The sequence below is a fragment of the Arthrobacter sp. zg-Y1143 genome, assembly GCF_030125565.1.
Lineage (GTDB): Bacteria > Actinomycetota > Actinomycetes > Actinomycetales > Micrococcaceae > Arthrobacter_B.
The window spans coordinates 221,745-335,088 of record NZ_JASKLW010000001.1 but is presented as its reverse complement, the minus strand read 5'-3'; the positions used below and the strand labels follow the sequence as shown (position 1 = coordinate 335,088).

Below are 113,344 nucleotides of genomic sequence, written 5' to 3'. Positions count from 1 at the left end.
CCGCTCCCAGCCGATCTCGTTGCCGACCAGCTTGATGTAGTCCTTATTGGTCATCCAGGACACAAAATCCCAGGCGGCGTCCTTCTGCTCACTGGTCGAAGGAATGGCAAGCGACCAGCTGTACAGCCAGCCGGCGGAGTCCGTTTCCTGGACAGGTGCTGGCGCGTAGCCGGTTTTGCCCACCACCAGTGACGACGAAGGGTCCTCGATAGCGGAAACCATGGCGGTGGCGTCGTACCACATGGCGGTGTTGCCCTGGCTGTACAGGGTCAGGCAGTCCCCGTAGCCGCTGGTGGCCGGTCCGGCCTGCCCGTAGTTCTGCACCAGGTCCACATAATCCGTCACCGCCGCCTCGACCTCAGGGGAGTCCAGGGTGGCGTTCCAGTCCTCGTCGAACCAGCGCCCGCCGTAGGTGTTGATCATGGTGTCCAGCGGGGCCATCACCTCGCCCCAGCCGGCCAGGCCGCGCAGGCACACGCCGCTCATGTCGGCGTCCGGGTCATCCAAAGTTTCGGCGAATCCGCGGATGTCGTCCCAGGTGGGCTGCTCCGGCATGGTCAGTCCGGCTTCTTCAAACAGGTCCTGGCGGTAGGCCACAAAGGAGGACTCACCGTAGAACGGAACCGAATAAAGGTCCCCCTCGTAGCTGAGCGCCTCGCGAATGTTCGGCACAAAGTCCTCGGGGTCATACCCCTCGGTGGAATCCGCGTAATCCTGCAGGTTGGTGATCCACCCGTTTTCCGCCCACATGGGCGTTTCGTAATTGGAGATCATCACGACGTCGAATTCCCCGCCCTGAGTCGCCACGGAGGCGGTGATCTTTGCCCGGGCCTCGTTTTCCGGAAGGGATACAAAACTGACATCGATATCCGGATACTGGGCCTTGAATTCATTCTGGAGCGAGATGGCGTCCTGCATCTGCGGGTTCGACACGATAGCCACGACAATTTCCTTGTTGCCCCCGGCGTCCGCGTCGCCGCCGCAGCCGGTGAGCACCAGGCCCGTCACGGCGGCGCAGGCCATAAGCTGCCGGAGCCGGAACTGTTCCCTGCGGCCGGTCCGCCTGCTGGGTGGGAATCCCATATGGTCACCTTTGCTCATTTGAGATATCGGTACCGCTGCGTAGGCCGTGACACTACGTCCAGAGCTCCCGTCCGGGCAAGGCTCCGGACCCGGAAAAAGGAAAAGAATAATCAGCTACGCGGAAACGTAAGTATTCATCACCACTTCGACGGCGCAGTCGAGCGTTTCGGAAGTCAGCCGGACGGTAATACCCGATATGTCCGCCAGGGAAGACAGATGGGTCCCGCCGCAGGGCATGCTGACCGTTCCGTCGGGAAGTTCGCATACCCAGCGCCGCATTCCGGTGAGCAGCTCCGATTCCCGGTCAATGCGCACCTTCGCTCCGGACGCTGTCCACGCCGCAAGGGCCGCATTCACGCCGGCCTCAACGGCAGCCATGTCCGCCAGCAGAGCCTCAGACTGGAAACCTTTGCGGCGCAGCGACTTCCCCAGCCGGTACACGTCCCGCGAGCCGAATTCCCTGATGGCAGTGGTTTCAACAGCCAGCGCGTCGAAGTTCGGGTTGCCGGCGGCGTCGGGCTGGACGTCCTTCTTCCACCCGTGGGCCAGCTGCCGGTTCAGGGCCAGGGACGCCAGGTGGCAGGCGGTATGTCCGGCGGAGATCCCCGCCCGGTAGCCTTCATCGACCCGGAACCGAACCTCGGCGCCTTCGGCGAGGACGGTCCCGGCGGGCAGGATGTGCACCACCGTAAAAGCCCACCCCTCCGTGCCTTTCCGGACCGGAATATCCCGCCCCAGGAACAGTGTGCTGCCGTCGGTGGCGCCCACAATGCAGTCGGCCACCGGTACCTCGGTACCCTCCGGCGTCGTCAGCGTTGCCCGGTCCGGTCCCTGGTCCGGCCATCCCGCATCCACCGGATGCACGGGTGTGGCATCCACCAGGACCGCCAGCCGCCCGTCCGGGAGGGTCTCGGTGTGCAGAACCGTTCCGGCGCCGGTGAGGGCGCCTGCAGGGTAGGTGACGGCGGTATCAGCGGTAGGCATAGTCATCGGCCCACCCTACCGAAGCGGACCGGCCGCAAATGTGAACAGGAGCACAGGATTACGCGGCAGGGAGAATGTGCGGTAAAGTCATAACCACGCCGCGGGGTGGAGCAGTTCGGTAGCTCGCTGGGCTCATAACCCAGAGGTCGCAAGTTCAAATCTTGCCCCCGCAACCAATAAAAAGATCCCGATCCGGATTCCCGGATCGGGATCTTTTGTGTTTGGCCAGCCGCGGGGGGCGGACTGCCCCCCCTGGGATAGCGGATCCCCGGCACTGGGGTCTCGGTCCACCCACCGTTGGCAGCGCCTTTTGGTTGTTCCATTCCCTCCCCTTCCGGTAAGTTGCAGAAACGATCCGTCAACGGGAGAGGCGGCACACTCTTATGGAAGCCCGGATAACCCTGTTGGTGGACGGCACACCACGCACCTTGACGGTGGATACACGCACCACGGTCCTGGACGCGTTGCGGAACCTGCTGGGCGTCACCAGCCCCAAGAAAGGCTGTGACCACGGCCAGTGCGGGGCCTGCACTGTGCTGCTGGACGGACGCCGCGCCAACTCCTGCCTCACCTTGGCGGTGGCCCACGAGGGCGCTGACATCGTCACTGCGGAGGGCCTGGCCGGCGGTACGCCCGACGGCGGTCTGCACCCCGTCCAGCGGGCCTTCCTGGAGCAGGACGCGTTCCAGTGCGGCTACTGCACCCCCGGCCAGATCTGCTCAGCTGCAGGCATCATCGAAGAGGCCGCGGCCGGGCACCCCTCCACCGCCACTGAAGACCTGCAGGCCGAGGGCGGGATTGAGCTCAGTGACGCGGAGATCCGCGAGCGCATGAGCGGGAACCTCTGCCGCTGCGGCGCCTACGTAAACATCGTGGCCGCAGTAAAGCAGGCCGCGGAGGCAGCCGCCGCCCGGCGAGGCGGCGTACCCGATCCGGCGGAACCCGCCGTGGAGGATTCTCCCACTGCGGAATCCATGCCCTCCCACAGGGAGGAGCGGTCATGATTCCCTTCGACTACCGCCGCGCGGAGGACGCCGCCGCCGCCGTCGCCCTGGTCAGCGCCAACCCGGACGCCGCCTTCCTCGCCGGCGGCACCAACCTGGTGGACCGGATGAAGCTGGGCATTGCCGATCCGACACTGCTGGTGGACATCAGCCGGCTGCCGCTGGACACCGTGGACGTGCAGGAGGACGGACGGGTGCGGATCGGCACGAATGTCCGCAACGCGGACCTCGCGGCCAACACATTTGTCCGCAGCCGCTATCCGGCCCTGGCCCAGGCACTGCTTGCCGGCGCATCCGGGCAGCTGCGCAACCTTGCCACCACCGGCGGAAACCTGCTCCAGCGCACCCGCTGCGTGTACTTCCAAAACCCCACCACAGCGTGCAACAAGCGCGAACCCGGCACCGGATGCTCCGCCGTCGACGGCTACACCCGCTACCACGCCATCCTCGGCGCGTCTGAGGAGTGCATAGCCACCCATCCTTCCGACATGGCTGTGGCCCTTGCTGCCCTTGACGCTTCGGTGGTGGTCCTGGGTCCGGCCGGTGAAAGGATTCTTCCGCTCAGCGAGTTCCACCGGCTGCCCGGCAACGAGCCGCAACGGGATACCGTGCTCGAGCACGGAGAGCTGATCACCGCCGTCGAGCTGCCCCCGGCACCCGCCCGCTCCGCCTACCGCAAGGTGCGGGACCGCGCGTCGTACGCCTTTGCCCTGGTCTCCGTGGCCGCGGCACTGGAACTGGAGGACGACGGAGCGGATCCACCGGTTATCCGCGACGTCCGCATTGCCCTGGGCGGGGTGGCGCACAAACCCTGGCGTGCACTGCAGGCCGAGGCGGTGCTGCGCGGGGCGCCGGCCACGATCGCCGCCTTCCGTGCCGCGGCGGACGCCGAACTGGCCCAGGCGCGGCCGCTGAGGGGGAACGGCTTCAAGGTACCGATGGTCCGCAACACCATGGCCGCCGTCCTGCGGGACCTGGCCGGGCTGCCCGCACCGGACGCGGGCGCTGCGGGAACCGACCATCCGGAAGGTCCGGACGGCCCGGAAGATGCCGGCTGGGAGGAGCAAACCCCATGACCATGCCCGCCTCCGCCATTGGTACGCCGTTTGAACGGCTCGACGGCGAACTCAAGGTCACCGGTACCGCCCCGTACGCGTATGAGCAGCCGGTAGAGAACCCCGTCCACCTGTACCCCGTCCTCTCCACCATTGCACGCGGCCGGGTGGAGCGTGTGGACACCGCCGAAGCAGAGGCGCTGGACGGGGTCCTGACCGTGCTCACCGCTGAAACAGCGCCTCGTCTGGCGGACACCTCTGACCGCGAACTGGCCGTCCTGCAGGACACCCGCGTGGGCTACCGCGGGCAGATCGTGGCCGCTGTCCTGGCGGAAACCCCGGAAACCGCGCGGCAGGCGGCCGACTCCGTGAAGGTGACGTACGCAGCGGAGCCGTTTTCCGCCCAGCTGCGCGCTGATGACCCGGCGCTCTACGCGCCTGAGGAACTCAACGCCGGCACGCCCACGGACAGCAGCCAAGGCAACGCGGAGTCCGCCTTCGACACGGCAGCCCTGAAGATCGACCAAACCTATTCCACCCCGCCCGAACACAACAATCCGCTGGAACCGCACGTCACCGTGGCGCAGTGGGACGGCGCTACCCTGACCCTCTGGGACTCCACCCAAGGGGTGCATACGGTGAAGGGCACCCTGGCGCAGGTCCTGGGCCTTGACGAAGGCCAGGTGCGGGTGATCGCCCCGCACGTGGGCGGCGGCTTCGGGTCCAAGGGGATGCCGCACGTACACGTGGTGATGGCCGCCCTGGCCGCGCAGTGCACGGACGGGCGGCCGGTGAAATTCCCGGTCAGCCGCCAGCAGATGTATTCACTGACCAGCCACCGCACCCCCAGCATCCAGCACATCCGGCTTGGCGCCGCCGACGACGGCCGGCTCACCTCCATGTCCCTGGACATCGTGGAACACACCTCCCGGATCAAGGAATTCGCCGAGCAGACCCCTGCCCCGTTCCGGATGATGTACGCCGCCCCCAACCGGCGCACCACCACCCGCCTGGCGCCGCTGGATATCCCGGTGCCGTCCTGGATGCGGGCTCCCGGCGAGTGCCCCGGAATGTTCGGTCCCGAAGTGGCCATGGACGAACTCGCGGCCGCAGCGGGACTGGACCCGATTGAACTGCGCCGGCGCAATGAACCGGACACCGACCCGGAAACCGGCAAACCCTGGTCCAGCCGGCATCTGCTGGAGTGCTTCGAGCTGGGCGCGGAACGGTTCGGCTGGGACCGGCGGGTCACCCGGCCCCGCTCCGTGCAGGAGGACGGCTGGCTGGTGGGCATGGGCACCGCCAGCGCCGTTTATCCCTTTATGCGCCAGCCGTCCAACACCGCCCGGATCGGCTATGAGCAGGACGGGATCTACTCCGTGCAGATAGGCGCTGCGGACATCGGCACCGGATCCTGGACGGCGCTGACGCAAATAGCCGCCGACGCGCTGCGGGTGCCGGTGAACCGGATCCGCCTTGGAATCGGCGACACCCGTTTCCCGGTCGCCAGCGTGGCCGGCGGGTCCTCCGGCACGGCCAGCTGGGGCGGCACAATCATCGCCGCCGCCCGCGCATTCCGGGCGGACCACGGCGAGCACCCCTCCTCCGGCGCCGCCACCGAGGCGCAGCCGCCCGAAGACGCCGAAGCACAGGAGTTCGCCCTCTACTCCTTCGGCGCGCATTTCGCCGAGGTGCGCATCAATGCCGATACGGGGGAAATCCGGGTGCCCCGGATGCTCGGGGTTTTCTCCGCCGGACGGATCATCAACCCCCGCACGGCCCGGTCCCAGTTCCTCGGCGCCATGACCATGGGCCTGGGCATGGCGCTGCACGAGGCGGGCGTCATGGACCCGCGGTTCGGCATCTTCGTCAACCACGACCTGGCCGAATACCACATCCCCACCAACGCGGACGTGCTGGACATGGAGGCCCTGTGGATTGAGGACGACGACGAGCACGCCGGCCCGCTGGGCGCCCGGGGCATCGGGGAAATCGGGATTGTGGGCAGCGCGGCGGCCATCGCCAACGCCGCCTACAACGCCTCCGGCGTCCGGGTGCGGGACCTGCCCCTGACACCTGACAAGTTCCTGGCGTAGCGAAGCGGTGCGTGGCGCCGCAGCCGGCCTGCGGTGTGCCAAACTGACGCCCATGACTGCCGTGCGTCCCCTTCCCGCCGTCCTCGCGGGCCGGTTTGTCCGGCTTGAACCGTTGACCGCTGACCTGCTGCCCCAGCTGTACCGGGCCATTGCGGTGCCCGAGGTGTTTGCCGGCGGCTACGGCGGCGGCCCGGCGGGGCTCCGCGAGGATTTAGACGGGTTCACTGAGTGGGCGCGGAGGTATTACCGGTGGAATGAACTGCCCTTTGCGGTCCGCCTTCTGGCCGGGACGGACGCCGGCACGGTGGTGGGCACCAGCAGCCTGGCCGACCTGGAGCTGCACACGGAATCGGCCCAACTGGGATGGACTGCCTATTCGCCTTCCGTCTGGGGCACCGCCGTGAACCCAGAGACCAAGCTCCTGCTGCTGGGACATGCCTTCGCGGCCGGATTAGGCCGCATCACCATTCAGGCGGACGCCCGCAACGAGCGGTCCCGGGCCGCCATCAGCGGGATCGGCGCGGCGTTCGAAGGCATCCGCCGCCGGGACCGGCGCCGCGCCGACGGCAGCTGGCGGGATACGGCCGTGTATTCGCTCCTTGCGGAGGAATGGCCGCAGGTCCGGGCGGGGCTCGAACAAAGGCTGGACCGGTTCGCCGGCCCAGCGGGTCGCGCCGCTGCCAAGAGCGCCCGGGAGTAGCATTTCCGCCACAGGAGCATTCCGGCGACGGCGCCGCGAATGAGATGAAACGGGGACAACAATCGTGAGCGCTAACTTCGGCGACTATCAGCTGGGCATTTACATGAACGGAGCACGGGGAACACTTCCCGGGCTGCCGATGGGCTTTGCCGCCACGGAGGAACTGGCGCAGACCGTCATGGATCCGCGGGTCCTGGGCTACGTGGCCGGCGGCGCCGGCGATGAACACACCCAGCGGGCCAATGTTGCAGCCTTCGAGCGGTTGGGCATCATGCCCCGGATGCTCGTGGGCGCGGCACAGCGGGACCTGGGCATCGACCTGTTCGGGCATCATCTGCCCTCACCCTTGTTCTTCGCGCCCGTGGGCGTGCTGGGCGCAGTGGCCGACGACGGCGACCTGGCCACCGCGGCGTCGTCGTCCGAGCTGGGCATACCGATGGTGGCTTCCACCCTCGCCTCCGCACCGCTGGAACAGGTCCGCGCAGCGGCCGGTGAAACACCCGGATTCTTCCAGCTCTACCCGCCCGCAGACCGGGAACTGGCCGAGAGCCTGGTGCACCGCGCCGAAGCAGCCGGTTACACGGGCATCGTGATCACCCTGGACACCTGGGTCAACGGCTGGCGTCCGCGCGACCTCAGCGCCGCCTACCTGCCGATGCTCTCCGGCCAGTGCCTGGCCAACTACCTCACGGACGACCGCTTCCGGAAGCTGCTGGCCGAGCAGGGCTCCGCCGATCCCGCCGCCGCCGTGATGCTGTGGGCATCCCTGTTCGGAAATCCCACCATGACCTGGGAGGACCTGGCGTGGTTCCGCTCCCTGACCAAGCTGCCGATCCTGCTCAAGGGCATCTGCTCCCCGGAGGACACCCGGCGCGCCCTGGACGGCGGGATGGACGGCATCTACTGCTCCAACCACGGCGGCCGCCAGGCCAACGGCGGCATCCCCGCCATCGACTGCCTGCCCGGCGTGGTGGAAGCGGCCGACGGCGCCCCGGTGCTGTTTGATTCAGGGGTGCGTTCCGGGGTGGATGCCCTGCGTGCACTGTCCCTGGGGGCCACCGCCGTGGGGATCGGCCGGCCGTACGTGTACGGGCTGGCCGTGGGCGGACAGGCCGGGGTAACGCATGTGATGCGCAGCCTGCTGGCTGAGGCGGACCTCACCATGGCCGTCAACGGCTACCCGGACCTCGCCTCGCTGAGGGGAGCCCTGCACCGGGCCTAGGGGGCCGGTGCAGCTGCTGGCCGCCGGGACGGTGCCGATGGCAGTTACCGCGGGCGGGGCTAACCCGCCTGCGGGAAACCGTCCCGCGGCCACCAGGAAGGCAGCAGGTTCCGCAGGGAGGCCAGCCAGGCTTCGGCGTCGTCGTCGTCGCTGATGACCCACTGCTCAAACCAGGAGGCGTAGGCGCCGCCCAAAAATCCCGCCGTGGCCTCCAGATTGATGTCCGGCAACACCTCGTGCGCCTGCCAGACGTGCAGTGCCAGGAGAATCCGCAACCGCAGGTCCTCGACGAGGACGCCCAGGAACGTCTCCGTATGGAACAGGGCCCGGTAGACGCGCTGCTCATCCTTGGTGTGCCGCAGGATCTGCCGGATGGACTCTACGTAAAGGTCCCCGATCTCCGCGACAGTCCGCCCAGTCCCGCGCTGGTCCAGGTCCACGGTGCCCAGCCGGTCCACCACGCCGGCGTATACGGAGGCGGCAAAGTCGAAAATGTTCCGGTAATGGCCGTAGAACGTGGTGCGGTGCACCCCTGCCTGGCGGCAGAGCGCCGACACGCTGATGTCTGCCAGTTCATGCTCCCGGAGCAGCTCCCAGAGGCCTGCTTCAAGCGCTTCGCGGGTGCGGGCAGTCCGGGGTTCTTCCGGGGAGTGCCGCCGTAGCGGCTTGGGGTCTTCCGGTGCTGGCATGAAATTAATCTTCGCAGATACACCGAAGGGCCCTGCCAAAGCAGGACCCTTCGATGCCGCGGCGCTGGGGGACGCCGCAAGCTTTTGTTGTGGAGCAGGCCTAGTAGTTGGCCAGTCCTGCGGTCTCGCCGCCGTCAACCACGAATTCCGCCCCGGAGGAGAAGCTGGAATCGTCGCTGGCCAGGAACAGGACCATCTGGGAGACCTCCTGCGCCTCGCCCATGCGGTGCAGGGCGACGTGGTTCATGGGGTTCTCCATGCCTTCCGTCATGGGCGTCTTGATGACGCCCGGGTGCACCGAGTTCACGCGGATGCCGTACTTGCCAAGGTCCAGAGCAGCAGACTTGCTCAGGCCGCGCACCGCGTACTTGGTGGCGGTGTAACCCGGCAGCTCCACGAAGCCCTGCAGGCCCGCTGTGGAGGAGATGTTGATGATGGATCCGCCCGCGGATTCCTTCAGTGCCGGGATGGCGGACTTGATGCCAAGGAACACGCCGTTGAGGTTGATGTTCACAATGGTGTTCCACTGCTCGAAGCTGTAATCCTCGATGTGCCCGAAGTTGGCGATCCCGGCGTTGTTGACCAGCACGTCCAGTCCGCCGAATTCGGTGACGGCGGTGTTTACCGCGGCGTCCCAGTCGGCAGCGTTGGTGACATCCAGGTGCACGTAGCGGGCGGCGTCACCAAGCTCTTCGGCCGTCTTCCGGCCATCCTCGTCGAGGATGTCGCCGATAACGACCTTGGCACCCTCAGCCACCAGCAGGCGTGCGTGCGAGGCGCCCATGCCGCGGGCCCCTCCGCTGATGAGGGCTACTTTGCCGCTTACGCGTCCCATGTCTTTCTCCTTCTAAGTGTTTCAATCCTGCCTTATTCAACACCTGTAGAAGAAATTTGCATTCCCGAATGAGACGAATGTGACTGACAGTACAGCCGGGGTTGGATGCCTCAAACGGCCGGGCGGGGGCCGCGGGGCGGCAGCGGAACCAGCGCCGAGGTCCGCTGCTGGTATCCGGCGTAGGCAGGGTAGCGGGCGCGGGAGATGCTCTCGGTGAAGGCGGTGGAACCGGCGAACAGCGCGCTCAACAGAAGCGGACCGGCCAGGGTCCAGTGCAGCCAGGAACCCGCGGCGGCAACGGCAAAACCGTAGAAGAGCCACCACTGGGCCTGTTCAAAGAAAAAATTGGGATGCCGGGAGAAGCGGAACAGGCCGGTCTGCAGAAAGCCGGGGCCCGATTCCTGTCCGGCGGCGCGCCGGGCTTTTTTCCATTGCTGGAAATTCCACTGCTGCTGGTCCGCGATGGTCTCCCCCGCGAGGGCGGCCAGGAACAGCACCGCCAGCACCCCGTCCCACCCGGTGAGCGGCCCGGGGTGCCGGTAGACGGTAAGGATCGGAAGGGTCATCAGCCAGATGATGAGGTTCTGGTAGATGCTGATGAACCCCAGGTTGAACAGCTGGAACTGCCAGGGCCGCAGCCGGCGGCGAAGGATGCCCCAGCGGTAGTCCTCTCCGCCCGGGGCATACCCGCCCTTGCGGGCGTAGTTGAAGGTCAGCCGGGCGCCCCACAGGGTCACCAGCGCCGCCATCAGCACCACACGGGCGGCTGCACCGGATGCCGCGGCAAACACCCACACATAGGCCACCGGGGTCAGCGACCAAATACGGTCTGTCCACGAGTATTCCCGCGTGGCCAGGGACAGCAGCCACGTGCCGGCGGTGCTGGCGGCGAAAATCCAGAGACAGACGCGTACCGGGTCCATAGGAGGAGGATACGCAGGGCGCTGCCCTTGGCGGGAGCCCTTCAGCCCATGAGCCGGTGCTCGTAGGCGAACGCCACCAGCTGGATCCGGGTGGCCAGGCCCAGCCGGTCCAGAATGCGGCGAATGTGCGTTTTGACCGTGGCCTCGGAGAGGAACACACTGGCGGCTATGTCCGCGTTGCTGAGGCCTTTGGCCACCAGCACAAACACGTCCTTCTCCCGCGCCGACAGCTCGGCGATGGCTGCCAGGTCCGGTTCCGGCGGGTCAGCGCTGCGGGTCAGGTGCGCAAACAGGTCATGTGCGGAACCCGGCGCCACTACTGAATAGCCTGCGTACACCGTGCGGATGGCCGAGAGCAGGAACTCCGGTTCGGCGCTTTTGAGCAGGTAACCGCTGGCGCCGGCGCGGATCACTTCCACCACTGCCTGGTCCCGGTTGAAGGTGGTCAGTGCAATCACCTTGGGCCGGTCCCGGCCGGCTGCGTCGGCGTCAGCCATGATCCGCCGGGTGGCAGTAATCCCGTCCACCACCGGCATCCGCAGATCCATCAGCATCACGTCCGGACGGGCTGTTTCAGCCAGTTCCACTGCTTCCATCCCGTCACCGGCGCCGCCGCAGTAGGCGAGGTCGGGCTGCGAGCGCACCAGCATCTGGATTCCCGCACGGAACAGCGGCTGGTCATCCACCAGGGCCACGCGGATCGGTTCCTCCGCAGCACCTCCGCCCGGTTCACTCATCTGCGCCTACCAGTTCCGCGGCATAAATCTCAGCGCCCGGTGCGCTCAGCGCCAATCCGTAGGGCAGGAACGCGCTCACCCGGAAGCTTTCCCCGTCCGGGCCGGCCGTGAGCCAGCCGCCGGCCAGGTGGGCACGTTCGCGCATGCCGGCAATACCGCGACCGGTGCCGGCCGTCGTCGCGCTTGAGTCGCTCCCGGCCGACGACGCCGCGCGGCCGGGATAGGAGGCGATCTGCAGGGAAAGCCCTGGACCACTCCAGTCCAGGTGCACCGTAACGCGCGTTCCGGATCCGCCGTGGCGCAGGGCGTTGGTGAGGGATTCCTGCACAATCCGGAACACCGCCAGCTGCTGCCCCTCGGGCAGGTCCACCGGCGACCCGGACTCGGTGCGTTCCACCTGCAGGCTGTTGCCCTGCTGCTCGAGAAGTTCGTCAATATCCGCCAGCCGGGGCTGGGGCAACGCGGAACCGCCGTCGCCCACCCCTTCAATCACCCGCTGGGCATCGGTCAGGGCGCGGCGCGCAGAGGAGGCAATGTTCTCCAAAGCGTCCAGCACCGGCTGGGGCTGGTTCTTCCCCAGGTAGCGCGAACCGTCGGCCTGCGCGGCGATGACAGCCAGGGAGTGCGCCAGCACGTCGTGCAGGTCGCGGGAAATACGGGTCCGCTCCTGTTCCACGATCAGGTCCACTTCGGTGGCCTTCAGGCTGTCCACTGCTGCAGTCCGTTCGGCGGACAGGGTCCGGCGCTCTTCCCAGCTGCGCAGGGCATGGCCGGCAAGCCAGGCCACAGCGAAAATCACCAGCAGGAACGAGGAATAAAGTATCCAGAAATCCCGCATCGTGTACCAAGAGGCCCCGTAAACCGGCAGCCAGCCGACACCGCCCGAGTAACTTCTGTTCAGCATCAGATATGACATGGCACCGGCAAGGAAAGGCGCTGCCGCAATTCCTGCCACCCGCGGCCATTTGCCACCCGACAGCGCCACGAAAAAGAGCACAATCCCCGAACCGAGGTAAATGGGCCAGCTATTGGGCTCCAATGGCGGCACAGCCCTGAGGAACTGCGCGGCGAGGACCAGAACGGGGATGAGGAGCGCGGCGTACGCCACCCGTGACGCAAGCCCGATGGCCAAGGTAAAGGCCAGCAGCGGGAATGCCCCGCCCCAGGTGGCGAAATCGCCACCCATCCGGCCTGCCTCCCCGATGATCCAGAGCACCAAAAATACTGCGGCAGCCGCTGGGGCACCCCAGATACGCGTGTAATTCAGCAATTGAGTCATGGCACCGAAGCTATCCCGCCCCCAAACGACTTTCGGTTGAAAACGCAGTCTTTCATCCCGGCGGCTGGGAATCCTGTCCATTTGGATGGTTTCGCTTTATCGAATTACACCGTCATAGAATCCCCCAATGGCAACCCTGATTACTCCCGATGCCCGTTTCCGGAACAGCTGGCTGGCCGCCGCCGAAGAATTCGGCGGCGAGAACATGGACGGTTCCGGTGTGTACGGCGAGAACCGGCTCGAGCGCGTCCGCACGGAAATTTCCGGGGATTTTGCGGCCTTCGTCGACGGGCTGGTGGCAGACCGGCTGCCGGAAACACCCCGTCCGCCGGAATTCGTCGCCTGCACCTACCTCTGGCTGGTGGAAGGAGAGGAGTTCCTCGGTTCCCTCGCCATCCGGCACATCTTGAATGACTTCCTCTTCGAGCGCGGCGGACACATCGGCTACAGCATCCGTCCCTCGGCCCAGCGGCAGGGCCACGCAACCCGCGCCCTGCATGATTCCCTGCCGGTGGCCCGCGGGCTGGGCATCTCACCCGTGCTGGTCACCTGTGCCGAGGACAACGCCGGTTCCCGGGCCGTTATCGAGAAGAACGGCGGCGTTTACGAGGACAGCCGGGAAGGCACTCGCCGGTACTGGATCGACCCGGCGTAGCGCTGCTCCGCTCCGGGTACCTCCCCTGCCTCAGAAGCCCGGAGCGAAACCAGGAGAATACTCGCCGCCGGTTGCTGTGCCGGCGTCCTCCGCTCCGTCCAGAGTGCCCTCAGTCCCGCCGGTGTAGGCCGTGTAGGCAGCACCGGCGCTGATATCCGCCGCGGAGTAAATAACGCTGGCCGTGTCCTTCAGCGCAGTGAAAGATGCCACCACCGTGCCGTCGGCAGCCGCAATCCTGATCAGGGTTTCCGCGGCCACGGTGGAACCAAAGGTGAACTGCACCCCGGACTGTGACGACGTATCGGAAGGCGCCTGGGCCATGCCGGCACTTCCCCCGGCCAGGAGCGTCCCGCCGTCCACGGTGAGGCTGCCGTTCACATCCAGGGCCCCGTTACCGTTGCTGGTGGGTCCGTGCACCACCACGGTTCCGCCGCTGATGGTGGCCGTTCCGTTCGAATCCAGGCCGTCGCCGTCGGCGTTTGCGGTAACCGTGCCGCCGGTGATGACGATGGAGTAGTCCCCCACTTCCATCTCGCCGCCGCCGGGGCCCAGAGGGCCTTCCGCCGGAAATTCTCCGGACGGCGGCACCGGGCCGGGCGCCATGCCGCCTTCAGGCGTTGCCGGCGGTTCCGGCATGGACCCTTCGCCGCCGGCCGGCCCGGCAACACCGCCGCCTACGTCTCCGCCTCCGGTTTCTGCGCTTGCGCTGCTGCCGCCCGCGGCGTTGATGCCGTCGTCGCTGGCCGTAACGTCAACGCTGCCGCCGTTGATGGCGATGTGCGCCGCTTCCATGCCCTCTGCGGACTCCGACACCGTGACGGCCCCGCCGTTGACGGTGAGCAGGGTTTCGGCCTTGACCCCGTCGTCTCCCGAGGAGACCGCCAGCTCGCCGCCGTAAATGCTGAACCAGCCCCGGTCCGCGTCTTCGTCGTTGGTGGACTTCACGCCGTCGCCGGCGGCCGTGACGGCGTAGCGGCCGCCTGCCAGCACCACGTAGTCCTTGCCCTTGATGCCGTTGCCCGCGGCGTTGACCGTGACGCCGCCGCCGGCAAGGACCAGGCCGTCCTTGGACACGATGCCGTCCGCGGCATTGCCCTCCACAGCCAGAGTGCCCCTACCGGCAATGGTCAGGTCCTCCATGGAATACAGCGCGGCATCGGGTGCATCATCGGCGGTGTCCGCATAGGTAGCAGCGTCACGCAGAGTGTTGCTGGTGCCGTCTTCCAGGTACACCATCACCTCGTTGGCGGAGGTGATGACAAATGGCGAGCCGGAGCTGCTGGTTAGGTCAACGCCGTCGAGGATGACGCGGACCAGGTCTTCCTTCCCGGCGGCAACCACCACCTGCCCGTCCGCGAGCGAGCCGGACAACCGGTAGGTACCTGCCGCGGCGAGGGTGACCGTGCCTCCGTCCACCTCCACGCCGCTTCGCGCCTCGGCGCCACCGAGCGCCACCGGAACCTCATCCGCGGCATCCCAGATGAGGTCGTCGTCGTCATAGTGGGTCTCTTCGGCAATATCCCCAGCGCTTACTGTGGGGCCGAAGGCTGACGGTGCCGCTTCCGCGGCTGCGGTGGCATCAGAGCCTGCCGGCACGGAACCGGAGCAGCCGGCTAGGAAAGTGACCAGGGCAAAGGCTGCCACTGAAGTGGTGACGGAACGGCGGTGCATGTGTGTCCTTTTACATTCGGGAAGCGGGTTGGGCGGGATCCGGCAGCGGCTGCAGGGTCATGGCGCGGGTGAGGGTGCGGTGCCATCGGTTGGCCGGCAGTGATGGATCCAGGGCAGCCATCCCGGTGGCAAACTTTGAGATGCGGCAGGCACGGATGCCGCGGGCCCACAGATCGCGGTCCAATGGGCCGGCGGTGCGCCCGGATTTCGTTTCCAGGATGACGGCGCCGTCCAGAACCCGGGCCGTGCCGTCGGGACGCCGCCAAGTGACACCCAGATCCACGGTGGCCCGGCTGCAGGAATCGGGAAAGAACAAGGTGATGCGGTCATAACCGGTTTCAATGACCGGCAGCAGCGGCCCGGCGGGCACGGCGCCAATGGCCGCCTGCAGCGTTTCGGAAATGTAGGCACGGCCGGCGGGTGTGATCCTGTGGCTGTCTCCGGGAGAATAAGGGACCCGGTCCTTGACGGTGGCCGAGCGGGCCCCTTCGGTCTTCACTTCAAGGAAGCTGAGCCCGCTGTCGACATAGGTGCGGGTGCGGATTTTGTACCGCCTGCGCCGGCCGTGCGCCGCCAGCAGGTAACTGTCCAGTCCCGGGGTGTCGAAGTAGACGGATTCATAGGTGAACGCCCGCCGGCCCAGCATCTGGAGCACATGGAACCTGGCCGGCAGGGCCCGCAGGACCTCGGCCGCCTGCTGGCCGCCGAGAACATACTTGCGGTCAACACGGGTCTGCAGCGCAGCTGAGGCGTTCATCTCCTCGAGGGAGACCGGGGACCGGCTGCGCAGGCTCTCCGTCAGGATTGCTGCAGTATTCACGAGACCGCCGGGACAGCTCCGGAGGAAACCGCAGCACCGGAGGGCACAGACGCCGGCGATGTTGCCGGCACTGCCGCGGCGGCGGTGACGGTGCCCGCTGGCGGTTCGCCCGGCAGCCCGGCCTCCTGCAGCGCCGCGGTGTGCCGGGGGGCGACTTCCCCGGTGCCGGCGGACCGACGGCCGGCCTCGTACCGGACCTCCACGATAGTCCGGTCATTAACGAGGTCCAGCTCCAGGACCGTGGCGGAGTGAATCCGGCCACCCAGCACTTCGGCCAGCCGCCGGTAAAGCAGTGCTTCATCGGCGATGCCCTGGTCCAGGACAACGTTCTGGTGCCGGTAGGCGGACAGGACCCGGGAATGGTCCACGGCCGCCATGACCCCCAGGATGAGGGCGAGCAGTGCCAGGGGCAGCCAGAGCGGCTCCGAGCCCAGCCCGGCGATGAGGCCGATGGCCAGCGCCGAGAAGTAATAGGCCACCTCATGCTGGGCCAGTTCCGTGGACCGCAGCCGGATGATGGACAACACACCGAACAGTCCCAGTCCCAGTCCTATGCCTGCAGTGGAGCCGGCAAGCATGGTCGCGACTGCAAAGACTCCCACGTTCATTCCAACGTAGGAGACCACAAGGTCGCGGCGGCGGTGCCTGCGCAGGTAGAGGCCAAAGGTCAGTACGGCAATGGCTGCGAGGTCAGCGGCGATAAGGATCAGAAGGTTCACGTATTGCTCTCCAAACGGTGGCGCGGGTTCACCTTCCACTGTGCCCCGCCAGGCTTTGCCGAAGCTGTGCCGGGCCTGCGCTGCACATTTGAGCCTGGAACGGGCCGCCCGGCGGGGGCTCAGGCGCTGCTGCCGCCGCTTCCAGGCAAGGGGAAGACCACCGTGAACTGGGTGTGTCCGGGCCTGCTTTCGACGTTGATGGTCCCCCCGTTGGCGGCCACGAGCGCCTGCACAATGGCCAGGCCCAGGCCGCTGCTCCCGGAGCCGCCGGTTCCGGTGCGGGCGGAATCAGCCTTGCTGAACCGGGAGAAAAGCGAATCCATGAATTCGGGATCAATGCCCTGGCCGTTGTCGGTCACGGTGACCGTCGCCTTCCCCGCGTCCGCCTGCAACACGATCTCCACCCGGGTTCCGGGCGGTGTGTGCTTGTGCGCATTCGAGAGCAGGTTGATCAGCACCTGCCGCAGCTCGGACTCGACGGCGTCAACGATGACCGGCTCGTCCGGCAGCTGAAGGGTCCACTGGTCCTCCGGTGCCGACACTTGCGCGTCACTGGTGGCTTCGACCACCAGCTCCGTGAGGTCGACGTCGGAACGCTCGCCGCGCTGGCCTTCATCCAGCCGGGCCAGCAGCAACAGATTTTCCACCAGCACCGACATGCGTTTGGACTCGCTGTCCACCCGTTCCAGGGCCGACCTGCCGGACGCGCTGACCTCTTCACCGAGCAGGACCAGTTCCGTGTAGCCCCGGATGGAGGTCAGCGGCGTGCGGAGCTCATGGCTGGCATCGGCAACAAACTGGCGCACCTTCATTTCGCTGGCCTGCCTGGCCCGCAGCGCCTGCGTGACGTGGTCAATCATGCCGTTCAGCGCAAGTCCCACCGTGCCCACTTCGGATCCGGGCCCGGCGGCCGACGGCGGCACCCGAACCGGTATTTCCACCTCGCCTGAGGCCAACGGCAGTTTTGACACTGAAGTGGCGACGGCGGCGAGCTGGTCCAGGGGGCGCAGTGAGCGCCGGATAATCACGGTTCCGGCCACACCGGTCACGAGCAGGCCCGCGAGGGACAGCACGACCATGGTGATGTTCAGGGAAGCCAGGGTGCTGTCCCGCTGGGCCGTGGAAAAGCCCGTCACCAGTACGGCGTTGCCCATAGGTGACCCGGATGGCGCGGAAAAAGCATCCACCCGGTAGTCGCCGGCCGACAGGGCGAGGTCCTCGGGTCCCTCGTCCGGGTTGACCGCGGCTAGTTTATCCAGGTCCTCCTCTTTCAGCAGCTCGGCAACTCCGTCCTCGAGCACCAGCGTCGGCCGGCGCGGCTCCCCGTCCACAAACAGGGCATTCAAGGCACCGGGGCGCATCGGACCGGCGCCGTCCGGGAAGGGCTCCTCAGTGGCGGTGCCGGCACCGTCCGGAGCGGGCGCCTCAGTGCCCGGGTCCTCCGGCAGCTGGGCGTCACCGAGGGGAAGCCCGGGACGGAATCCCGCCCGGCCTGCGGACCGCTCCAACCCGTCGTCGAGCACCGATGTGAGGTACTGGCTCATGACCAAATGGCTGAACACGCCGATGGCCGCGCAGATGGCAGTCAGGAGCGCCAGGGTGGCGAGGATGAGCTTGGTGCGCAGGGGATGGCTGCGCAGGACCGGCGCCTTCCCGGACCGGGCACCGGATGTGCTCACGCGGCCGGCTTAAGGACATACCCCGCGCCGCGCACGGTATGGATCATGGGCGGGCGGCCAACATCGATCTTTTTGCGCAGGTAGGAAATGTACAGTTCCACAATGTTGGCCTGGCCCCCGAAATCGTAATTCCAGACGTTGGCCAGGATCTGGGCTTTGCTCAGGACCCGCTTCGGGTTCTCCATGAGGTACCGCAGCAGTTCCCATTGGGTATTGGTCAGGGAGATGTCCTCCCCGCCGCGCGAGACTTCCCGCGTCTCCAGATTCAGCACCAGGTCACCGACCACCAGTTCGGCGGAGTCCGACGCCGCCACCCCCGAGCGCTGCACCAACCGGTGCAGGCGGAGCATCAGTTCCTCCATGCTGAACGGCTTGGTGACATAGTCATCCCCACCGGCGGCCAGACCGGAGATGCGGTCTTCAACGGCATCCTTGGCGGTGAGGAACAGGGCCGGAACGTCGGGGGAAAACGAGCGGATCTTCTGCAGGGCCGCAAGCCCGTCCAGTCCCGGCATCATCACGTCCAGCACCAGCACATCCGGGCGGAACTCGCGGGCGGCCGCAACGGCCCGGTGCCCGTCCGGCGCCGTCAGCACGGTCCAGCCCAGCATGCGCAGGCCCATGCCCACCAGCTCCGCCAGGCTCGTCTCGTCGTCCACCACCAGCGCCCGGATGGGACTGCCGTCCGGATGCGCCAGACGCGGTAGATTGCCCGCGGGGGACTGTGTGGAAGGCTCTGCCATGGATTGAGTCCTTTGATTCAGGTGCCTTGAAGGGCCCGGATTTCGGCCTGACCACCATTGTGCAGGGACGGCATGAACCAAACCTGTGCCGAAACTGTGCGCCACCTGTGCTGAATACGCAACACTTCATCAGTAGGCTTATGGTCTAAGGACAGGCCGGCACCGGAGAGGACAAATATGAGCGAGGAACGTCGCAGGGAAATCGGCTCCTCCGAGGCGCCCGTGGAGGACGAACTCCAGGAGTCATTCGAGAACACTGTGACGGAAGGTGCCGAGCGCCTGCACCGCACCTTCCGCACCATCCTGATCACCGGGGTGTTCGGCGGCCTCGAAGTAGGCCTCGGAGTGATGGCATACCTGGCCGTGATGCATGAAACGGGTGACCACCTGTTGGCCGGCATTGCCTTCAGCGTGGGCCTTATTGCTCTTTTCCTGGCGCACAGCGAGCTCTTCACCGAAAACTTCCTGATGCCGGTGGCTGCTGTTGCGGCCAAGGAAGGCAGCGTCAAGCAGCTCGCCAAGCTCTGGGCCGGCACGCTGGTGGCGAACCTGGCCGGGGGCTGGGTCTTTATGTGGATTGTGATGCAGGCCTTTCCCCAGTGGGCGCCCACCGTAGCCGAATCGGCAAAGCACTTCACCGAAGCACCGTTTTCACTCCAAACCGTGGCCCTGGCGATCCTGGGCGGCAGCACCATCACCTTGATGAGCCGGATGCAGCAAGGCACGTCTTCGGATCCTGCGAAGATTGTCGCCACGGTTATCGGTGGATTCCTGCTGGCCGGCCTGCAGCTGTTCCATTCCATCCTGGATTCACTGTTGATTTTCGGTGCCCTCCAGTCCGGGGCGGAAATCACCTACCTGCAGTGGCTGGGCTGGTTCGGTTACACACTGCTCTTCAACATGGTGGGCGGCCTGGTGCTGGTGACCGCCCTGCGCCTGGTGCGCACCAAGGAGCTGCTGGCACAGCGCCGCCGCGACGCGCCGGAGGACCCCGACGCCGCCCACCGGGACGCCTAGCTGCGCTTGCGTACCAGTGCGGCTGTGCCGCCGGCGGCACAAAACGCGGTAGCTGCTGCCGCCAGGGCAACGGGGCTCCAGTCTGCGGCGCCAATGGCGGCGGACCCCAGCGCCTGCCCGGTGGCCAGCGCGATAAACAGCACCGAGGTGCCGGCCCCGGCGTCCTGCGGCCACGCGGACCGGGCCCACAGGATCAGCACGGCCGACATTGCCATGTAGCCTGCCCCGAAAACCGCCATGCCGGCGTAGGCCGCCGCGGTGTTGGCCGTGGCAACGGAGAGACCCACGGCGGCGGTGGCCAGAGCCAGCAACCCGGCACAGGCACACCACCCGCTGTGCAGCCCGATGCGTTTCACCAGATGGCCGGTGAAGGTTCCCAGGAGCCCGCCGGCGCCCAGGGCAATCCATAACCAACCAACCTGACCGCCGGAGACGGCGCCGGCCCCAGTGACCAGCAGCGGGCCGAAAGTCCAGGTCAGGGAGGACCCCGCGCCCACCACCAGGGCGGCGGCCGCCGGGAGCAGCAACGCCCGCCAGGCCAGCGGCCCGGAGGTCTCCTCCTGCCGTGCGGTTTGGCTACCTGGCCGGACTGCCAAAGCGTTGCGCGAGCGCACCGGGTACAGTGCGGCCGCGGCGGATCCTGCGCAGATCAGGGCCATCAGCACCCAGGCGGCACCTACGGATGGAACGGCGAACACAACCACACCCGCCCCGATCACGCCCACTGCTGTGCCGGCGTTGGCAACGGACTGGGCCGTGGCCGCCGCCTCGGGCTTCACCAACGCGTCAATCACCGGAACGAGGGCCGGGGAGGCGAAACCGCCTCCCAGCCCTCCCACGAGAACCGCAAGGATGAACATCATCGGGTCCGTGGCCACTGCCACCCCCAGGCAGCCCGCAGTTGCGGTGGCGCCGGCCAACACCAAGCCCGTCCGCGGATAGCGGTCCACCAGCCGGGCGGCAGCCAAGGCCGCCAGCGAATAGGAAGTGAACTGGGCAGCGGCGGCCCAACCCAGCACATCAACGAGCTGCGGCCGGGACGCTGACAACGCCGGGGCGAACAGCCCCACGCCGAAACGGGCCATGCCGTAGGTGGCTGCAATCAACAGCATTCCGGCCGCCGCCACGCCTGCTCCCGCGCCGCCCTGCACACGAATCCCCGCCTGCTGCACATTGCCTCCGTCGCCAGTTAAACGTTCGTTTCACTGAAACGAACGTTACACTAGCGGTATGCCTCTCCCCCAGCCCACCCGGGACCGTATCCTCGACGCCGCCGAAGGACTGTTCTTTTCCGACGGCATTGCCACCACGGGGGTTGACTCCGTGGCGGCGGCGGCAGGGGTATCCGTAGTGACCCTCTACAAGCACTTCGGAGCCAAGGACAACCTGCTCCACGCCGTCCTTTCCCGCCGGCTTGAGTCCTGGACCTCCCACTGGGATGCAGCCGTAGCCGCGGCCCAATCCCCGAGGGAGCGCCTGGTGGCAATCTTCGACGCCGTGGACACGTTCCGTGCCGCGGCCGGCCCCACACAGTGGTGCTGCTTCCTCGCCACGGCTTCCGAGCGGTCTGTGCCCGCGGAGGGGGCAAGTGATCCCGTCTTCGACCTTGTAGCTGAAGACACCCGCCTGGTTACCCGCCGGCTTACGGACCTGGCACGCGAAGCCCGCTGCCAGGACCCGGAGCGGGTCGCAGAACTGCTCCTGCTGCTATACAACGGAGTCCTCAGCAGCCTGCTGCGCGGGACGCCCGCAGCTCCGGCAGCCCGGGCGCGCACAGCTGCTTGGACTCTCCTGGACCGGGAATTGCCGGGGCAGTAGTCCCCCGGCCCCTCCCCGCGGAGGCGGTGGATGAGCCGGGGAAACGCGCTACTTCGCCAGGATGTTGCGCACAAACAGCTCAGTGCGTCCGCGCAGTCCCTGGATCCGCTCTGCGGTCACCGCATCCGGATCCGGATGGATGGGCGTGGGCGCAACGTCTGCCCGCACGTTGACCGAACATGTGAAGTCAGCATGGATGAGGGTGCCCACGGTATTGCCGTCCCGGCCCCGCTGGCCGGCCCGGCGTGCCACGTAGAGGAAGACTTCCTCCTCCGAGAACACATCTTGGCAGAGGGCGCACAGCACCCGCCGGTTCTTCGGGGCGCTCAGTTCCGGTGCGCGCAGCAGCACTCCCACCGGCTTTCCGTCCAAGGGCAGCACCAGATAGGCGCGCTGGGGCATTTTGTGGTCCCGCCAACCCAGCTGGTCGAGGATCTCCCAATTGATGTTCTCGAACCCGATGGGCAGGTTCATGGCAGCCACCTCGGAGCGGGTGGCGTTGATGAAGGATTTGCGGATGGTCGTTTCAGACAGGGGTTCCATGATGTTCGGCAGCACTTTCGGCGGTTGGGAAAGGCGCGCCGCGGGGGCGCGTCAGGGGCAGCGGGCAGCGGAGGACGCAGTGCAGGGCCCGGGGCCCACCTGCCCTTCCGCGGCGGCAGAGCGCGCGCACATCATGTTGGTCACGCCGCCATCCTAGCAACCGGCGGCGGCGGGCCGATGCCGGGGACTTGCGCAGGGGGGATAAGCTAGCGGCACAGCGTGAGGGCACAAAACGGGAGCGGTACGGCTGAAAGTCAACCCTTCCCCGCAGTTATGCACCTCCTCGCCTGGAATACGACTCCTTCTCTATTGCCCGTCCGTCAGGCCGCCACCAGTGGTGGCTCGGCTGGTTTCTCGGTCTTTGGGAGCCCGCGCATCTCGGAACCACCTGAACTCGGAACCACCTGAACAGAGGGACGTCATTTTGAATTTCACCGTTGGGCAGACGCTGGTGTACCCGCACCACGGAGCCGTCACCGTTACCGACATCTCCCCCATGACCGTCAAGGGGATTGAACGCGAAACGCTGACCTTCCGCGTGCACGCCACCGAACTCACCATCAAGCTACCTTCGGACAATGCCGAAGACGTTGGCGTGCGCAGCGTCATTGACGACGCCGGCGTGCAGGCCGTGTTCACCGTGCTGCGCGGACCGGCCGGGATGGAACCGGACAACTGGTCCCGCCGTTTCAAGGCCAATGAGGGCAAAATGGCCACCGGCGAACTGCACCTGATCGCTGAAGTGGTGCGCGACCTCTGGTGCCGGGAGCGGACGCACCCGCTGTCCACCGGCGAAAAGCGGATGCTCCTCAAAGCCAGGCAGCTGCTGGTTTCGGAGCTGGCCCTGGCCCGTTCGGCGTCCGCTGAAGAAGCCGGAGAGATGCTGGACTCGGTGCTGATGGAAGCTGCCGGCGAGGCAGAGCTGGCCAACAGCTAGGCGGCGCGGCCCGGCGCCGGTTTCCAGCGCCGGGCCCGTTTTGGCACGGGCCGCACCTTGGTTGTATCAAGGAAAGTAGGACGGATTCCGTCCCCACGGGACACGTCCGGAGTCACCAGAAGATCTTCGAGGGTCCTGCGCCTTCAGGGACCCGGAAAGGCGGCCGTGAACTTTCCCTGCACCTGCTTCTGCCAGCCCATGCCCGGCACCGGCCGGCTGGGGATTGAGATCTATGATCCGTTCTGCCTGGTGCGCCAGCACCGCGTGGCCGGTTCCACCAACCGCGAGCCCAGCTACGGGCAGGGCCGGCGGTAGTCCACTTCCCGCCCCCGCCCCCGCCTCCCGCCCCCGGCTCCGGCTCCGGCTCCGGCGCCGGCTCCGGCGCCGGCTCCGGCTCCGGCTCCGGCGCCGGCTCCGGCTCCGGCTCCGGCTCCGGCTCCGGCTGGGAAAATCCTTGGAACCGCGCCCAGACGCATCCTGTAATATTCCTTGGACTATGGATGACCCTCCCTCACATAAACCCTTGCCCCTCCCCGTCCTGACCGCAATGCAGACCGTGTCCGCTCCGGCTGCACCGGCTATCGCGAGAGAGGGGCAGCCCCATGTATGAATGGCTAATGGTTGGCGTAGGTTTGCTCCTCACCGTCGGCACCGGACTGTTTGTCGCGTCCGAGTTTTCACTCGTCAACCTGGACCGCGCGGAGCTTGAAGCCCGCCGGGACAAGGGTGAAAAACGGCTTAACCCCACCATCAACGCGCTGAAGATTACCTCGACGCATCTTTCCGGCGCCCAGCTCGGCATCACGCTGACCACCCTCCTGACCGGTTACACCTTCGAGCCGGCCATCAGCTCCATGCTGGCCACCCCGCTTGCGGCGCTGGGTATTCCCGACACCCTGGTGCCCGGAATCGGCGCCGTGGCCGGCATCTTCCTGGCAACCATCTTCTCCATGATCATCGGTGAACTGGTGCCCAAGAACTTCGCCCTTGCGCTGCCGCTGGCCACGGCGAAGCTGGTGGTTCCCTTCCAGGCAGTGTTCACCACCGTGTTCAAGCCGGTGATCCTGCTTTTCAATAACACCGCCAACGCGATCATCCGGTCCTTCGGCATTGAGCCCAAAGAGGAACTTTCCGGTGCGCGCAGCGCAGAGGAGCTCAGTTCCCTGGTCCGCCGCTCAGCCCTTGAAGGCGTGCTGGACCTGGACCATGCCGTGCTGCTGAACCGCACGTTGCGCTTCGCGGACCACAGCGCCGCCGATGTGATGACGCCGCGCGTCCGCATGCATACGGTTCACGGCACGGATACGGCGGAACAGGTGGTGGCCGCTGCCACCGCCACCGGCTACTCCCGCTTCCCCGTGATCGGCCGCGATTCGGACGACATCCTCGGCGTGCTGCACGTGAAGCAGGCGTTCGGAGTTCCGCTGGCCGGCCGAGGTTCCGTGACCGCCGCCGAGCTGATGGTGGAACCGATGCACGTGCCCGAGTCCATGGATGCGGACACCCTGCTGGGGCTGCTGCGCGCCCAGGGCCTGCAGGTGGCCATCGTCTCCGACGAACATGGCGGCACTGCGGGGATTGTGACCCTTGAGGACCTGGTCGAGGAAATTGTCGGCGAGCTCGAGGACGAACACGACCGCGCCCGGGTGGGCGTGGTCCGCACCGGCCGGGCCATCACTTTTGACGCCGCACTCCGGCCCGACGAACTGCTGGACCGCACGGGCATCGAGGTACCGGACGGCGAGGAGTACGACACCATCGCCGGATTCGTCACCGATGAACTGGACCGCATTCCCGAGCTGGGCGACGAAGTGGAGATCGGCAGCGGAACGCTCCGCGTCGAACGGGTGGTCCGCAACCACATTGAGCGGCTGCGGTTCACGCCGTCGGGTTCCCTGGAGGCGCCCGTAAGTGCCCATGACCGCATTGTCGACTCACTGACCAAGGACCTGACCCATGAGTGAATACCTGCCCGGAATCATCTGGCTCGTAGTGCTGCTGGTGGTCAACGCCTTCTTCGTGGGTGCCGAGTTCGCCGTCATCTCAGCCCGCCGCTCCCAGATCGAGCCCAAGGCCGAGGCCGGCAGCAAGGCCGCCAAAACCACCCTCTGGGCCATGGAACACGCCACCCTGATGCTGGCGACCAGCCAACTGGGCATCACCGTCTGCTCCCTGGTGATCCTGAACGTCTCGGAACCGGCCATCCACCACCTGCTGGAGATCCCGCTGGGCCTGACCTCGCTGTCCGCGGACGCCATCGGGATGATTGCCTTCGTAGTGGCGCTGCTGCTGGTGACCTTCCTGCACGTGGTGGTGGGTGAAATGGTGCCCAAGAACATTTCCTTCTCGGTTCCCACCGGCGCCGCACTGCTGCTGGCCCCGCCGCTGGTGATGGTGTCCCGGATTGTCCGCCCTGTCATCCGGGCCCTGAACGGTATAGCGAACGGTGTGCTGCGCCTCTTCAAGGTAGAGCCCAAGGACGAGGCCACCAGTGCCTACACGCTGGACGAAGTTGCCAACATTGTGGAGCAGTCCACGCGCGACGGCGTGCTCACCGACCGCAGCGGCACCCTGACGGCGGCCTTCGAGTTCACTGAAAAGACCGTGGCCGACGTCGAGGTTCCCATTGCTCAGATGGTGCTGCTGCCCGAAACGGCCTCGCCGGCGGACCTGCAGCAGGCCGTGGATATCCACGGCTATTCGCGGTACATCCTGACCAATGAGGACGGCGACCCGGACGGCTACCTGCACCTCAAGGACGTCATGGACCTGACCGGTCCGGATGAATTCGCCGCGCCGGTGCCGGCCAAGCGCATCCGCCGGCTTGCCTCGGCGTACCGGGGAGGCGAACTGGAGGACGCACTGGCCACCATGCGCCGCACCGGCGCCCACGTGGCGCGGGTCTTCGACGCCAAGGGCAACACCACCGGCGTGCTCTTCCTGGAAGACATCATCGAAGAGCTTGTGGGCGAAGTCCACGACGCCACCACGGTCTAGGCCGGGTCCGCGCTAACGGCGCCGCTTCCACCTGTTCCACCGCCGCCGCTCCGCTTCCGGGGCGGCGGCCTCTTTTTGCGCCTCTTCCGCCGCCGCGGCTGCGGCCTTCCGCTCCCGCCAGCGCAGTATTTCCTGCTCGACGTCGCGGGTCCTGGTCACCACGGGCGGCCCGCCTTCGAGCTGGCGGCGGGCATTGATGACCCGGGTGTTGAAGTCTTCCAGGATCTCGCGGACCTGCCGCTCGCTCCATCGGGTATCCAGACGGGCATCCAGTTCCGCGTCCTCGGTGCGCAGCAGGATGGCCGCAGGCCCCAGGCCGGTAACGTTTTCACGCTGCAGCACCCCCTTGATCCACCAGTCCGGATCATGGCCATCGCCCAGGCCGGGGATGGGCTTGCCCGCATATTTCAGGTTGTCGAAGTCGCCGCGCGCCATCGCGTCACGGACTAGGTAGTCCGCACGTGCGGCGTCGTCCACCTGCCGCCGCTTGTGCTGCAGTTCCTCTTCAGCCGCGGCCTGCTCCACATCCTCCGGGTCCAGGCCGCCCCCGGCACCGGCCGCCCTCAGCTGTGCCGCGCGTTCCATCCGGCGCCGGTACTGTTCAACACCCCTGCCGTCCATGACCTCTCACCGCCTCACCCGTCCGGCTTCCGTTTTGCGTCCCCACCAGTATTCCGCCGGGGGTGGAGGCAGGCAACGCAACCCCAATGCCTAGCTGCGCAGCCGGCGTACCGCTGCCGCGATGCCCGCGGCCAGCCCGGCGCCGGCCAGCAGCCACGGTCCGCCGATGATGATGGGGTCGATCCACTGGTGGTTAACATCCGCTCGCTTCCGTCCGACGCGGGAGGAATACCCGCGCCGGGAGAACTCGCTCAGCACCCCCGTCTCGGTTATCGGATTGTCCGGATGCAGGGTCAGGAAGGAGGCCAGATGGCTTTCCACCGCGTCAACCCGGTCCGCTGCCAGCAGGATCAGCCAATGTGCCGCCCGTGCTTCGCTGAACCGGCGGTAGGCGTACCGGCGCATCACACCGGACAGTCCCTTGGGCGGGCAGGACGTGCCGAACACGGGAGTGAGGAACTTATGCTCAATGGAACGTTCGCGCGGATATTTCTCCTCCTGGCGCTCCGGGAACTCCCAATGCGCGCCGTTGAGCGTGGGATCGAACTGCAGCTTGGGCACCGCGGGGCGGTCCTTCGGATCAAGGTCCGCGCCCCAGCCCGGGATCCGTGCGCGCAGTTCATCACTGGTGGGAGTCAGGGCCGGTTTCTGCGGGGTATAGGCCATGGTTAGGTGCTTCCTTTCAGGAGCCGGGGACGATCACGGGCTTGATGCAGTTATCCAGCTTGGCCGAGAACATGTGGTATCCCTCGGCAATGTGCTCAAGCGGAATCCGGTGCGTAATGATCTCGTTGGGCTTGAGGTAGCCGGCCCGGATGTGCTCGAACAGCCGCGGCCACTGCCGCTTCATGGGGGCCTGGTTCATATTCAGGGTCAGGCCCTTGTTCATGGCGTCACCGAATTTCACGGCGCTGAACATGGGACCGTAGGCACCCATCACCGATATGGTCCCCGCCTTGCGCACCGAGTCGATGGCCCAGTTCAGGGCTACGGGAGAACCGCCCTGGAGCTTGAGCTTGGTGCCGGTGACATGCTGGAGGAAGTTGCCGTCCGCTTCGGCGCCCACTGCGTCAATGGCGACGTCGGCGCCCAGATGGTCGGTGATTTTCTTCATGTGCACCACAATGTCGTCGTACTCGGTGAAGTTGTACGTCTCGGCATGCGCGAAGGTCCGGGCCTTTTCCAGCCGGTAGTCCAGATGGTCAATCACGATGACCCGGCCAGCTCCCATCAGCCACGCCGACTTGGCGGCGTAGAGGCCCACCGGGCCGGCACCGAAGACCACCACGGTGTCGCCCTCCACGATGTCTCCCAGCTGGGCGCCGAAATAGCCCGTTGCCAGCGCATCGGTGCACATCAGGGCATCCTCCTCGTCCATCCAGTCGGGAATCAAGGAAGGCCCGATGTCCGCGAAGGGAACGCGCACGTACTCCGCCTGGCCGCCGTCGTATCCGCCGGTGGTGTGGGAGTAGCCGTACAAGCTTCCAACGGCGGTGGCATTCGGGTTCACGTTGTGGCAGTTCGAATACATTCCGCGGGCGCAGAAATAGCAGGTGCCGCAGTAAATGTTGGCCGGCACCATCACACGGTCCCCCACTGACAGGTTCCGCACCGAGGGTCCGACCTCTTCGACCACACCGATGAATTCGTGGCCGAAGGTATGGCCAACCCGGGTATCGGGCATCAGTCCGTGGTAAAGGTGCAGGTCGGAGCCGCAAATGGCGGCCAGGGTGACCCGGACAATGGCATCGTTGGGATGCTCTATGGAAGGCCTGGCCTTCTCTTCCACCCGAACCTTGTAGGGTCCTCGGTACACCATTGCTCGCACGGGCCTGCCTCCTCAGTTCTGCCGGATCATCAGCTGCGCGGGACTGCCGTCCCTCCGGGGCGCCGCCCGGGCACGTTAACCATAAGCAGACTTACTAGCTTTGCAAGTCCGTATCCGGGCCGGCCACCGGCAAACTCACGGTAAAGAGCGTTCCGGCTCCCGGCTCGCTGCGGACCCGGATGTTGCCGCCGTGCTCTTCCACGATGCGGCGGCTGATCACCAGACCGAGGCCGGCACCGGGAATGGCGGCCGTAAGCGCCCGTCCCGAGCGGAAGAACGGGGTGAAGGCTGCCTCCTGCTCCTCCTGGGACATCCCCATGCCGCTGTCAGCAACGTCAATCACTGCCATGCCCGCTTCAACCCGCGCGCTCACCCGCACCACGCCGCCGTCGGGCGAGTACTTGACCGCGTTGGAGACCAGGTTTTCCAGCACCTGCCCAATCCGCCTGGGATCGGCCACGGCAGAAAGGTCGCCCGGCAGGTCAACCTTGAATTCCACCCCGTTCACCCGGGCGCGCGGCCCAAAGGAATCGACAGCAGCACGCACGACGGCGGCGAGGTCGACTTCCCTGGCCTCCACGGTTTCGTTCCCGGCGGCCACCGAGAGCAGGTCCGTTACCAGCTGCAGCAGCCGCTCGGCGTTCCGCACCGCCGTCTGCAGGGCGGAACGGACGTCTTCGGCCAGGTTTTCGCCGCTATCCAACGCCATGTCGAGATAGCCCAGGATCGACGTCAGGGGAGTGCGCAGCTCGTGGGACACATTGGCTACAAACTCACGCTGGGCCGTCAACGCCCGGACCAGTTGCGTCACGTCGCTGAACGCAAGGACAGATCCCTTGAAGCCGCCGCCGCCCCGGACGGAGCGGGCCGAGACGCTGACGGCCAGCTGTCCCTGGCCGGTACCGACCCATACGATTTCCTCGGCGAAGGACTCACCGGAAACGGCCCGCCGGATGGGGCGCTGGCTGTCCGGAAGCGGGGTGACCCGGTCCGGGCCGTAGACGGGCCACTCGGAACCGCCGGGGCCGGCAATATCTCCGGTGGCTGCCCCGGCGCGGCTGCTTTCCATCAGCGCATTGGCAAGGATTTCCCGGCCGTCCCGGTCCACCACCAGCACGCCCACATCCACGGTGTCCAGCACCGCGTGCAGCAGTGATTCCCGCTCGCGGGCGCGCAGTTCCGCCGCTCCGCGGGCTTCTTCGGCGGCTTCGGCCTGCTGCAGGGCTTCCACCAAGTCCCGTTCATACCGGCGCCGCCCGGTTTCGGGAAGAACACTGATCAGGTCCAGGCCCCGCCCGGGGCTGCGTGCCCCGGCGATCAGGGCCGGGAGCCGCTCACCGTCCGGGCCGTGGAAGTCCACCGCCAGGTTCTGGACCGGCCCGGTTCCGGATCTGAGGGCCGCCGTCCAGCGCTGGTATTCGAGCAGGTCTTCCGGAGCGAGCAGGTCCGTAAAAACGGTACCTTCCAGCGCACTGCGGTTCCGGCCGGTCCAGGCAGCAAACGTGTGGTTGGCCTCTTCGATCACCCCGCGTGCGGAAAGGACCACATATCCGGAGGGAGACTGGTGGAAAAGCGTGGAAAGATCCGGGACGGACCGCCGCCGCCGCCCGCCAATGCGCGGGAAGCCGCGGGAAAAAATATGCATGCCGGACCTTTGGGGAAAGAACAGATATCTACAGCGCGCTGCGGAAACAGGCGCACCCGGCGGTTTCGTAATTCGCCGGTAAGTGAACTTATCAGGCTGCTTCCCGGCACCATGAATGTGACACGGCAAACCCGCGGCTTGCCCCGGCGGGAACCGCGTCCGGTGGCCGCTTCCCACCAGCATCCGGACAGGTGATATTACTCCAATTCGGGCCATCTGGGAGGGGGTACAGCAGTCTTCGCGGAGAGGTTCCGCGGGCTGTGGACACGGTCCCCGGATTGGGAAAGACTTCCTTCCCGGGACATGCTGCGAGAAGGTGTTCCGGCAGGGGTGGCCCAGCATGAACAGCACCGAAAGGATGGCCATGAGCCAGCCAGCCGCGCTCCGCACCTCCTCCCGCACCCCCTCCCGCACCTCGCCCCGGCCCGCCGCCGATCTCCTATGGTGGAATCTGTCCATTGACGCCGGCGGTTTCGATTTGGCTGACCGCATTATCAGTGAACTGGTAACTCCCCTAGTTGCCCAGGCGAGGCTCTGGGGCACCCGGCGATGGTTTTTTACCCGCCGCATGCAACCGCCCAACGCGCAGGTTCGGCTGCGTGTCCTGGCCCCGACGGAGGCCTTGGACCGGCTCAAGTCCCTCCTCGGGGCCCTGCAGGAGCAAGCCGGGGACCCCGTCCGCAGCATGGCGGTGGCACAGGAATTCAGCGAGCCGGTGCTGGACCGGACGGTTGGAACCGAGCCTTTGCTTCCCTGGGTCGAAGCGGACCTGGCCCGCTACGGCGGCGTGGAGGGGCTCGCCCAGGCCGAGGAAGTCTTTGAGTTGTCCTCGGATCTCTGCCTTTGGGCCACGGCGCGCTTTGCGAAGGCGCAGAACCGCTCCGCCCTGGCCTCGCTGCTGCTGTTCGATTCCGCCTACGCAATGATGAAAGGGCCGCGGGCGTCCACCTGGCCGGACCGCCGCCGGGTTTCCTGGGAATACTACTGGGACAGCCACCTGCACAGCTGCACGGCCTCGGACCCCCGGGCGGCAGGCGTGCAGAAGGCCACCGGAGCCCAGGCACAGGCACAGCTCATGCCGGTCCACCGGCTGATGGTCGCAACGGCGTCCGAATCCGCCGTCGCGAACTGGCGCCGCCGCTGGCTGCGGGCCATTGACACCTACCTGTACCGGGCGGACAAGGCCGGCGCCAGCCGCAGCGCCCAGCACCTGACCGTCTATCAAGCGCATACCCTGCTGAACCGGCTCGGATTCACCCTCCGCCAGGAAGCCCTGATCGGTGTCTACGCGCGAACCTGGAGCCGGGAAAAGGAAGTCGAAATGAGCGACACGCTCTAGCGGACGCCTAGCCCCGCCGGGCCCTGTCCGTAACGGTAACGGGGCCCGGTGGCGATAGACTCAGCCCATGAACCTAGTCCCGGAGCAGCACTCCGTCGCGGCCGAACTTCAGCAGATCCTTCTGCGGACAGAGTCGGTGGAGTTCTTCCTCGAGGCCTTCGTTGTCCACGCCGCCGAAAAGTTCAGCAAGGACACGGAAGTGCTGGCAGGAGTGACCCTGCTGCGGAACAAGGAAGGGACTACGGTGGCCAGCAGCAGCGAGGCGGCCAAGGCACTGGATGAGGTTCAGTACGGTTTTGGCGACGGCCCCTGCCTGCGGGCCTCCCGCACCGGACGGACGGTCCTGGTGGCGGACGTGCGCACCGAAGAGCGGTGGCCGGACTATACGGATGCCATCCAGGACCGGGGCTTCTATTCGATCCTTGGCGTCCCGCTCCTCCTGGGCAACGACGGCGGTGCAGGACTGAATCTCTACACCCGCGAGCCCGGGTACTTCACGCCGGAAACGGTGCAGGCCGCGGAAGCTTTTGCAGCAGAAGCGGCGATTGCCCTGCAGTTGGCAGTCCAGTTGTCCCGGCACAAGAGTGCTGCCGAACACCTGCGCGCCGCCATGCAGGCACGCACGGTCATTGACCTGGCGGTGGGAATTGTGATGGCCCAGAACAAGTGCAGCCAAGAGGCGGCCTTTGAAATACTCCGCCAGGCCTCCAGCAACCGGAACGTCAAGCTGCGGGACCTGGCCGGCCGCATAGTCAGCTCGGTAACATCCGAGGGCGTTGAAACCCACTTCGTGGACTAACGTCCCAGCGGTACAACGGAAGCCTGTGCTCAGGCTCCGTCCACCAAGCCGGCGACGGCAGCCTTCGCGCCGTGGCTGTGCAGGGCGTCCAGGGCGGCGAGATATGCCCCGGTGAACCGCGGATCCGCAGCGAGCTCACCGAAGAACTGCGGCTGCGACACAAAGGCCAGCGGATCCTCCCGGTTCCGGGCCGCCGCCTTCATCACGTCTTCCCGGTGGCGATCGAGCACATTAATGGGTTTCCCTGCTTCGTCCACACCCTCGGCGTAGCGCGCCCAGGCGGCAATGATGGCCGCGGAACGGGACACCTCGCCGTCCCGGGCCAGGTTTTCCCGCACTACCGGTACCAGCCATTTGGGAATCCGGTCCGAGCTCTCGGCACACAGACGCGCCAGGGTGTCTCGCACGTATTCGTTGCCGAAGCGTTCCAGCAGCCGCCGTTTGTAGGCGTCCAGGTCCACCCCGGGCACGGGCAGCAGCGTGGGCGTGGCTTCCTTGTCCATGTAGTCGAGCAGGAACCTGGCCAGCTTCGGGTCCGCCACCGCCTCGTGCGCGTACCGGTACCCGGCCAGATAGCCCAGGTAGGCAATTCCCTGGTGTCCGCAGTTCAGCAGGCGCAGCTTCATCCGCTCAAACGGTTCCACGTCTGCCGTCACGCTCACGCCTGCGTCCTCCCAGGGCGGCCTCCCCTGCACAAACGTGTCCTCCAGCGCCCACTGCGCAAAGTCCTCGGACACTACGGGCCAGGCGTCCTCCACCCCGAACTCCTGTGCCAGCAGGGTGCGGTCCTCGTCCGTTGTCACCGGTGTGATCCGGTCCACCATCGAGGAGGGAAAAGCGACGTTGGCCAGTACCCACTCCCCCAGTTCCGGATCCAGCAGCCGCGCAAACTCTCCGAAGGCCTTCCTCGCGACCTCCCCGTTGCCGGGGATGTTGTCGCAGGACATCACGGTGAACGCCCCCAGACCCCTGTCCCGGCGGCGGCGCAGGGCCTCGGTCACCAGGCCGAAAACCCCGGAAGGTACGGCCCCGGGTGCCAGGTCCGCGGCAACCTGCGGCGTTCCGGCGTCGAACTCCCCGGTGGTGTCACTGATGCTGTAACCGCCCTCGGTGATGGTCAGGGAGACGATCCGGGTGCCCGGCAACGCCATCTTTTCAATAACGGCTTCCGGGTCCTCCGGGGCGTAAAGGTATTCAACGATGGAGCCGATCACCCGGGCTTCGCGGGTACCGTCCGGATACTTCAGCATCAGCGTGTACAGGCAGTCCTGGCTGTCCAGGACAGTTTTCATGGCCGCATCCTGGGGCAGCACGCCTACGCCGCAGATCGCCCAGTCCAAGGCCAGTCCCTGATTCATCAAGGTGTCCAGGTACATCGCCTGATGCGCGCGGTGGAAGCCGCCCACACCAAAATGCACAATGCCGGTGCTCAACTGCGACCGGTCATAACCGGGCCGCGCGACACCGGGCGGCAGGTGGGAAAGGGACTCTTCACTGAGTTTGGTCATAACGCCGCCTTAGGCCGGAGGTCCGGACAATCTAGCAGGTCCGTACCGTTCTTGGCACGCGTCCGGCCGTCCCGGCGGGTTCATCCCAGGAGAGGTCTCCGCCTGGCCGCCCTACTCCACTGCCTGGGCATCGAGTTCAATGAATACCCAGTCCGGCTCAGCAAGAATGGGGTCCATTACCGGGCCTCCGGCCTCGGCAATCCGGTCCTGCACCTTCGAGGGCAGACCGTCCTGCCGGAGGTTATGCCTCAGCCAGTCCTTGGCCGAACCGTCCAGGTACGGCCACCAGCGTTCTATTCGGATAGGTTCCACAGCAGCCCCCTTCAGCGTTGCGTAAACCCACGGTGACACCGGCCGTCAGGGGGCGCAAGAGGGCACCGTAAGAGGAGTTGCGGCAGGCGGCGGGATACCGGAAGGTAGGCCCCAAAGCCGTGGAAACTACTTCCGGACGGTGATCGATTCCATAGCTGCGCGGGCCTCCTCGGCGAGGGATTTGGGGATGGGCGCGCTCTTCGCCGCGTCCGCGGATGCCTGCTGGCCTTCCTCGCTTACAACGTATTTACCGAAGGCCTGCACGCGCTCCACCAGCCCGGCGTCGTCATAGGAGCTGCAGTAGATCTGGTAGGACACCAGTACCAGCGGATAGGCGCCCGCCGCTGTGGTTCGCCGGTCCAGCTGCAGCGCAATGTCGTGTTCGCTGCGCCCCGGGACCCGGGTGGACTGTTCGACGGCGGTGCTCGCGGCGTCGGCGCTGATCGGCACGAAGTCCTCCCCCACCAGGAGGTTGGCGGTGCCCATCGACTCGTCAATCACCGAGTCATCGGCATAGGTGAGCGCCCCTTCCGTCCGGGTCACGGTGCTGACGACGCCGGAGCTGCCCTGCGCGTTCTCGCCCTGCAGCCCGCCGGGCCAGGTCCCGGACGGCGCGTCCGGCCAGGCATCCGGGGCCACCTCATGCAGGTACTCAGTGAAGTTTTCCGTGGTCCCGGAGTCATCCGCCCGGCTCACGGGAGTGATCCGGGTGGAGGGCAGGTCCACGTCCGGGTTGAGCGCAGCAATAACCGGATCGTTCCACTGGGTGATTTCGCCGCGGAATATCTTGGCGATGGCGGCCGCGTCCAGGTTCAGCGACTGGATGCCGGGAAGGTTGAAGGCCACGGCTATGGGGGAAATGTAGGCCGGGATGTCCAGCGCCCCTTCGGGACCGCAGACCGCCCGGGCGTCCACCAGTTCCTCCTCCTGCAGGTAGGCGTCGGAACCGGCAAAGTCCACCGCGCCGGCCAGCAGCGCGCTGCGTCCGGCACCGGAGCCGTCCGGGGAGTACTGCAGCTGAACGTTCGGATGCAGGGTGCCGAACCCGGCGATCCAAGCGTCCATCGCCGGGCCCTGCGCGCTCGAACCGGCGCCCGACAAGACACCGCTGAGCATGGAGGTGCTGTTCTCGGCTGCGTCCCGCTGGGCGTCCCCGAGCGGATAGTCGGACCCGCAGGCGGCCAGTGCCAGCGTGGCTGCCAGTGCGGCGGCGAGCGTGCGGAGGGGACGGATTGGGCGCAAGGGATGTCCTTCCTGGGGAAGCGGCGGTGGCGTCCAAGGCCGGCGGGGGGAGCTGCGGGGGTGCAGCGGTCAACCGGCCGCTCTTTCAAGGCTAGCTGGCTTTGGACCGCAGCCGCCATCCGATAGTCCAGCTTCCCCTTGAGGGGCCCGGCCCCGGCTGTCAGGATGGACGGCACCGCGGAGATTACCCGCCGCCATGTGCCGGGGCCGGCGGGCTCCGCCCGCGCTCAACCCTCTGCCGGCGCCTTGCCTAGGGAGCACCCGTGCTGATTGCCGCAGCTATCCTCGCCGTCGTCGCAGCGGCCGTTGCCTTCTATTTCTTTATGCTCGAATCCCTGCGCTGGACCGAGCCGGACACGGTGGCCATCTTTCAGCTGCGGGGCGCGGGCACTCCAGCCGCCACGGCGCAGCTTGCCTACAACCTGGGCTTCTACAACCTTTTCCTGGCTGTGGGGGCCGGGCTGGGGGTAGTGCTGCTGGTGGCCGGCAATCCGGTGGCCGGGCTGACCCTGATGACGTTCACCACTGCCTGCATGCTGCTGGCTTCCGTAGTGCTTGCCCTCAGTGACCGGCGGCTGGGACGGCTGTCCCTGATCCAGGGCGGGCCCGCAGCCTTTTCCCTGGTTTTTTCGCTGCTCGGGACCTGAGCGGTTAGGCCTCGGCTGACGTCTATGCCCCGGAGGGTGCCGGGGCGTAAGCCGCCTGAGTCCACAGGTGGAACAAGGCGTAGGAGCGCCACGGGCGCCACGGCTGGGACAGCCGGGCCGCTTCGCGTCCGGTTCCGACTCCGAGCGCGCGCTTGAGCACCAGATCGTCGGCAGGATACGCGTCCCGGTCCCCCAGCACACGCACCGCCAAGTAGTCGGCCGTCCACGGGCCGATGCCCGGCAGGGCCAGCAATCCTGCCCGGACCTGCCCCGGATCGGCGCCCGGCTGCAGCGGCAGCCCGGCGGCGACGGCAGCGGCCAGGGCCCTAACGGTCCTGGCCCTGGCGTGCGTGATCTTTACGGCCGCCTGGATCTCCTCCGCCGGGACGGCGGCGAGCCGGTGCGCGGAGGGGAAGGCAGTGAGTCCTGCCGGGCCGGGCTCGCCGAAGGCTGCCACCAGGCGGGCACCGAAGGTTCGGGCCGCGGCGAGGGATACCTGCTGGCCGAGGACCGTTTGGATCCCGGTCTCGAAGCCGTCCGTGGAGCCGGGCACCCGCAGGCCGGGATGCCGCCGGACCAGCGGCGCCAGCACATCAAATCCGGCGAGGAAGGAATCCACCACGCCCGGATTTGCGTCCAGGTCCAGCCAGGCCCGGACCGTCGTGATGAGGGCGGCTTCCTCCGGCTGCGGCAGCGCCGGTGCTTCCAGGTCCACCCCGTCCGGGTGCAGGTGCACCTTCACCGGAACCACTGTGGATCCAACCGTCAGCAGCCGTTCCACGCCCACCCCGCCGCCGGGCTTCGGCATTACCCGTTCCAGCCCCGGGACGGCGTGGGCCTGCAGTGCGCTGGCCAGCGGCGCCCAGGCCAGTGGTCCCCGGCAGGGCAGGCTGCGGGTACGCGCGCCGCCGGCCGCGCCGCCGTCGAACTTTTCTTCCCTTGTTTCTTTCCCCGTTTCTTCCCCCGTCAGCGTCATCCGCTGAGGCCGGTCATGCGCAGGGTGATGTTGATCCGGCCGGTGGCCAGTCCCGACTCCGGGTCCGCGGTTCCGGCCACCGTGCGCGGGACACCGTGGTAGGCGAACCGGGACGGTCCGCCGAAGACAAACAGGTCACCGGACTCCAGCTCCAGGTCCGTGTAGGGGCGGTTGCGGGTTTCGGTGTTGCCGAACCGGAAGACACAGGTATCGCCGATGCTGATGGAAACCACCGGGGCGCTGGACTTTTCATCCTTGTCCTGGTGCATCCCCATATGTGCGCCCTCGGCATAGTAATTAATCAGCGCAGTGTCCGGCGTGTAATTCTCCGGGCGGAAGTCCTCCCTCGCGTAGCTGCCGTCCGCCTGCCGGTAGGCCTCTTTGAGCGCGTCGCGGCCCAGCTGCACCAGCCAGTCGGGCAGCTCCGCGACGCGCCCGCCGCCGGCGTCGTCGGCCGTGCGCGTGTACTTGTACGGCTGCCAGTGCCAGCCCAGGCACACCGTCTGGACCGACATGGGATGCCCGCCGGGCAGCACTGCCGACCGCATCGGCACCGGTCCGATGGCCCACTGACGGCACGCTTCAACAATGGATCGCTGCTGTCCCGGCGGCAACCAGCCGGGCACATGCACCGCCCCGACGGCGGGTTCGGAGCGTTCGCGGGGGAAAAGGGAGGAGCTCATGCGGCGGCTTCCAGGTCGAGGAGGGTTTTCTTGACAGCCGGGCCGCCGCGGTAGCCGCCGGTGGTTCCGTCGGAGCGCAGCACGCGGTGACAGGGAATCACCAGCGGCAGGGGGTTGCGGCCGCAGGCGGTGCCCACGGCGCGGACGGCCCCGGGATTGCCGGTCAGGGCTGCTATGCCGGCATAGGTCGCCGTGCGCCCGTAGGCGATCCCCTGCAGCGCCTCGACGACCGTCCGCCGGTAGCCGGTGGTCAGCCGCAGGTCCAAGGCGAGGTCGAAGCTGCGCCTGCTGCCCTCGAAATACCCGCGCAGCTGGGCAGCGGGTTCGGCCAGCCGCTCCGGCGCTTCCAGCAACCGCGGACTGATCCGGGTGCTGAGGTCCTGCAGCACGGTATCCACTCCTTCACATTCGAAGGCCACCCGCACCAGGCCAGCCTCGGTGGCGGCAAGGATGAGTCCGCCCACCGGACTGTCCACCACGGTGTAGGCCACATCCAGCACCCCGGCGGCCTGCGCGTCCTCTGCCAAGCGGGAATGCAGGGCGGCGAGGGCGGCGGTTTCCCGCGGATCAGCGGCGGCTTCGCCTGCAGCGGCAAGAACGGGTTCGGGCACGGACGCTGCGGGGAGATTGAATGCGGGCACATTGAACAGGTCAAAGGACGCCATTGCTGTCCTCCTTATACAGGGCACGGAGTTTCTTGATGCCGTCGGCGGCGGATCGGCGGCAGGCCGCTTCGCTGCTTCCGAGCACCCGGGCCACCTCGGCGTACGGGAGCCCGGCCAGATGGTGGTAGGCGAGCGCCTCCCGCTGCCGGACAGGCAGGGTCTTCAACGCAAACCACAGCCCGTCGGTGTCGGCCGGTACGGGAGCGGGTGTATCCGGAACCGCCTCCACCGGCAGCGGGCTGCGGGCGGTGCTCCGGTGCTGGTCCACTGCCTTGCGCTTGGCAATGGTGACCAGCCAGGCCTGCACGTTGGCCCCTTCGGGCAGGTCCGGATAGGCGCGCAGTGCCGCCAAGAAGGTTTCGGACCACGCGTCCTCGGCCTGGTCCGGCCCCAACACGGCGCGGCAGACCCGCAGCACGGCCGCGCCGTGCTCCCGGACAATCTGCTCAAAGGGTTTCACTTCCACATACGGTAGACGGTTTCAGCGGACGGTTTGTGAGCCCGGTGCCGGAAAAAAGATTTACGGGCAGCCGGCTGTGGCTAGACTGCCTCCTACATCGCAGGGATCAGCCGCCCGAAGATGCCGCAGAGATCAAAGGAGATCCTTATGCAGAACCTCGCCGGAATCCTTACGGAAACCGCAGCCCGCTTTCCGGAGCGGACCGCCCTGAAACTCGACGACACGGTGGTGTCCTACGCCGCCCTGGACGCGATGAGCGCCAAGGTAGCCGGACTCCTGGCCGCCCGCGGGGTGGTGCCGGGTGAGCGCGTCGGCCTGGTGATGCCCAACATTCCGCAGATGGCCTTCGTGTATTACGGTGTCTTGCGCTACGGCGCCGTGGTTGTCCCCATGAATCCGCTGCTGAAGGCGCGCGAGGTCGCCTACCACCTGCAGGACTCCGGTGCCCGGCTGGTTTTCGCCTGGGAGGGCGTGGCCGGTGAAGTCTCTGCCGGAGCAGAAGAGGCCGACGGCGGCGTGGAAGTGGTGACGGTGGACTCCTCCTCTTTCATGGGGCTGCTGGCGGGTGCGGATTCCCGGCCGGACCTGGCGGAGGTGGACGGTGAGGACATCGCGGTGATCCTGTACACCTCGGGCACTACCGGACGGCCGAAGGGTGCTGCCCTGACGCACCGCAACCTGCGCAGCAACGCCATCGTGTCCAGGTCCCTGCTGGATACCCGGGAAACCGATGTGATCTTCGGCGGGCTGCCGTTCTTCCACGTGTTCGGCCAGACCGCCGCGTTGAACTCGGCCCTGCTCGCGGGCGCGTCCATCAGCCTGCTGCCCCGGTTTGATGCCGGCAAGGCCCTGGAAATCATCGAACGCGACGGCGTGACGATCTTTGAGGGTGTCCCCACCATGTACGTGGGCATGCTCCGCCATCCCGCCGTGAAGGACACCAAGCTCTCCTCGCTGCGCGGCGCTATCACCGGCGGTTCAGCAATGCCGCTGGAGGTGCTGCACGAGTTCGAGGACGTGTTCGGCATCCAGCTGCTGGAGGGTTACGGACTGTCTGAAACCTCGCCCATCGTCTCCTTTAATCTTCCCGGCGAGGGACGGCGTGCCGGCTCCATCGGCAAGGCCGTGGACGGCATGGAGGTGCGGATGCTGGATCCCGACGGCGCGGACGTCCCCGTGGGAGAGATTGGCGAACTCTCCGTCCGCGGCGAGGGTGTCATGAAGGGCTACTGGCGGAACGACGACGCCACTGCCGCAGCCATTCCCGACGGCTGGTTCCGCACCGGGGACCTGGCCCGGTTCGACGAGGAGGGCAACATCTACATTGTGGACCGCAAGAAGGACATGATCCTGCGCGGCGGCTACAACGTGTATCCGCGCGAGGTCGAGGAAGTGCTGTACGAGCATCCTGCCGTTTCCGAGGCGGCCGTGATCGGTGTTCCGGATCCGCTGCACGGCGAGGAAATCGTGGCTGTGGTGGGCCTTCGGGAAGAAGCCGTTCCGGCCGACGACGCCGCACGCGAAGCCCTGCTGGCGGACATCGCCCAGTTCGCCAAGGACCGGCTGGCCGCCTACAAGTACCCGCGCCGCATCGAACTCACCGACGCTCTCCCCAAGGGGCCCACGGGCAAGATCCTCAAGCGCGAAATCAAGGTCTCCGCCCCTCCCCGCCCGCTTCTGGACGAAACCCCCACGGCGTAGTTCTCAGGAGTACGGCTCGACGTCGGCGGCAGCTTCGCCCGGAAGCCCGGCAGGTTCGTCGGAGCGGACCAGCACTACGCCGGCAACAATCATGGCCCCGCCGGCCAGCTGTACCGGGCGTGGCAGCTCCGCAAGGAGCAGCCACGCCCACAGCACGGCAAAAAGCACTTCGGTCAATGAAACGAAGGAGGCCACGCGTGAGCCCAGGGCCCGCGCGGCGATGATGCCGGTGACGTAGGCCAGTACGGTGGAGAACAAAACCAGTCCGGCCACGGGCACCCACCAGGTGGTGTGCCAGCCGCCCAGTTCCACTCCTGCTGTGCTGAAGCCCAGGGGAAGAACCCCTATCAGGCCGAGCAGTGCCATGGTGGCGCCGCCCACGAGCATGCCCCCGGTGGCGAGGACCAGCGGTGGCAGCGAGTCATTCTGCTTGGCGGTGATGAAGAAGTAGATGGCCAGGCAGACCGCGGCGGCCAGGCCCCAGAGTACGCCCACCGGATCTATGCGGATGCTGCCGCCCAGGTCCAGCACCAGGACCAGCCCTGCGATGGCGGCCAGGGCGCCGAGGATGGTGCGGATACCGGGCCGGCGCCGGGTGGCGGCCCAAATCCACAGCACCATCAGCACCGGTGCCAGGAATTCCAGCAACAGGGCCACCCCCACGGAGAGGCGTTCCACCGCGTTGAAGTAGAAAAACTGGCAGCCGGCCACCCCGATGAATCCGAACAGCACAATGGTGCGCCAGTTGCCGCGCACCTGTTCCCAGCGGCCGTGCAGCGCAATAAAGGCGGGGACAGTCAGGACCGCCGCGGCTCCAAGCATCCGCACGGCAACGGCACCGGCGGTGGTCCACCCGGTTTCCAGCAGGGACTTGGCGAAGGAGCCGGAGAGCCCAAAAACGGCGGATGAGGACAGGGCAATTACCAGCCCGGAAACGCTTGCGGGCAGCGCCTTGGGGGCGGCTGTCTGCTCTGGCTCCATGGGTCTCCTCAGGACGGGTTCCCGGTACCGTGCCGGGAGGGAACAACGACGGCGACGCTACCCCGGGGCGGGACGGGTTTCAATACATCTGCACCCCCGACCACTCGGTGCGGTTGCCGTATCCATCGCGGACGGATATGGCAACCATCCGTTCCTGCACAGTGCGCCCGGCCGGATGGCAACCCCTCGGCCGCCAAATCGGAGCCATGCACGGCAGAACCCCCGCACGTGACGGTGAGGTGCCTAGGGTTGATGGGTCAAGAAGACGGCGCCTCCAATCTTCCCCGGGATTTTCCTGCCATGAAGCAGAAACTGATTACCCTTGTCAGTCAGCGCACCGCCTGGCTCCTCCTGGCCGTATGCATAGCCTTCTGGGTGGTTTCCGCCGCCGGGTTCCTTGAGGCGCCGCTCGGCACCCCGGCTGCCCTGATGTTCCTCTGGATGTACTGCAACCTCATGGTTGCGTTGGGCACCGCCCTGGCCGCGGCAGCCGCCGTCGCCGCCCTGGTCCTGCACCGCAGCGCGAAGACGACGGCGCGTGAACGGGGACGCGGCCCTGCAGCGGGACAGGAGCCGGTGCAGGAGCCGGTGCAGGAGGACGGCGAGGCGGGGACTGCCGCTCCGGACCATTCCGTCACCTCACTTCGCAACCTGCTGGCACGGAGGCGCTAACCGCCTTCCCCCGCCGCCGGACCTTATACCTTCTGCTCTCTGCGCATTTCAAGGAGCAGCAGCAAAACAAGTGGTCCGGACTCTTGATAACAGGTGGCCGCTCTGGTGTCCTGTTCAGGCGGTCCAGCAGAGGGCCGGACCTGCGGCTGAAATACCTGCCCGCCCATGCGCTCCTCCAGCAGCTCTCCCCTGTCCCTGCACCACTTCGAAGAAGCCCGCCAGGCCCGCGGGGACCTGCAGCAGGCGCTGCACAACGAACTGGTCCTTAAGTACCGCGATATAGCCGAAACCGCTGCCGCCGCCTACGCGGGCCGCGGCCGTGAACTGGCCGACCTGCGCCAGGTGGCCTACATGGGATTGATCAAGGCCGTCCGGCGCTTCGACCCGGCGGTCGGTCCGCATTTCCCGGCCTTTGCCGTGCCCACCATCCACGGCGAGCTTAAGCGGTACCTGCGCGACCATTCCTGGGTGGTACGCCCGCCGCGCCACCTGCAGGACCTCCGCACCGCCATCGCCCGGCTGCAGCCGGAGCTGTTCCAGTCACTGGGGCATGCGCCCTCGCTCTGCGAACTGTCCGAGGCGCTGGGCGTGGACGCCAAAACGGTAGCCGAGGCGCTGAACTGCCAAAGCAGCCTGCGGCCGGAATCCCTGGACGCCATCGCCGGCACCACCGGCGCGGAACAGTGGGCTTCGGCCGACGGGCGGCTGGAACACGCGGAAAACCTCGCCATGCTCCGCCGGGCCGTGCGGAACCTGACGGATGCTGACAAGGAGCTGCTGTTCCGGCGGTATTTCCACGAGGAATCACAGCAGGCCATCGGTACCCGGCTGGGCCTGACCCAAATGCAGGTTTCCCGGCGGCTCGCCCGGATCCTGGTGCAGTTGCAGCACGAGCTGCTCGGCCCTTCAGAAGCTGCCGCAAACGCGGCCCGCCCGGCAACTGCCTGACCCGCCGGAGCCCTCTGAACCGAACCGCCCGCGCGCCCGTGGGCCAGTGCCTACAGGGCGTCGAGCTTATCGACGGCGGCCAGGACATCTTCCACCGTGACGGCCATAAGCGCCGGGTCGGGATCCACGGCGAAGGTGTCTCCGCGGCGGCGGCTTTCATCTGTCAGGGCAATATGCGGACCCGGCGGCGGACCCCATTCTGCTACCGGCGCCGGGCCAAACAGCACCACCGACGGCCGGGCGTAGGCCGAGGCCAGATGGGCAGCACCAGTGTCTGCTGAGACCACCAGACGGGCCCGGGCGATCAGCGCGGCGAATTCCGCCAGCCCCAGCTCGCCGGCCACCACTGAGTCCGCTTCCAGCCCGGCAGCCTCCGCCACGGCAAGTGCCCGCGGCCGTTCGGAGCTGCTGCCCGTCAGCAGGACCTGTGCGCCGGCCGCATCGAGTTCCCGGGCGACGTCCGCGAACCGGCCCGCGGGCCACAGCCTGCTGCCGTAGGCGGCACCCACATGGAGCACTACGGCCCCGGGGACGAATACCGCCGCGGCCGGCGGGTCCAACCGGTAATCCAGCGGATCGGCTGGAATTCCGTGCCACGACAACAGACCGGCCCAGCGCTCCCGTTCATGCACGCCGTCCTTCCAGGGCGGACCGTCCCATCCCGGCCCGGCGTGGCCGATCAGCCGGGCCGGCTTCAGTGCTTCCAACCGGCCGCAGCTTTCCGGGCCCCGGCCATGCAGGTTCACTGCCACGTCCACCTGTCCGGGCGGCAGGTCAATGGGCACGTCCAGGCCGTGCAGCGGCAGCAGGCCATCCACGGCGCCGGTCAGCGGCAGCAGCGGGCGCAGCCATTCCTGCGCTGCGTATCGGATGCGGTGTCCGGGGAAGGCCCTGCGCAGGGCCTTAAGGGCCGGGACTGCCACCAGCAGGTCCCCGAGTTTCAGGGCCCGCAGGACCAGGAGTTCGGGGCGGTCCGATGCCTGCTCGGGCATGGTTCAGGGTCCTTCCGATTGAGGATTGGAGGCACATCCTGCCAGATCAGCGGCCCGCCCGGTACAGGTGTGTTCCCCCGTGGCTGGAGGCACCCCCGGAAAAAGATGTGGCTGCGGGTGTTTAGCAGCAGTGCCGAAGGGGGACAGAGGCGGTATGGAAGTTATGCCGTCACCGCCGCGTGCCGTCCTGTTTGACCGGGACGGCACGCTGATTGTTGACGTGCCCTACAACGGGGACCCGGAACTGGTGCAGGCGGTGCCCGGGGCTGCCGATGTGCTGGCACGGCTGCGGCGGGACGGCATCCCGGTGGGTGTGGTGACCAACCAGTCCGGCATCGGCCGCGGGCTGCTCTCCGCCGGGCAGGTGGAAGCCGTCAACGCCGCCGTTGACGCCCTGCTGGGTCCGTTCGATGTGTGGGAGATCTGCCCGCACACCCCGGAACGCGGCTGCATCTGCCGCAAGCCCATGCCTGGAATGGTGCTGCGTGCCGCCCGGCGCCTGGGCCTGGACACGGCTGAGGTGGCGGTGATCGGCGACATCGGCGCCGATGTCCAGGCGGCCGCGGCGGCCGGCGCCCGCGGCGTCCTGGTCCCCACAGCCGTCACGCGGCCCGCCGAAACCGCTGCAGCTGATCTGGTGGCCGCCGATTTGCGGAAAGCAGTGGACCTGTTGTGGGGCGGCGCGTGAGCCGCCGGGTCCTGGTGGCGAGGCTCGACGGCGCGGGCGACGTCCTGCTGGCCGGCCCCGCCGTCCGTGCGGTGGCGTCCGCGCCGGGGGTGGAGGCCGTGCTGCTGGTCGGCCCGGCGGGGACCCCGGCCGCCCGGCTGCTGCCCGGCGCCGCGCAGGTGCTGGAGTGGTCCTGCCCGTGGATCGTGAACCCCGCCCCGGAACCGTCGCCGGCGCACCTGGCAGCGCTGGTGGACATGGTCCGCGCTGCCGGAACCCGTGAGGCGGTGATCCTCACGTCCTTCCACCAGTCCCCGCTGCCCCTGGCGCTGGTGCTCCGAACCGCCGGGGTGCACACCATCACCGGTGCTTCCACCGACTACGCCGGTGCGCTCCTGGACCAGCGGCTGCGGCCCGGCGAGGATTTCCCCGAAGACCAGCCGGAACCGGAACGGAACCTTCGAATTGCCGCAGCCGCCGGTTTCCGGCTTCCGGCCGGTGACGACGGCAGGCTCCGGCTGGGTCCGCTGCCCGATGCAGGGCATCTGGCGGGCGATGACCCCTATGTGGTGGTGCATCCCGGCACCGCCGTCCCGGCGCGCGCCTGGCCTGCCCTGCACTACGCCGCCGCCGTCGAGCTCCTGACCGCTGCCGGCTACCGGGTGGTGGTGACCGGCGGCCCCGGCGAGAAGGCACTGACGGCCACGGTGGCGGGGGTGGCCGGGCTGGACCTCGGCGGCCGCACGGACCTGGCCTCGCTGGCCGGTGTGCTGGCCGGTGCCGACGCCGTGGTGGTGGGAAACACAGGCCCCGCACATTTGGCGGCGGCTGTTGGCACGCCGGTGGTCAGCCTCTTCGCCCCGGTGGTGCCCGCTGTCCGCTGGGCACCGTACCGGGTGCCGCTGGAACTGCTGGGCGACCAGCAGGGACCATGCCGGCTTTCCCGGGCCCGGACCTGCCCGGTGCCTGGGCACCCCTGCCTGTCCGGCGTCGCACCGGAACAGGTGGTGGAAGCCGTGCAGCGCCTGGTCCGCGGTGTTCCGTCCCTGGGCACGCGGCGGGAAACCCGGCACGGCGGCCTTCCGGCACACGTATCCGGGCACCGGAGAGCGGGGAAACCATGAAGATCCTGCTCTGGCATGTGCACGGAGGGTGGATGGAATCCTTTGTCCGCGGCTCCCATGAGTATCTGCTGCCGACCACACCCGCCCGGGACGGCTGGGGGCTGGGCCGCGGCGGCCGGGCCTGGCCGGCGTCCGCCGTCGAAGTGGCGCCCGAGCAGCTGCGCGGTCAACAGGTCGATGCGGTGGTGCTGCAGCGTCCGGAGGAACTTGTTGCCTGCGCCCGCCTGCTGGGCCGCCGGCCCGGCCGGGACCTGCCCGCGGTTTACCTGGAACACAACACCCCGCGCGGCGCGGTGCCGGAAACCCGGCATCCGCTGGCCGGCCAAAACGCTATCCCCGTGGTGCACGTTACGCAGTTCAACCGGCTCTTCTGGGACACCGGCGACGCCCCGGTCCGGGTAATTGAGCACGGCATCCCCGACCCGGGGTACCTGTACACCGGAGACCGGCCGCACCTGGGTGTGGCGGTCAACGACCCCGTCCGCCGCGGAAGGATCACCGGCACGGACCTGCTGCCGGCCTTTGCCCGGGCCGCTCCCCTGGAAATCTTCGGCTTCGGCACCGGTCTACTGCCCGCCGCCTTGCAGCTGGACGGGGAGGGCAACCGGGACCGGCTGCTCCTCCGCGGAGATCTCCCCGCCGCCCGGATGCACGCCGAACTGGCCGGCTGCCGGGCCTACCTGCATCCGATGCGCTGGACCTCCCTGGGCCTGTCACTGCTCGAAGCCATGCACCTGGGCCTGCCCGTCCTGGTGCTGGCCACCACGGAGGCCACCCGGGCGGTTCCGCCGGAGGCAGGGCTGGTCAGCAACAACCCCGAAGAACTCCTCGCCGCAGCACAGATGCTTCTGGCGGATCCGGAACACGCGCGCACCTGCGGGCTGGCAGCGCGTGAGGCGGCGCTGGCCCGTTACGGCCTGGCCCGGTTCCTGTCCGAGTGGGACAGGCTCCTTACCGACGTGGTCTCATACAAGCTTTCCGCCGCGCCGCAGCAGGCGCCGGCAGGACCGATAACGGCATCAACAGGAGGGGGACAACAGTGAGAATCTCAATGGTGTCCGAGCACGCTAGTCCGTTGGCTGCGCTGGGCGGCGTGGATGCCGGCGGGCAGAACGTCCATGTAGCCGCCCTTTCCGTGGCGCTGGCAGCCCGCGGGCACACCGTGCAGGTGTACACCCGGCGTGATGACCCCGGGCTGCCGGACCGGGTGCAGGTGCAGGACGGGCTGGAAGTAGTGCACGTGGCGGCCGGACCGGCACTGCCGCTGCCCAAGGATGACCTGCTGCCGTACATGGGACAGCTGGCCGAAGGCATGGTGGCGGACTGGGGAAACCAGCCGCCGGACGTGGTGCATTCACACTTCTGGATGTCCGGCCTGGCCGCGCTGGAGGCGGTCCAAAGCGCGGCCGACGACGGCGCCAGGGTACCGGTGCTGCACACCTTCCATGCGCTCGGGACGGTGAAGAAACGGCATCAGGGCGCGGAGGACACCAGCCCGCCGGAGCGGACCTGGCTGGAACCCTCGGTGGGCCGGCGGGCAGACCGGGTCCTGGCCACCTGCTCGGACGAGGTTTTTGAACTCAAGGCCATGGGCGTGCCGGGCAGCCGCATCTCCATTGCGCCGTGCGGTGTGGACCTGTCCCTGTTCAAGTCCCGCGGACCAGCCGAGCCCCGCGGCCGGCGGCACCGCATTGCCGCCGTCGGACGTCTGGTGCCTCGAAAGGGCGTGGACCTGGCCATCCAGGCGCTGGGACTGCTGCAGGAGGCCGGCATGGCGGACGTGGAACTGCTCATTGTGGGCGGCTCAAGCGACTGTGCCGGGCTGGAATCGGATCCGGAGGCTCGCCGGCTGATGTCCCTGGCCCGCTCCCTGGGCGTGGCGGACCGGGTGCTGCTGCGCGGACAGGTTCCGCGCGAAGACATGCCGGCGGTGCTGCGCAGCGCGGACGCAGTGGTGTGCGCACCCTGGTATGAGCCGTTCGGCATCGTTCCGCTGGAGGCCATGGCCTGCGCAGTGCCGGTGGTGGCCACCGCGGTGGGCGGACTGATCGATACGGTGGTCCACGGCAAAACCGGGCTGCTCGTACCGCCGCGGGACCCGGCCGCCCTGGCCGCCGCGCTGGGCGAACTGCTGCAAAACCCCGGCTACGCCCGGCGGCTCGGCACCGCCGGCAGGCAACGTGCCTCCGCCCGGTACTCCTGGGACCGGGTGGCACAGGAAACCGAAAAGGCCTATCAGTTGGCTCTGAGGGGAGTCCCCCGCGGCCAGGCCCGGCCGGCCCGGCTGCAGCCGACGGGAGGGCAGGCACTGTGAGTATCGAACCGGCCACCGCGCCTCCGCCCGTGACCGATGCGGCGCACGGGGCGGTCCTGGCCCATCTGGCCGGCACCGGCCCCGCCCTGCTCTCCGTACAGCAGCAGGCCGGGCGGCTGGCCCAGTGGGGCGTGGAGCTTGCCGGGCGCCTGCTGGATGGACACCGGCTGCTGACCGCAGGCAACGGCGGTTCCGCCGCCGAGGCCCAGCACCTCAGCGCGGAACTGGTGGGCCGGTTCGACGGCGAGCGCCGGCCCTTTTCCGCCATCGCCCTGCACGCGGACACCTCCGCGGTCACGGCCATCGCCAACGACTACGGATTTGAACAGCTCTACGCCCGGCAGGTGACGGGCCACGGCCGCCCCGGCGACGTGCTGCTCCTGTTCTCCACCAGCGGGGCCAGCCCCAACCTGCTCGCCGCCGTGCAGGCCGCACGCCGTGCCGGGCTGCGTACATGGGCGCTGACCGGCCGGGGACCCAATCCCCTCGCCGCAGCGAGTGAGGAGGCGGTCACCGTGGATGCGCCGGCGGCCAACGCGCAGGAGGCCCATCTGGTGGCCCTGCATGCGCTGTGCCGGTCCTTTGACGCCGAGGTGCAACGGTGCACCCAACCCCAACAGCGCACCTCTGCAGGAGGAATGCCGTGAAAACGATTGTCGTAGTAGGCGACACCTTGCTGGACACGGACATAACCGGTTCCGCCCAGCGCCTCTCCCCCGATGCCCCGGTGCCGGTGGTGGACGTCGCCGACGTCGGTCGCCGCGCCGGCGGAGCGGGCCTGGCGGCGCGGATGCTGGAGCGGGACGGGGTGCAGGTGCACCTGGTGACGGTGCTCTCCGATGACGGGGCCTCCGGGCTGCTGCGCACCGCGCTGGCCGGCATCCCCCTGACCAGCGGGCCGTCGGATGCTCCCACGCCGGTCAAGACCCGGATCCGGGCCGGCGCCCAGGCCGTGGTCCGCTTCGACGAAGGCTGCGCCCCGCCCCCGGTGCCGGCAGTGACCGCGCAGATGCTGGCGGCCGTGGCGGCTGCGGACGCCGTGCTGGTCTCGGACTACGGCCGCGGCCTGACTGCCAATCCCGCACTGCGGGAACTGCTCGGTGCCCTGGCTGGCCGGATCCCGGTGGTGTGGGATCCGCATCCGGCCGGAGCCGACCCGGTACCGGGGGTCGCCGCCGTCACCCCGAATATGACGGAGGCACTGCAGGCTGCGGGAGAAACGCCGGGCGGTGTTCCGGCCGGGCTGCGCGCTGCGGAGCGGCTACTGGCGCGCTGGAGCAGCCGTTCCGTGGTGGTGACCATGGGCGCCCAGGGAGCCCTGGCGTTGCCGGCCGCCGGTCTGGCGCAGGTCCTGCCGGCGCCCCGGATCCGCGAGAATGACAGCTGCGGGGCCGGGGACCGGTTCGCGGCGTCGCTGGTTGTCCGGCTGCTCGACGGCGACGGGCTGGAAGCGGCGGTTGAAAGCGCCGTCGGCACCGCGGCGTCGTTCCTGGCTGCCGGCGGCGTGGCCGCCCTGGACCGGGAGGAGACGCTGCCGGTGCTGGGCAGCGACGTCCCCGACGCCCTGGCCACTGCCGCACTGATCCGGGAACGCGGCGGAACCGTGGTGGCCACCGGCGGCTGCTTCGACCTGCTCCATGCCGGGCACGCGCGCACGCTGCTGGCTGCGCGGGGGCTGGGCGACTGCCTCATTGTGTGCCTGAACTCCGATGACTCGGTGCGGCGGCTCAAGGGCGAGGCACGCCCGATCATCGGTGCAGAAGACCGGGCGGAGCTGCTGCAGTCCCTGGAATGCGTGGACGGTGTGCTGGTTTTCGAGGAGGACACCCCGTCCGCCGTACTGGAACGGCTGCGCCCCGACATCTGGGTCAAGGGCGGGGACTACCGCGAGGATCAACTGCCCGAGGCCGAGCTGATCCGTTCCTGGGGCGGTGAGACCGTCACCGTCCCGTACCACCCGGCCCGCTCCACCACGGCGCTGGCCTCCGCCCTGGCCAAAGTCGGCTGACCGCGCTTTCCGCCGTCCCCTTCCCGATTGAAAGGAACCGTCCATGTCTGTCTCCCCTTCCGCTGTCCCCGCCGTCCCCGCACCCGGCTCCGCGCTCGACGCCGCCGCCCCGCAGCCGGACCCTGCCCTGCGCGGCACCCCGGTACGCGCTGCAACCACCCTCCGCGTGCTGGTTACCGGCGGGGCCTCCGGCCTGGGCGCCGCCGTCACCGAAGCGGTGACCGCCGCCGGCGGCAGCGTGGTGGTGCTGGACCTCGACACCAGTTCCGTCACGGGTGCCAAGGCCCTGCAGGTGGACGTGGCGGACCGTGCCAGCGTGGAAGTGGCCGTCCGGGAAGCGGCGTTGATGCTCGGCGGGCTGGACGCGGTGGTCACCGCGGCCGGAATCGACCGCTGCGGCCGGCTCGAAGACGTTGCGGCCCGGGAGTGGGAGAAAGTCATCGGCGTGAACCTGCTCGGCACGGTGTCCGTGGTGCGTGCCGCCCTGCCGTACCTGATGGCGTCCCGCGGCCGGGTTGTCACCGTGGCTTCCACTCTGGGGCTCAAAGCCGTCTCGGATGCGACCGCGTACTGCGCCTCCAAGTTCGGGGTGGTTGGGTTTAGCCGGGCCCTGGCCGCCGAAACGGCCGGACGCGTGGGCGTCACCACCATGATTCCCGGCGGCATGAAGACCCGTTTCTTCGATGACCGCACCGAGCAGTACCGGCCGCAGGACGATTCCCGGCTCAATGACCCCGCCCGGGTGGCCGAAGCCATCCTGTTCGCCCTCTCCCAGCCGACCGGCTGCGAAATCCGCGAAATGCTGATCTGCCACGAGGAGGAGGATTCCTGGCCCTGAGTCCCCGTCCGTTCAGGCCGGCATCGGCTTCGGCTTCGCGGCAGGCTGCACCTTTCGGCTGCGGGTCCGCACGGCGACGCCGGCGCACAGGATCACCGCGAGCCCGCCGAGTACGGTGGCCCAGGTCAGTTCCTCGTGCAGCAGCAGCGCCGCCCAACAGATGGTCAGGACCGGCTGGACCAGCTGTACCTGGCTGACCTGCGCCATGGGGCCGATACCGAGCCCGCGGTACCAGGCGAAGAAGCCCAGGAACATGCTCACCACGCCCAGATAGGCGAAGGCTGCCCACTCGCCCGGGCCGGCGGCAGGCGGCCGGCTGAGTGCGGCGGCCACGGCCAGCCCGCCCATCACCGGTGCGGCCAGTACCAGTGCCCAGGAAATGGTCTGCCAGGCACCGAGCTCCCGGGTCAGGATGCCACCCTCCGCGTATCCCACTGCCCCGGCAACCACCGCAGCGAACAGCAGGAGGTCCGACGGGTGCAGGCCGGCCTGCCCGCCGCCCTGCACCGCAGCGAATCCTCCGGCTGCACCCGCTCCGACGGCTGCCAGCAGCCAGAACCTCCGCGGCGGCCGCTCCCCCGTGCGCAGGACCGCCACGGTGGCGGTGGCCGCCGGCAGCAGCGCGACGACGACGGCGCCGTGGCTGGCGGGAGCAGTGGCGAGCGCAAAGGACGTCAGCAGCGGGAACCCGGCCACCACGCCGCCTGCCACCAGTGCCAGACGTGCCCACTGGGTTCCCCGCGGCAGCCGCTGCCGCGTTGCGGCCAGTACTGCGGCGGCCAGAACCGCGGCAACCACGGCCCGCGCCGATCCGGCGAAGAGCGGGGACATTCCGCCGCCCGCCACCGCAATGCGCGTGAACGGGAGGGTGAAGGAGAAGGCTGCGACTCCCAGCAGGCCCCACCAGAGCCCGCTGCGGGCACTGGGTAGCACTGTTGGGACAGCGAGAGTAGCGCTATTATGTGGCTTCATGGCCGATAGTAGCAGTGCCGACCGGATCGTGGCAGACCTGCGCACCTGGATTTCCTCAGCCGCTCCGGGAGCCCAATTGCCGCCGAGCCGGACACTCGTGGCGCGGTACGGCGTCAGCCCGGTGACGGTGCAGCGGGCGCTTCGAACGCTCTCCTCGCTGGGGCTGGTGGAGGGCCGGCCGGGCGCGGGCACCTTTGTCCGTGCCCGCACGGTGGCCCGGGTGCAGGACTACGGCTGGCAGACCGCCGCCCTGGGTGCTCCGCGCAGCATGCCCACCCTTTCCGCCGCCATGCGCGCTGCGCCTGATGACGTGATTGCCCTGCACTCGGGCTATCCGGACGCGGAGCTGCTGCCCGGCCAGCTGGTGCGGGCAGCCTTTGCCCGTGCCACGCGCAGCGACACTGTGCTCTCCCGCCCCCCTGCCGCCGGCCTGCCCGACCTCCGTGCCTGGTTCGCCGCTGAACTGTGGGCGGGCGCACCGGCGGACATCGCCCCGCCGGCAGCAGCCGACGTCGTGGTCCTGCCGGGCAGCCAGGGTGGACTCAGTGCCGCGTTCCGCGCCCTCGTCGGACCCGGCAGGCCGCTGCTCATCGAATCACCCACCTATTGGGGTGCACTCCTTGCGGCGGCACAGGCCGGGGTGCAGGTGGTTCCGGTTCCCAGCGGAAGCGACGGCCCGGATCCGGAGGAGCTGTCCCGCGCCTTTGCGCAGACCGGTGCGCGGGCGTTTTATGCCCAGCCCGCCTTCGCCAACCCCACCGGGGCCTACTGGTCCCGGCAGCGGGCGGACCAGGTGCTGGCCACCGTTCGTCGGCACGGCGCCTTCCTGATCGAGGATGACTGGGCCCATGACTTCGGCATTGCGGCAGATCCGGAGCCCCTGGCGGCCCGGGACGACGGCGGGCACGTGGTCTATCTGCGGTCCCTCACCAAAAGCGTTTCCCCGGCGGTGCGGGTGGCGGCCGTCATCGCGCGCGGACCGGCACGGGAACGGCTGCTGTCAGATGTGCAGGCCTCGTCCACCTACGTAAGCGGTGTCCTGCAGTCGGTGGCGCTCGACGTCGTCACGCAGCCCGCCTGGCGGACGCACCGGCGCCACCTGCGCGGCCAGCTGGCCGCGCGGCGGGACCTGTTGCTGGAAGCGCTGCGTGAGCATGCCCCGCTGGCCCGGGTCGAGGCGGTCCCCAAGGGCGGGCTGAACCTGTGGGTGCGGTTGCCGGATAACACCGATCCGGCCGTGGTGGCCCGGGACTGTGAAGCGGCCGGCGTCCGCGTTGCTCCAGGCAACGAGTGGTTTCCCGCCGAACAGGCCGGCGCCTATCTGCGGCTGAATTACTCCGGACCCAATCCGGGGGCTTTCGGTGAGGGGGCGCGGATTATCGGCCGGGTCCTTGAGGACCACCGGGGGCGCTGAGGCGCTGGGACCCGGGCCGTGCGCCCGTCCAGCCTTGGGGCTCAGGCGGCGGCACCAAGAGTTCGAAACCCCGCAATGCCGTCGCCACCGTTTCCACCGGGGATCTGTCACCGTCGGAGAAGGCCCAGACAGCCAAAGCCTCCATGATGCCGGCCTGCACCGCCGTTGCGAGCACCCTGGGGCGCAGCGCATCCGCGGGTTCACCCAGCCTCCGGGCGATGACTTCCACCAGCTGCCGGTGCCACAACTGGTACATCTGCGATGAGGCGGCCTGCAGCTCCCTGGTGGTGACAATCAGCTGGATGCGCTGGCGGCCGTCCGCATACTCGTCGCCAAACGCCGCGGCCACGGCCGCAATGATCTGTTCCATCAACGGCAGACCGGCGTCGGCCGATTCAAACCCTTCCCGCAGTGCGTCAAAGGTTTGGTCCACGGCGCCCCATACAATGTCTGCCTTCGCCGGAAAGTGGCGGTGCAGGGTCCGGACGCTGACCCCCACCTCGGCGGCGATGCCGCCCACCGTCACATTTTCGTAGCCGTCCCGGAGTACGACGCCGAAAGCGCGGGCGCGCAGTTCGGCCTCCTCCACCGCGGGGGGACGGCCCGGTGCTCGTCTGGTCATCCACCCACGGTAAGCCCTTGTTCCGCGTTGCGGGGTTATGGCAGACTCTGCCGAAATGCGGTTGCCGACAAGGAGGTCGTTATGCCCGAGGGCGAGCAGTTTGACGTGATTGTGGTGGGGTACGGAGATGCCGGGGCGGCAGCGGCCATCGAAGCGGCGGATAACGGAGCGCGTGTGCTCGTCCTGGACCGCTCCTACGGGGGCGGCGCCAGTGCCTTGTCGGGCGGGGTGGTCTATGCCGGAGGCGGCACCCGCCAGCAGCGCGAGGCCGGTTATGACGACACCGTGGAGAACCTGTACAACTACCTTCGGCAGGAATCCGGCGACAGCGTGGACGACGAGACCCTCCGCCGCTTTTGCGCGGAGAGCCCGGGGACCATCACCTGGCTCGAACAGCAGGGAGCGGTCTTCGGCAGCAGCGTTCCGGACTACAAGACGTCCTACCCCACGGACCGGCACTACCTCTATTTCTCCGGCAACGAGAAGGCCCATCCCTATAAGCTCCACGCCGAACCGGCTCCGCGCGGACACCGTGCCGTGGCCAAAGGGCTGGCTTCCGGCAAGGTGCTGTGGACCGCCCTCGCCTCATCCGCCCGCCGCAAGGGCGTCACTTTCGTTCCGCTGGCCCAGGTGCATGACCTGATCATCGAGGACGGTGCCGTGGTGGGAGTGAAGTACCGCGTCCTGGACCGGAACCATGCAAACGCCGCAGAACACGCCCGGCTGACCCGCCTCACCGGCAAGATCGGCAACTGGGCACCCGGATTGGTCAAGGGACCGGTGGCGAAGATCAAGCGTCTCTGGGAGGAGGGCGCGGTGGACCGGGAAGCGCGTGCAAGCGCGGTGGTTCTCGCCGCCGGAGGCTTTATCTACAACGAAGAATGGCTCCAGCGCCACGCTCCCGAGTTCACCGGTATTTCCCCGCTGGGGACCCCGGCTGACGACGGTACGGGAATCCGGCTGGGCATGGACGCGGGCGGCACCACAGCCAAAATGGGCAACGTCACGGCCTGGCGCTTCCTTTCACCCCCGAGCGCCTTTATCGAGGGTGTGACCGTAGGCCTCAACGGCCGCCGGATCAAGAATGAAGACTTGTACGGAGCCACCCACGGCAACACGCTCATGCGCGAATTCGGCGGCAAGGGCTGGGCGGTGTATGACTCCGTCACCTGGAAAAAGGCACAGGGCCAGGTCCGTTCCCAAACCCAGATTTTCCAGCGGCTTCAAGTGGCCTTCCTGCTCACTATCGGTCACAAAAAAGCGGGCACACTGGCGGAACTGGCCATGAAAATCGGCGTAGACGCCACCGGGCTCCAGCGGACCGTAGATGCCTACAACCACGGCATCGCCGCCGGCACCGGGGATCCGGCGCACAAGGACCCCGCCTTGTCCGTTCCGCTGCTCAAGGCACCGTTCTATGCCTACAACATCTCCGTGGACGCTTCCCCGTTCTATCCGATTCCCGGTTTGACGCTGGGCGGACTGGTCGTGGACGGCGAGTCCGGTCTGGTGCAGCGGCAGGACGGCACACTGATTCCCGGGCTCTACGCCGCCGGCCGCAACGCCGTTGGTGTCTGCTCCGAAAGCTATGTCAGCGGCCTGTCGCTGGCCGACTGCATTTTCAGCGGCCGCCGCGCCGGTCGGCACGCCATGTCTGCACGGGAGGCCAAGGAGCTGGACGCGGATATGGCCTAGGGGACGGACGGGTGCTGCCCGCCGCCGTCGTCCCGGTTTCCAACTGCTGCGCTGATATCCGCTGCTTCGGGCTCCCAGCGCAGCAGGTCCCCGGGCTGGCACTCGAGGACCTCGCAGAGCGCGGTCAGGGTGGTGAAACGCACCGCCTTGGCCCGCCCGTTCTTCAGCACGGCGAGATTGGCGGGGGTAATGCCGATCCGCTCGGCGAGGGTGCCCACGGCCATTTTGCGCCGAGCCAGCATCACGTCAATATCCACGACGATCGGCATCAGATCACCCCGCCGAGTTCGGTTCGCAGGTGGTGCGCCTCCGCCGCAGTGGCAACGGCTGAAGCCAGCAGCGCCCGCATCACCAGCATGAGCAGGGCGCCGGCCGCAACGGTCACCCCCATGCCGCCAATCAACAGCACGACGCCGGGTGCCACCCCTTCGCCCGGCGCCAGTACGGCTCCCAACGCGAACAGCAGCAGGGCAGCGACGGACACCGCGCCGATAATCACATCCACATAGCGGAAGGCTGCCGAGGAGAACACAGTCCCCCGGCGCACCATGGTCAGCAGCCGCCAAACGCAGACCAGGCAGACCTGGAAGGCCAGGATGCCCAGCACCACGATGATGAGCACGGGCACACGAACCGCTTCAGCACCCGCCTCGGCCAAGTCGGTGCCGAACAGCGGCACCATTACTGCCTCGACAAACAGGGTGCCGAGAAATACCAGCACCAGCACTATCCGTAACGCCAGGATGGTTGCTTTTCCCATCACGCTCTCCCTGCGGAACCCCGTCGATTGAAGGACAGTCAATACTTATCGATAATCGAGAGGTCCCGCAAGGGTTTCCGGAAACCAGTAGCCGAACTTCCCACGCTCTGTGACTGCTGTGCCGAGTGGGACCACACCAGCAACACCGGCACCAAAGCGTGGGAAGTTTCCGCGGCGCAGGTTCCCTAAGGCGCCGAATCCACCACCGAGGTGGTGACCGCGGACCATCCGAGCGCGGTGCCGGCCGGGAAGATTTTTCCGTCTTCCAGCAACACCGTCCGCTCACCGATCATCAGGCCGGTCTGCGGATCAATGATGATCTCACTCCGGTAGCCTTGCTCGGGCGATCCGATGCCCAGCGAGATTCCGGTCCGCCCGGCCAGGGCTGCCTCCCGGTCAACAACGGAGACCCCGGGAATCAGCGCTGCCGCCTGGTACAGGGCGGCCCGCAGATCCGCCGGGATGGCGCCGGTCCCCAGGGTTTCAGCGATCCTTTCGAACGCTTCCTCATGGGGGGTCTGTCCCCCGCCGGCATTGCCTTCATAAAGCAGGTCAAGGAGTTGCCGGGGGTCCCGGGGCGCACCCTCAACCGCTTCCTGCAACGGCATGTCGTTGAGAACGTGCTGGGTCGATCCGCCGAACTCCCCGCGCGGGGCACGCGACACGTCACCGCTGTCAGAGCTGCCCGCACCAACACGTTCGGCCTCCTGCCTGGACCCCTCATCGAAGAACTGCACCGGCTTGGACGGTTCGCGGATCCACACCCATTCCCCGCTCCGGTCTGCGGGTATATACACCTGGTGGTCCCGGCGGGTCAGCCAGGAGAACTCTTGCCCCTCCGGCGTGACCGTGGAGGTGGTGCCCACCATGTCGGTGTCCACCAGCAGGTACTGGCCGGGCGCCAGCACCGGGTCGGAGCTGGTGATGGTTGCCGCAGCGGCGGCGTTCAGCACTTCGGCGGCCTCCGCCGTCGCACCGGGGCGCTCATCCGAGCCGACGACGTCGACCGCCACCAGCGCCGCGACCAGGGCGGCCGCAGCAGCGGAGGCCAGCAGGGCGCGCCGCCAGGGTCTGCGGGGGTGCAGTACCGGTGCCGGCTCCCGTGCAGAGTCTTCCTCGGCTGTTCGTTGCATCAGTTTCTCCCGGCCGGCGGCCAGGACGGCCGGGGGAACGGTTCCGGTGGTGTTACGCGTTGCGCGCAGCAGGTGCAGTTCGTCCATGATCACTGTCCATTTCGTCGAAAAGGGCAAAGCCGAGGTCCGCGCGGAGCTTGCGCCGGGCGCGGTTGATGCGGGAGCGGACGGTGCCCACGGGCACCCCGGCGGCGGTGGCGATGCCGTCATAGGTCAGGTCCGCCCAGGCATAAAGCAGGATCGCCTCCCGGTCGATCGGGGCCAGCGCCTGCAGGGCCGCGCCGATCCGGGACCGGTCGGCGTCGGCGTCCACCTGTTCGTCCACTGCAGCCAATCCATCGGCCGTGTCCCCGCGGCTGCTGTTCCGCACCAGGGCACGCAGCATCCGCGCTTCTGCGCGGTGGTGCCGGCGCAGCAGGTTGGTGGCAATGCCGAAAAGCCACGGCCGGACCGCTTCGGCCGGACCGGTGAAACCCGCCCTCCGTTCGAAGGCGATGAGAAAGGTCTCGGCCATCACGTCTTCGGCGGCAAAGTCACCGGCACGGCGGGCCGCGTACCGGTAGATGTCCGGCGCGTGCCGGTCATAGAGTTCCCCGAATATGGAGGGACCGCTGCGCGAGAGCTCCACAATCTCTTTGTCTGTCTTCACACCCTGTAATGCCCGCTCACCGCGAATGGTTCACGGTTCCCCCGGTTTTCTTTTCGGTTTTCCTGGACACCGCATTAAACGACGACGGCGCCGCCCGGACCGTGGAAGCGGTCCGGCGCGGCGCCGTCGGGGATGTTGCGGGTATTGCTAGCTGAGCTTGGAGGCAACCAGACCGGTGAGGTCCACCAGGCGGTTGGAGTAGCCCCACTCGTTGTCGTACCAGCCGACGATCTTGACCTGGTTACCCATGACGCGGGTCAGACCGGAGTCGAAGATGCAGGAGGACGGATCGCCCACGATGTCGGAGGAAACAATCGGATCCTCGGTGTACGTGAGGATGCCTTCCCAGCGCGGGTCCTGTGCGGCCTTGGCGTAGGCAGCGTTGATCTCCTCGACCGTGGCTTCCTTTTCCAGGGTGACCGTCAGGTCGGTGACCGAACCGGTGGGAACGGGAACGCGGATGGCGAAGCCGTCCAGCTTGCCCTTCAGCTCCGGCAGGACCAGGCCGATGGCCTTGGCGGCACCGGTGGAGGTGGGCACCATGTTCAGGGCTGCGGCGCGGGCGCGGCGCAGGTCGCTGTGCGGGCCGTCCTGCAGGTTCTGGTCTGCGGTGTAGGCGTGCACCGTGGTCATCAGGCCCTTTTCGATGCCGAAGGCGTCGTTGAGGACCTTGGCCAGCGGGCCCAGGCAGTTGGTGGTGCAGGAGGCGTTTGAAATGATGTCGTGGTTTTCGGGATCGTAATCGCCGTCGTTCACGCCCATCACCACGGTGAACGCGTCACCCTTGGCCGGTGCGGAAACCAGGACCTTCTTGGCGCCTGCGGAGATGTGCTTCTGCGCATCCGCGGCGTTGGTGAAGAAGCCGGTGGATTCGATGACGATGTCCACGTCCAGCTCGGCCCAGGGCAGGTTGCCCGGATCGCGCTCGGCGAGGACCTTGATGGTGTGTCCGCCAACCACCAGGTTGCCGTCTTCAACCGTGACCTTCTCGGCCAGGCGTCCGGCAACGGAGTCGTACTTGAGCAGGTGGGCCAGCTGCGCGGGATCGCCGAGGTCGTTGACTGCTACAACCTCGAACCCTTCACCGTGCTGCAGGGCCGCCCGCAGGTAATTGCGGCCGATCCGACCAAAACCATTGATTCCGACGCGTACCGTCACTGCGGCCTCCTTGAAGCTAGAGTAAATTTAGAGACTAAATTTAATGTCTTCTACAATTATGCTGTTATTACCGCCACACGTCAAAGGGACACATGGACGCCTCCGCCAACACCCCGCAGCTATTGCGCCGCGCCAACCTGCGCGCAGTGCTGCACGTGCTGCGCTCGGCACCATCGGTCACCGGCACCGACCTGATCGACGCCACCGGCCTCACCCGCGCCACCGTGATCGCCGTCTGTGATGACCTGATAGCCCGCGGCTGGGCCCGGGAAACGGACTCCCCCCGCGCCGGCGGGCAGAAAGGCCGTCCGGCCCGCCGCTTCCAGTTCAACGAGAGTGCCGGGTACGTCCTGGGGCTCGACGTCGGCATTGCCACCGTCCGCGTGCTCGCCGCCGACCTCGCCGGCGCCGTCGTCGGCGGTGCCGAGGCGCGCTTCCCCCGTCACGGCGGGCAGCGGGAGGACCGGCGCCGGGTGGTCACCGCCGCCGTTGACGCGGCCCTGGAGGATGCCGGAATTACTTCCTCGGCGGTGCTCTGTGCCGGAATGGGCATTGCCGCCCAGGTCACCGGCGCCGGTCGGGTTGCCCCGGGGCAGGACGTGGCACCCATGTTCGATCTGGGGCTCACGCAGGAGTTCAGCAAGGCCCGGGGCTGGCCGCTGCTGGTGGAGAATGACGCCAAGCTGGCCGCTTTAGCCGAACGCTGGCGGGGCGTGGGGGCGGGGGAAGAGAACCTTGCCGTGATCCTGGCCGGCGAGCGGCTGGGCAGCGGCATCATTGAATCAGGCCGGCTGCTGCACGGCGCTTCGGGCGGCACCGGCGGCATGGGGGCGCTGGACCTGGTGGACGGTGTGGGCAATGAGGACGGCATTGCCAAGCTGGCCCGCCTGTGGGGCAGCGCCGCCCTCGAGGACGGCCACAACGGGCGGATCCGTGAACTGGTGGGGCCCAACACCAACCGCGCGTCGGCCCGCCTGGTGTTCGAAGCGGCCGAGGCGGGCGACCCGGTGGCCGTGGAAATCCTGGTCCGGATTGCTGCCCGGATGGCCCGGGTCCTGGCGCTGGTGTCCTCGTTCTTCGATCCCCGGCTGATCGTCATCGGCGGCGCCGTGGCCGCGTCCGCCACCGCCCTGCTACCGGCGATGCGGCAGGAACTGGAACGGTACGTGGTGCAGCCGCCGCGGATTGCCGTCTCCGGGCTGGGCAAAACGCTGGTGCCCACGGGCGCGGTGCGCCTGGCCCTGGACTACGTGGAGACGCACCTGCTGGATCTGGTCCCCGAACTGCGGCGCTAGGAGCGACCCGGCCGCTTAGCGCCAGTAATTGTTGGCGGCGGCGATGGTGGCAAACTCGGTGGCGACCACGGCCGCCGCGGCAATAAGCGCTTCGGGGTTGTTCGCGTAGGCGTCGCGGATAATCTCCTGGACCTTTTCATCCGGCTGGATGGCCAAAGATGTCTGCAGTGCCAGGCTGAGGGCCAGCTTGCGTCCATCCTCGGGGGTGGGGCACTGCAGTGAATTGTTCGGCACAAGCTCCATGGTGTCCGTCCTTTGAACGCGTGGCACGGCGGCTTGCTTCATTGTGGGCGGGGCCGATTCCGGGGCGCAAGGGCCTGCAGGTTTCCCCTGCGGCAGGGGCCCCACTCGGCCCCGGCTCAGTCCCGGTGCGTATTGCGGTAGCCGCGGGCCTGCACCGCCAGCAGGGCAAGGGCACCGGCCAAGCCGGACGGCAGCAGGTAGACACCCGTCATCTGGAAGTTGAGCAGGATCAGGCCCTTCCGGGTCATGGTCGTAGTGCCGTTGCCGTATACGGTGTCCAACTGCAGGCCGCCAAAGAGCCAGATCAGTCCGACGCCCAGCATCAGCACCACAATCGCCCAGGCGGCGCCGAGGTAGGGGTTGAGCCTGCTCCGTGACAGGTCCGTGCCATTCGGGTTGCCGTGCGGGGGCGCTTCCAGTCCGGTGCCGGCGGCGGGGGCTTCCCCGCTGCCGTCATCCACCACCTCCACCCAGTCCCGGCCCGCGTGCTCGGTGCCGGCGCTGTCCCGGCCGGCACCGGTGTCGCCGATCCGATCATCCCCGGGCTGGGGGCGGCCAAACAGCCGGCGGTCTACCTCGTCATAGTTTTGCTGGTTCGCCATGCACCGGAGCCTACTGGAAGCATCCGTCCGGATCGGCCACCAGCAGGGCGGCAACGTCGTCCCACACGTCGGTAGGGCGCACTTCGGCCACAAAGGAATCATTGTGCTCGCACCGCTCCGCCGTCCAGCCGACCTGCGTGACGTCCGCTTTGCAGACCGGGCACGCCGAAACCCAGGACATGTGCACCCGGTGCCGGCTGCGGCCGATGGCCCCGGCATTAATGACGTTGCCGAACCAGTAGATCCCCACTGTGGGCGTGCCGACCGCCTGCGCCAAGTGCCGCGGCCCGCTGTCGTTGCCCACCAGCACCGAACTCGCCTGCAGCAGCCCTGCCAACGTGCCAATATCCAGGTCTCCGGCCACCGAGCGCACAGGCGCCTCCGGGCCGGCGTCGGCGAGCGCCAGCTCCACCACCAGCCCGGCCAGATCCCGGTCAGCGCCGTCGCCCACCACCAGGACCTGGCAGCCGCGCTCCACGGCGCGTACCGCAACCTCCGCGAAGCACGACGCCGGCCAGCGCCGCCGCGGGTCCGTGGCCCCGGCGTGCAGGGTCACCAGTTTCCGGCCCGGGAGGAGCATGGTGCGGGCCCGCGCCGCCTCGTGCGGCAGGACGGGCAGCTGCGGCTCCATGCTCACCGGTACGGCTCCGGCCAGGCCCACGACTTCCAGCGCCCGGAAAATCTCGTGCTGGTAGTAGATGTACGGGATGTTCCGTTCCAGGGCGGCGGCGTCGGGAGTGCGGGTGCCCACGGTGTGCCGGGCACCCAGGCCCAGCAGGAACGGATTCGAGTTCCGTCCGCCGCCGTGGACCTGCACGGCCAGCTCAAAGTCCTCCTGCCTCATCCGGGACAGGAAAGCCCCGGTTCCCCGCCGGTCCTCGGGGCCGGCGGAAATCCCCGGAGCAGCGGGCAGGATTTCCACCCGGTCCACCGGTCCCGGCCGGTCCGCCAGCAGTGCGGCGTGCAGCGCTGTACCCAGCAGCGTGATGGAGGCCTGCGGATACGCCGCAGCAAGCGCTTCAACGGCCGGCAGGGCAAACATCAGGTCGCCCAGGCCGCCGCCCCGCAGCACGGCGATCTTCCGTACGCCGGGAAAACGCGGAGCCACGGGGCCTACACCGGGTGCGGGGGCCCGCCCCGGCCGGCGACGGGCACGGATTTCATGCGTCATGCCGCTCCTGTTCCCGGAGGACCTCCCCCCGTTCTGCTGAGGGCACCCACCATAGGACTTCCGCGGCACATCTCCACCAGTAACTGCGCGCCGGCAGCGAATCGGTAACTCCCGGCGTCCGCGCAGATCCTGCGTCTGAACCGGCCCGAAAGCGGGTACGGGTCCTGTACGACGCGGCCTAAGGAGCAGCATGTCCACCACAGTTACCCCGGAAAGTACCCCGGTTTCCTCCCCGGCACCCTATCCAGTGCCGTCCGCAGGCACGGAGGACAGCATCACCATCGTGGACCCGCGGGACGGCACACCGGTGGGCAGCCTTTCGGCGGCCAGCCGCACCCAGGTGAAGTCCGCTGTGGCGGCCGCCCGCAAGGCACTGCCCGCCTGGGCGGCAACAGATCCCGCCGAACGCGGCCGGCTGCTGCGCAACGCTGCGGAGGACCTCCAGTCCCGCGCCAGGGAACTGGCGGCCTGGAACAGCAGGGAAACCGGAAAACCCGGGCCAGAGGCCCTGGCGGGGGTACGTGCCGGCGTGGCCACGCTGCAGCAATACGCCGAACTCGGACCCGTACACCGCGGCCACAGCCTCCGCGGCGCACTGCTGGCGGCCGACTACACGGTGAGCGGACCCCGCGGGGTCGCCGTGCTGCTCACCCCGTGGAACGATCCGGTGGCGGTGGCCGCGGGGCTGGCCGGCGCTGCGCTGGCGGTGGGCAACACGGTGATTGCCAAGCCCAGCGAGCGCTGCCCGCACACCGGGAACCTGCTCATGGAGATCCTCGCACCGCATTTTCCCCCGAATGTGGTCGCCGCCCTCACCGGCGGTGCGGAGGTGGGCGCCCAGCTCGCCATGGATGCCGGAGTGGACGTCCTGGCCCACGTGGGTTCCAGTGCCAGCGGCGCGCGCATCGCCCGGGCGGCCGCCTTGACCGGCGCCCACGCCATCTTGGAGAACGGCGGCAACGATCCCCTGCTGGTGGACGCCGGCGTCGACCCGCGCTGGGCCGCGGAGCAGGCCGCCGTCGGGGCCTTCAGTAACAGCGGGCAGATCTGCACGGCCGTGGAGCGCATCTACGTCCACCGGCACATTGCCGAAGAGTTCTGCACCGAACTCGCCGCCGAAGCGCAGCGCAGGAACCGGGAGCAGTCCGTTGCACCGCTGGTGGACATCCGGCTGCGCGACGCAGTGCACCACCAGGTGTCCGAAGCAGTGGCGCAGGGCGCCGCGGCAGCGGTGGGAGGACGGATCCCGGACGGCCCGGGCGCCCACTACCCGGCCACGGTCCTGCTGGACTGTTCGGCGGAAATGGCGGTTTTCCGCGAAGAGACCTTCGGTCCCGTAGCTCCCGTGCAGGTGGTGGACAGCTTCGAGGAGGGCCTGGCCCTGGCCGCTGCGGGAGCCTATGGACTGGCCGCCACCGTCCTCACCGGCAGTCTGGCCCACGCGCAGCAGGCGGTCGCCGCACTGGACGTCGGCACGGTGAAGATCAATGCAGTGTTCGGCGGCGCACCGGGCGGGTCCGCCCAGCCGCGCCGCCGCAGCGGCCGCGGGTTCGGGTACGGCCCCGAACTCCTGGACGAGTTTTCCCTGACCAAGGTGGTCCATTTGGAGAGCCCGCCGGTCGGTCCCGGACCAGCGGGAGCGCAGCGGTGAGCCACGCGCCCGGCAGCCCGCGGCTGGATGAGGTGCGCAGCCTCTCCCCGGACTTGCCCGGAAGGCTCGCTGCTGCCTCCCTGCGTGTGGCCGTCATCGGCGACGTAATGCTCGACGGCTGGTGGTCCGGCGTCACCGAGCGGTTCTGCCGGGAGGCACCGGCCCCGGTGGTGGACCTGCAGCAGAAACGCGCCGCAGCTGGCGGAGCCGCCAACACTGCCATGAATCTCCAGGCGCTGGGAGCCAGGGTGCGGCTGGGCGGGGTCACCGGCACGGACGCCGCCGGCCGGGAGTTGCGCGGCATCCTGGCCGGCGCGGGCGTTGACCTGCAGGCGCTAATCCACCACGAGGACGCACATACAGCCGCCAAAAACCGCATTGTGGCCGGCGGGCAGGTGCTGTTCCGCCTCGACGAGGGAGGCGGCGTCCCGCCCGGAGCCGAGGACCTGCTGGCAGCGTCGGTGGCTGCGCTGCTGGACGGAGCCGATGCGCTGGTGGTCTGCGACTACGGGAGCGGCCTGTTGCACGGCAGCGTCCGTGATGCCCTCGTCGCCCTGCGCGGCGGGCGCCTCACCGTAGTAGACGCCCACGACGCCGCCTTGTGGGCAAGGCTGGCTCCGGACCTGGTCACACCCAACGCCGCTGAAGCGGCCATGCTGCTGGGCAGGCCTGCCGGCCTGGACTCCGTCCCGGACCGGGCCGCTGCCGTGCGGGCCGCCGCTCCGGAGCTGCTGGCCGCCGCCGGCGCCGGCACCGCCGTCGTCACCCTGGACCGGGACGGCACGGCACTGGTGGGCGCCGACGGCGCGTTCCACCGCACCTGGGCCAGGCCGGCCGCGGAAAAGCAGGCGTCGGGGGCGGGGGACACGTTTGTTGCCTGCATGACCCTGGCCCGGGCGGCAGGCCTGCCGCTGTCCACGGCAGCGGACCTCGCACAGAACGCTGCCGACATTGTGGTCCACCGGCCCGGCACCTCGGTATGCAGCACCGCGGACCTGGAACAGCATCTGGACAGCTTCGCGGACTCGGCGTTGAGCCCTGCCGGGCTCCTCGCGCGGATCTCGGCGGAACGGGCCGCGGGCCGGCGGATTGTGCTCACCAACGGATGCTTTGACGTCCTGCACCGCGGACACACGCGCTACCTGAACCAGGCCAAGCAGCTGGGGGACATCCTGGTGGTGGCCCTGAACAGCGATGCCTCCGCCCGGCGGCTCAAAGGCCCGGGCCGGCCCATCAACACGGCCCACGACCGCGCGGGGATCATTGCCGCACTCAGCTGCGTGGACTACGTCACCGTTTTCGACACGGACACGCCCATCCCGCTGATCCGGGAGCTGCGGCCGGACACCTATGCCAAGGGCGGCGACTACTCGGCGCAGATGCTGGCGGAAACCCCCGTGGTGGAACAGTGCGGAGGACGCGTGGTGATCCTGGACTATGTGGCCGACCATTCCACTACCGCCCTGGTCTCCCGGATCCGGGCGGGCGGCAGCGGTGCCGGGGCCGGGAGCGGGAGCACGGTGTGACGCGGCGCGGGTCCGCGGACTGGGGGCTGCCGGCCACGCCCCGGCCGGCAGCAGTTGACGTGCTGATTCCCACCCGGAACCGGCCTGCGGAACTGGCAGTCACCCTGGCCGGTTTGGCCGCCCAGGACGGTCCGGACTTCAACGTCACCATCAGTGACCAGAGCACGCACGTACCCTCCTGGAACCACCCGGCCGCCGAGGCCATGGTCCGGGTGCTGGAAGCCCAGGGACACCGGGTCCGGCTGCTGCGCCACCTGCCGGCCCGGGGGCTGGCAGAGCAGCGCCATTTCCTGCTGGAAAACGCAGCGGCGCCCGCCGTGCTTTTCCTCGACGACGACGTGTGGCTGGAACCGGGCATGCTGGCCCGGCTGGCCGGCGCCCTGGCCTCGTCCGGTGCAGGGTTTGTCGGCGCCGCCGTGCAGGGGCTGTCCTATCTGCCGGACAGCCGGCCGGATGAAGAAGCCCCCTTTGAACTGTGGGACACGGGGAAGGTGGAGCCGGAAAGGATCCGGCGGGGGGAACCGGGCTTCGAACGCTGGACCCTGCACAACGCCGCCAATCTGGCGCATGTGGCTTCCCGGCTCGGCCTGCCGGCCGGAGAATGGCAGCTGTACAAAGTCGCCTGGGTGGGGGCCTGCGTCCTGTACAACCGGACGGCGCTGCTGGACTGCGGCGGCTTCGGTTTCTGGGACCAACTGCCTCCCGGGCATGCCGGGGAGGACGTAGCGGCGCAGTGGCGCGTGATGGAACGGTACGGGGGCGCCGGGCTCGTTCCGTCCGGAGCCGTGCACCTGGAATCACCAACCACGGTTACCGACCGCTCCGCTGATGCGGCCGAGATCCTGCTCGGCGGCAGCGGGACGGCCGCCGGCGGCGGCGGGCAGGATGTCCACCCACCACACAACCAGTAAACGAAGGAGAACCAATGGCTGACAAACCCAGCCCGATCGACGTCCAGAAGGTCCTCGGCGGCATGGACTACCCGGCGTCGAAAAAGGACATTGTTTCCAAGGCGGAAGGATCAGGGGCGGGCGGATCCGTCTTGGAAGCCCTGAATAACCTGCCTGAGCGCCAATACGACGCCCCGACGGACATCAGCAAGGAAATTTTCGGCTAGGAACCGGCGGTTACGCCGGCGGAACATTCAGGCGGTCGGATCCGTGGGACGCGGTGCTTCGGGGTCCTCGCTGTCCGCTGCCGGGGACGGGGAGGGCCGGCCCACGCTGCCGGCGCCGCCGGGGATATTGGCCGAGCTGCGGTGGATGCCCGATCCCTGGCTCAGGTGCTCAGGGTTGGGCTTTTCCGTCATCAGCAGCAGCGAGGAAACCAGCAGGGACGCGATAAACGTGATGCCAACGGCGATGAGCCCCAGGTCCAGGCGCAGTTCCTGTTCGGCTCCGCCGGTGGCGAAGATCATGGTGGCAACACCGGCAATCAGTGCCAGCACGGCCGAGAAGATCAGCGGTGCCTTAACGGAGTTCCGCTTCTGCGGGCCTCCGGTTGAGCTGTTCGCCACTATGAATCCTCCTGCTGCGTTGGTTTGGCGCGGTTCAGTGCAGAATGCACAACGCGCGTCTCCTAGTTTACGGCCTTCGCCTGCTCCTGCGCGGCGACCCGGGAATCATGCCGGGCCCCCAGGGCGGAGATGGCAACGATGACGGCGATGACCACGGCTGCCCCGCCGGTGACGCCGAGCATGGCGCGCACACCCAGGTCGTAGACCAGCGGCACCAGGAGCCCGGATACGAGGGCTGCAGCACCCGTGATCAGCCAGTCCCGGGCCGGAAGGAACGTCCGGCGGTGCCGGACCCACAGGACTATTTCGATGACGCCGCCCAGGATCAGCGCGGCAGCGGCGGCAGGTCGGAAGGCTTCCGCTGAGGCGAAAATCAAGGTCGCGGCGCCGGCGAGGACGTAGGCCGCGGCTTCAACCAGCAGGAACGGGCGCATGGTGCCGTGGCCGCGGGACGCGGAGAGCATAGGCAGCAGTGCCGCGCCGCTCAGCAGCAGATAGGCGCCGCCGGCATAGGCCAAGACGGGTTCAGTGGGGTCCTGCCAGAAAATGGTGAGCACACCGTAGACGGCCGCCACCGCCGCCCGGACCAGCATGGGTCCCCAAGGTGCTACGGGATGGGACGCAGCCATGTGCAGAGCCTCCGCTTTCACTTTTGCCGTTACGGTGGCCGGTTGGCCACCGTCCAGCTTAGTCGCTCCCGCTTACCGCAACGGAACCGGTCAGCATCCAGGCGTCCCGGCGCACCCGCCAGCTCAGGGTGATGGCGCGGGCGCTCATGTAACCCAGTGCGAAAGCCGCCCACAGCCAGGCAATGCCGACGGCGCCCGTGCTGCCGCCGGCGGACACCCACAGCAGCAGCGGCAGATACGCCGCCAGGTTCAGCATCCCGGTCACCGCGAGGTACTTGGCATCCCCGGCACCGATCAGCACCCCGTCCAGCACAAAGACCAGTCCGCAGATCGGCTGGGATACCGCCAGCACCCACAGTCCGGCGGTCATGGCCTGCTGCACTCCGGGGTCACCGGTGAACAGGACGCCGGCCACCGGTGCCACCAGGGCCAACAGCACGCCGGTGACCACCCCGAAACCTCCACCCCAGAGGATCATGCGCCGGGTAAGGGCGCGGGCCAGCACCGTGTCCCCGGCCCCTAGTTCCTTGCCAATCATGGCCTGCGCGGCAATCGCCAAGGCATCCAGGGCGAAGGCGAGGAAGGTGAAGACAGTCATCACCAGCTGGTGCGCAGCCAGGGATTGCGGTCCCTGGGCCGTGGCCACCAGGACAGTGGCCAGCACCGCCGCCCGCAGGCTCAGGGTGCGCAGCATCAGCCACGACCCCACATGGGCGGTGGCGCGGATCCCGGACAAGGCCGGGCGCAGCGGCACGCCCCGGGCCCGTGCCATCCGGGCCACGGCCACCAGATAGAACCCCGCCATCCCCCACTGCGCCAGGCTGGTGCCCAGGGCCGAACCGGCCACGGAGAGCGAGAAGCCGTACACCAGCAGATAGTTCAGCCCGATGTTGACGGCGAACCCCACGGTCGCCACCACCAGCGGGGTCCGGGTGTCCTGCAGCCCGCGCAGCACACCGGTGGCCGCCAAGACCACCAGCATGGCCGTCAGCCCGGGCATGGAATAACGCAGATAATCCACCGCATACCGGTGCACCTCGCCGTCGGCCCCCATGGCCGTGCACAGCTGCGGAGCCAGCAGGTAGCCCGCAGTGGAAAGCAGTACGCCCAGCAGCACCGCCAGGACAATGCCGTCACGCCCGGCGGCGAGCGCCTTGTCCTGCCGGTTCCCGCCCAGGAAGCGGGCCACCGTGCCGGTGGTGGAATAGGCCAGGAACACCATCAGGCCGACGGCGGTCTGCAGCACCGTGGAGGCCAGGCCGACGCCGGCCAGCTGCGAAACGCCCAGATGCCCGACGATGGCGGAATCTGCCAGGAGGAACAGCGGTTCGGCGATCAGCGCGCCCAGCGCCGGCACGGCCAGGGCAAGGATCCGCCGGCTGAGTTGCCGGGAGGACATATCGGTCTTCACGCCATCCAGCCTACGGTTTGCTCCCGCGCTCCGGCGCCGCCTGCCCGTGCCCGGGCCGTCCGGCGCCGTACTTCCCGGCGAAATCCTGCCCAGCGGCGGGCTGCACGGCGTCGTCCCGGCGCAGAACCAGGACCGCAACCACTGCGGCGGCCAGCAGCAGCGCGCCGACAAACAACGCCAGCGCCGGCCACCCGCCCTGCTGGAAGCAGTACCCGCCGGCCCAGCCCAGGACGCTGGAGCCCGTGTAGTAGAACAGGTTATACAGCGACGATGCCTGCGCCCTGCCCTCACGGGCCAGCATCGGCGTCCATCCCGAAGCGATGGAATGCGCGGCAAAGAACCCGCCGGTGAAGACCAGCAGTCCGGCCACGATCGCCGCTATGTTCTCTGCAAGCGTCATGGCCAGACCGGCCGCCATGGCACCGATGGAGAGCAGCAGGACCGGTTTCCGGCCGCCGTGCCCGGCCAGCCGGGCCGCCAGCGTACCGGCGGCGCGCGAGGACCAGGTGCCCGCAAGGTAGGCAAGGAACAGTGCACTGGCCACGCCCTGCGGCAGTCCGAAGGGCGGAGCGCCAAGGCGGAACCCCAGATAGTTGTACACCGCCACGAATCCGCCCATCAGCAGGAAACCCTGCAGGTAAAGGGCCAGCAGCCGCGGGCTGCGCAGGTTCGCCGCGAGCCGGGCGGCCAGCCCGTGGCCCGGCGCCGCGCGGCGCACCGGCACAAAGCCCTGTTGCCGCGGAGCGGTGAACAAAAACACCGCCGCTGCACCGGCGGCCAGCATGCTCACTGCCGCCACTCCCACCCGCCAGTTCACCAGTTCTGCCAGCGGGGCGGCCACGATGCGTCCGGCCAAGCCGCCTATGGTGGTGCCCGATACATACGTGCCGGCGGCTACCGCGGCGTGCAGCTGGCTCACTTCCTCGCTCAGGTAGGCCAGCGCCACTGCCGGGATTCCGCCCAGCGCCACCCCTTCAAGGAACCGCAGCCCCAGCAGGGCGGGCAGTCCGGGGCTCAATGGCACGGCCAGTCCGAGCACCACCGCGGCCAGGATGGCCGCCCGCATGACCGGCAGCCGGCCGAAGCGGTCCGCCGCGGCGGACCACGGAATAACCGCGGCAGCCAGGCCGAGGGTTGCCGCGGAAACGGTCAGAGCGGCGGACGACGCAGAGATGTCCATTCCGGCGGCCAGTTCGGGCAGGACGCCCTGCAGCGAATACAGCTGGGCGAACGTCGCCACGCCGGCGGCGGCCAGTCCCACCAGGACACCGCGGTAGCCCGGGCTGCCGCGCCGGTGTCCGGTAAAGGTTCCATTCGGAGAGCCGGTGGTACCGGCACCTTTTCCGGTGCCGGTCACGGCCGGTCTCCGCTGCCGGGCCCAGCCGGACCGGGATGCCCGGACAATTCTGATCCCAGTTCCGACAGTTCGCCGCCCAGGTTGTGCCGGGCCCGGGCTTCCCAGTGCCGGCGCCCGGCCTCCGTGCAAAACAGCGGTTCCGCAGCGGCCAAGTGTGCCACCACCCGCCGTCGTCCGGCCCGGAAATCCTCGGCGGAAAGGTGCGCGTACTCCGCACGAACCGCCTGCCGGTAGGAGCGATACCGCGCGGGATCACGGGCCAGCACCGACAGGTCTGCGTCAACGAGCAGCGCTCCGAGGTGGTCCCCCGGGTCCGGAGCGTGGGCGGCAGTGAGCCGGACCAGGCGGGCGCATTCGGCCACGGCAGCGGGATCTTCTCCGGCGGCGGCCAGCAGGTCCTCCGCCAGGCAGGCGGAGGCTTCCTCGTCCTCGCCCGGCCGGCAGGCATACACCGCGTCATGGAACCAGGCAGCCAGCGCCACGGGGCGCGGAACGCTGCTGCCGGTGAGCAGATCCAGGGCTTCCAGGACCTGGAGCAGGTGCCGGCGGTCGTGGTACCGGCGGTGCGGTTCATTCCAGCGGTCCAGCAGCTGCCCGCCGAGTTCCGGCCGCCCGGGAAGAAGCCGGTTCCAGCGTTCCAGCAGCGGCCCGGCCAGGGCCGACGGGCGCTCCCGGGCAGGGATCCGCAGGCCGCTGCCAATGAGGATGCGGACCAGTTCCCCGCCGGTTACGGCGACGGCGCCGCGGCGGACCAGTTTGCGGTGCAGGTGCTGCGGCACGTCGTAGTGGTCGCCGTCGAACGCCCTGGGCGAGATACCGGCGCCTTGGGCGAACGCGTGCAGCTCCTCCACACTGGTGTCGGAGACCAGATGGGAGAACAGGGTGTTGTGCGCCGGCCACATCGGCGGATCGATGTAGATCATGGGTGCCGGGCCTCCGGACGGGTGAAGAGCATCCTGTATGTCTATCGCACCGGCGCCCGCAATTGCCATGCGGTGCTGCCGCCCGGGTTTGCCGGCCGCGTACGGTCTTTACGGAAAACCCTTGTCCCAACGGACCCCCAATGCTGGAATAACCGCATGGATGACGTGCCCTCCAATCTGCCGTTCAATGCCGGCTCCGCCGAGTCTTCACCCGGGCCTTCGGGGGCTTCGGGGTCTTCCCCCGGGCCGTCCTCCACCGTCCTGGCCATCGGCACCCGCAAGGGGCTGTGGCTGGCGACCAGCAGCGACCGCGTTACCTGGGAACTGCGCGGACCGGAATTCGCCATGACTGAAGTGCCCTCGCTGGCATTCGATGCCCGCAGCGGCACGCCGCGGCTGCTGGCCGGGGTCCGCTCCGAATGGTGGGGACCCAACGTTGCCGTCTCGGAGGACCTCGGGCACACCTGGCAGGAACCGCAGGAACAGGCAATCGCTTTTCCGGAAGACACCGGGGCCACGCTGGAACGGATCTGGCAGCTGCGTCCGGATACCGCGGGCCGCCCGGGCGTGGTCTGGGCCGGCTGCGAGCCCATTTCGGTGTTCCGGTCCGAGGACGGCGGCCGCCACTTCGAGCTGGTCCGGGGCTTGTGGGACCATCCGCACCGCCCGCAGTGGGGCGCCGGTTACGGCGGTCCCGCGGCGCACACCGTCCTGCCCAGCCCCGTCGATGACAGCGTGCACGTAGCCATCAGCAGCGGCGGCGTGTACCGCTCAGATGACCGCGGGGACAGCTGGGACGCGTTCAACAGCGGCATCATCGCGAACTTTATGCCGCAGGAGTATCCCGAGTTCGGCCAGTGCGTGCACAAGGTTGCACGCGACGCCGGAAACCCGCAGCGGCTCTACGCCCAGAACCACGGCGGGGTGTACCGCAGCGACGACGCCGGAGATCAGTGGATTTCCATTGCCGACGGCCTGCCCGCGGACTTCGGGTTTGTGATGCTGGCACACCCCTCCCGTCCGGACACCGTCTGGACCATACCCCTGGGCTCCGCCGGCGAGCGCAACCCTCCGCAGGGACGGCCTGCGGTTTACCGCAGCACCAACGCGGGTGAAGACTGGGAGCGGTTCGACGCCGGCCTGCCCGCCTACGACTTCAACGCGGTACTGCGCGACGCCGCGGATGTGGACACCGCCGACCCCGCCGGCATCTACTTCGGCACCAGGGGCGGCGAGGTTTATGCCAGTGCCGACGAAGGCGAAACCTTTAATCTGGTGGCCGCCAACCTTCCGGATGTGCTCTGTGTCCGCGCCGTCCGGACCTGACACCCGCTCCGCCGGCGCCGTCGGACTTCTGCTGCCCGCAGCGTTGGCCGAAGCCGCCGGCGGACAGCGCCTGCTGGTGCTGCCGCAGCGGCCCGTTTCGGGGGCTGATATCGGCGCCCATCCGGAGGCCGACGCGGCAGGCAGCATCACGGTTGCGGTGGCCTTGGACCGGCTGCGTGAGCAGCAGCCAGGGGTGTACAGCCGGATCTGCGACGAGACAGGCGCCGTGCGCCGCTACGTGAACCTCTACCTGGACGGCGAGGACATCCGGGACTTGGCCGGGCAGTCCACGGTGCTGGCTTCCGGTGCCCAACTGCTGGTACTGCAGTCAATCGCCGGGGGCTAGGTTCGCGTTAAACGGCAGAAACGGGTGCTTCCGCGCAAGGCGGAAGCACCCGTTGTTTCTCCGGTTAGTCCCTCCAGCTGAGCTGGAAGGAACCGGTGCCAGCTGTGTGGCGGCCTATTAGGCCGGCAGCTGCAGGGTGTGACCGGTGAAGATGAGGTCGGGGTGGATGATGGTGTCGGCGTTGGCGTTGTACAGCGCCTGCCAGCCGCCCTCGATGCCGAGCTTCTCGGCGATGGCGGACAGCGTGTCACCGGACTGGATGACGTAGGTGTCACCGGACAGGGCCGGAGCCTCGGTCTGGATCGGAGCCGCTGCCTCCACCTGGATGTTCTCCGCGGTGGTCGGTGCCGGAAGCTGCTCGGCCTGCGGCTGGACGTAGGTCTCGACCGGGGCCTGCGGCTGGACGTAGGTCTCGGCAGGAGCCTGCGGCTGGACATAGGTCTCAACAGGGGCTTCAACCGGAGCGGCGGCCTGCGGCTGGACATAGGTCTGAGCCGGAGCTTCGGCAACCGGAGCGGCAGCCTGCGGCTCGACGTAGGTCTGGGCCGGAGCTTCAGCAACCGGGGCCTGCTCGGTGACCTGGGTCTGGGCGGGGGCCGGGGTGGCAGCCTGCGGATCGGCGGTGGCACCGGTCAGGCCCAGCTTGGCGGTGCAAGCAGGCCATGCGCCGGGGCCCTGTTCAGCCAGAACGCGCTCGGCTACGGCAATCTGCTGCTCGCGGCTGGCGTTGGCCGGGTCGCCGGTACCGCCGAAAGCGGCCCAAGTGCTGGGGGTGAACTGCAGCCCGCCGGAGAAACCGTTACCGGTGTTGGTAGCCCAGTTTCCACCGCTTTCGCACTGTGCAAGCGCGTCCCAGTCCATGGTGCTGGCGTTGGCCGGAGCGGCCAGACCTGCCATACCGGCGGCACCGGCTCCGGTGATAACGGCGGCAGCGAGGCTTCGGCGTACGACACGACGGATCTTCTGGTTCTTCATCGGTTTATTAGCTCCCAAGGGGTTCCACCTGCGCTCAGCCCGTCCCCGGGCTTCTCCACGCCGTCGCCTACCCCAGACATATAGAGGTCTTTTCGGTACCACGCAGCGGCGACGTACAGTGGACGCGTGGCACTCGGCATTGTGCGATTCATGCATCGGCCGCACCAGCTTTGGGTGCCGACCGCCGCCGGCCTCAGAACGGCCAGCGGTCCAGCCCTCGATCTCCGGGCTCGTTAACAACCTAAAACATCATTTTGTCGAGACCAAATCGGTATCTAATCGAAATGCAATTGTTATTGACTTAGATCCGCGTAAACAAGCGGATCGAAGCGGGTTTTGTAAAATTCGTCACTATTGAGTTCGGATAACCCTCGACACATCCCCGAAGCGGTCGTATTGTGTCTCGTCGCACGTTCGGGAGTGCCCCGGTATACAGGAACCGGATATGGCAGGGCTTAACGACGACGACGGCGGACCCCGCGCAGGGAGTCCGCCGCCGTGCCGCCTGGCCGGGAACTATTTCAGGGCGTTGGACGCCTTGCGCTTGTTGAAGACGTCGAAGCCCACGGCCAGCAGCAGGACCAGCCCCTTAATGAACTGCTGGTAGTCAATGCCTACACCCAGCAGGGACATGCCGTTGTTCAGCACACCCATGATGAGGCCGCCGGTGATGGCGCCCACAATGGTGCCCACCCCGCCCGTAACCGCGGCGCCGCCGATGAAGGCTGCTGCGATGGCGTCCAGTTCGAAGAGGTTGCCGGCGCCCGGTCCGGCGGAGTTCAGGCGTCCGGTGAAGATCAGCCCGGCCAGGGCGGCCAGCACCCCCATGTTGACGAACAGCAGGAAGTCCACCCGTTTGGTGTTCACGCCGGACAGGTGGGCGGCCTGGAGGTTGCCGCCGCGGGCATAGACGTGCCGGCCGAAGACGGACCGGTTCATCACGGCGCTGTAGGCGACCACCAGGATGCCCAGGACCACCAGCACAATGGGTGTTCCGCCGCGGGAACTGGCGAGCAGGTAGGTCAGTCCCAGGATTACGACCACACCGAAGACCAGCCGCGTCAGGAACCAGGCCCGGGGCTCGTCGTCGAGGTTGAGCTTCATCCGTGCCGCACGTCCGCGCAGCTGGCTGACAACCAGCAGGGCTGCCGCCAGTACCCCCAGGCCAACGGTGGTCCAGTCAAGGATGTTGGTCTCGGCAGGGAAGAGGCCGGGGAACAGGGAGCCGCCGCCGAGCTGGCGGTACTCCTCGGGGAAACCGGTGATCCGCTGGTTGCCCAGGATGATCTGGGTCAGCCCGCGGAAGACCAGCATGCCGGCGAGGGTAACGATAAAGGCCGGGATGCCTATGTACGCCACCCAGTAACCCTGCCAGGCGCCCACCAGGGCACCCACCACGAGGGAGGCCACCAGCGCCAGCCACCAGGGCATGCCCCAGTCCCGGATCATAATGCCGGACATGGCCCCGACGAACGCGGCAACGGATCCCACGGAAAGGTCAATGTGGCCGGCCACAATGATCATGACCATGCCGATCGCCAGGATCAGGATGTAGCTGTTCTGCACAATGATGTTGGCCACGTTGTCCGGTTGCAGCAGTGAACCGCCGGTCAGCACCTGGAACAGTGTCACGATAACCAGCAATGCCAGGAAGATACCGATCTGGCGCAGCCGGCTGGTGAGGAAACGTCCCGCTTCGGCAAGCCTGGAAGGCTTCTTGGGGCTCTTGGTACCGAGGGCCGGCCCCTCGCCGGCGAGTGTGGAAACCATGGTCAGTCCTTTTCCTGGGTCATGTACTGCATCAGTCGTTCGGGGGTGGCTTCATCAATGGGGACCTCAGCGGTGATCCGGCCCTGGGCCAGGGTGTAAATGCGGTCGCAGATGCCCAGGAGCTCCGGCAGTTCCGAAGAGATGACCACCACCGCTTTGCCCTGCGCGGCCAGCTCGTTGATGATCGTGTAAATCTCGTATTTCGCTCCCACATCGATTCCGCGGGTGGGTTCATCGAGGATCAGCACGTCCGGATCCGCGAACATCCATTTGGACAGGACAACCTTCTGCTGGTTGCCGCCGGACAGTTTCCCGGCAACCGCCGTGACTGACGGTGCCTTGATGTTCATGCTCTGTTTGTAGCCCTGCGCCACTACTGTTTCCCTGCCGCCGTCGACCCAGCCCCTGGAGGCCAGTTTGGTCAGGGCAGATGCGGAGATGTTCCGCTTGATGTCTTCGATGAGGTTCAGCCCGTAGCGCTTGCGGTCCTCGGTGGCGTAGGCAATGCCGTGGCCGATGGCGTCCTGCACGGTGCGGACGGTGATTTCCCGGCCGTTTTTGTAGAGTTTGCCGCTGATGTTCGTGCCGTAGCTGCGCCCGAAGATGCTCATGGCCAGCTCGGTCCGCCCCGCCCCCATCAGCCCGGCAATCCCCACGATCTCTCCCGCCCGCACAAACAGATGCGCCCGGTCGATCACGGTGCGGGTGTGCTCGGCGGGGTGGTACACCGTCCAGTCCTCCACCCGCAGCACTTCGTCGCCGATGTCCGGGACGCGGTCCGGGTAGCGGTTGGTCAGTTCCCGGCCAACCATGCCCCTGATGATCCGCTCCTCCGTGACGGAGCCGTCGTGCAGGCTCAGCGTTTCGATGGTCTGCCCGTCCCGCAGGATGGTCACGGAGTCTGCGATGGCCCGGATTTCATTGAGCTTGTGGCTGATGATGATGCAGGTGATGCCGTCGTCGCGCAGGCCGCGGACGAGCCCGAGCAGGTGCTCGGAATCCTCGTCGTTCAGGGCGGCGGTGGGCTCATCCAGGATCAGCAGCTTGACGTCCTTGGACAGTGCCTTGGCTATTTCCACCAGCTGCTGCTTGCCGACGCCGATCTCCCCGGCGCGCGTAACCGGGTTGATGTCCAGTCCCACCCGGCGGAGCAGTTCGGCGGCGCGCACGTTGGTTTCGTTCCAGTTGATCCATCCCCGGGCAGACCGCTCGTTGCCCAGGAAAATGTTCTCCGCCACCGAAAGGAACGGTGACAGGGCCAGTTCCTGGTGGATGATCACCACGCCGCTGCGTTCGCTGTCCTTGATGTCGCGGAACGATACCGCAGTCCCGTCCAGGAGGATCTCCCCCTCGTAGCTGCCGTGCGGATAAACCGCGGACAGGACCTTCATCAGGGTTGACTTCCCGGCGCCGTTTTCCCCGCACACCGCATGGACTTCACCGCGGGTGACGGCGAGAAACACGTCCTGCAGCGCCTTGACGCCGGGGAACGTTTTAGTAATCCCGTTCATTTGGAGGATGTAGTCGCTCACGCGGACCTCTCTGGCCTTGCCTTGGTGGAATGGATGGTGCCCGGGCGGGCAGGCGGGCGGCTCGGTGCCGCCCGCCTGCTGCCGCTAGTCGAGGTCGGACTGCTCGTAGTATCCGCTCTCGAGCAGGACTTCCTTGTAGTTGTCCTTCGTCACAATCTGCGATTCCAGCAGGTAAGAGGGGACAACCTTCACGCCGTTGTCGTAGGTTTCCTCGTCGTTGACCTCAGGTTCCTCGCCCTTCATGAGGTCGTCCACCATCACCACCGCACGCTTCCCCAGTTCACGCACGTCCTTGAAGATGGTGGAGTACTGCTCGTCATTGACGATGGACTGCACCGACCCCACCTCGGCATCCTGTCCGGTGATGACCGGGAGGTTCTCCTCGGTGTAACCGCCGGAGCGCAGGGCCGAAATAATGCCGATGGACAACCCGTCGTACGGGGAGAGCACGCCGTCGATCTGCTGGCCGTTGCCCACGGTCAGGAGGTCCTCCATCCGGTCCTGGGCGGTGTCGGGCAGCCAGCGCAGGATCGCCGCCTGCTGGAAGTCGGTCTGCCCGCTGGGGACCTTCAGGATGCCCTTGTCCAGGTAGGGCTGCAGGGTGTCCATGGCGCCCTCCCAGAAGAAGGTGGCGTTGTTGTCATCCGGGCTGCCGGCGAACAGTTCCACGTTGAACGGTCCGGTCTGGCCGGTGTCCGTACCGTTTTCGTCCAGGACGCCCAGTCCGGTGAGCAGCGAGGTGCCCTGCTGCACGCCCACCTCGTAGTTGTCGAAGGTGGTGTAGTAGTCCACCGTGTCGGATTCGTTGATCAGCCGGTCGTAGGCAATGACGGGGATGTCCTGGGATTCGGCGGTTTCCAGCACGCCGGTGAGCGTGGTGCCGTCAATGGAGGCGATCACCAGTGCCTCGGCGCCGGCGTTGATCATGTTCTCGATCTGGGAGACCTGGGTGGCGATGTCGTCGTTGGCGTACTGCAGGTCCACCTCGTAGCCGAGCGCTTCGAGCTGGGACTTCACGTTCTCGCCGTCGGCGATCCAGCGTTCGGACTGCTGGGTGGGCATGGCCACGCCAATCCGTGCGCCTCCATTCGAATCGCCGGCCTCGTCACCGCCGCCGCGGTTGCCGCTGCAGGCGCCGAGGCTCAGGGCGAGCGCCAGCGAAACCCCGCCGACGAGGGCCTGCTTCAGTGTTGGTTTCGTGCTCATTGGTGTGCCTTTCGTTGTGCCGGGGTGTCGTAGTGCCGGGGTGATCGGGGTCATAGCTTTTGGGCGAGCCGGTAGTAGGCAGCATTCCAGCGCACTTCCCGCTGGAAGGCGCGCAGTTCGGTGGAGCGGTCGATAAGCAGCAGTTCAACACCGGCCATGTCGGCGAAGTCCGTGACTACGTCAGCACCGACCGCCGTGCTGAGCACCGTGTGGTGGGCTGCGCCGGCGGTGAGCCAGGCGGCCGCGGAGGTGGCGAGGTCCGGGTGGGGCTGCCAGACGGCGCGGGCCACCGGCAGGTGCGGCAGCGGTGCGTCGGGCGGCACCACATCCACGGTGTTGGCGGTGAGCCGGAACCTGTCGCGCATATCGGACAGTGCGACGACGACGCCGGGGCCCGGGTCGGTGTCGAACACCAGCCGCACGGGGTCTTCCCGGCCGCCGATGCCCAGCGGGTGGATCTCCAGGGAGGGCCGCTGCGTGGTGAGGCTGGGGCATATTTCGAGCATGTGCGCGCCGAGGATTTTTTCTTCGCCCGGGACCAGGTGGTAGGTGTAGTCCTCCATCAGCGACGCCCCGCCCGGCAGTCCGGCACCCATGACCTTCGCGGCCCGGACCAGCATGGCGGTTTTCCAGTCGCCTTCGGCACCGAAGCCGTAGCCGTGGAACATCAGCCGCTGCACGGCCAGGCCGGGCAGCTGCCGCAGCCCGCCCAGGTCCTCGAAGTTGGTGGTGAACGCGCCGAAGCCGCCCTCTTCCATGAACTGCAGCAGTCCCAGCTCCTGGCGTGCGCCGTAGCGCAGCGACTCGTGGCGGCCGCCGCCGGGGCGCAGCTCCGGTGCCAGATCGTATAGTTCCTCGTACTCGGCCACGAGCTTGTCGACGCCGGCCTCGGACTGGGCGTCCACCGCCTCAACGAGGTCGTTGACTCCCCAGGTGTTGATGGAGACCCCGAAACGCAGCTCGGCCTCCGTCTTATCCCCTTCGGTGACCGCCACGTTGCGCATGTTGTCCCCGAAGCGGGCTATGCGCAGGTCCTGCACGGCGGCCCGGCCGGCGCAGGCGCGCTGCCAGGATGCTATCTGCCCGGTGACGGCGGAGGTGGAAACGTGGCCGACGACGGTTTTGCGGGGAACCTCGAGCCGGGTGGCGATATAGCCGAATTCGCGGTCGCCGTGCGCGGCCTGGTTCAGGTTCATGAAGTCGAAGTCGATCTCGGCCCAGGGCAGCTCCACGTTGATCTGCGTGTGCAGGTGCAGCAGCGGTTTGCGCAGGGCGTCCAGGCCGCTGATCCACATCTTGGCCGGGCTGAAGGTATGCATCCAGGCGATCACGCCAATCACTGTGTCCTGCGTATTGGCCTCCAGCGCTGCCCGGCGGATGGAGCCGGCGTCGGTCAGGGTGGGTTTCCAGACCACCCGCACGGGCAGGCCGGCGGCGCCGAGCATGTCGACAATGGCCTGGGACTGTTCAGCGACCTGGCGCAGGGTGTCCTCGCCGTAGAGGCCCTGGCTGCCGGTCAGGAACCAGACCTCGTACGGGTCCAGGGTGGTGGTAAGCGGGCTCAAGTCAGTGCGCTCCTGAAGTCGAAGGGGTTGCAGGTGTTGGCGAGGGGACGTCCGGCGTGCCCTGCCCGTAGACGTTCTGGTACCGGTGGAACAGTGCGTCAATATGCTCTGGGTCGATGGGCACCGGTTCGCCCAGCTGCCGGGAGAGGTGCACTGTGCGGGCAACGTCCTCCAGCATGACGGCGGCTTTCACGGCGTCCCGGGCATCGCGGCCCACGGTGAACGGCCCGTGGTTGCGCATCAGGACCGCACGGGAACGGTGCCCGTCCAGGGTGGCAACAATGCCGCGTCCGATCGAGTCGTCCCCGATCACGGCAAACGGGCCCACCGGTATTTCGCCGCCGAATTCATCTGCCATGGCGGTCAGGACGCAGGGCACCGGCTCTCCCCGGGCGGCCCATGCTGTGGCGTACGGGGAGTGCGTGTGCACCACTCCGCCGACGGCGGGCAGATGCCGGTACACGTAGGCATGCGCGGCGGTGTCGCTCGACGGTGCCAGGCCGGCTGCGGAAGCACCGGGGACCGGCTGCCCGTCGCCGTCGCAGAGGATGAGGTTCGCCGGTGTCAGCTCCCCGTAGGCCACGCCGCTGGGCTTGATCACGAAAAAGTCGGTGCCGGGCACCCGGCCGGAGATGTTTCCGGCGGTCCAGGCCACCAGTCCGTACCGCACCAGCTCAGCGTGCAGGGCCCAGACCTCCTGCCGGACCCGGTCCGCGGCCTCCTCGAGGTCCGGTGTCAGCTCGTTCATGCCGGCACCTCCCGGACCTCGTGTGCCGAACGTTTAAGCGCCTTGAGCCGGCGCATCACGTTGTTGCCGCCCCGGCCAAAGTAGTCGTGCAGGGCCGTGTATTCGGCGTAGAGCACGGAATACGCCTCGGCGCGGACCGGATCGGGCAGGTATTCGTTGCGTTTGATCCGGCCCATGGCGGCGGCGGCGTCGCGGACGTGGGGATACGCACCGGCGGCGACGGCGGCGTGGATGGCTGAGCCGAGCGCCGGGCCCTGGTCGCTGCCGATCACGGAGATCGGCATGCCCAGCACATCGGCGTAGACCTGCATGAGGAAGCGGTTCTTGAGCAGTCCGCCGGCGGCGATGAATTCCGTGACGGGCACCCCCGAGGCGCCGAAGGCCTCCACGATGGTGCGCGTGCCGAATGCGGTTGCCTCCAGCAGGGATCGGTAGACCTCGTGCGGCCGCGTGGCGAGGGTCAGGCCCACCAGCAGCCCCGAAAGTTCGTGGTCCACCAGCACGGAACGGTTGCCGGACTGCCAGTCCAGGGCCAGGAGCCCGTGGGCGCCCACTTCCTCCCGGGCTGCCTGTTCGGTCAGCAGTTCGTGGACACTCAGGCCGCGCGCCGCCGCTTCCTCCGAGAGTTCAGCGGGCACGAAGTGCTTGGTGAACCAGCCGAAAATATCGCCCACGCCGGACTGTCCGGCCTCGTAGCCGTATAAACCGTCCACAATCCCGCCGTCCACCACGCCGCACATTCCGGGAACCTCGCGCAGGTGCTCGGCACTCATCACATGGCAGGTGGATGTGCCCATAATGGCGGCCATCTGGCCGGGGGCCACGGCCCCGGCGGCCGGCGCGCACACGTGCGCATCCACGTTGCCCACAGCGACGGCGATCCCCGCGGGGAGGCCGGTCCAGGCAGCCGCCTGGTCACTGAGGGTGCCGGCTGACGAGCCGAGCCGTCCAATGGGATGTTCCAGTTTCTCCGCCACAAAACCTGCGAAGTCCGGGTTCAGCGCCGCCAGGAAGTCCGGGTCCGGGTAGGCGCCGTCCTGCAAAATGCCCTTGTAGCCGGCCGAGCAGGCGTTGCGCACGTAGGTGCCGGTCAGTTGCCAGACAATCCAGTCCGCCGCCTCCACCCAGTGGTCCATCCGCTCGTACAGCTGCGGGTCTTCCTCGAGGAGCTGCAGGCCCTTGGCGAACTCCCATTCGCTGGAAATCAGTCCGCCGTACCGCGCCAGCCATGCTTCCCCGCGGTCCGCCGCGAGCTTGTTGATGCGGTCCGCCTGGCCCTGTGCCGCGTGGTGCCGCCACAGTTTCACGTAGGCGTGCGGGCGGTCGGCGAGGCCGGGAAGTTCGTTCAGCGGCGTGCCGTCGGCGGTCACGGGGACCATGGTGCAGGCAGTGAAGTCCGTGCCCACCCCGATCACCGACGCCGGATCGATGCCGGCGGCCCGGATGGCGGCGGGCACGGCTTCCCGCAGCACTTCGATGTAGTCGGACGGGACCTGCAGGGCCCAGTCGGAGGGAAGCGGCGAGCCGGTAGCCGCCAGCACGGAGTCCATGACCCCGTGCCGATAGGTGGAGACCGCCGAACCCAGCTCGGCGCCGTCGTGCACCCGGACCACCACAGCACGTCCGGACAGGGTGCCGTAGTCGATCCCCACTACATGTGCGGGGGCTGTACTGGTCTGGCTCACGGTGACCTCATTGTCAGCGGGACCGCGGATCCGCGGAATAAGAATCCGCTGCGGATTGTGAACGGTCACATTGGTATTTCGAGCCAGACTACTCTTGCGAATGTGGCGTGCGCCACACTCCTAGATTACTTTTTGATAACGGCTGGCGGCGGTGCGGTGGATGTCCGGCGGATAAGGCGCGGCGCCACATCTCCGGCCGTGGGCGGTGCCTCACCGCGCAGCTCCGCCAGAAGCACGGCGATGCACCGGCGTCCCAGTTCCGGAAAGTCCTGCCGCACCGTGGTCAACGGCGGCAGGAAGTGTCCAGCCTCAGGAACGTCGTCGAAGCCCACCACACTGAAATCCGCAGGGACGCGCAGCCCGGCTTCGGCATAGGCATGGACCAGGCCAAGGGCGATGTGGTCATTCCCGCATACTGCCGCACTGAACCTCTCCTGCGCGCGCAGGGCCACGCCCACCCGGTAGCCGGACTCCGCCGTCCACTCCCCCGCCGGCACAACAGCGGGGGGCAGGTCCCAGGCGGCCATTTCCTCCAGGTAGCCCTGGCGGCGCGCCTGGGTCTCCACCCATTCCTGCGGTCCGGGCACATGCACCACGTCACGGTGCCCCAGTTCCAGCAGGCAGCGGGTAGCCAACCGGGCGCCGGCCAGCTGGTCCACGGACATGCGGTGGTCCTCGCTGTGCAGGGAGTGCACGGTGACAAAGGGAATCCGGATGGAGAGCTGCTCAATGACCTCCAAGGTCCGGGACTGCGGGGCCAGCAGGACCAGGCCTTCGACGGCGTGGCTCATCAGGCGGTCCAGTGCCGCTTCGATGGAGGCCCGGTCCGCGGTGTCGATGTGCGCGGCATCCACTACGTAACCGGCTTCGTTGGCCGCCGTCTGCACGGCCTGCAGGCTGGCCGTAGGTCCGTATTCGGCACCCGAAGCCACCAGCGCGCCAATAATCCGGGATTCCTTGGTGACCAGCGCACGGGCCGCCCGGTTGGGTCGGAACTGCAGCTCCTCCATGGCGTCCAACACCCGGCGGCGGGTTGATTCGCGCAGGTTCGCGTGGCCGTTGATCACGCGGGAGACCGTCTGGTGGGAGACCCCCGCCGCTGCCGCCACATCCCGGATATTCGCGGCACGCCGCGGCCGATCGGAGCCAGCACCATCCACAGAGACCATAGTCGTAAACGGTACTGCACCAGCACCGCCCCGGCACCCGTCGCCGTCGCTGTCCGGTGTCCCGGCCTGCGGGGCCAGCAGTGCCGTGCCCGGGCTTCTGGACAGTGCCAGCAGACCGGTCTAACGTAGGACCTCGTGCTCACATTCTTCAATGCGCTCAAACGCATTCTGGTCGGGCGTCCTTACGGTAATGAACGCCTTGCGCACACCCTGCTTCCCAAGCGGATCGCGCTTCCGGTTTTTGCCTCTGACGCATTGTCCTCGGCTGCCTACGCGCCGGATGAAATCCTGCTGACCCTGGCGCTGGCCGGGGTCGCTGCCGTCACCGTATCCCCGTGGGTGGGTTTGGCCGTTATCGTGGTGCTGCTCACCGTGGTGGCCTCCTACCGGCAGAACGTGCACGCCTACCCCTCCGGCGGCGGTGACTACGAGATTGCAAGCACCAACCTCGGCAAGCCCGCCGGGCTGACCGTCGCCTCGGCACTGTTGGTGGACTATGTGCTGACGGTGGCTGTGTCCATGTCCTCGGCGGCGTCCTATCTGGTGACTGCCGTCCCGGCGCTGCACGGCACCCAGGCCACCATTGCCGTGATCGGCGTGGCGGTGCTGGTCCTGGTGAACCTGCGCGGTATCCGTGAGGCGGGCGCAGTGTTCGCCGTGCCCACCTACATTTTTATGGCTTCGGTCGTGGGCATGTGCCTCACCGGCCTGATCCAGTTCCTTTCCGGCAACCTGCGGGAAGCTCCGTCCGCCTCCTTCGGGCTGGTGCCCGAGGCCGGCCTGGACGGCGGCCTGGTGGGTCTGGCCGGGGCATTCCTGCTCCTGCGGGCGTTCTCCTCCGGGGCTGCCGCGCTGACCGGCGTCGAGGCCATCAGCAACGGGGTACCAACCTTCCGCAAGCCCAAAAGCACCAATGCCGCCACCACGCTGCTGCTCCTGGGCTTGATTGCCACAGCCATGATTGGCGGCATCCTCGCCATGGCCAACCTGACCAAGGTGCATGTGGCCCAGGACCCTGCCACCCAGCTGACCGTCAACGGCGCACCGGTGGGTGAGGACTATGTACAGCATCCGGTGATCAGCCAGCTGGCCGAAACCATTTTCGGCGGCGGCAGCCTGCCGTTCTACGTAGTGGTGGCCTCCACCGGCCTGATCCTGGTCTTCGCCTCCAACACCGCGTTCAACGGTTTCCCGGTCCTGGGTTCGATTCTGGCCAAGGACGGGTACCTGCCGCGCCAGATGCGCACCCGCGGTGACCGGCTGGCCTTCAGCAACGGGATTATCTCCCTGGGCCTGGGCGCGCTGGTGTTGATCGTGGCCTTCGACGCCGACGTCACGCGGTTGATCCAGCTCTACATCGTTGGGGTCTTTGTATCCTTCACCGCCAGCCAGCTGGGCATGATCCGGCACTGGACGGCCAAGCTGCGCACCGAACGGGACAAAGACGCACGACGCCGGATGCAGCGGTCGCGGGTGATCAACGCGGGCGGCTTCGGCATGACTGCCCTGGTGCTGCTCATCGTCATTATCACCAAGTTCACACACGGCGCCTGGATTGCCCTGCTTGCCATGGCCGTGCTCTACGTGATCATGTACAGCATCCGGGTGCACTATGACACAGTCGCACGCGAGCTGGCGCTGAAGGAGGACGAACACGGGCTGGCCCTGCCTTCCCGGGTCAACGCGGTGATCCTGATCTCGCAGGTCCACAAGCCCGCGCTGCGGGCCATCGCCTACGCCCGGGCCTCCCGCCCGTCGAGCCTGAACGCCATCATTGTGGACATTGATCCGGAAGAGACCCGGCGTACCCTGGCCGAATGGGAGCGCCTGCAGATCCCCGTCCCGCTGACGGTCCTGTCCTCTCCCTACCGCGAGACCATCTCGCCCGTCCTGGCGTATCTGCGCGAGGCCCGCCGCAACGCCCCGCGGGAACTGTTCGTGGTGTACATCCCCGAATATGTGGTGGGCCGCTGGTGGGAGCAGCTGGTACACAACCAGACAGCGCTGCGGATCAAGGCGCGGCTGCACTTCGAACCGGCCATCATGGTTGCCAGCGTGCCGTGGCAGCTCGCCTCCAGCCACGATGCGCACGGGGAACCCGCCGGCGGACCGGGCGCACACAGCCGGGGCTGAGCTACAGCAGCAGGCGCCGGCCCTTCCAGCGGCGCCGGAGCCAGCGGTCGTGGCTGGCCAGCACCACCGTTCCGGGATTCCGCAGCAACGCTTTCTCGAGCTCTTCCGCCAGCGCCAGCGCCAGCGACAGGTGGTTGGCGGGTTCGTCGAGCAGGAGCAGCTCCGGCGGCTCCGCCATCAGCCCGGCCAGGGCCACCCGGTGCCGCTGCCCCGGCGACAGTGCGTGCAGGGGCTGTGCCGCGGACGCGGGCGCGGAAGTCTAGGACAGGAACATGCCCCCGGTGCTAGCGGGATTCCCCGGGGCGGGCAACGCCGCGTCCGGCCAGGACCGAGTTGTACGCGTACTCGGTAAGCCGGCCGTCCTGCACCGCCTGCTGCACGGCCGTGAAGGAACGGGGACCGTCATCGGTGCTGTAGGGGAAGTGGATCAGTTCGGCGATCAGTTCCCACTCCTCGGTAATGGAGTCGATGAGGTCCGCCGGGGTTTCGTCGGCGCTGCCGGGCAGGGCCGTCCAGGCGCCGTCGGGAACCCGGTAGGCCTCCAGGCGGTCGAGGTCCGCTTCCAGCTCCGCCAGGGAAGCATATTCGGCCTGCGCCTCCGGCGGCACCGAGCCGTCCGGTGTGGCCAGCTGCCCCACGAATGTTGTATCGGAGGAGGGATAGACGGACGTGGGCACCGGCTCGCCTTCTTCGAGGTAGGCGGGCAGCTGCGAGGGCATCCAGTACCACGCATCACCCTGGTCCGCGCCGCCGGGCTGGTTCCGCTCGCTGACCCAGCCGCGCGAGGTCAGCAGCTCCTCGGCGTCGTCACTGAAGTAAGCGGTCTCCCCGCTCAGCATGGCGTTGATCTCATGCTCGGCCCGGCGGGCCTGCTTTTTCTTGTTGACGGCCTTCTTGCGGGGCTTGGACTTGGGCACGGCGGATCTCCTGCTGTGGTGGGTGGAACGAAGCGGTGGGGGACGGGGCGGGGCGCTGGGACGGGCGGCAGCTAGAAGCCGCTGCCGCCTTCGACCGCCATGTTGGAGAAGCGCGAGTAGTGGCCCTGGAAGCCCACCACGATGGTTTTGGTGGGACCGTTACGGTGCTTGGCCACGATCACGTCTGCCTCACCGGCCCGCGGCGATTCCTTGTCGTAGATGTCCTCGCGGTGCAGCAGGATGACCATGTCGGCATCCTGCTCAATGGAGCCGGATTCACGCAGGTCGGAGACCATTGGCTTCTTATCCGTTCGCTGCTCGGAACCACGGTTCAGCTGGGACAGGGCGATCACCGGCACTTCGAGTTCCTTGGCGAGCAGCTTCAGGGCACGGGAGAACTCGGAGACTTCCTGCTGGCGGGATTCCACGCGCTTGCCGGAGGACATCAGCTGCAGGTAGTCCAGCACCACGAGCTTGAGGTCGTGGCGCTGCTTCAGGCGGCGGCACTTGGCGCGGATTTCCATCAGGGACATGTTGGGGCTGTCATCGATGAACAGCGGAGCGTCGTTCATCCGGCCCATGGTGGTGGCGATCTTGCCCCACTGTTCGTCCTTGATGGTGCCCTTGCGCAGGTCCTGCAGGCCGATGGTGGCCTCCGCTGAGAGCAGGCGCATGGCAATCTCGTTGCGGCCCATTTCCAGGCTGAAGAAGACAGTGGTCATGTTGTGCTTGATGGCGGCCGAGCGGGCGAAGTCCAGTGCGAAGGTGGACTTGCCGACGGCGGGGCGGGCGGCAATGACGATCATCTGCCCGGGGTGCAGTCCCTGGGTGAGTTCGTCGAGTTCGTAGAAGCCGGTGGGCACACCGGTCATGCCCTCGCCCCGGTGCCCGGCGGACTCGATCTCGTCCACGGTGCCTTCGATGATGTCCTTCAGGGGGACGTAGTCTTCCGCTGTGCGGCGTTCGGCGACGGCGTAGATCTCGGCCTGGGCAGCGTTGACGATGTCGTCCACTTCCATGCCGTCATTGGAGTAGCCGAGCTGGACAATCTTGGTGCCGGCGCCGACCAGGCGGCGCAGGACGGCCCGTTCCCGGACGATTTCCGCGTAGAAACCGGCGTTGGCCGCGGTGGGCACAGACTGGATGAGAGTGTGCAGATATGCGGGACCGCCGATGCGGGTGATTTCGCCGCGTTTGGTCAGCTCATCGGAAACGGTGACGGCGTCAGCCGGTTCGCCGCGGCCGTACAGGTCAATGATGGCTTCGTAGATGGACTCGTGCGCGGGACGGTAGAAGTCAATGCCGCGCAGCACCTCGACGCAGTCGGCAATGGCGTCCTTGGACAGCATCATGCCGCCCAGCACCGACTGCTCGGCGACCAGGTCCTGAGGAGGTGTCCTCGCGAAGTCCGGACTTGATGATGATGCCTTGGAGTCCGTATGCGTGAGCGACACTGTGACCCTTTCCAGGATAAAAGAATGGTGCGATCCCAGCCCTGCAGGGCACCGGACCATTAGTATCAGCCGGCTCCGACCATCCGGCAGCAAACCGGCGGCGGTGCTGACTGATCCGGACCGGCGGGCATGCGTGGCGATGAAGGGATTCACCGCAACCGTATGCCTCTGCGGCCTTCCCGACAAACGGGTTATCCACAGGTCTTGTGGATAGGTTGTGCATAACACGGCGTGTCTTGTGCACAGGTTGGGTATAAGCATGTGGATAAATATTCAGTTTTTCCACAAATACCGCTCTGACTAGGGCAAACGCTTGTCCACACCTGTGCAAACCAACTATTTTCCGCCGCGCCCGGGTGTCGGGTCCGTGTTGACAGCGGTGCTAAATGGGCATATTGAGCGGGATTTTCCCCAACCCGTGGTGACGATATCCACAAGAACCAAGGCTGCTGTGGAAATAAACACCCCGGGAACGCAGAACACCCCCCGGCTCGGAAGCCGGAGGGTGTCCTGCGCAACTGCGTTGGACGCTAGCTGGCAACGACCTCGAGGTCGATGACGGCAGCAACGTCGTCGTGCAGGCGGACGTTGGCCTGGAAGGAACCAACCGACTTGATGTGCGTCGGCAGTTCAACCTTGCGCTTGTCGATGGCGCCGAGACCGGCAGCCTCAACAGCAGCAGCAACATCTGCGGGCTTGACGGTGCCGAAGAGGCGTCCGGATTCCCCGGCCTTGACGGTCAGCTTGACCGGCTTGGCGGAGAGAGCGGCAGCCTGCTTCTGAGCATCTTCCAAGGAAGCGTGCTCACGGGCAGCGCGGGCAGCCTTGATGGACTCAACCTGCTTCTCGCCACCCTTGGTCCAGGTCAGAGCGAAGCCGCGGGGCAGGAGGTAGTTACGTGCGTAACCGTCCTTAACCTCGATGACGTCGCCGGCAGCGCCGAGACCGGTTACTTCGTGGGTCAGAATGAGCTTTGCCATTAGTGTGGTTCCTTTCCTTAGCCGCGGCCAGCGCCGGAGTACGGCAGGAGAGCAACTTCGCGGGCATTCTTGATTGCCTGGGCGATCTTGCGCTGTTCCTGCACGGTTACGCCAGTTACGCGACGGGCGCGGATCTTTCCGCGGTCGGAAATGAACTTGCGCAGCAATGCTACGTCCTTGTAGTCGATGACAGTGATGTCAGCGGCCTTCAAGGGATTGGACTTTGGTTTGGGCTTGCGAAGTTCAGCCTTAGCCATCGTGGAGCTCCTTATGTCTAGTGGAGCCCGTGGATACATATTCCACGGGATGGGCTCGACGGCGGTTGCCGTCTGAGGATGGCGCCCAGGGGCGCCGGGTGAAGGGCTGCTTACGCCGGAAGGTGTAAGCAGCTCTTCGGGTGAAGGGGTTAGAAGGGCGGATCGTTGGAATCCGGACCGTTGCCCCATCCGCCGGAGTTGCCGCCCGCAGGGGCACCCCAGGGATCGTCAGCCGGCGCGGACTGCGGCTGCTGCTGCTGGCCGCCACCCCAACCGGAGTTGGAGTTGCCGCCGAAGCCGCCGCCGCCACCGCCGCTGTTGCCGCCGAAGCCGCCGCCGCCACCGCCGGAGCGCTGGGTGCGGGTGACCTTGGCAGAGGCATAGCGAAGCGAGGGGCCGATTTCGTCGACCTCAAGCTCCATAACGGTGCGCTTTTCGCCCTCTTTGGTTTCGTACGAACGCGACTTCAGGCGGCCCTGGCAAACTACGCGGGTTCCCTTGGTGAGGGACTCGGCGACGTTTTCAGCTGCTTCACGCCAGACAGACGCACGGAGGAACAGCGTTTCGCCGTCCTTCCACTCGTTGGACTGACGGTCGAAGGTCCGAGGGGTCGAAGCAATGGTGAAGTTCGCCACTGCCGAACCGGACGGAGTGAACCGCAGTTCCGGGTCGTTGGTTAGGTTACCGACGACGGTGATTGTTGTCTCGCCTGCCATGAAAGCCTCCTGGTATCAGTACGGGTTGTCCGAAATTACTCTGCGGAAACCTTTGCAGCGTCCTTGGCGGCCTTCTTGGCATCCTTCTTCGAGATCTTCTGCTCTTCCGGGCGGATGATCTTGGTGCGCATGATGGTCTCGTTCAGGTTCAGCTGGCGGTCAAGCTCAGCTGCTGCTGCGGGCGTACCGGTGAAGTTAACCACCGCGTAGATGCCCTCAGACTTCTTCTGGATTTCATAGGCCAGGCGACGACGGCCCCAGATGTCGACCTTATCGATGGTTCCACCATCGTTGCGGATTACATTGAGGAACTTGTCGAGCGAAGGCTCGACGGTACGCTCTTCGACCTCGGGGTCGATGATTACCATCAGTTCATAAGCACGCATTTGTGAACCCACCTCCTTTGGGCTGTACGGTCACGGTATTTCCGTAACAGGAGGTTCTTTTGCGTTGTCTCCCCTGAGCACGCGGCTGATCCGCGGCAAGGGGAATCTGCCGGCCAAAGCCGACAGCACAGACTTTCCTATCCTATCCGATTTCCGCAGGCCGGAAGAACACGGACCGTCGGTACGCGGCGTCCTGCGCGGTCACGGTGCTCCGGCGCTGAAGAACAACTCCGCCACGGCGGCCAGGCGCAAGGGGTCCTCCACGCCGGCCATTTCCCGTGCCGAATGCATGGACAGCACCGGGATGCCGACGTCGACCGTCCGGATTCCCAGCCGGGTGGCGGTCAGCGGGCCGATGGTGGATCCGCAGGGCACGGAGTTGTGGGACACGAACTCCTGGAAGGGCACACCCGCGCCGGCGCACAGGCGGGCCCACTTGGCCGTGCCGGGCGCATCCGTGGTGTACCGCTGGTTGGCATTGATCTTCAGGAGCGGCCCGCCGTTAAGCACCGGATGGTTCGCCGGATCGTGGCGCTCGGCGTAGTTGGGATGCACGGCATGGCCCACATCAGCGGAGATGCAGAAGGATGCGGCCAGGCCGCGCGCCCGCTCCGCGGCAGTGGCACCCAGCCCGTCACTGATCCTCAGGAGCACATCCTCCAGGAACGGGCCTGCTGCGCCGGACCGGCTGCCGCTGCCCACTTCTTCATGATCAAAGGCTGCCAGCACCGCAATGGGGGCGGCAGGCGCAACATCGGCATCGATCAGGGCTGCCACACCGGCATGGACCGAGGTGAGGTTGTCCAGCCGGCCGGAGGCGAAGAACTCCCCTTCGGCGCCGAAGACCTGTGCCGGCTGGGTATCCGCCGCCACAATGTCGTAGCCGCCGATCTCTTCGGGGGCCAGCCCCGCCTTGGCCGCGAGCAGCTCGACCAGGTCCGCGGCAGACGGGTCGCCCAGTCCCCACACCGGGTTCATGTGCTGCTGCTTGTCCAGTTTCAGGCCTTCGTTAACTGCGCGGTCCAGGTGGATGGCCAGCTGCGGGAAGCGCAGCAGGGGCCCGGTCTCCACCAGGTGCTCCACGCCGTCCAGGGTGACCATGCGGCCGGCGAGCTGCAGTTCGCGGTCCAACCAGGAGTTCAGCAGCGGACCGCCGTAAACCTCGACGCCGGCCTGCAGCCAGCCGAGGCGTCCGGTGGTGGGACGGGGCTTGAGCTTGAAGGTGGGCGAGTCGGTGTGGGTGCCCAGGATGGAGAATCCGGTTGCCGGGCCGGCGGCATCCGGAGTGACCCACGCGATGAACGCGCCGTCCCGGACGACGTAGTACTTCCCCGGTGAGTGCGGGAAATCCCCGGTCTCTTCCACTTCGGTAAAGCCGGCTGCTGCCAGGCGGCGCGCACCTTCGCGGGCGGCGTGGAAGCTGGACGGGGAGGCGCTGACAAACGCGCCGAGATCATTTACGTGGGCCAATGCGTCAGACATGCTCCGATTCAACCAGAGCGAACAGCGGCGGCGTAACCGGCAGCCGCCCCGAACGTAACCAACCCCCGGAAGCACGCTTCCAGGGGTTGGGGAGGAGGTGTCCGGTGAAGGCGGGGCGGCCGTTCTTCCGCTGCCGCCTTCACCGAAGTTTTGGGGGCCTAGACGTCGCGCCTCTTGGTGGCGACCAGGGATGCAACAAGCAGGACCGCAGCCCATGCGGCAAGGACCAGCCCGCCCTGGAGCTGGGTAAGGTCACCATCGGCGATCGGTCCGGCGGAGACCAGCTGCGCTCCGGCGTTGCTGGGCAGGAACCGTGCGGCATCGGGGATCCAGTCCGCAAGCCCTGACACAATCTGCACCACCAGCGGCAGGACGAAGATGATGCCGATGGCCGTCACCACTCCCCCGGCCGTGTTCCGCAGCAGGGTGCCGATGGCCATGGCGAACACCGCGATGAGGGCCAGGCAGGTTCCGGTGTTCAAGATGCTGGCGAGCACCCCTTCGTCACCCAGGGACAGGCTCAGGTCAGCAGTGCCCAGGATCGGCCGGGCAATCAGGTAGGAGATAAATGCGGCTCCGGCGCCCACCACAAAGGAGACCACGGCGATGATCAGGTTCTTGGCCAGCAGCGCCGGGGTGCGCTTGGGCACAGCACTGAAGGTGGAGCGGATCATTCCGGTGCCCCATTCCGAGGCGATCAGCACTACGCCCAGCGAGGCGATCAGCAGCTGGCCGAAGAAGAGTCCGCTGGCCGGGATGTCGCGGACCAGGCTGTCCGCCGCCGGCGGTCCGGCCTGGGTGTCCACGCCCGGGGCGGTCTGTTCGGCGGGAGCGGTTGCACCCTCCGGGACGGCCGGGGCGGTTGCACCCTCGGGAACGGCGGGGGCGGTTGCACCCTCTGGGACGGCCGGAGCGGTTGCGCCCTCCTCTCCCGGGACTGCGGAAGCGCTGGCCCCGGCGGCGGGAGCGGAATCACTGGCGAGCTGGGCGGTTCCCCAGGCCGCGAGGCTTGCGAGGCCGATCATCACCACCACGGTCACGGCCAGGAGGATTACGGTGGACGGTACGGTGGTGACCTTGATCCATTCGGACTTCAGCACCCGCAGGAAGTTCACGCCGGATCCGGCAGGGCCGCCGGGTGCGGTACCGGCCTGGTTTTTGTCGGTGGTTGCAGTGCTCACGGCTTTAATTTCCCTTCCCGGCAGAGGCTGCGGCTGGAACTTGTTCCTGCGGCAGGTCCTGGGACCGGTATTCAACGTCGTCACGGGTCAGTTCCATATAGGCGTCCTCGAGGGAAACCTGCTGCGGGGTCAACTCGGTGATCAGGATGCGGCGCGCCAGCGCAGCCTCCGCAATGCTGCGCGGCTCCGCGCCGGTGATTTCCAGCAGGCCGGCCTCCTTGCGTTCTCCCGTGACCTCCGGGTCGGCTGCCAAGGCCTGCAGCAGTTCATCCGGACTGTCCGTGCGCACCAGGATCCGGTTCCGGCCCTGGTTGGCGATGACGTCGGCAATGGGGGCATCAGCGATGATCCGGCCCCGTCCAATGACGATCAGGTGGTCTGCAGTCTGCGCCATTTCGCTCATCAGGTGTGATGAGAGGAAAACGGTGCGTCCTTCCGCGGCAAGCCCGCGGGCCAGATGCCGCACCCACAGCACACCCTCCGGGTCCAGCCCGTTCACCGGCTCATCCAGGATGACGGTGTGCGGATCCCCCAGCAGCGCCACGGCGATGCCCAGCCGCTGGCCCATGCCGAGGGAGAACCCGCCCACCCGCTTCTTCGCCACCGGCGCCAAACCGGTGAGTTCAATGACGTGGTCGACGCGCTTGGCGGAAATGCCGTGCGTTGCTGCCATGGCACGCAGATGGTTGTAGGCGGTGCGCTTGGTGTGCACTGCCTTGGCATCGAGCAGGGCGCCGACCTCACGCAGCGGCGCCTTGTGCTGGGCGTAAGGCTTGCCGTTGACCAGCACAGAGCCGGAGGTCGGGTTGTCCAGGCCCACGATCATGCGCATGGTGGTGGACTTGCCGGCCCCGTTCGGGCCCAGGAAGCCGGTGACCTTGCCCGGCTGGACGGTGAAGGAAACGTTTTCGACGGCGGTCTTGGTGCCGTACCGCTTCGAGAGGCCGGTTGCCTCGATCATGGATGGTCCTTAGGAGTTGACTGCGCCGGACTGCTGCCTTGGCTTTCTTCAGCCTAGGCGAGCGCAGGGCGTAAAGGGACCGGCACTAAGGATGACCCGGGATGATTCAGGGTCCCCCCTAGGGATGACTCAGGGGTCCGCTCAGGGACTGGTACTCCACCTCGCCACGGGTCAGCTCCATGTACGCGTCTTCCAGCGACACCTGCTGCGGGGTCAGCTCGGTGACCAGGATGCGGCGGGCCAGCGCTGCCTCGGCAATGCTGCGGACCGGAACATCGAAGACCTCAAGCTGGTCCTCGGCAGTGCGCCGGACTTCGGCACCCGGGACCGCCGCGGCCAGGGCATCCGCCAACTCCCCGGCGTCGTCGGCACGTACCAGCGTGCGCTGCCGGCCCGCACCGGCGATGACTTCCTCCATGGGTGCGTCCGCCAGGATCCGGCCGCGGCCAATCACAATGAGATGGTCGGCGGTAACGGCCATCTCGCTCATTAGGTGGGAGGAAATGAACACCGTCCGCCCCTCCGCTGCCAGTTCCCGGGCCAGGTGCCGGACCCACTGCACGCCCTCGGGATCCAGGCCGTTGACCGGTTCGTCGAAGATCAGGGTTTGCGGATCGCCCAGCAGGGCCACGGCTATGCCCAGCCGCTGCCCCATGCCCAGGGAAAAGCTGCCTACCCGTTTCCGGGCCACCGGGCCCAGCCCGGTCAGGTCAATGACGGCGCGGATCCGCCGGGCCCCGATGCCGTGGGTGGCGGCCAGGGCCCGCAGATGGTTGTACGCGGTGCGGCGCGGATGGACCGCCCGGGCTTCCAGCAGCGCTCCCACCTCGTGCAGGGGCGCCCGGTGCCGGGCGTAGGGCAGGCCATTGACCGTCACCGTCCCTGCGCTGGGTTGGTCCAGGCCCAGGATCAGGCGCATGGTGGTGGATTTGCCGGCACCGTTGGGGCCGAGGAACCCGGTGACCTTGCCGGGCTGGACGGTGAAGGTAATGCCGTCAACGGCGGTTTTTCCGCCGAACCGCTTGGCCAGGTCCTGTGCCTCGATCATGGGATGTCCTTTGCGCTAGCGCGAACTGATGGACTGGAATTTCCTTACCGCCAGGGGCACAAACACCACCAGCAGGACCAGTGACCCGATCACCACCGTGGGGATGGCGTTCTGCATCGGCCAGGTGTCCGGAACGGGCGCGGTGCCTACATTGCCGAACAGCTCCCGCGCCGCCTGCACCAGGGCGGAGACCGGATTCCAGTCCGCGAAGATGCGCAGCGGTTCCGGGAGCGTGGAGCTCTGCACAAAGGCATTGGAGATGAACGTGATGGGGAACAGGATGATGAAGGACGCGTTGTTGATGGTCTCCGGAGTGCGGACACTCATGCCCAGCAGTGCCATGACCCAGCTGAAGGCGTAGGAGAACAGCAGTAGCAGCCCGACAGCAGCCAGGAACGAGGCGAAGTTGGTGTTGACCCGCCATCCCACCAGCAGCCCCGTGCCCATCATGATGATCATGGAGATGGCGTTCAGCGCGAGGTCCGAGTTGGTCCGTCCGATCAGCACTGCGGAGGGGCTCATGGGCAGGGTACGGAACCGGTCGATGATTCCTTCCTTCAGGTCCTGCGCCATGGCCGCGCCCGAGAAGGTGGAACCGAAGACCACCGTCTGGGCGAAGATGCCGGCCATCAGGTACTGCGTGTAGTCGGTGCCGGCAACATTGATGGATCCGCCGTAGACCTGGCTGAACAGCAGGACAAACATGATCGGCTGCAGCACGGCGAAAATGATCATGTCCGGTGAGCGCTTGATCTTGATCAGGTTGCGCTTGGTGACGGTCCATCCGTCGCCGGCCCAGCGCACGGGTGCGCTGGAGGCCGATCCGGTCCGGATGCCGGCTGCCGATACCGCGGCGTTCATCGGTGAGCCTCCTCTTTTTCCGTTTCGGCGTCTTCCTCCGCCGGGCGCCCCGTGAGCTGCAGGAAGACGTCATCCAGGGTGGGGCGGCGGATGCCGGCGTCGTGGAGTTCGACGCCGGCCGCATCCAGCTCACCGAGCACGCGCTGCAGGGCGGCTGGCCCGTCGATGACGGCGACTTCGAGGGTGCGGCCGTCCCCCGAGGCGTGGGGCTCACCGGAGCCGTGCCGGGCCAGGATGGCCGCCGCACTCTCGGCATCTGCCTGGTCCACCAGGGCCACGGCTACCCGGTGCCCGCCGATCTGCGCCTTCAGGTCATCGGAAGTGCCTTCGGCGATGACTTTCCCGTTGTCGATGACTGCCACCCGGTCCGCGAGCTGGTCCGCTTCCTCCAGGTACTGGGTGGTCAGCAGCAAGGTGGTGCCGCGCGCCACCAGGTCCTTGATCACCCCCCAAAGGGCGATGCGGGAGCGGGGGTCCAGTCCGGTGGTGGGCTCATCCAGGAACAGCACCCGCGGCTGGTTGACCAGGGCTCCGGCCAGGTCCAGGCGCCGGCGCATGCCGCCGGAATAGCCCTTCACGGGACGGTTCCGGGCTTCGGTCAGCTCGAACATGTCGATCAGTTCCGCTGCGCGTTCCTTCGCCTGCCGCGCGGGCAGGTGGTAGAGCCGGCCCACCATGTCCAGGTTCTCCAGGCCGGTGAGGTTTTCGTCCACCGCGGCGTACTGGCCGGACACGCCGATGGCGCGGCGGACCGCCTTGGGATCAGCGATCACGTCGAGGCCGTCAATGACGGCCGTGCCGGAGTCCGCCCGGATCAGCGTGGTCAGGACCTTGACCGCCGTGGTTTTCCCGGCTCCGTTGGGGCCGAGCAGAGCGGTGACCGTTCCCTGCGGAACGGAAATGTCCAGTCCGTCCAGGGCGCGGACCGGACCGGACTTGGAGGAGTAGACCTTGGTCAGCCCTTCGGCATGGATCAGCGGTGCTGACTGCATGGGTGATGCTGGTTGCAGGAAAGGGGACATGCGTTCGAGGGTAGGACCGGGACCCCGCCCGGCGCCCGCCCAATGCGGACAGGACCGGTCCGCAGCTTTAAGCGGTTTCGGAAACGGCTTTCCGCTCGGCTGCGGCAGGAGCGAAAACGAGGGACAGCGCTATCGCAAGGCCCACCGTCAGCAGGGCATTGCGCACGCCCCAGTGTTCACCGAGGAAGCCAAGCACCGGCGGGCCCACGAAAAAGGCCATGTAGCCGATGGTGGACACCACGGATACGCGTCCCGCCGCGTGCAGCGGGTCCTCGCCGGCCGCGGACATTCCCATGGGGAAGCCCAGCGCGGCGCCTATTCCCCACAGGACCGCCCCGATCCCGGCCAGCACGATATTGGGCGCCAGCACAAAGAGCAACAGGCCGGCCAGGGCAGCGCTCATACATATCCGCAGCGCCGGGACACGGCCGATCCGGTCAATCAGCCGGGCACCGAACCAGCGGGTAAGGGTCATGGCTGCCACGAAGACGGCGAACATCAGCGCGCCCGTGGATTCACTGGTGCCCAGCCCGTCCACCGTTGCCTTGGCCACCCAGTCGTTGGCCGCCCCTTCGGTCAGGGCGGCGCCCAGGACGACGACGCCGATCAGCAGCGTGCGCCCCTCGCGCCAGGCACCGAACCGGGATGCGGGTGCTCCGCCGGCGCCCTCGGCATGCGCCGGGTGCGGAAGGTGAAGGAAATCGCGCGGGACAATCAGCACCACAAGGGCCACCACGGTGAGGATGGCCAGCAGGTGCAGGGACAGGGACACACCTGCGGCGGACAGTCCGGCCCCGATCAGGGCCCCGGTGAAGGACCCGGCACTGAACGCGCCGTGGAACTTGGGCATGATGTTCCGGCCCAGCCTGCGCTCGACGTCGGCGCCTTCCAGGTTCATCGCAACGTCCCAGCCGGCAATACCCACGCCGAACACCAGGAGACCGGCAGCGGTCAGCGGAATGGAGCCCAGGTGCAGGCCCGCGGCGATGGCCAGGGACGCCGCCGACGACGTCAGGCCGCCAACCCGCACAGTGCCGGCGGTGCCGATGCGCTGAGCCACCGAACCGGCCAGCGGCAGCGCGGCCACCGACCCGATGGCCGAAAACAGCAGCAGCAGGCCCACGCCGGCAGCACCGATCCCCAGGTCCTGGGCAGCGGCCGGGATGCGGGCGGCCCAACTGGCGAACACCAGGCCGTTGAGCCCGAAGCACACGAACACGGCGATAAGTGCCTTGTTCAGGGCAGTATCAGAGGGGTTCATTTGGGTCACGCCAATATTGTCCCCTACCGAACCCGGTCCACCCGTTTTTCGTCCCAGACCGGCGTATCGGACTCGTAAACCCTGCCGTCGGAACCGAACACCAGGAACCGGTCGAAGCTGCGGGCAAACCAGCGGTCGTGCGTGACCGCCAGTACGGTGCCCTCAAACGCGTCGATCGCCTTTTCCAGTGCTTCGGCCGAGTGCAGGTCCAGGTTGTCGGTGGGTTCATCCAGCAGGAGCAAGGTGGCGCCGGACAGTTCCAGGAGCAGGATCTGCAGCCGGGCCTGCTGGCCGCCGGAGAGTGATTCGTATTTCTGTTCCGAGGACGCCGCCAAGCCGTAGCGGTCCAGGGCGCCGGCGGCCGCTTCCCGGCCCAGTCCGGAACGGTGCTCATCGCCGCGGTGCAGGATGTCCAGCAGGGTCTTCTCGGCCAGGTCCGGCCGCATCATGGTCTGGGCAAAGAAGCCGGGCCGGATCCGTGCGCCCAGTTTCACCGTGCCGCCGTGCGGTACCGGCGCAATCTCCACCTCGGAGACCGGCTCGTGTTCCTTTTCCGGATCAGTGCCGCCCAAAGCGAGCAGGCGCAGGAAGTGGGACTTCCCGGAGCCGTTGGAGCCGAGTACGCCCACCCGGTCCCCGAACCAGATTTCGGTGCTGAACGGCTTCATCAGCCCGGTCAGTTCCAGCTTCTGTGCCACCACGGCGCGTTTGGCGGTGCGCCCGCCGCGCAGCCGCATCTTGACGTTCTGCTCCACCGGCAGGGCTTCGGGCGGTCCCGCCTCGAGGAACTTCGCCAACCGGGTCTGGGCCGCCTGGTAGCGGTTGGCCATGTCGGAGCGGAACGCCGCCTTGTTCTTGTACATGTTGACGAGTTCCTTGAGCTTGAGGTGCTCCTCGTCCCAGCGCCGGCGCAATTCCTCGAACCGGGCATTGCGGTCTTCGCGGGCCTTGACGTAGCTGCCGAACCCGCCGCCGTGGATCCAAGCGGAAGCACCGTTGATCCCGGGTTCCAGGGTGACGATCCGGGTGGCGGCGTTGTCCAGCAGTTCCCGGTCGTGGCTGACGAACAGCACCGACTTCTTGGACTGCGCGAGCTTGTCCTCCAGCCAGCGCTTGCCGGGCACGTCCAGGTAGTTGTCCGGCTCGTCCAGCAGCAGCAGCTCGTCCGGCCCGGCAAAGAGCGCCTCCAGGACCAGGCGCTTCTGCTCACCGCCGGAGAGCGTGGCGGCCTTGCGGTACTGGGCCCGGTCAAAGGGCAGACCCAGTGCGGCCATGGTCACTTCGTCCCAGACGGTCTCCTGCTCATAGCCGCCGACGTCGCCCCAGTCCGTGATCGCGGTGGCGTACCGCATCTGCGTGGGCTCGTCGTCGTGCTCCATCATGGCCAGTTCGGCGGCGTCCACTTCCCGGGCTGCTGCTGCCAGCGCCGGCGGAGCGGCGGAAACCAGCAGATCCCGGACGGTGCTCTCATCCCTGACCTGGCCAACGAACTGGCGCATGATGCCCATGTTGCCCGAACGGGCCACGGTGCCCTCGTCCGGGACCAGGTCACCGGCAATGATCCGCAGCAGGGTGGTTTTACCGGTGCCGTTGGGTCCGATCAGCGCCGTCTTGTGCCCGTCGCCGACCTTGAAGCTGACGCCGTTGAGCAGCTGCCGGCCGTCGGACAGGAAATAGTCAATATTGGATACGTCGAGGTGCGCCACGTATTCATCCTCCCATTCCGCGTCCCCCTCCTCCGCCGCCCTGCATGGGCATGCTCCGGAAACCGGGCATACGATGAAGAAATGATCTTTATTACCGTCAAATTCCTCGTCAAGCCCGAATGGACCGAACGCTGGCCCGAACTTACCGCCGATTTCACCGCCGCCACCCGGGCGGAGCCGGGCAACCTGTGGTTCGACTGGTCCCGCAGCCTGGAGAACCCGAACGAGTTTGTCCTGGTGGAAGCCTTCAAGGACGACGCCGCCGCCGCGCACGTGCAGAGCGATCACTTCCAGCAGGCCATGAAGGACATGGTCCAGGCGCTGGTGGAAACCCCGAAGATCATCAACACGGTGATCGAGGGCGAAGAGTGGTCCCGGATGGGTGAACTGACCGTCGAATAGGGGCGGTTGTTCAGGTGCTCGGTCATGGGAAACCTCCTGCTTACAGGTCCCCATGACCGGCGCCTGGGCGCAAGGCCCGCAGCAGAAGAGCAGCGGCTCCGGGCGCTACTCTCCGAACACCATGGTGATTGCCTCGCCCTGGATATTCACCTTGGCGGGCATGGAATAGAGCTCAACCGTGCCCTTCTGCATTCCCCAGTCATCGCCCTGCTTCATTTCGGCTTCCAGCGTGAACTGCCCGTTTTCCGCCGTGACTGAGAACGGGGCGGTCGGATCGCCCTCGATCACGGCGTAGGTGGGCTCCCTGGTCATGCTCCACTTAATGTTGCGGAAGTTGTTGGGGTCTTCCCCGTCGGCCTTGTTCGGGCAGCCCTTTGGCAGCAGTTCGGTGGACTTCATGCAGGCATCCAGGTGTGCCCTGGTCTGGGCCTTGATCTCATCGCGTGCCGCGTCCGTGATCTCCGGGAGGAACCCCACTCCCATCAGTGATTCCTGCGAGTCCAGACCGACGTTCATGACTTCGTCCTCGCCGTAGCTGACGAATTTCGTGCCATTGGGAGCGCTGAAGGTGTAGTCGCCCGGCATTACCGCGAGCTTCCGGCCGTCCTCGGGGGCTTTGAAGTCCACGCCGTTTACGGCGGTACCGGTGACATCCGCGTCCATCATGTAGCGCAGCGACCACGTGCCCAGTGGTGCGTCGACTTTCCATTTCTTGAAGAGCACTGCCTCGGTCCCGGCCTTGGACAGCGACAGTTTCATGGCCTCGCTCTCCCCGCCCTGCTCCACGTCAACCGATACCTCGGCCTTGTCGCCGTCGACCGCGACATCCGTGATTTCAAAACCGCTGATCCGGTTCTCCACCTTCGAGTAGACCTCATCGGTCATCAGGGAATTGTCCAGGTCCGAATCGGCAGGCGCCATGTCCAGGGCCTTTTCCAGCTCCCCGTCGACCAGTGCCTGGAGGTACTCCTCCGCCTGGACCCTCGGGCTGTAGACCGTGTCGTCCATGTACTGATAGCCGAAATAGCCTCCTACGCCCAGGAGCACCAGCAGGCCGCCTGCCACGCTGCCTGCGATTATCAGGCGTTTGCGCCGCTTCGGGTTCGGCTGCCGCTGCGGCAGGGTGCCTTCCCCGCCGGGAGGCGGCGGGAGCTGCGGCCACTGCTGCCCGGGCTGCGGCGCAGTACCTGCACCGGGTGGAGGCGGCGGAGCCCCCTGGAATCCCTGCGTCCCCGCAGCCGGCCCATAGTTCTCCATATGCCTGTCCCCCATTGCCTTGCTCCCCCAGTCAAGTACCGGCAGGCGTGCCGGTACCCGATAACATACAAGCTTTTATGCTCCAGGTCACAGTCCGGATTCCACCGGAATCCGGACGTGCCGGCACCCGCAGGAAAGGCTGCCCGGCGAACGTCCGCTAGTTGTACCCGGCAGCGGGTGCCAGGGAGGGCATCGGCAGCCCGAAAACGTCTTTAAGCGCCAGCTGCGCAGCATGCTGCCCGCCCATGCCGTGCACGCCGGGGCCCGGGGGCGTGGAGGCCGAACTGAGATAGACGCCCGGAAGCGGCGTGCGCCAGGGACTGGGTGAGAGTACGGGACGGATCAGCATTTGCTGCAGCGTCACCGCTCCTGCACCAAAGTCTCCGCCTACATAGTTGGCGTTGTACGCCTCCAAGCCGGCCGCCGTCGTCACCTTGGAGTCCACAATCAGGTCCCTGAACCCGGGGGCGAACCGTTCAATCTGCGCAGTGACTGCCTCGGTCATGTCTACGGTTGAACCGGCCGGGACATGGCAGTAGGACCACAGGACATGCCGTCCTGCAGGGGCCCGTGTGGGGTCGAATCCGCTGGGCTGGGAGGCCAGGACGTAGGGACGGCGGGGGTGCCTGCCGGCGGCGACGTCGGCCTCAGCCTCGGCGAGTTCGGCCCGGGTGCCGCCCAAGTGGGCCGTTCCCGCATGGGCCACCTCCGGATTCGCCCAGGGCACGGGACCGGAAAGGATGTAGTCCACCTTGCAGGCGGCGTTGCCGTATTTGAAGCGCTCCAGCGCCCGCGCGTACCGTCCGGGCAGCCGGTCGGATGCCAGTTCCAGCAGCACCGAAGGAGCAACGTCCAGGATGACGGCGCGGGAGTCCGCCACTTCGGCCAGCGAGGTGACCCGGTGGCCGGTGATGATCTTGCCGCCGTGCGCCCGCAGGTCATCGGCGAGCGCCTCGGCAATGGCCTGTGAGCCGCCCACCGGGATGGGCCAGCCAACCGTGTGGGCAAGGGTGCCGAGCATCAGCCCGCCTCCGGCCGACGGCAGCGAGGGCATCCTGCCCACCGGGTGCGCTGCCACACCTGAAAGCAGTGCGGGGGCGGCGTCCTCCATGAACCGCCGGTTCCACCAGGCGGTCCCCTGGTCCAGGACGGCGAGCCCGAAACGGACCAGCGCCACCGGGTCGCGGGGGACGCTCAGCAGCGAACCCATCAAGAGCTCGGTGACCGCTTCGCTGCGCTCCACCAGGGGTGCCATCAGCTGCCGGTAGGCGGCGCCGTCCCGGCCCAGCCCTTCCACGGTCCGTTCCAGGTCCTTGTACGCCAGCCCGGCGCGGCCGCCGTCCAGCGGCGCGGCGTAGGAGATTTCGGGAACCACCAGGTCGATTCGCCGGTCCAGCCCGAAGCTGCGGAAGAACGGGGAGGCCAGCGCCATGGGATGCACGGCCGAGCAGATGTCGTGCAGGTGGCCCGGCTCCATCAGCTCCTTGGTCCGGCTCCCGCCGCCGATGGTCCCGGCCGCCTCGAAGACCCGGACCGAGAGTCCCGCTCGGGCCATGATGACCGCTGCCGCCAGCCCGTTGGGGCCGGCACCGACTACGCTGACATCGCTCATCCGGTGTGCCTTACTGCCCCTTGCGCCCAGTGACCCGGGCGGCCAGGGACTTGGTTGCGGCCGGCAGCGCCCGGAGTTTGCCGGGCGCCTCCCGCCGGAGCTTCAAAGCCGTTGCCACCAGAGCGTACCGCCCCGGCTGCAGGGGGATGTCGTATGTGGTGGGAATGGTGACCACGGTCTTGGAGAAATTCCGCTTGAACGTCGTGACGTTGATCAGGCCCGGGTAGTTCTCGCTGACAATGCCGGTGAGCCCGCAGGCGGTGTTGCCGGCCGCCTTGAGCACCTTGAACGCTTCCCAGAGCAGCAGGTAGGGCGCGTTGGTCTTCCGCGCGCTGTGCGAACTGGCCGCGAAGTAGTAGACGGAGTAGCCGCGGTACTCGGTGGTGATCAGCCAGGAAACCGGTTTGCCCTCTACGTAGGCAACCATCAGCCGCAGGTACTCGCCGAGCTCGGTCAGCAGCGTCTCATAGAACGTCGATTCGAAACTCGAGAAGCCGTCACGGGCCGCGGTTTCCTGCATGATCGGGAACAGCTCGGTACGGAACACCTCGGCCCACCGTTCCGGTTCAATGGTCCGCACCTCCACACCCAGCTTTTCCGCCTTGCGGATCAGATTGCGCGCATTGGACCGGAATGAGGCGAAGATGGCGTCCGTGTCCGGAGTCAGGTCCACGACTATTTCGCGTTCGTACCAGCCGTGTTCCAGGGGACCCGTCACCGGCGGCTGCGGGTGTTCCACCTGCATCCGGATGTACAGGGGATCCACGGACGGATCAGCCCGGAACTGTTCCTGCACCGTATGGACCAGGCGTGCTTCGGCGTTGTGCGTGCGGACGGTGAACCAGGTGGGTCCGTTGACCACCACCAGGGACGGACGCAGCCGCCGTTCCGAGCGCAGGTAACTGGCGGTCGCGACCAGTGTGCCGCCGTCGTAATAGGCCCAAATGCCGTAGGGGCTGCGGCCGAGCTTTGCCTCAAAATCAGCCCAGTACGGGGTCTGCTCCAGCGGAATCACAACGTCGGGATGCGCGGCGGCGAGAACTTCGAATTCCTTGGAGTTAAGCTGCTCGGAACGGTATGGAACGGGTGTCACTGTGCTTCTTTCGCCGGGGCCGCATGCGCTTCTAAGGATACGGCGTTGCTCCGCTTCAGGAGCAGCCGGTCCGGGGCGCCGTCGAACGGGCCTCCCTGGGGATCGTCGGCGCCGGTGCGGCGCACCGGATCACCGTCGGGGTGCAGGATGTCTGCCACCACCCGGTACATCAGGTAGGCGGTGGCCAGCACATGCCCCATAACGGCCAGTACGTAGTACGGGGAGTCGATGTTGTTCTGCGCCGCACCGCCGGAGGTGTCCTTGGCGAGGTACATCCAGATGGCCCACCAGTGCATCACTTCGAAGAACTGCCAGATCAGGAAGTCCCGCCACCGCGGCCGGGCCAGGGCCACCAGCGGAATCAGCCACAGGACAAACTGCGGGGAATAGACCTTATTGGTGAGGATGAACGCGGCAACAATCAGGAAAGCCAGCTGCGCCAGCCGCGGTCGCCGCCCGGAACGCAGGGCCAGCACGGCGATCCCGGCACATGCGAGGGCAAACAGGGCGTAAGCCCAGAAGTTGATGAATCCGGCGTCCACGCCTACCCCGCCGTAGCGCTCCGCGGTCAGGTTCCAGGCAAACCAGATGGAGGAAAACCCCGCCGGCCGTTCGGACGTGAACGTGAGGAAAAAGCGCCAGGACTCGAAGTCGCGGAGCATAAAGGGCAGGTTCACGGCCGCCCAGGCCAGGCCCGCCGCGGCAAAGGTGAGCAGTGCCGGACGCAGCCGCATGGTCCGCAGGGCCAGCACCAGGACTGCGCCGAGGATCAGGACGGGGTACAGCTTCAGGGCCGTGCCCAGGCCGATCAGCATGCCGGCCGCCAGCGGCCGGTTCCGCGCAAAGGCCAGCATGCCCGCCGTGGCGAGCATCACTGCCCAAATGTCCCAATTGATGAAGACAACCAGGATGGCCGCCGGGGCCACCGCCACCATCGCAGCGTCCCAGGGCCGCCGGCCGGACATACGCATGGTGGCCACCACAGTGACCATCCAGGCGCCGGCGGCCAGGAAGGCGTTGACATCGAAGTAGTGCAGGGCGCGGACGGCGGAAGCACCCTCCCCCGGAACCACCAGTGCGGTTGCACCGGCCAGCAGCCCCAGCAGCACCGGGTATTCAAACAGTGCACCCTCGGTGAAAAAGGGGAAGACGCCCTCCCCAAGGCCCCTGGTCCCGAACAGTTCGGGCCAGTCGGAATAGCACGCCTGGTAGAAGTGGTCCGGGGTGGACCAGCCACCGGCGCGGCAGGGCATCTTGACCAGGACGGCCAGCAGCGCCGAGACCGTGGTGAACAGGATCAGCACCCGTTCCACTGTGAAGAATCCGGGGGTTACAACACCTGGCGCGGTGAAGCGTCCCAGCGGGCCGCCGATGCCCTCCGTGAATTTCCGCAGGAAGGGATCGTTGCGGCTGGGCACCACTATGCGCAGCGGGCGGCGCTGGGGGTTGGGCTCCATGCCTATCAGTATCCAGCAGGACGGCGCTCCGGACAGGAGGTCCGCCGCGCGGCTACCCCGGTGTAAGTGTTCCTCCCCGTGCCAGGGCGTAGGTGCCGCCGTCCAGGTACGCGTTCTGAGGCGCGGACGGATCGTAGGTGAGCGTGTGTCCGTTGCCGGTGATGTTGGTGACCTGGCCGCCGCTGACCAGGGCGCCTGCCACCGAGGAGGCCGCGGAGTCTGCCTGCAGGCTGATCCGCGAGGTGTCGTCCAAGGTGACCCCTACGTTGGCGAGCGTCCCCGTAACGCTGCTGTTGGCGGTCAGGGAAACGGCCAGGCTGCTGCCCTGCTGTGCACTGAGGTTGCCGGTAAGTTCGGTTTCGGTCATCTCCACCGTGCCGGCCCCGCCGCCGGTGACGCTGACCAGGTTTCCCGAATCGGCGCTCACGGTGCTGCCCTGGCTGATGCTCACAGTGGCCGGCACCCCTTCGATGAGCACGGCGTCGCCGTCTCCGGCATTCAGGCTGCCGCCGGTGAGCGTCAGGCTGCCGCCCGCCGGTCCCCCGTCGCTGCCCTGGAGAAGGTGCACGCCGTGGGTGCCGCCCGAGAGTTCGGACCGGGTACTGATAAGGGTGTTGGTCCCTTCAACCACTGCCGCTTCGGCGGAGCGGGACGTTCCGGCCACTGCGCAGACCGAAATGTCCCCGGCGGAATAGATGGCCGGCGCCGCCTCCCCGACGGCGGTGGATCGGTTAATCGAGATCTGGCCTTCGCTGCCGGCGGCAATAGGGCTGGCGTTCCCCTCGTCCGTTGACAGCGTCAGGTCCGTTCCCGTCACCGATCCGCCGTCCCCTGCACCGACAGCGGGTGCCGAGGCACCGTCGGTGCGCACTGTGGCGCTGCCCAGTTCCACCAGGGAACCGGTGCCGCTGCTGAATACCCCGCCGGCGCCGGCACCGGTGGAGCTGACCGTGGCATTTAGCAGGGATAGCCGGCTGCCGCCGGACACCAGCACGGCAGCGTTGAGTCCGGCGGCCGCGGACGCCTCGGGGTTGGACGAGCTGCCGCTCTTGGTGATGTCCGCATCAGCCACGGCCGTGCTCCCGCCGTCGGACCGCGTGAGCGCGGAGGTGTCGGCGTCGGCAGCGGAGAAGTTGCCGCGGTCGGGATTATTGGAGGGCACCGTAGCCGGCAGGGGCGGGCAGTCCGCTGCCGAGCCGGCACCGGCGGAGAAGGTGGGCGTTGAGGAGGGTCCGGCGGTCGGACTGGAAGCCGGCGCCGACTGGCTGTCCTGCTGCGGCGGCGGGGCAGGCGTGCACGCGGCCAGCCCGAGCGCAACGGCCAGGACTGCGGCACGAAGCGCGGCCGGCACCGAGCCCACCGATGCGTGCCGGAAGGCCGGTGCAGAATGCACCGAGCCCCCGGCAGAAGGCGCTGGGCTTTGGGAAAAGGCGGTCATCAGCGGCTCCCGGGCCGAAGTGGCGGAGACTCTTCGCGGGTCCAGTCTAGGGGCGCACCGCTGCCGGGTGGCAGGCTGTGCGGCCAATACGTTTCGAAACCGGTAAGAGATGTGAGTGCCAGCACGTAGACTGTGTTGGTTGTCTGCGCCCGCGGGCGCAGCATTCAACATATTCTTCGAAGGAGAACCGTGTCCGAGAACCCCATCCGGGTGGCAATCGTGGGTGTTGGAAACTGTGCAGCTTCGCTGGTGCAGGGTGTCCAGTACTACCGCAACGCCGACCCCAACGAAACTGTCCCTGGCCTGATGCACGTGAAGTTCGGCGACTACCACGTCAATGACGTGCAGTTTGTTGCCGCTTTCGACGTCGACAGCAAGAAGGTCGGGCTGGACCTGGCCGATGCTATCGGCGCGAGCGAGAACAACACCATCAAGATCGCCGATGTGCCGGAAACCGGCATCACGGTCCAGCGCGGGCCCACCCTTGACGGGTTGGGCAAGTACTACCGGGAAACCATCGTCGAGTCCGACGCCGCGCCGGTGGACATCGTTGCGGCCCTGAAGGACAACGCTGTTGACGTTATGGTCTGCTACCTTCCGGTGGGTTCGGAGCAGGCGGCGAAGTTCTACGCCCAGTGCGCCATCGACGCCGGCGTAGCGTTCGTCAACGCGCTCCCCGTGTTCATTGCCGGCACCAAGGAATGGGCCGACAAGTTCACCGAGGCGGGCGTTCCGATTGTGGGCGACGACATCAAGAGCCAGATCGGCGCCACCATCACCCACCGCGTGATGGCCAAGCTGTTCGAAGACCGCGGCGTGATCCTGGACCGCACGTACCAGCTCAACGTCGGCGGCAACATGGACTTCAAGAACATGCTTGAGCGCGAGCGGTTGGAGTCAAAGAAGATCTCCAAGACGCAGGCCGTCACGTCCAACACGTCTGCGGACCTGAAGGCCGACGACGTGCACATCGGCCCCTCGGACTACGTTGCCTGGCTGGATGACCGCAAGTGGGCATTCGTCCGGCTCGAAGGCCGCAACTTCGGCGATGCGCCCGTGTCCCTGGAGTACAAGCTGGAGGTCTGGGACTCCCCCAACTCCGCCGGCGTCATCATCGATGCGGTACGGGCCGCCAAGATCGCCCTGGACCGGGGCATCGGCGGACCGATCCTTTCCGCTTCCAGCTACTTCATGAAGTCGCCGCCGGAACAGTACAACGACGACATCGCCAAGGCCAAGGTGGAGCAGTTCATCCGCGGCGAGGTTGAGCGCTAGGAAAAGCTCCCGGCCAACGCTGCTGCCGCAAACGCCCCTGGGCTCCGGTTTCCGGGACCCGGGGGCGTTGCTGTGTCCGCCCCGCGGCGGACCCGGCGGTCAGATCAGCCCTGCGGGCGTACCGTCCGCTGCCACGCCCATGCGCAGTGCGGCCGGTTCCTTCGGCAGCCCGGGCATGGTCATCACCGCGCCGGTCAGCGCCACCACAAACCCGGCACCGGTCTTGATCGACAGGTCCCGCACGTGCAGGGTGAACCCGGACGGTGCACCCAGCGCCGCTGGATCGTCGGAGAAGGAATACTGGGTCTTGGCCATGCACACCTGCAGGTGGTCTAGGCCGCGTGCGGAGATTTCCTGCAGCCGGCGGCGGGCGGCCGGAGCGAATTCCACGTCGGCCGCGCCGTAGATTTCCCGGGCCACCGTGCGGATCTTCTCCTCCACCGGCATTGCGTCCGGGTACAGGAACCGGAAGTCCGCGGGCTGCTCCAGCGCCGCCCTTACGGTCCATGCCAGCTCGTCGCCGCCGGTTCCGCCGCCGCCGCGGGCCCACACATCCGCCACTGCGGCGCTGACCCCTTCCTCCGCGCACCAGTCCGCCAGCCGGCGCAGCTCAGCCTCCGTGTCGGTGCCGAACCGGTTAATGGCCACCACGGGGTTGATGCCGAATCGGCGGATGTTTTCCAGGTGCCGGCGCAGATTGGCCGTACCCGCCTCCAGCGCCGGAAGGTTCTCCGCTGCGAGGTCGGCCTTCGGCACGCCCCCGTGCATTTTCAGGGCCCGGACGGTGGCCACCACCACCACTGCGTCGGGGGCGACGTCGGCGGCCCGTGACTTGATGTCCAGGTACTTTTCCGCGCCGAGGTCCGCACCGAAGCCGGCCTCGGTCACCACGATGTCCGCCAGCCTTCGGGCGGTGGACGTGGCAATGACCGAGTTGCAGCCATGGGCAATGTTGGCGAACGGACCGCCGTGGACCAGTGCCGGGGTTCCGGCCAGGGTCTGCACCAGGTTGGGTTTCAGCGCCTCGCGCAGCAGCAGCGTCATGGCGCCCTCGACGCCCAAGTCGGCAACGGTCACCGGCCGGCGGTCGTAGGTGTAGCCCACGGTGATCCGGGACAGGCGGTCCGTGAGATCAGCGAGGTCCCGGGCCAGGCAGAAGACCGCCATCACCTCGGAAGCGACGGTGATGTCGAAACCGTCCTGCCGGGGCACACCCTGCGCGGGCCCGCCCAGTCCAATCACAATATCGCGCAGCGCACGGTCGTTGAGGTCCAGGACGCGCCGAATCACGATCCGCCGCGGATCCAGGCCCAGCGGATTGCCCTGGAAGATGGAATTGTCCAGCAGCGCGGCGAGGGCATTGTTGGCGGCGGTGATCGCGTGGAAGTCTCCGGTGAAGTGCAGGTTGATGTCCTCCATCGGGACCACCTGGGAATACCCGCCGCCCGTGGCTCCGCCCTTCATGCCCAGCACCGGTCCCATGGAGGGTTCACGCAGGGCGATGCATACGTTCTCTCCGGCGCGGTGCAGGGCGTCGGCCAGCCCCACGGTGACGGTGGACTTACCCTCACCGGCGGGGGTGGGGCTCATTGCGGTGACCAGCACCACCCGTCCGGGCGCGGTACCGGCAGGCAGCAGGGCAGGGTCCACCTTCGCCTTGTACCGTCCGTAGGGTTCCAGCGCCTCTTCCGGGATGCCGGCGGCACGGGCGATCCCGGTGATGGGCTGCAGGATTGCCGCGCGGGATATCTCGAGGTCAGAGGGGACGCTGGTGCCCATGGTGCGTGTTCCTTCCGCTGCGCCGCCAACGGATGACGTTAACGGCCGGTGTCGTTGGGTGGAAGCCAAGCTACCAGCAGCAGGGCCACCGGACCGGGATCGGAGCGGAGGGGACCAGGAGGAACGGAAAAGAGAAGCTACTTGCGCACGGAGCTGCTGGCGAAGTGCTCCGCTGCCTCCCGGTAGCTCTCCGCGGTGAGCATGGCGGTCCGCCGCCAGCCGAATGCCTGGGCGTGGGCGGCGGCTCCTTCTCCGAGCGTACGACGGCGGTCCGCGCCGTCGTACAGTGCTTCCAGTTCAGCGGCCCAGCGGCCCGGAGCATGCCCGTCCACCAGGACACCGCTGCGTCCGTCCCGCACCGCTTTGGGCAGGCCGCCCACATTGGCGGCCAGCACGGGGGTGCCGCAGGCCTGGGCTTCCAGTGCCACCAGTCCGAAGGATTCACTGAAGGACGGTACGGCCACCACATCGGCTGCACGGAACCAGTCGGCCAACTGGTTCGGTTCGGCCGGGGGGCGCAGCGAAACCGTGTCCTGCAGCCCGTAGCGGCGGATCAGGGGCGCCAGGTCCAGCACGGACGAACCGCTGCCCGCGCCCAGGATGCTCACGCGCAGCGGGATGTCCGGCCTGCGCCGCCGCAGCTGGGCAGCGGCCTCCACCAGGACCTGCGGGCCCTTCATCCGCTGGATCCGGCCGGCAAACACCACGTGGAAAACGCCCGGCAAGAAACCCTGCCCGGGCTGCACTCCCGGCCTGCCCCGCGGGGAGAAAACGTTCAGGTCAACACCCGGAGCCACTACGTCCACGGCAGCCGGATCGGCACCGTAAAGGGTTTCCAGTTCGGCGGCTTCGGTGCTGGTATTGGCAATCAGGCGGGTCGCCCCCTGCACTACCTGCTGCTCGCCGTCGATCCGGATCTGCGGTTCAGGGGTTTCCCCGGGCTGGGCCTGGATATTCTTGACCCGCGCCATGGTGTGCATGGTGTGTACCAGGGGCAGGTCCCACTGCCGGGCCACGGCCAGTCCGGCCGTTCCTGACACCCAGTAATGCGAATGCACCACGTCAAAAGCGCCGTCCAGCAGGAACGGCTGCGCTGCCGCCACGGCGGAGGCAAGGTCCAGATACGGCAATTGTTCCTTGGGCACCTTGCACACCGGTCCGGCCTGGACGTGGCGGACCCTGACCCCCGGGGCCAGTTCGACGTCCGCAGTACGCTGCGGGTCCGTTGCCCGGGTAAAAATCTCGACTTCGGTGCCGGAGCGGGCCAGTTCCAGGGCTACGGAACGGACGTACACGTTCATGCCGCCGGCGTCGCCGGATCCGGGCTGTTCAAGCGGGGAGGTATGAAGGGAGAGCATGGCCACACGCTTGACCTGGGGCACTTCGCTCCCTTCCTGACCGATATCTTCTCTATCGACTTTATAACGCCGCGGGACCTGCCTTTGTTTCCTGTCGGCCAGAACACTTTGGGCACCCCTGCCCTGCCGGGTCTACGGTGCCGGGCACGGCAGCGCCGCCCGGCCCCTCTGGGGAACCGGGCGGCGCTGCCGCCGTATACCGCCGCATGGCGTGGATGAAGTCACTTCACGGAATGGAAGTAGTGCAGCAGCAGGTAACCCTGCTCTCCGGACAGTGCGTAATCCAGGCGCGAAGAGCGGACGGCACTTGAGCGGAGGTAGGAGCTGCGCAGGCGTTGGAACATGGAGGACACCTCCTTCAATGCGCGTTGCAGGGCAGGAGCCGGCAGTCCGGGCGGACGCGGCGGGGGCAGGGGTGCTGCGGCACGCTCGAAGCCGGCATCCGGCCGCATTGAATCGGGCAGGGTCAAAGAGGGCAGGGGATATTCAGGCACGGAAGTCTCCAAAGGCATAAACCCGTAAAAGGGCATGACGGAATAAGGCAGGGAAGATGAATGAAAAGTCCACCGATAAACAGCATTGAAATTACGCCGAGGCGATTTGCGGATATTAATCCGACCATGGCGGAATGCTGTTTATGCGGGGTGGTTACCGATCCGCGTGAAATCCCTTGCCGGCATTGCCCTGGACCTGCAAAGGCGGCAGGTGCACAGGGAGCGGGAGGGGCTGCCGGACGCTGCGGCGATTAGCCGGACTGGACCGGTGCGCGGGGCGGGGGCCCGGGCTGGATAGCCGGGGCAGGTGCCGGGACTAGGCGGAAACGGCCGTCCGGGACAGGAATACACCCGGTGCCCGGAACCATGGCCGGAGATTGCCGCCGTCAATGCCGGCACCTACCCAATGGGTATTCATCATGGTATTCATCAATCTCCACCTCCTGTTCGCGGGGCACTCTTCTGGGGTCTATCTTCTGGGGTCTACTGCGCCTGACGGGTGTTTTGCTGTCTGGCTGGCGGGCCGTAAAGTTGCCCGCAAAAGAAAAGATACAACAGAAAACCCGGCCCTGCCAAGTACTTTCCGTAA

Annotated in this window: 110 protein-coding genes and 1 tRNA gene (1 of these 111 running past the window's edge); 38 read left to right on the top strand and 73 right to left on the bottom strand. The window is 67.4% G+C overall.

Annotated features, from left to right (window positions below; genetic code table 11):
* Both QNN98_RS01710 and QNN98_RS01705 read right to left on the bottom strand, forming a co-directional pair.
* On the bottom strand, positions 1–1,083 hold the 5' portion of the coding sequence (locus QNN98_RS01710; protein WP_442860308.1) for an ABC transporter substrate-binding protein. 303 nt of this gene lie to the left of the window's left edge; the window shows 1,083 of its 1,386 coding nt (coding positions 1–1,083); it begins with the start codon at positions 1,081–1,083; the stop codon falls past the left edge of the window.
* Positions 1,084–1,197: 114 nt separating this feature from the next.
* Entirely contained in the window at positions 1,198–2,073 is an 876-nt protein-coding gene (locus QNN98_RS01705; RefSeq protein ID WP_283996050.1) for an alanyl-tRNA editing protein, read from the bottom strand.
* 93 nt (positions 2,074–2,166) lie between these two features.
* On the opposite strand from QNN98_RS01705, the gene QNN98_RS01700 reads away from it, so the two are divergent.
* The 6 genes from QNN98_RS01700 (at position 2,167) to QNN98_RS01675 (ending at position 8,144) form a co-directional block, all read left to right on the top strand.
* A tRNA-Met gene (locus QNN98_RS01700) sits at positions 2,167–2,243 on the top strand.
* Between the two features lie 207 nt (positions 2,244–2,450).
* Positions 2,451–3,071 (top strand): 2Fe-2S iron-sulfur cluster-binding protein, encoded by a 621-nt coding sequence (locus QNN98_RS01695; RefSeq protein ID WP_283996049.1) that lies wholly within the window; start codon positions 2,451–2,453, stop codon positions 3,069–3,071.
* On the top strand, positions 3,068–4,147 hold the full coding sequence (locus QNN98_RS01690; protein ID WP_283996048.1) for an FAD binding domain-containing protein: 1,080 nt from the start codon (positions 3,068–3,070) through the stop codon (positions 4,145–4,147). The genes QNN98_RS01695 and QNN98_RS01690 overlap by 4 nt, the downstream gene beginning before the upstream one ends.
* Positions 4,144–6,222: a xanthine dehydrogenase family protein molybdopterin-binding subunit gene (locus QNN98_RS01685; RefSeq protein WP_283996047.1), complete on the top strand. Its 2,079-nt coding sequence runs from the start codon at positions 4,144–4,146 to the stop codon at positions 6,220–6,222. The genes QNN98_RS01690 and QNN98_RS01685 overlap by 4 nt, the downstream gene beginning before the upstream one ends.
* Before the next feature lie 52 nt (positions 6,223–6,274).
* Positions 6,275–6,922, top strand: a complete 648-nt coding sequence (locus QNN98_RS01680; RefSeq protein ID WP_229958419.1) for a GNAT family N-acetyltransferase — start codon at positions 6,275–6,277, stop codon at positions 6,920–6,922.
* A 64-nt stretch (positions 6,923–6,986) separates the two neighbouring features.
* Positions 6,987–8,144, top strand: coding sequence for an alpha-hydroxy-acid oxidizing protein (locus tag QNN98_RS01675; RefSeq protein ID WP_227925836.1), 1,158 nt, complete (start codon positions 6,987–6,989; stop codon positions 8,142–8,144).
* 59 nt (positions 8,145–8,203) lie between these two features.
* On the opposite strand, the gene QNN98_RS01670 is transcribed toward QNN98_RS01675, so the two are convergent.
* From QNN98_RS01670 to QNN98_RS01650, 5 genes are all read right to left on the bottom strand, one after another.
* The gene (locus QNN98_RS01670; RefSeq protein WP_227925837.1) at positions 8,204–8,833 is read right to left on the bottom strand and encodes a TetR/AcrR family transcriptional regulator; all 630 of its coding nucleotides are present in this window, start codon (positions 8,831–8,833) and stop codon (positions 8,204–8,206) included.
* Between the two features lie 100 nt (positions 8,834–8,933).
* Positions 8,934–9,668 (bottom strand): glucose 1-dehydrogenase, encoded by a 735-nt coding sequence (locus tag QNN98_RS01665; protein ID WP_227912153.1) that lies wholly within the window; start codon positions 9,666–9,668, stop codon positions 8,934–8,936.
* 110 nt (positions 9,669–9,778) lie between these two features.
* Positions 9,779–10,591 carry a DUF1295 domain-containing protein gene (locus tag QNN98_RS01660; RefSeq protein WP_227925839.1) on the bottom strand — a complete coding sequence of 271 codons (813 nt, stop codon included), beginning with the start codon at positions 10,589–10,591 and terminating at the stop codon, positions 9,779–9,781.
* Between the two features lie 41 nt (positions 10,592–10,632).
* On the bottom strand, positions 10,633–11,328 hold the full coding sequence (locus QNN98_RS01655) for a response regulator (protein WP_227912155.1): 696 nt from the start codon (positions 11,326–11,328) through the stop codon (positions 10,633–10,635).
* Positions 11,321–12,607, bottom strand: a complete 1,287-nt coding sequence (locus QNN98_RS01650; protein ID WP_283996046.1) for a sensor histidine kinase — start codon at positions 12,605–12,607, stop codon at positions 11,321–11,323. Before QNN98_RS01650 ends, QNN98_RS01655 begins: the two co-directional genes overlap by 8 nt.
* Positions 12,608–12,734: 127 nt before the next feature.
* Here QNN98_RS01650 and QNN98_RS01645 point away from each other — a divergent pair, with 127 nt between their 5' ends.
* The gene (locus QNN98_RS01645; RefSeq protein ID WP_283996045.1) at positions 12,735–13,262 is read left to right on the top strand and encodes a GNAT family N-acetyltransferase; all 528 of its coding nucleotides are present in this window, start codon (positions 12,735–12,737) and stop codon (positions 13,260–13,262) included.
* A gap of 30 nt (positions 13,263–13,292) precedes the next feature.
* Here the strand turns inward: QNN98_RS01645 and QNN98_RS01640 are convergent, their stop codons facing one another.
* From QNN98_RS01640 to QNN98_RS01620, 5 genes are all read right to left on the bottom strand, one after another.
* On the bottom strand, positions 13,293–14,933 hold the full coding sequence (locus QNN98_RS01640) for a carbohydrate-binding domain-containing protein (RefSeq protein WP_227925842.1): 1,641 nt from the start codon (positions 14,931–14,933) through the stop codon (positions 13,293–13,295).
* Between the two features lie 10 nt (positions 14,934–14,943).
* Positions 14,944–15,753, bottom strand: coding sequence for a polyphosphate polymerase domain-containing protein (locus QNN98_RS01635; protein ID WP_349643197.1), 810 nt, complete (start codon positions 15,751–15,753; stop codon positions 14,944–14,946).
* On the bottom strand, positions 15,750–16,472 hold the full coding sequence (locus QNN98_RS01630; protein WP_283996044.1) for a DUF4956 domain-containing protein: 723 nt from the start codon (positions 16,470–16,472) through the stop codon (positions 15,750–15,752). Before QNN98_RS01630 ends, QNN98_RS01635 begins: the two co-directional genes overlap by 4 nt.
* Positions 16,473–16,591: 119 nt before the next feature.
* Positions 16,592–18,151, bottom strand: coding sequence for a HAMP domain-containing sensor histidine kinase (locus tag QNN98_RS01625; protein WP_283996043.1), 1,560 nt, complete (start codon positions 18,149–18,151; stop codon positions 16,592–16,594).
* Positions 18,148–18,894 carry a response regulator transcription factor gene (locus QNN98_RS01620; protein ID WP_227925845.1) on the bottom strand — a complete coding sequence of 249 codons (747 nt, stop codon included), beginning with the start codon at positions 18,892–18,894 and terminating at the stop codon, positions 18,148–18,150. The genes QNN98_RS01625 and QNN98_RS01620 overlap by 4 nt, the downstream gene beginning before the upstream one ends.
* A 177-nt stretch (positions 18,895–19,071) precedes the next feature.
* Here QNN98_RS01620 and QNN98_RS01615 point away from each other — a divergent pair, with 177 nt between their 5' ends.
* Positions 19,072–19,911, top strand: coding sequence for a formate/nitrite transporter family protein (locus QNN98_RS01615; protein ID WP_227925846.1), 840 nt, complete (start codon positions 19,072–19,074; stop codon positions 19,909–19,911).
* Here QNN98_RS01615 and QNN98_RS01610 read toward each other — a convergent pair.
* Positions 19,908–21,083, bottom strand: coding sequence for an MFS transporter (locus QNN98_RS01610; RefSeq protein ID WP_283996042.1), 1,176 nt, complete (start codon positions 21,081–21,083; stop codon positions 19,908–19,910). The genes QNN98_RS01615 and QNN98_RS01610 overlap by 4 nt on opposite strands.
* 58 nt (positions 21,084–21,141) lie before the next feature.
* On the opposite strand from QNN98_RS01610, the gene QNN98_RS01605 reads away from it, so the two are divergent.
* Positions 21,142–21,729, top strand: coding sequence for a TetR/AcrR family transcriptional regulator (locus QNN98_RS01605; RefSeq protein ID WP_283996041.1), 588 nt, complete (start codon positions 21,142–21,144; stop codon positions 21,727–21,729).
* Between the two features lie 48 nt (positions 21,730–21,777).
* On the opposite strand, the gene QNN98_RS01600 is transcribed toward QNN98_RS01605, so the two are convergent.
* Entirely contained in the window at positions 21,778–22,272 is a 495-nt protein-coding gene (locus QNN98_RS01600) for an FBP domain-containing protein (protein WP_227912163.1), read from the bottom strand.
* Positions 22,273–22,696: 424 nt separating this feature from the next.
* On the opposite strand from QNN98_RS01600, the gene QNN98_RS01595 reads away from it, so the two are divergent.
* The 4 genes from QNN98_RS01595 (at position 22,697) to QNN98_RS01580 (ending at position 26,206) form a co-directional block, all read left to right on the top strand.
* Positions 22,697–23,209, top strand: coding sequence for a CarD family transcriptional regulator (locus QNN98_RS01595; protein WP_227925850.1), 513 nt, complete (start codon positions 22,697–22,699; stop codon positions 23,207–23,209).
* 165 nt (positions 23,210–23,374) lie between these two features.
* The gene (locus tag QNN98_RS01590) at positions 23,375–23,524 is read left to right on the top strand and encodes a hypothetical protein (protein WP_227912167.1); all 150 of its coding nucleotides are present in this window, start codon (positions 23,375–23,377) and stop codon (positions 23,522–23,524) included.
* Between the two features lie 287 nt (positions 23,525–23,811).
* A complete protein-coding gene (locus tag QNN98_RS01585) occupies positions 23,812–25,173 on the top strand; it encodes a hemolysin family protein (RefSeq protein WP_283996040.1) in 1,362 nt (453 codons plus the stop codon).
* Positions 25,166–26,206, top strand: coding sequence for a hemolysin family protein (locus QNN98_RS01580; protein WP_227925852.1), 1,041 nt, complete (start codon positions 25,166–25,168; stop codon positions 26,204–26,206). The genes QNN98_RS01585 and QNN98_RS01580 overlap by 8 nt, the downstream gene beginning before the upstream one ends.
* Positions 26,207–26,218: 12 nt before the next feature.
* On the opposite strand, the gene QNN98_RS01575 is transcribed toward QNN98_RS01580, so the two are convergent.
* The 4 genes from QNN98_RS01575 to QNN98_RS01560 all read right to left on the bottom strand — a co-directional run bounded on the left by QNN98_RS01575 (position 26,219) and on the right by QNN98_RS01560 (position 30,300).
* A complete protein-coding gene (locus QNN98_RS01575) occupies positions 26,219–26,827 on the bottom strand; it encodes a DnaJ family domain-containing protein (protein ID WP_283996039.1) in 609 nt (202 codons plus the stop codon).
* A gap of 90 nt (positions 26,828–26,917) precedes the next feature.
* Positions 26,918–27,493, bottom strand: coding sequence for a hypothetical protein (locus QNN98_RS01570; RefSeq protein ID WP_283996038.1), 576 nt, complete (start codon positions 27,491–27,493; stop codon positions 26,918–26,920).
* A gap of 16 nt (positions 27,494–27,509) precedes the next feature.
* A complete protein-coding gene (locus QNN98_RS01565; protein ID WP_283996037.1) occupies positions 27,510–28,655 on the bottom strand; it encodes a zinc-dependent alcohol dehydrogenase in 1,146 nt (381 codons plus the stop codon).
* Between the two features lie 94 nt (positions 28,656–28,749).
* Positions 28,750–30,300 (bottom strand): ATP-binding protein, encoded by a 1,551-nt coding sequence (locus QNN98_RS01560; protein WP_283996036.1) that lies wholly within the window; start codon positions 30,298–30,300, stop codon positions 28,750–28,752.
* A gap of 364 nt (positions 30,301–30,664) precedes the next feature.
* Here QNN98_RS01560 and QNN98_RS01555 point away from each other — a divergent pair, with 364 nt between their 5' ends.
* Together QNN98_RS01555 and QNN98_RS01550 are read left to right on the top strand one after the other, a co-directional pair.
* Positions 30,665–31,639 (top strand): lantibiotic dehydratase C-terminal domain-containing protein, encoded by a 975-nt coding sequence (locus tag QNN98_RS01555; protein ID WP_227912179.1) that lies wholly within the window; start codon positions 30,665–30,667, stop codon positions 31,637–31,639.
* A 67-nt stretch (positions 31,640–31,706) separates the two neighbouring features.
* Positions 31,707–32,438 (top strand): GAF and ANTAR domain-containing protein, encoded by a 732-nt coding sequence (locus QNN98_RS01550; RefSeq protein WP_227912181.1) that lies wholly within the window; start codon positions 31,707–31,709, stop codon positions 32,436–32,438.
* Positions 32,439–32,467: 29 nt separating this feature from the next.
* Here the strand turns inward: QNN98_RS01550 and QNN98_RS01545 are convergent, their stop codons facing one another.
* The 3 genes from QNN98_RS01545 to pstS form a co-directional block, all read right to left on the bottom strand.
* Complete coding sequence (locus tag QNN98_RS01545; protein WP_283996035.1) at positions 32,468–33,946, bottom strand: mannitol dehydrogenase family protein; 1,479 nt, start codon at positions 33,944–33,946, stop codon at positions 32,468–32,470.
* A 111-nt stretch (positions 33,947–34,057) separates the two neighbouring features.
* Complete coding sequence (locus QNN98_RS01540) at positions 34,058–34,258, bottom strand: hypothetical protein (protein ID WP_227912184.1); 201 nt, start codon at positions 34,256–34,258, stop codon at positions 34,058–34,060.
* Between the two features lie 126 nt (positions 34,259–34,384).
* On the bottom strand, positions 34,385–35,500 hold the full coding sequence (gene pstS, locus QNN98_RS01535) for a phosphate ABC transporter substrate-binding protein PstS (protein WP_227912186.1): 1,116 nt from the start codon (positions 35,498–35,500) through the stop codon (positions 34,385–34,387).
* A 263-nt stretch (positions 35,501–35,763) separates the two neighbouring features.
* Here pstS and QNN98_RS01530 point away from each other — a divergent pair, with 263 nt between their 5' ends.
* A complete protein-coding gene (locus tag QNN98_RS01530) occupies positions 35,764–36,147 on the top strand; it encodes a DUF1304 domain-containing protein (RefSeq protein ID WP_227912188.1) in 384 nt (127 codons plus the stop codon).
* Between the two features lie 22 nt (positions 36,148–36,169).
* Here the strand turns inward: QNN98_RS01530 and QNN98_RS01525 are convergent, their stop codons facing one another.
* From QNN98_RS01525 to QNN98_RS01510, 4 genes are read right to left on the bottom strand one after another with little or no spacing between them, the layout of a single operon-like run.
* The gene (locus tag QNN98_RS01525) at positions 36,170–37,123 is read right to left on the bottom strand and encodes a DNA-3-methyladenine glycosylase family protein (RefSeq protein ID WP_283996034.1); all 954 of its coding nucleotides are present in this window, start codon (positions 37,121–37,123) and stop codon (positions 36,170–36,172) included.
* A complete protein-coding gene (locus QNN98_RS01520) occupies positions 37,120–37,806 on the bottom strand; it encodes an alpha-ketoglutarate-dependent dioxygenase AlkB family protein (RefSeq protein WP_227925859.1) in 687 nt (228 codons plus the stop codon). Before QNN98_RS01520 ends, QNN98_RS01525 begins: the two co-directional genes overlap by 4 nt.
* Positions 37,803–38,471, bottom strand: a complete 669-nt coding sequence (locus tag QNN98_RS01515) for a methylated-DNA--[protein]-cysteine S-methyltransferase (RefSeq protein ID WP_227912194.1) — start codon at positions 38,469–38,471, stop codon at positions 37,803–37,805. The genes QNN98_RS01520 and QNN98_RS01515 overlap by 4 nt, the downstream gene beginning before the upstream one ends.
* A complete protein-coding gene (locus tag QNN98_RS01510; RefSeq protein WP_442860151.1) occupies positions 38,458–38,931 on the bottom strand; it encodes an RNA polymerase sigma factor in 474 nt (157 codons plus the stop codon). Before QNN98_RS01510 ends, QNN98_RS01515 begins: the two co-directional genes overlap by 14 nt.
* A gap of 147 nt (positions 38,932–39,078) precedes the next feature.
* Here QNN98_RS01510 and QNN98_RS01505 point away from each other — a divergent pair, with 147 nt between their 5' ends.
* Positions 39,079–40,632: a long-chain-fatty-acid--CoA ligase gene (locus QNN98_RS01505; RefSeq protein ID WP_283996033.1), complete on the top strand. Its 1,554-nt coding sequence runs from the start codon at positions 39,079–39,081 to the stop codon at positions 40,630–40,632.
* Between the two features lie 3 nt (positions 40,633–40,635).
* Here the strand turns inward: QNN98_RS01505 and QNN98_RS01500 are convergent, their stop codons facing one another.
* Positions 40,636–41,613, bottom strand: coding sequence for an EamA family transporter (locus QNN98_RS01500; RefSeq protein WP_283996032.1), 978 nt, complete (start codon positions 41,611–41,613; stop codon positions 40,636–40,638).
* A 300-nt stretch (positions 41,614–41,913) separates the two neighbouring features.
* Here QNN98_RS01500 and QNN98_RS01495 point away from each other — a divergent pair, with 300 nt between their 5' ends.
* Complete coding sequence (locus tag QNN98_RS01495; protein WP_283996031.1) at positions 41,914–42,285, top strand: hypothetical protein; 372 nt, start codon at positions 41,914–41,916, stop codon at positions 42,283–42,285.
* A gap of 165 nt (positions 42,286–42,450) precedes the next feature.
* Complete coding sequence (locus QNN98_RS01490; protein WP_227925865.1) at positions 42,451–43,233, top strand: sigma-70 family RNA polymerase sigma factor; 783 nt, start codon at positions 42,451–42,453, stop codon at positions 43,231–43,233.
* A gap of 50 nt (positions 43,234–43,283) precedes the next feature.
* Here the strand turns inward: QNN98_RS01490 and QNN98_RS01485 are convergent, their stop codons facing one another.
* Entirely contained in the window at positions 43,284–44,225 is a 942-nt protein-coding gene (locus tag QNN98_RS01485) for a glycosyltransferase family 9 protein (RefSeq protein ID WP_283996030.1), read from the bottom strand.
* 154 nt (positions 44,226–44,379) lie between these two features.
* Here QNN98_RS01485 and QNN98_RS01480 point away from each other — a divergent pair, with 154 nt between their 5' ends.
* From QNN98_RS01480 to QNN98_RS01450, 7 genes are read left to right on the top strand one after another with little or no spacing between them, the layout of a single operon-like run.
* Complete coding sequence (locus QNN98_RS01480) at positions 44,380–44,913, top strand: D-glycero-alpha-D-manno-heptose-1,7-bisphosphate 7-phosphatase (RefSeq protein ID WP_283996029.1); 534 nt, start codon at positions 44,380–44,382, stop codon at positions 44,911–44,913.
* Positions 44,898–46,016: a glycosyltransferase family 9 protein gene (locus tag QNN98_RS01475; protein WP_227925867.1), complete on the top strand. Its 1,119-nt coding sequence runs from the start codon at positions 44,898–44,900 to the stop codon at positions 46,014–46,016. Before QNN98_RS01480 ends, QNN98_RS01475 begins: the two co-directional genes overlap by 16 nt.
* Positions 46,013–47,059, top strand: coding sequence for a glycosyltransferase (locus QNN98_RS01470; RefSeq protein WP_283996028.1), 1,047 nt, complete (start codon positions 46,013–46,015; stop codon positions 47,057–47,059). Before QNN98_RS01475 ends, QNN98_RS01470 begins: the two co-directional genes overlap by 4 nt.
* On the top strand, positions 47,056–48,330 hold the full coding sequence (locus QNN98_RS01465) for a glycosyltransferase (RefSeq protein WP_227912212.1): 1,275 nt from the start codon (positions 47,056–47,058) through the stop codon (positions 48,328–48,330). The genes QNN98_RS01470 and QNN98_RS01465 overlap by 4 nt, the downstream gene beginning before the upstream one ends.
* Positions 48,327–48,977: a D-sedoheptulose-7-phosphate isomerase gene (locus QNN98_RS01460; RefSeq protein WP_442860153.1), complete on the top strand. Its 651-nt coding sequence runs from the start codon at positions 48,327–48,329 to the stop codon at positions 48,975–48,977. The genes QNN98_RS01465 and QNN98_RS01460 overlap by 4 nt, the downstream gene beginning before the upstream one ends.
* A complete protein-coding gene (locus tag QNN98_RS01455) occupies positions 48,974–50,338 on the top strand; it encodes a PfkB family carbohydrate kinase (protein ID WP_283996027.1) in 1,365 nt (454 codons plus the stop codon). The genes QNN98_RS01460 and QNN98_RS01455 overlap by 4 nt, the downstream gene beginning before the upstream one ends.
* A gap of 43 nt (positions 50,339–50,381) precedes the next feature.
* Entirely contained in the window at positions 50,382–51,176 is a 795-nt protein-coding gene (locus tag QNN98_RS01450; protein ID WP_283996026.1) for an SDR family oxidoreductase, read from the top strand.
* Positions 51,177–51,188: 12 nt separating this feature from the next.
* On the opposite strand, the gene QNN98_RS01445 is transcribed toward QNN98_RS01450, so the two are convergent.
* The gene (locus tag QNN98_RS01445; RefSeq protein ID WP_283996025.1) at positions 51,189–52,148 is read right to left on the bottom strand and encodes a DMT family transporter; all 960 of its coding nucleotides are present in this window, start codon (positions 52,146–52,148) and stop codon (positions 51,189–51,191) included.
* Between QNN98_RS01445 and QNN98_RS01440 the strand changes: the two genes are divergently transcribed.
* Entirely contained in the window at positions 52,147–53,562 is a 1,416-nt protein-coding gene (locus QNN98_RS01440; RefSeq protein WP_227925872.1) for an aminotransferase-like domain-containing protein, read from the top strand. The genes QNN98_RS01445 and QNN98_RS01440 overlap by 2 nt on opposite strands.
* Here QNN98_RS01440 and QNN98_RS01435 read toward each other — a convergent pair.
* Positions 53,525–54,184 carry an acyl-CoA-like ligand-binding transcription factor gene (locus QNN98_RS01435; protein ID WP_227912220.1) on the bottom strand — a complete coding sequence of 220 codons (660 nt, stop codon included), beginning with the start codon at positions 54,182–54,184 and terminating at the stop codon, positions 53,525–53,527. The genes QNN98_RS01440 and QNN98_RS01435 overlap by 38 nt on opposite strands.
* An 81-nt stretch (positions 54,185–54,265) precedes the next feature.
* Here QNN98_RS01435 and QNN98_RS01430 point away from each other — a divergent pair, with 81 nt between their 5' ends.
* Entirely contained in the window at positions 54,266–55,879 is a 1,614-nt protein-coding gene (locus QNN98_RS01430; RefSeq protein WP_227925873.1) for an FAD-binding protein, read from the top strand.
* Here QNN98_RS01430 and QNN98_RS01425 read toward each other — a convergent pair.
* The 5 genes from QNN98_RS01425 to gap all read right to left on the bottom strand — a co-directional run bounded on the left by QNN98_RS01425 (position 55,876) and on the right by gap (position 59,579).
* On the bottom strand, positions 55,876–56,148 hold the full coding sequence (locus tag QNN98_RS01425; RefSeq protein ID WP_283996024.1) for a helix-turn-helix domain-containing protein: 273 nt from the start codon (positions 56,146–56,148) through the stop codon (positions 55,876–55,878). The two genes, QNN98_RS01430 and QNN98_RS01425, sit on opposite strands and share 4 nt — an antisense overlap.
* Complete coding sequence (locus tag QNN98_RS01420; protein ID WP_283996023.1) at positions 56,148–56,639, bottom strand: DUF2975 domain-containing protein; 492 nt, start codon at positions 56,637–56,639, stop codon at positions 56,148–56,150. Before QNN98_RS01420 ends, QNN98_RS01425 begins: the two co-directional genes overlap by 1 nt.
* Before the next feature lie 185 nt (positions 56,640–56,824).
* The gene (locus tag QNN98_RS01415) at positions 56,825–57,859 is read right to left on the bottom strand and encodes a CU044_5270 family protein (protein WP_283996022.1); all 1,035 of its coding nucleotides are present in this window, start codon (positions 57,857–57,859) and stop codon (positions 56,825–56,827) included.
* The gene (locus QNN98_RS01410) at positions 57,825–58,421 is read right to left on the bottom strand and encodes an RNA polymerase sigma factor (protein ID WP_229958476.1); all 597 of its coding nucleotides are present in this window, start codon (positions 58,419–58,421) and stop codon (positions 57,825–57,827) included. The genes QNN98_RS01415 and QNN98_RS01410 overlap by 35 nt, the downstream gene beginning before the upstream one ends.
* Positions 58,422–58,568: 147 nt before the next feature.
* On the bottom strand, positions 58,569–59,579 hold the full coding sequence (gene gap / locus QNN98_RS01405) for a type I glyceraldehyde-3-phosphate dehydrogenase (RefSeq protein WP_227912229.1): 1,011 nt from the start codon (positions 59,577–59,579) through the stop codon (positions 58,569–58,571).
* Between the two features lie 92 nt (positions 59,580–59,671).
* On the opposite strand from gap, the gene QNN98_RS01400 reads away from it, so the two are divergent.
* Entirely contained in the window at positions 59,672–60,874 is a 1,203-nt protein-coding gene (locus QNN98_RS01400) for an ROK family transcriptional regulator (RefSeq protein ID WP_283996021.1), read from the top strand.
* A gap of 15 nt (positions 60,875–60,889) precedes the next feature.
* Here the strand turns inward: QNN98_RS01400 and QNN98_RS01395 are convergent, their stop codons facing one another.
* From QNN98_RS01395 to QNN98_RS01385, 3 genes are all read right to left on the bottom strand, one after another.
* A complete protein-coding gene (locus QNN98_RS01395; RefSeq protein WP_227912233.1) occupies positions 60,890–61,117 on the bottom strand; it encodes a hexameric tyrosine-coordinated heme protein in 228 nt (75 codons plus the stop codon).
* A 116-nt stretch (positions 61,118–61,233) separates the two neighbouring features.
* Positions 61,234–61,719, bottom strand: a complete 486-nt coding sequence (locus QNN98_RS01390; RefSeq protein WP_227912234.1) for a hypothetical protein — start codon at positions 61,717–61,719, stop codon at positions 61,234–61,236.
* Between the two features lie 10 nt (positions 61,720–61,729).
* Positions 61,730–62,890: a glycosyltransferase family 9 protein gene (locus tag QNN98_RS01385; RefSeq protein ID WP_283996020.1), complete on the bottom strand. Its 1,161-nt coding sequence runs from the start codon at positions 62,888–62,890 to the stop codon at positions 61,730–61,732.
* A 190-nt stretch (positions 62,891–63,080) separates the two neighbouring features.
* On the opposite strand from QNN98_RS01385, the gene QNN98_RS01380 reads away from it, so the two are divergent.
* From QNN98_RS01380 to QNN98_RS01365, 4 genes are read left to right on the top strand one after another with little or no spacing between them, the layout of a single operon-like run.
* The gene (locus QNN98_RS01380; RefSeq protein WP_283996019.1) at positions 63,081–64,541 is read left to right on the top strand and encodes an aldehyde dehydrogenase family protein; all 1,461 of its coding nucleotides are present in this window, start codon (positions 63,081–63,083) and stop codon (positions 64,539–64,541) included.
* On the top strand, positions 64,538–66,067 hold the full coding sequence (gene rfaE2, locus QNN98_RS01375) for a D-glycero-beta-D-manno-heptose 1-phosphate adenylyltransferase (RefSeq protein ID WP_283996018.1): 1,530 nt from the start codon (positions 64,538–64,540) through the stop codon (positions 66,065–66,067). Before QNN98_RS01380 ends, rfaE2 begins: the two co-directional genes overlap by 4 nt.
* Positions 66,064–66,978 carry a glycosyltransferase gene (locus QNN98_RS01370; RefSeq protein ID WP_283996017.1) on the top strand — a complete coding sequence of 305 codons (915 nt, stop codon included), beginning with the start codon at positions 66,064–66,066 and terminating at the stop codon, positions 66,976–66,978. The genes rfaE2 and QNN98_RS01370 overlap by 4 nt, the downstream gene beginning before the upstream one ends.
* 14 nt (positions 66,979–66,992) lie before the next feature.
* Positions 66,993–67,184 carry a DUF2795 domain-containing protein gene (locus QNN98_RS01365; protein ID WP_227912241.1) on the top strand — a complete coding sequence of 64 codons (192 nt, stop codon included), beginning with the start codon at positions 66,993–66,995 and terminating at the stop codon, positions 67,182–67,184.
* A gap of 27 nt (positions 67,185–67,211) precedes the next feature.
* Here the strand turns inward: QNN98_RS01365 and QNN98_RS01360 are convergent, their stop codons facing one another.
* The 5 genes from QNN98_RS01360 to QNN98_RS01340 form a co-directional block, all read right to left on the bottom strand.
* On the bottom strand, positions 67,212–67,583 hold the full coding sequence (locus tag QNN98_RS01360) for a hypothetical protein (protein ID WP_227912243.1): 372 nt from the start codon (positions 67,581–67,583) through the stop codon (positions 67,212–67,214).
* A gap of 62 nt (positions 67,584–67,645) precedes the next feature.
* The gene (locus QNN98_RS01355) at positions 67,646–68,212 is read right to left on the bottom strand and encodes a DUF308 domain-containing protein (protein ID WP_227912245.1); all 567 of its coding nucleotides are present in this window, start codon (positions 68,210–68,212) and stop codon (positions 67,646–67,648) included.
* A gap of 58 nt (positions 68,213–68,270) precedes the next feature.
* On the bottom strand, positions 68,271–69,611 hold the full coding sequence (locus tag QNN98_RS01350; protein WP_283996246.1) for an MATE family efflux transporter: 1,341 nt from the start codon (positions 69,609–69,611) through the stop codon (positions 68,271–68,273).
* A 22-nt stretch (positions 69,612–69,633) separates the two neighbouring features.
* A complete protein-coding gene (locus QNN98_RS01345; protein ID WP_227912246.1) occupies positions 69,634–70,980 on the bottom strand; it encodes an MFS transporter in 1,347 nt (448 codons plus the stop codon).
* A complete protein-coding gene (locus QNN98_RS01340; RefSeq protein WP_283996016.1) occupies positions 70,977–71,903 on the bottom strand; it encodes a DUF4031 domain-containing protein in 927 nt (308 codons plus the stop codon). The genes QNN98_RS01345 and QNN98_RS01340 overlap by 4 nt, the downstream gene beginning before the upstream one ends.
* A 156-nt stretch (positions 71,904–72,059) precedes the next feature.
* Between QNN98_RS01340 and QNN98_RS01335 the strand changes: the two genes are divergently transcribed.
* Together QNN98_RS01335 and QNN98_RS01330 are read left to right on the top strand one after the other, a co-directional pair.
* Positions 72,060–73,229 carry a WD40/YVTN/BNR-like repeat-containing protein gene (locus QNN98_RS01335; protein ID WP_283996015.1) on the top strand — a complete coding sequence of 390 codons (1,170 nt, stop codon included), beginning with the start codon at positions 72,060–72,062 and terminating at the stop codon, positions 73,227–73,229.
* A complete protein-coding gene (locus QNN98_RS01330; protein ID WP_283996014.1) occupies positions 73,207–73,575 on the top strand; it encodes a MoaD/ThiS family protein in 369 nt (122 codons plus the stop codon). Before QNN98_RS01335 ends, QNN98_RS01330 begins: the two co-directional genes overlap by 23 nt.
* Positions 73,576–73,692: 117 nt before the next feature.
* On the opposite strand, the gene QNN98_RS01325 is transcribed toward QNN98_RS01330, so the two are convergent.
* The 8 genes from QNN98_RS01325 to QNN98_RS01290 form a co-directional block, all read right to left on the bottom strand.
* A complete protein-coding gene (locus QNN98_RS01325) occupies positions 73,693–74,550 on the bottom strand; it encodes a LysM peptidoglycan-binding domain-containing protein (RefSeq protein WP_283996013.1) in 858 nt (285 codons plus the stop codon).
* 516 nt (positions 74,551–75,066) lie between these two features.
* Complete coding sequence (gene mmsB, locus QNN98_RS01320; RefSeq protein WP_227925888.1) at positions 75,067–76,320, bottom strand: multiple monosaccharide ABC transporter permease; 1,254 nt, start codon at positions 76,318–76,320, stop codon at positions 75,067–75,069.
* Positions 76,321–76,322: 2 nt separating this feature from the next.
* Positions 76,323–77,831 (bottom strand): multiple monosaccharide ABC transporter ATP-binding protein, encoded by a 1,509-nt coding sequence (gene mmsA, locus QNN98_RS01315; RefSeq protein ID WP_502864534.1) that lies wholly within the window; start codon positions 77,829–77,831, stop codon positions 76,323–76,325.
* Positions 77,832–77,936: 105 nt separating this feature from the next.
* Positions 77,937–79,058 carry a multiple monosaccharide ABC transporter substrate-binding protein gene (chvE, locus tag QNN98_RS01310; protein ID WP_283996011.1) on the bottom strand — a complete coding sequence of 374 codons (1,122 nt, stop codon included), beginning with the start codon at positions 79,056–79,058 and terminating at the stop codon, positions 77,937–77,939.
* 50 nt (positions 79,059–79,108) lie between these two features.
* On the bottom strand, positions 79,109–80,623 hold the full coding sequence (gene araA / locus QNN98_RS01305; protein WP_227925891.1) for an L-arabinose isomerase: 1,515 nt from the start codon (positions 80,621–80,623) through the stop codon (positions 79,109–79,111).
* Between the two features lies 1 nt (position 80,624).
* Entirely contained in the window at positions 80,625–81,371 is a 747-nt protein-coding gene (locus QNN98_RS01300) for an L-ribulose-5-phosphate 4-epimerase (protein ID WP_229958497.1), read from the bottom strand.
* The gene (araB, locus tag QNN98_RS01295) at positions 81,368–83,056 is read right to left on the bottom strand and encodes a ribulokinase (protein ID WP_283996245.1); all 1,689 of its coding nucleotides are present in this window, start codon (positions 83,054–83,056) and stop codon (positions 81,368–81,370) included. Before araB ends, QNN98_RS01300 begins: the two co-directional genes overlap by 4 nt.
* Before the next feature lie 125 nt (positions 83,057–83,181).
* Positions 83,182–84,225: a LacI family DNA-binding transcriptional regulator gene (locus tag QNN98_RS01290; protein WP_283996010.1), complete on the bottom strand. Its 1,044-nt coding sequence runs from the start codon at positions 84,223–84,225 to the stop codon at positions 83,182–83,184.
* A 135-nt stretch (positions 84,226–84,360) separates the two neighbouring features.
* On the opposite strand from QNN98_RS01290, the gene QNN98_RS01285 reads away from it, so the two are divergent.
* Entirely contained in the window at positions 84,361–86,358 is a 1,998-nt protein-coding gene (locus tag QNN98_RS01285; RefSeq protein ID WP_283996009.1) for an APC family permease, read from the top strand.
* A gap of 1 nt (position 86,359) precedes the next feature.
* On the opposite strand, the gene QNN98_RS01280 is transcribed toward QNN98_RS01285, so the two are convergent.
* The 15 genes from QNN98_RS01280 to QNN98_RS01210 all read right to left on the bottom strand — a co-directional run bounded on the left by QNN98_RS01280 (position 86,360) and on the right by QNN98_RS01210 (position 100,590).
* The gene (locus QNN98_RS01280) at positions 86,360–86,587 is read right to left on the bottom strand and encodes an ATP-binding cassette domain-containing protein (RefSeq protein ID WP_349643201.1); all 228 of its coding nucleotides are present in this window, start codon (positions 86,585–86,587) and stop codon (positions 86,360–86,362) included.
* A gap of 55 nt (positions 86,588–86,642) precedes the next feature.
* On the bottom strand, positions 86,643–87,275 hold the full coding sequence (locus QNN98_RS01275; protein WP_283996008.1) for a hypothetical protein: 633 nt from the start codon (positions 87,273–87,275) through the stop codon (positions 86,643–86,645).
* 71 nt (positions 87,276–87,346) lie between these two features.
* Positions 87,347–88,729, bottom strand: a complete 1,383-nt coding sequence (dnaB, locus tag QNN98_RS01270) for a replicative DNA helicase (protein WP_227912268.1) — start codon at positions 88,727–88,729, stop codon at positions 87,347–87,349.
* 530 nt (positions 88,730–89,259) lie between these two features.
* Complete coding sequence (rplI, locus tag QNN98_RS01265; RefSeq protein ID WP_227912270.1) at positions 89,260–89,709, bottom strand: 50S ribosomal protein L9; 450 nt, start codon at positions 89,707–89,709, stop codon at positions 89,260–89,262.
* A gap of 17 nt (positions 89,710–89,726) precedes the next feature.
* Entirely contained in the window at positions 89,727–89,966 is a 240-nt protein-coding gene (gene rpsR / locus QNN98_RS01260) for a 30S ribosomal protein S18 (RefSeq protein ID WP_003800144.1), read from the bottom strand.
* 149 nt (positions 89,967–90,115) lie between these two features.
* On the bottom strand, positions 90,116–90,682 hold the full coding sequence (locus tag QNN98_RS01255) for a single-stranded DNA-binding protein (protein WP_227925895.1): 567 nt from the start codon (positions 90,680–90,682) through the stop codon (positions 90,116–90,118).
* A gap of 35 nt (positions 90,683–90,717) precedes the next feature.
* Complete coding sequence (gene rpsF, locus QNN98_RS01250; protein ID WP_227912274.1) at positions 90,718–91,068, bottom strand: 30S ribosomal protein S6; 351 nt, start codon at positions 91,066–91,068, stop codon at positions 90,718–90,720.
* 201 nt (positions 91,069–91,269) lie between these two features.
* Positions 91,270–92,550 carry a M18 family aminopeptidase gene (locus tag QNN98_RS01245; RefSeq protein ID WP_283996006.1) on the bottom strand — a complete coding sequence of 427 codons (1,281 nt, stop codon included), beginning with the start codon at positions 92,548–92,550 and terminating at the stop codon, positions 91,270–91,272.
* A 158-nt stretch (positions 92,551–92,708) separates the two neighbouring features.
* A complete protein-coding gene (locus QNN98_RS01240; RefSeq protein ID WP_283996005.1) occupies positions 92,709–93,731 on the bottom strand; it encodes an ABC transporter permease in 1,023 nt (340 codons plus the stop codon).
* A 4-nt stretch (positions 93,732–93,735) separates the two neighbouring features.
* Positions 93,736–94,692 (bottom strand): ABC transporter ATP-binding protein, encoded by a 957-nt coding sequence (locus tag QNN98_RS01235; protein WP_229958507.1) that lies wholly within the window; start codon positions 94,690–94,692, stop codon positions 93,736–93,738.
* Between the two features lie 118 nt (positions 94,693–94,810).
* Positions 94,811–95,740 carry an ABC transporter ATP-binding protein gene (locus QNN98_RS01230; RefSeq protein ID WP_227912280.1) on the bottom strand — a complete coding sequence of 310 codons (930 nt, stop codon included), beginning with the start codon at positions 95,738–95,740 and terminating at the stop codon, positions 94,811–94,813.
* A gap of 15 nt (positions 95,741–95,755) precedes the next feature.
* Positions 95,756–96,601 (bottom strand): ABC transporter permease, encoded by an 846-nt coding sequence (locus tag QNN98_RS01225; RefSeq protein WP_227912282.1) that lies wholly within the window; start codon positions 96,599–96,601, stop codon positions 95,756–95,758.
* Positions 96,598–97,623 (bottom strand): ATP-binding cassette domain-containing protein, encoded by a 1,026-nt coding sequence (locus tag QNN98_RS01220; RefSeq protein ID WP_227912284.1) that lies wholly within the window; start codon positions 97,621–97,623, stop codon positions 96,598–96,600. The genes QNN98_RS01225 and QNN98_RS01220 overlap by 4 nt, the downstream gene beginning before the upstream one ends.
* Before the next feature lie 67 nt (positions 97,624–97,690).
* Positions 97,691–98,884, bottom strand: coding sequence for an MFS transporter (locus QNN98_RS01215; protein ID WP_227926047.1), 1,194 nt, complete (start codon positions 98,882–98,884; stop codon positions 97,691–97,693).
* A gap of 23 nt (positions 98,885–98,907) precedes the next feature.
* Positions 98,908–100,590 carry an ABC-F family ATP-binding cassette domain-containing protein gene (locus QNN98_RS01210; protein WP_227925900.1) on the bottom strand — a complete coding sequence of 561 codons (1,683 nt, stop codon included), beginning with the start codon at positions 100,588–100,590 and terminating at the stop codon, positions 98,908–98,910.
* A gap of 81 nt (positions 100,591–100,671) precedes the next feature.
* Between QNN98_RS01210 and QNN98_RS01205 the strand changes: the two genes are divergently transcribed.
* A complete protein-coding gene (locus QNN98_RS01205; RefSeq protein WP_227912289.1) occupies positions 100,672–100,992 on the top strand; it encodes a putative quinol monooxygenase in 321 nt (106 codons plus the stop codon).
* Positions 100,993–101,097: 105 nt separating this feature from the next.
* Here QNN98_RS01205 and QNN98_RS01200 read toward each other — a convergent pair whose 3' ends face one another.
* From QNN98_RS01200 to QNN98_RS01180, 5 genes are all read right to left on the bottom strand, one after another.
* On the bottom strand, positions 101,098–102,249 hold the full coding sequence (locus QNN98_RS01200) for a zinc ribbon domain-containing protein (RefSeq protein ID WP_283996003.1): 1,152 nt from the start codon (positions 102,247–102,249) through the stop codon (positions 101,098–101,100).
* A 157-nt stretch (positions 102,250–102,406) separates the two neighbouring features.
* Positions 102,407–103,861: a phytoene desaturase family protein gene (locus tag QNN98_RS01195; protein WP_283996001.1), complete on the bottom strand. Its 1,455-nt coding sequence runs from the start codon at positions 103,859–103,861 to the stop codon at positions 102,407–102,409.
* Between the two features lie 10 nt (positions 103,862–103,871).
* Positions 103,872–104,954, bottom strand: a complete 1,083-nt coding sequence (locus tag QNN98_RS01190; protein ID WP_227912294.1) for a lipid II:glycine glycyltransferase FemX — start codon at positions 104,952–104,954, stop codon at positions 103,872–103,874.
* A complete protein-coding gene (locus tag QNN98_RS01185; protein WP_227925904.1) occupies positions 104,951–106,411 on the bottom strand; it encodes a glycosyltransferase family 87 protein in 1,461 nt (486 codons plus the stop codon). Before QNN98_RS01185 ends, QNN98_RS01190 begins: the two co-directional genes overlap by 4 nt.
* Positions 106,412–106,463: 52 nt before the next feature.
* Entirely contained in the window at positions 106,464–107,804 is a 1,341-nt protein-coding gene (locus QNN98_RS01180) for a hypothetical protein (protein ID WP_283995998.1), read from the bottom strand.
* 234 nt (positions 107,805–108,038) lie between these two features.
* Between QNN98_RS01180 and QNN98_RS01175 the strand changes: the two genes are divergently transcribed.
* Positions 108,039–109,124, top strand: coding sequence for an inositol-3-phosphate synthase (locus QNN98_RS01175; RefSeq protein ID WP_227912300.1), 1,086 nt, complete (start codon positions 108,039–108,041; stop codon positions 109,122–109,124).
* 99 nt (positions 109,125–109,223) lie between these two features.
* Here QNN98_RS01175 and QNN98_RS01170 read toward each other — a convergent pair whose 3' ends face one another.
* The 3 genes from QNN98_RS01170 to QNN98_RS01160 form a co-directional block, all read right to left on the bottom strand.
* Positions 109,224–110,903 (bottom strand): formate--tetrahydrofolate ligase, encoded by a 1,680-nt coding sequence (locus QNN98_RS01170; protein WP_283995997.1) that lies wholly within the window; start codon positions 110,901–110,903, stop codon positions 109,224–109,226.
* 137 nt (positions 110,904–111,040) lie between these two features.
* A complete protein-coding gene (mshA, locus tag QNN98_RS01165) occupies positions 111,041–112,285 on the bottom strand; it encodes a D-inositol-3-phosphate glycosyltransferase (protein ID WP_283995996.1) in 1,245 nt (414 codons plus the stop codon).
* A gap of 197 nt (positions 112,286–112,482) precedes the next feature.
* Positions 112,483–112,755, bottom strand: a complete 273-nt coding sequence (locus QNN98_RS01160; protein WP_227925908.1) for a hypothetical protein — start codon at positions 112,753–112,755, stop codon at positions 112,483–112,485.
* Between the last annotated feature and the right edge of the window lie 589 nt (positions 112,756–113,344).

Coding starts and splice junctions, on each gene's coding strand:
- rplI (WP_227912270.1), bottom strand. CDS start 89,709: ATGGCAAAGCTCATTCTGACCCACGAAGTAACCGGTCTCGGCGCTGCC.
- QNN98_RS01520 (WP_227925859.1), bottom strand. CDS start 37,806: ATGAGCTCCTCCCTTTTCCCCCGCGAACGCTCCGAACCCGCCGTCGGG.
- QNN98_RS01570 (WP_283996038.1), bottom strand. CDS start 27,493: ATGGCCTATACCCCGCAGAAACCGGCCCTGACTCCCACCAGTGATGAA.
- QNN98_RS01225 (WP_227912282.1), bottom strand. CDS start 96,601: ATGAACGCCGCGGTATCGGCAGCCGGCATCCGGACCGGATCGGCCTCC.
- QNN98_RS01300 (WP_229958497.1), bottom strand. CDS start 81,371: ATGAACGAGCTGACACCGGACCTCGAGGAGGCCGCGGACCGGGTCCGG.
- QNN98_RS01695 (WP_283996049.1), top strand. CDS start 2,451: ATGGAAGCCCGGATAACCCTGTTGGTGGACGGCACACCACGCACCTTG.
- QNN98_RS01665 (WP_227912153.1), bottom strand. CDS start 9,668: ATGGGACGCGTAAGCGGCAAAGTAGCCCTCATCAGCGGAGGGGCCCGC.
- QNN98_RS01415 (WP_283996022.1), bottom strand. CDS start 57,859: ATGGACGAACTGCACCTGCTGCGCGCAACGCGTAACACCACCGGAACC.
- mmsB (WP_227925888.1), bottom strand. CDS start 76,320: ATGGTTTCCACACTCGCCGGCGAGGGGCCGGCCCTCGGTACCAAGAGC.
- QNN98_RS01445 (WP_283996025.1), bottom strand. CDS start 52,148: ATGAAGCCACATAATAGCGCTACTCTCGCTGTCCCAACAGTGCTACCC.
- QNN98_RS01425 (WP_283996024.1), bottom strand. CDS start 56,148: ATGCCGATCGTCGTGGATATTGACGTGATGCTGGCTCGGCGCAAAATG.
- QNN98_RS01615 (WP_227925846.1), top strand. CDS start 19,072: ATGAGCGAGGAACGTCGCAGGGAAATCGGCTCCTCCGAGGCGCCCGTG.
- mmsA (WP_502864534.1), bottom strand. CDS start 77,831: ATGAACGGGATTACTAAAACGTTCCCCGGCGTCAAGGCGCTGCAGGAC.
- QNN98_RS01365 (WP_227912241.1), top strand. CDS start 66,993: ATGGCTGACAAACCCAGCCCGATCGACGTCCAGAAGGTCCTCGGCGGC.
- QNN98_RS01640 (WP_227925842.1), bottom strand. CDS start 14,933: ATGCACCGCCGTTCCGTCACCACTTCAGTGGCAGCCTTTGCCCTGGTC.
- QNN98_RS01385 (WP_283996020.1), bottom strand. CDS start 62,890: ATGACGCATGAAATCCGTGCCCGTCGCCGGCCGGGGCGGGCCCCCGCA.
- QNN98_RS01660 (WP_227925839.1), bottom strand. CDS start 10,591: ATGGACCCGGTACGCGTCTGTCTCTGGATTTTCGCCGCCAGCACCGCC.
- QNN98_RS01485 (WP_283996030.1), bottom strand. CDS start 44,225: ATGCCCGAGCAGGCATCGGACCGCCCCGAACTCCTGGTCCTGCGGGCC.
- QNN98_RS01585 (WP_283996040.1), top strand. CDS start 23,812: ATGTATGAATGGCTAATGGTTGGCGTAGGTTTGCTCCTCACCGTCGGC.
- QNN98_RS01620 (WP_227925845.1), bottom strand. CDS start 18,894: ATGGCAGAGCCTTCCACACAGTCCCCCGCGGGCAATCTACCGCGTCTG.
- QNN98_RS01290 (WP_283996010.1), bottom strand. CDS start 84,225: ATGGTCTCTGTGGATGGTGCTGGCTCCGATCGGCCGCGGCGTGCCGCG.
- QNN98_RS01435 (WP_227912220.1), bottom strand. CDS start 54,184: ATGACCAGACGAGCACCGGGCCGTCCCCCCGCGGTGGAGGAGGCCGAA.
- QNN98_RS01390 (WP_227912234.1), bottom strand. CDS start 61,719: ATGGCGAACCAGCAAAACTATGACGAGGTAGACCGCCGGCTGTTTGGC.
- QNN98_RS01670 (WP_227925837.1), bottom strand. CDS start 8,833: ATGCCAGCACCGGAAGACCCCAAGCCGCTACGGCGGCACTCCCCGGAA.
- QNN98_RS01170 (WP_283995997.1), bottom strand. CDS start 110,903: ATGGGCACCAGCGTCCCCTCTGACCTCGAGATATCCCGCGCGGCAATC.
- QNN98_RS01555 (WP_227912179.1), top strand. CDS start 30,665: ATGAGCCAGCCAGCCGCGCTCCGCACCTCCTCCCGCACCCCCTCCCGC.
- rpsF (WP_227912274.1), bottom strand. CDS start 91,068: ATGCGTGCTTATGAACTGATGGTAATCATCGACCCCGAGGTCGAAGAG.
- QNN98_RS01185 (WP_227925904.1), bottom strand. CDS start 106,411: ATGGAGCCCAACCCCCAGCGCCGCCCGCTGCGCATAGTGGTGCCCAGC.
- QNN98_RS01545 (WP_283996035.1), bottom strand. CDS start 33,946: ATGACCAAACTCAGTGAAGAGTCCCTTTCCCACCTGCCGCCCGGTGTC.
- QNN98_RS01525 (WP_283996034.1), bottom strand. CDS start 37,123: ATGACGCTGACGGGGGAAGAAACGGGGAAAGAAACAAGGGAAGAAAAG.
- QNN98_RS01680 (WP_229958419.1), top strand. CDS start 6,275: ATGACTGCCGTGCGTCCCCTTCCCGCCGTCCTCGCGGGCCGGTTTGTC.
- QNN98_RS01205 (WP_227912289.1), top strand. CDS start 100,672: ATGATCTTTATTACCGTCAAATTCCTCGTCAAGCCCGAATGGACCGAA.
- QNN98_RS01495 (WP_283996031.1), top strand. CDS start 41,914: ATGAAGCAGAAACTGATTACCCTTGTCAGTCAGCGCACCGCCTGGCTC.
- QNN98_RS01215 (WP_227926047.1), bottom strand. CDS start 98,884: ATGAACCCCTCTGATACTGCCCTGAACAAGGCACTTATCGCCGTGTTC.
- rpsR (WP_003800144.1), bottom strand. CDS start 89,966: ATGGCTAAGGCTGAACTTCGCAAGCCCAAACCAAAGTCCAATCCCTTG.
- QNN98_RS01705 (WP_283996050.1), bottom strand. CDS start 2,073: ATGACTATGCCTACCGCTGATACCGCCGTCACCTACCCTGCAGGCGCC.
- QNN98_RS01580 (WP_227925852.1), top strand. CDS start 25,166: ATGAGTGAATACCTGCCCGGAATCATCTGGCTCGTAGTGCTGCTGGTG.
- QNN98_RS01235 (WP_229958507.1), bottom strand. CDS start 94,692: ATGATCGAGGCAACCGGCCTCTCGAAGCGGTACGGCACCAAGACCGCC.
- QNN98_RS01325 (WP_283996013.1), bottom strand. CDS start 74,550: ATGAAGAACCAGAAGATCCGTCGTGTCGTACGCCGAAGCCTCGCTGCC.
- QNN98_RS01395 (WP_227912233.1), bottom strand. CDS start 61,117: ATGGAGCTTGTGCCGAACAATTCACTGCAGTGCCCCACCCCCGAGGAT.
- QNN98_RS01575 (WP_283996039.1), bottom strand. CDS start 26,827: ATGGACGGCAGGGGTGTTGAACAGTACCGGCGCCGGATGGAACGCGCG.
- QNN98_RS01380 (WP_283996019.1), top strand. CDS start 63,081: ATGTCCACCACAGTTACCCCGGAAAGTACCCCGGTTTCCTCCCCGGCA.
- QNN98_RS01605 (WP_283996041.1), top strand. CDS start 21,142: ATGCCTCTCCCCCAGCCCACCCGGGACCGTATCCTCGACGCCGCCGAA.
- QNN98_RS01645 (WP_283996045.1), top strand. CDS start 12,735: ATGGCAACCCTGATTACTCCCGATGCCCGTTTCCGGAACAGCTGGCTG.
- QNN98_RS01685 (WP_283996047.1), top strand. CDS start 4,144: ATGACCATGCCCGCCTCCGCCATTGGTACGCCGTTTGAACGGCTCGAC.
- QNN98_RS01515 (WP_227912194.1), bottom strand. CDS start 38,471: ATGGCGTCCTTTGACCTGTTCAATGTGCCCGCATTCAATCTCCCCGCA.
- QNN98_RS01420 (WP_283996023.1), bottom strand. CDS start 56,639: ATGGGAAAAGCAACCATCCTGGCGTTACGGATAGTGCTGGTGCTGGTA.
- QNN98_RS01655 (WP_227912155.1), bottom strand. CDS start 11,328: ATGAGTGAACCGGGCGGAGGTGCTGCGGAGGAACCGATCCGCGTGGCC.
- QNN98_RS01560 (WP_283996036.1), bottom strand. CDS start 30,300: ATGCATATTTTTTCCCGCGGCTTCCCGCGCATTGGCGGGCGGCGGCGG.
- QNN98_RS01480 (WP_283996029.1), top strand. CDS start 44,380: ATGGAAGTTATGCCGTCACCGCCGCGTGCCGTCCTGTTTGACCGGGAC.
- QNN98_RS01230 (WP_227912280.1), bottom strand. CDS start 95,740: ATGATCGAGGCACAGGACCTGGCCAAGCGGTTCGGCGGAAAAACCGCC.
- QNN98_RS01220 (WP_227912284.1), bottom strand. CDS start 97,623: ATGTCCCCTTTCCTGCAACCAGCATCACCCATGCAGTCAGCACCGCTG.
- QNN98_RS01335 (WP_283996015.1), top strand. CDS start 72,060: ATGGATGACGTGCCCTCCAATCTGCCGTTCAATGCCGGCTCCGCCGAG.
- QNN98_RS01400 (WP_283996021.1), top strand. CDS start 59,672: ATGGACGCCTCCGCCAACACCCCGCAGCTATTGCGCCGCGCCAACCTG.
- chvE (WP_283996011.1), bottom strand. CDS start 79,058: ATGAGCACGAAACCAACACTGAAGCAGGCCCTCGTCGGCGGGGTTTCG.
- QNN98_RS01500 (WP_283996032.1), bottom strand. CDS start 41,613: ATGGAGCCAGAGCAGACAGCCGCCCCCAAGGCGCTGCCCGCAAGCGTT.
- QNN98_RS01470 (WP_283996028.1), top strand. CDS start 46,013: ATGAAGATCCTGCTCTGGCATGTGCACGGAGGGTGGATGGAATCCTTT.
- QNN98_RS01440 (WP_227925872.1), top strand. CDS start 52,147: ATGGCCGATAGTAGCAGTGCCGACCGGATCGTGGCAGACCTGCGCACC.
- QNN98_RS01195 (WP_283996001.1), bottom strand. CDS start 103,861: ATGAGCGATGTCAGCGTAGTCGGTGCCGGCCCCAACGGGCTGGCGGCA.
- QNN98_RS01490 (WP_227925865.1), top strand. CDS start 42,451: ATGCGCTCCTCCAGCAGCTCTCCCCTGTCCCTGCACCACTTCGAAGAA.
- QNN98_RS01255 (WP_227925895.1), bottom strand. CDS start 90,682: ATGGCAGGCGAGACAACAATCACCGTCGTCGGTAACCTAACCAACGAC.
- QNN98_RS01430 (WP_227925873.1), top strand. CDS start 54,266: ATGCCCGAGGGCGAGCAGTTTGACGTGATTGTGGTGGGGTACGGAGAT.
- QNN98_RS01355 (WP_227912245.1), bottom strand. CDS start 68,212: ATGGCTGCGTCCCATCCCGTAGCACCTTGGGGACCCATGCTGGTCCGG.
- QNN98_RS01350 (WP_283996246.1), bottom strand. CDS start 69,611: ATGTCCTCCCGGCAACTCAGCCGGCGGATCCTTGCCCTGGCCGTGCCG.
- QNN98_RS01450 (WP_283996026.1), top strand. CDS start 50,382: ATGTCTGTCTCCCCTTCCGCTGTCCCCGCCGTCCCCGCACCCGGCTCC.
- QNN98_RS01505 (WP_283996033.1), top strand. CDS start 39,079: ATGCAGAACCTCGCCGGAATCCTTACGGAAACCGCAGCCCGCTTTCCG.
- QNN98_RS01600 (WP_227912163.1), bottom strand. CDS start 22,272: ATGGAACCCCTGTCTGAAACGACCATCCGCAAATCCTTCATCAACGCC.
- QNN98_RS01340 (WP_283996016.1), bottom strand. CDS start 71,903: ATGATCTACATCGATCCGCCGATGTGGCCGGCGCACAACACCCTGTTC.
- QNN98_RS01245 (WP_283996006.1), bottom strand. CDS start 92,550: ATGTCTGACGCATTGGCCCACGTAAATGATCTCGGCGCGTTTGTCAGC.
- QNN98_RS01650 (WP_283996046.1), bottom strand. CDS start 12,607: ATGACTCAATTGCTGAATTACACGCGTATCTGGGGTGCCCCAGCGGCT.
- QNN98_RS01690 (WP_283996048.1), top strand. CDS start 3,068: ATGATTCCCTTCGACTACCGCCGCGCGGAGGACGCCGCCGCCGCCGTC.
- QNN98_RS01200 (WP_283996003.1), bottom strand. CDS start 102,249: ATGGAGAACTATGGGCCGGCTGCGGGGACGCAGGGATTCCAGGGGGCT.
- QNN98_RS01550 (WP_227912181.1), top strand. CDS start 31,707: ATGAACCTAGTCCCGGAGCAGCACTCCGTCGCGGCCGAACTTCAGCAG.